Genomic DNA, 115,343 nt, shown 5'->3' on the forward strand with positions numbered 1-115,343 from the left:
CCCGTAACTGGCCCGAAACGGGGCGTGCCCGCCGGGCCGCCGTCTCCTCCTTCGGCATCTCGGGCACCAACGCACACATCATCCTGGAAGACGCACCACCCGTCGAGGCACCGCAGGAAGCGCCCACGGTGGAACTGCCCGTAGTGCCGTGGGTGGTCTCGGGTCACTCGGTGGAGGCGTTGCACGCACAGATCGAACAGCTCACAAGCGCTGCGGAAGACCTGCCACGGCTGGATGTGGGTGTGTCACTGGCCTCACGGGCAGCACTGCGGCACCGGGCCGTGTCACTGGGCGCCGGCTTCGAGTGGGACCCCGACGACCCGCGAGTGGACCGGCTCGCCGTGATCTTCCCCGGCCAGGGCTCACAACGGGCAGGCGCCGGACAAGAGCTCTACGACACGTTCCCCGTCTTCGCCGAACAGGTCGACCACATATGCGACGAGCTCGACCAGCTGCTGGGATTCGAGTTCGGACTGCGGGACGTCATGTTCGGCACACGCCCGGGACTGGACCAGACCGGATACGCACAGGCGTCCCTGTTCGTCCTGGGCGTGGCACTGTGGGAACTGCTCGCATCATGGGGCGTGTCCGCCGACGTGGTGGGCGGACACTCGATCGGTGAAGTGACCGCAGCCTACGCCGCCGGCGTGTGGTCACTGCCGGACGCATGCCGGGTCGTCGCGGCACGCGCACGGCTGATGCAATCACTGCCACCCGGCGGAGCCATGGCAGCCGTCGCACTGCCCCCGCACCAGATACAGCAGACCGAAGGATTCGGAAACCTTGAGGTGGCCGCCGTCAACGGACCCGCATCCGTCGTGATCAGCGGCACCCAGAACGAAGTCGACACGTTCCTGAACGCACTCGACAGCAGCGTCCGGGCGCGGCGCCTGCGCGTGAGCCACGCCTTCCACTCACGCTGGACCGAACCCGTACTCGCCCGGTTCGCAGAAGCACTCCAGGAGATCACCTTCCGGGAACCGGTACTGGCAGGCGTGTCCAACGTGACCGGCGGCCCCGTCGACGGACAGTGGAACGACCCCGAATACTGGGTACGACACATCCGCTCGACCGTACTCTTCGCCGACAACGTGACCGCACTCAGCACTCCCGGCACCGGTGTGCTCGAACTGGGACCCGACGGCGTACTCAGCGCACTGTTCACCAACACCCCTGCAGCAGCCGCAATGCGCCGAGAACGACCCGAAGTCCACACACTGCTCAACTCGGTAGGCCACATATGGCGATGGGGCCTCAAGGTCGACTGGCCCGCCGTGTTCAAAGACACCGGAGCCCACCAGACCGACCTGCCCACCTACCCCTTCCAACACCGCCCCTACTGGCTGACCCCACGCATCAGCACCCACACCGGCACCGGCACCGGCACCGGCACCGGCAGCGCCCTCGGCATCGAACCGACCACCCACCCACTCCTCGCCGGAACCGTGGAAATACCCTCCACCGGAGCCCTGGTACTCACCGGCCACCTCGACACCACACAACACCCCTGGCTCAACGACCACCAAATACACGACCAGACCGTACTGCCCGCCACCGCACTGGTCGACCTGTGCATCGCAGCCGGCGACCGCGCCGGCTGCCCCGTCCTCGACGAACTGGTCATCCAGACACCAGTGGTCCTGCCCGCCACCCTACGGATCGTCGTCGAAGCAGCCGGCCCCGACGGCCAACGACCCCTCACCGTCCACAGCCGCACAGCAACACAATGGACCCCCCACGCCACCGGCACCCTCAGCGACCGCCAACCCACCCACCCCCCAACAGCCACAGACACCTGGCCACCCACCAACGCCCAGCCACTCCAGCTGACCGACGCCTACGAACGCTTCGCCACCGCAGGCCTCCACTACGGCCCCGCCTTCCAAGGACTCACCGCAGCCTGGACCGGCCCCGAACCCGGCGAAATCCACGCAGAAATCGAACTACCCGACACCAAGACACAACAACAAACCCCCGAGGGATACGGCATCCACCCAGCCCTCCTCGACGCCGCCCTGCACGCCGTCGCCCTGGACAGCAGCACCACCGGCACCGGCGAGACGCTCGTCCCGTTCGCCTGGCGCGGCGTGCACCTGTACGCCACGGGCGCCACTTCCCTCCGGGCCGTGCTCGCCCGCACTGCCCCCGCCGGAGGCAGCGGTGACGGCTGGCGACTGCTGCTCGTCGATCCGGCCGGCGCCCCCGTGCTGTCCGTCGACGAGCTGGACCTGCGCCCGGCCTCCCGCGCGACGCGGCGCGTCACCGACCCCACTGACCATCTGTACGCCGTCGACTGGGTGCCCGCCCAGGCCGAGACCGTCAGCACGGCCGGTACCAGCGTCTGCCAGGTCCCGCCGTCCGACTCCCCGTTGTCCGCCGCGACGTGGGTGCTCACCCGGCTGCGTGAGAGCACCGGCCCGCTGATCGTGGTGACCACGGGGGGCGTGGCCGCCACGGCGAGGGAACGGCCTGACCCTGCCATGGCCGCCGTCTGGGGACTGGCCCGCAGCGCCCAGGCCGAGAGCCCCGACCGGATCGTGCTCGTCGACGTCGAGCCCGGCACACCGCTGCTGGACGGGCTGCCGGACGGGCTGCTGGAGGAACTGCCGGGCGGGGAGCCGCAACTCGCTTGGCGGGGCGGCGAGTTCCTCGCCCCCCGGCTGACCCGGATCCCGGCCCGGAAGCCGGCCGACGACCCCGCCGCCGAGCCGGAGGGGATCCGGGGACCGGCGGTGAGCGGCACGATACTCATCACTGGTGGCACCGGCGGGCTCGGCCCGCTGTTCGCCGAGCACCTGCTCGCCGCCGGGGCCGAGCGGGTCGTGCTCGCCTCCCGGCGCGGCCCGGACGCACCCGGCATGGACCAGCTCCGCGAGCGCCTGCCCGGCATCGAGGTCGTCGCCTGCGACGTCACCGACCGCGACGCGCTCACCGAACTCGTCGCCCGCCATGACATCACCGGAGTGGTGCACGCCGCCGGAGTGCTCGACGACGGCACACTCGACACGCTCGACGCCGACCGGCTCGACCGTGTCATGACCCCCAAGTTCGAACCGCTGCGCCACCTCGACGAACTGTGCCCCGACGCGGAGCCATTCGTGGCGTTCTCGTCGGCCGCCGGCATCCTCGGGGCGGCCGGGCAGGGCAACTACGCGGCGGCGAACGCAGCCGTCGACGCCCTCATCGAGCGCCGCCGTGCCACCGGGCGGGCCGGAATCTCGCTGGCCTGGGGCCTCTGGGCCGGCCCAGGCGGGATGGGCGGCGACAGCGAGCGGTCCAGGCTGGCACGGCTCGGCATGGGCGCGCTCACCGCCGCCGACGGCCGTACGCTCTGGGACGCGGCGCTGGCCCAGGACCGCGCGGTGGTCGTGCCCGCCGCCCTCGACCTGCGGACGATCGCTGAGTCCGAACACGTACCGAAGCTGCTCTCCGTGCTCGTACCGCCGGCCGCGCGGCGGCGGCGCACCGCGGTCGGCCCCGACGCCGCCACCACCGAGCACCTACGGGACCGGATGACCGCGTTGCGCCCCGCCGAACGCGAGCAGGCACTGCTCGACCTGGTGGCCGGCCAGACCGCCCGAGTGCTCGGCTACGGCGAGGTCCGGGCCGTCGAGGCGACCCGGCCCTTCACCGAGGCGGGGTTCGACTCGCTGGCCGCCGTCGACCTGCGCAACCGGCTCACCCGGGCCACTGGTGTGGCACTGCCGGCCACCCTCACCTTCGACCATCCCACCCCGCTCGAAGTCGCCCGGTTCCTCGGCACGTTGCTGGTGCCCGGCGAGGAGGAACTGCTGGGCCGGGTGCTGCGCGACCTGACCTCGGTCGGTGAGTTCCTCAGCGCACCCGACCGGCACGACGACAGCCGCGCCCAGGTCGCCGAACGGCTCCGGGCGCTGCTGCGCGGCACTGAGCGGGACGCGACCGACGCAGCGGAGGTAACCGACCGATTGCGGCTCTCCACTGACGACGAACTCTTCGACTTCCTCGACGATCAGCTCGGCATTTGACGAAACGAGTGGTGCACCGGTGGACGAGAACGAGAAACTGCGCGACTACCTGACCCGACTCAGTGGCGAGCTGCACCGCACCCGGTTGCAGGTGCGCGACCTCGAACGCAAGAACTCCGAGCCGATCGCGATCGTCGCCATGGCGTGCCGCTACCCGGGAGGCGTGGCGTCGCCCGAGGACCTCTGGCGCCTGGTCGCCGACGGCGTCGACGCGGTGTCCGAGTTCCCTGACAACCGGGGCTGGAACGTCGAGGAGCTCTACGACCCCGATCCGGACGCGGCCGGCCGGTCGTACACCCGGCACGGCGGCTTCCTGGCCGACGCCGACCGGTTCGACGCCGGGCTCTTCGGCGTCAACCCGCGCGAGGCGCAGGCCATGGATCCGCAGCAGCGGCTGCTCCTCGAGGTGGCCTGGGAGACGTTCGAGCGCGCCGGAATCCCCGCCGACCGGCTGCGCGGCAGCCGCACCGGTGTCTTCACCGGGCTCATGTACCACGACTACTCGGCCTGGGCCGCCGTCGACCTCGCGGCACTCGACGGCTACCAGGGCAGCGGCAGCGCGGGCAGCGTCGCCTCCGGGCGTATCTCGTACGTGCTCGGCCTGGAAGGCCCCGCCGTCTCCGTCGACACCGCATGCTCCTCCTCCCTGGTCACCCTCCACCTGGCCGCCCAGGCGCTGCGCAACGGCGAGTGCTCACTGGCGCTGGCCGGCGGTGTGACCGTGATGGCCACCCCGACCACGTTCGTCGACTTCAGCCGGCAGCGCGGGCTCTCCCCCGACGGGCGGTGCAAGTCGTTCTCGGACGACGCGGACGGCACCGGGTGGGGCGAGGGCGTCGGACTGCTGCTCCTCGAGCGGCTTTCCGACGCACGGCGCAACGGTCACCGGGTGCTGGCCACCGTGCGCGCGTCCGCGGTCAACCAGGACGGCGCCTCCAACGGACTCACCGCGCCCAGCGGTCCGTCGCAGCAGCGCCTCATCCGGCAGGCACTGGCCCAGGGCGAGCTGACTCCCGCCGACGTGGATGTGGTGGAGGCGCACGGCACGGGCACCTCACTCGGCGATCCGATCGAAGCCCAGGCGTTGCTGGCGGTCTACGGGCAGCAACGCCCAGCGGACCGGCCGCTGCTGCTGGGCTCGGTCAAGTCCAACATCGGACACGCCCAGGCAGCCGCGGGTGTGGCAGGCGTCATCAAAATGGTGCAGGCCATGACCGCAGGCGTGGTCCCGCCCACCCTGCACGTGGGTGTGCCCTCCACACGCGTCGACTGGTCCTCGGGCGCCGTGGAACTGGTCACCGAAGCCCGTAACTGGCCCGAAACGGGGCGTGCCCGCCGGGCCGCCGTCTCCTCCTTCGGCATCTCGGGCACCAACGCACACGTCATCCTGGAGGAGGCGCCCGCCACCGAGCCCGCCGAACCCGGGCCCGCCGAACCCGGGTCCGCCACGGAGGCCGCCGGGACCACCACTTCGCCGCAGCCCGTCACGGCGCCCGAGCCCTTCGCATCGGCCGGCTCCTGCGGCGTGGTGCCCTGGGTGCTGTCCGGCCACTCCGCCGCCGCCCTTCGCGCCCAGGCCGCCCGGTTCGCCTCGTACGTCACCGAGCACCCCGGCCTGCCGCCCGCGGACCTCGGAGCCGCGCTCGTCGAACGGCGGGCCCGGCTCGCCCACCGAGCGGTCGTCCTGGGGGAGAGCCGCGACGAACTGCTCGCCGGGCTGGCCGCCGTCACCGCGGGCGAAGAACATCCCTCGGTCGTCACCGCCGACTCCGCGGCCGGCACCGGCGGCCGACTGGCCTTCGTCTTCCCCGGACAGGGCTCGCAGTGGGCCGGGATGGCGCTGGACCTCGCCGAGTCCTGCGAGGTGTTCCGCGCCCGTCTCGCCGAGTGCGAGGAGGCACTCGCCCCCTACGTCGATTGGCGGCTGTTCGACGTGCTGCGCGGCGTGCCCGGCGCCCCCGGGATGACCCGCGTCGACATCGTGCAGCCCGTGCTGTTCTCGGTGATGGTCGCGCTCGCCGCGCTGTGGCGCTCGGCGGGTGTGCATCCCCGCGCGGTCACCGGGCACTCCCAGGGCGAGATCGCCGCCGCCTGCGTGGCCGGTGCGCTCACCCTCGAGGACGCGGCCCGGGTCGTCGCGCTGCGCAGCCGGCTGCTCGTGGACATCTCGGGCAAGGGCGGCATGGCCTCCGTCGCCCTGCCCGCCGCCGAGGTCGCCGAGCGTCTCGGGCCGTACGGCGACCGCCTCGTCGTCGCCACCGTCAACGGCCCGGCCGCCACGGTCGTCTCCGGCGACCAGGACGCGCTGGACGATTTCCTGGCACAGTGCAGGGACAACGGTGTCAGGGCGCGACGCGTGCCGGTCGACTACGCCTCCCACTGCGCCCACGTCGACGCTGTCAAGGACCGGCTGCTGGCCGAACTGGCCCCGGTCCGCCCGCGCGACGGCGAGATCGCCTTCTACTCCGCCACCACCGGCGACCTGCTCGACGGCGCGAGCCTCGACGCGGCGTACTGGTTCCGCAACCTGCGCGAGAGCGTCGAGTTCGAGCGGACCACCCGGCGGCTGCTGAAGATTGGCATCACCAGCTTCGTCGAAGTCAGTCCGCACCCGGTGCTGACCGGCGCCATCGAGGACACGGCGACGTCCGAAGGCACCACCCCGGTGATCACCGGTTCGCTGCGGCGCGACGACGGCGGGCCCCGGCGCTTCCTGCACTCCGCGGCGGTCCTGCACGTCTCCGGCGTGCCGGTGGACCTCACCGCGTTCCTGCCCGCCGCTCCCGTGCTCGACCTGCCGACGTACGCCTTCCAGCACGAGCGCTACTGGGCGGCCCGGCCCGCCGGCCAGGGCGCCGACGCCGCCGCGCTCGGCCTCGGCATGGTCGGCCACCCGCTGCTGGACGCCGTCCTCGAGGTACCCGGCCGCGGTGCCACACTGGTCAGCGGGCGGCTCTCCGCCGCCGGTCTGCCATGGCTCGACGACCACCGCGTCTTCGACCAGGTGCTGCTGCCCGGCACCGGCCTGGTCGAGATGGCCATCCGCGCCGGCGACCAGGTGGGCTGCCCCGTCCTCGAGGAACTGGTCATCCAGGCACCGGTGCCGGTCGACGGCATGGTGCCGGTGCGCGTCGTGCTCGACCCGCCGGACGATCGGGGACGGCGCCCGGTCACCGTGCACGCCCGGCTGCGTGACGGCGACGAGTGGACCGCCCACGCCACCGGTACCCTCGCGCCGGACGGCCCTGCCGGGACACAGTTCACCGAGGCCGGACCTGCGGGGGCCTGGCCGCCGCCAGGACCGGTCGCGGTCGACGCCGACGACGCGTACGCGACGCTGGCCGGCCGCGGACTGCCGTACGGCCCCGCCTTCCGCGGCCTGCGAGCGGTCTGGCGCGGCGACGGCGAGATCCTGGCCGAGGCGGAGCTTCCGGAGCCGCTGCGGGACGAGGCCGGGGCATACGGACTGCACCCGGCCCTGCTCGACGCCTGTCTGCACGCGGCCGCGTTCGGCGACCTGCTCGACACCGGCGCCACCGACGGACCGCTGCTGCCGTTCGCCTGGTCCGGGGTCCGGCTGCACGCGGTCGGCGCGGTCCGGGTGCGGGTCCGCATCACCCGCGCCGGCGCCGACGCCGTCCGGCTGCTCGTCACCGACGCGGCCGGGGCGCCCGTGCTGACCGCCGCCGCGCTGACGCTGCGCCCGCTGCCGGCCGGCGCCCTCGACACGGCACCACGCGCCGACCATCTGTACGGACTGGACTGGGTGCCCTGCGGCGCCGCCCCGGACTCCCCCACGTCCGAGGACGCGGCCACGGGAACTGTGCTGCGCGTCCCGGCGGGCGAGGACGTGCACGCCGTCACCGCCGCCGTGCTGGCCGGGCTCCAGGCCTGGCTGGCGGCGGGGGACGAGACCCCGCTGGCCGTCGTCACCCGCGGCGGCGTGGCCGCCCGGCACGGCGAGGACGTCGTCCCCGCCCAGGCCGCGGCCTGGGGTCTGACCCGCAGCGCCCAGTTGGAGAACCCGGGCCGGATCACTCTCGTGGACGCCGACACCGACCTGTCCGACGCGGAGCTGGCCGGGCTCGCCGCCACCGGCGAACCTCAGCTGGCGGTGCGCGGCGGAGCACCGCACGCCGCCCGTCTGGTCCGGACCGGCGGGCTGCCGGTCGCCCCGGCCGAACTGGCCGCCCCGATGCGCATCGCGATGCGCTCCGGCGGCACCGTCGACGACCTGGCCTGGCTGCCCGCCGACGACGTGGACGATCCGACCCCGCCCGGGCATGTGCGCATCGCGGTCCGGGCGGCCGGGCTCAACTTCCGTGACGTCGTCGTCGGCCTCGGCATGGTCGGCGGTGACGTCGGCAGGCTCGGCGGAGAGGCGGCCGGTGTGGTCGTCGACGTCGGCCCCGGAGTCGACGACCTGGCTCCGGGCGACCGGGTGTTCGGTCTGTGCCCCGGTGCCTTCGGCTCCGTGGTGGTCGCCGACCGCCGCGGCCTGCACCGCATCCCGGACGACTGGAGCTACGTACAGGCCGCCACGATTCCCGTGGTGTTCCTCACCGCCTACTACGGACTGCGGCACCTGGCCCGGCTGGGGGCGGGGGAGAAACTGCTGGTCCACGCGGCGGCCGGCGGCGTCGGCATGGCGGCCGTGCAGCTGGCGCACCACTTCGGCGCCGAGGTGTGGGCCACCGCCGGCCCCGCCAAGTGGCCGGTGGTCCGCTCGCTCGGCGTACCGGAGGAGCGCATCGCCTCGTCGCGCACCCTGGACTTCGAGAACTCCTTCCCCGGCGTGGACGTGGTGCTGAACTCGCTGGCCGGTGAGTTCGTCGATGCCTCGTTGCGGGTGCTGGCCCCCGGCGGACGCTTCCTGGAGATGGGCAAGACCGACATCCGTCCGCCCGAGCGGGTCGCCGCCGTCCGCACCGACGTCGAGTACCGCTCGTACGACCTGCTCGACCCGGGCTTCGACCGGCTCGCCGAGATGTTCGCCGATCTGATGGAGCTGTTCGGGCGCGGGGTGCTCACCCCGCTGCCGGCCACCGTGTTCGACGTCCGGGACGTGCCCGAGGCGTTCCGGTTCATGGGCCGCGCCGGGCACACCGGCAAGATCGTGTTCACCGTGGACCCGCCGGCCGATCCCGGGGCCGCCGTCCTGATCACCGGCGGTACCGGCGACCTCGGCGCCCGGCTCGCCCGGCACCTCGCCGACGGCGGCGCACGGCACCTGGTGCTGGCCTCCCGCCGCGGTCCCGAGGCCCCCGGCGCGGACCGGCTCGCGGCCGAACTGCGCGCCGCCGGCGCCACCGTGGAGGTGCTGGCCTGCGACGTCGCCGACCGGGACGAGGTCGCCGCGCTGTTTTCCGGGCGGCGTATCGGCGGCATCGTGCACACCGCGGGCGTCCTCGACGACGGCGTGATCCCCGCGCTGACCCCCGAGCGGCTGGACCGGGTGCTCGCCGCCAAGGCCGACGCGGTCGGCCACCTCGACGAACTCTCCCGCCCGCTGGACCTGAGTCTGTTCGCCGTCTACTCGTCGGCCACCGGTGTGCTCGGCGGAGCAGGGCAGGGCAACTACGCGGCGGCCAACGCGGCCGTCGACGCGATCGTGGCCCGCCGCCGCGCCGCCGGACTGCCCGGCATCTCGCTCGCCTGGGGACTGTGGGAACAGGACGGCGGTATGACCGGCACGATGGCGCAGGCAGACCGGGCGCGCATGGCGCGGCTCGGGGTCGGTGCCCTCACCGCCGCCGAGGGCACGGCGCTGTGGGAGGAGGCACTGCGGCACAACCGGGCACTGACCGTACCGGTCAAACTCGACCTGCGGCGCGCCGCGCAGCTGCCGCCGCTGCTGTCCGGACTGCGCCCGGCCGCCGTGCGCCGCCAGACCGCCGCCGACGGCCTCCCCGCCGACGCCGGGCAGCAGCTGCGACGCACCCTGGCCGGACTGCCCGTCGCCGAACGGGCCCGCCACATCACCGACTTGGTCGCGGGGCACGCCGCGCGCACCCTCGGACACACCGACGCCTCCGGCCTCGACCTCGGCCGGCCCTTCAGCGAGCTGGGATTCGACTCGCTGACCTCGGTCGAACTGCGCAACCGGCTGTCCCGGGCAACCGGCCTCACGCTGCCCGCCACCCTCATCTTCGACCACCCGACCCCGCTGGCGCTGGCCCGCAGACTGCACAGCGACCTGATCGGCGACGCACCGGCCCCGGCACCGGCCCCGGCCGGCGCGAGCGCGGTGGCGGCCGCCGACAGCCCCGTGGCCCTGATCGGGATGAGCTGCCGGTTCCCCGGCGGCGCCGACTCGCCCGGCCTGTTCTGGGCCAACCTGCTCGCCGGGGCCGACGCCGTCACCGATGTGCCGGCCGAGCGCTGGGACATGGACGAGTTCTACGACCCGCGCCGCGGCGCGCCCGGCAAGGCCTACACCCGCAAGGCCTCCCTGGTGCGCGACATCGCCGGCTGGGACGCCGAGTTCTTCGGCTACACCCCGCAGGAGGCGATGCGCCTGGACCCGCAGCACCGGCTCGCGCTGGAACTGGTCTGGGAGGCGCTGGAGGACGCCGGCATCCCCGCCGGCCGGCTGGCCGGCAGCCGCACCGGCATCTTCGTCGGCCTCAGCGACTCCCAGCAGTACGGCAACCGCCAGCTCGACGCCGAGGGCGAGACCGCTCTCAACGACCCGAACTTCGGCCTGGGCCTGTCCGCCAGCGCCGCGGCCGGACGCATCGCCTACCACCTCGATCTGCGCGGTCCCTGTCTCACGGTGGACACCGCCTGCTCGTCCGCGCTGACCGCTGTCCACCTGGCCGTTCAGAGCCTGCGCCGGGGCGAGTGCGAGACGGCCGTCGTCGTAGCGGCCTCCGCCCTGACCGACCCCGGCGCCTTCGTGCAGGCCTGCAAGATGAGCATGCTGGCCGGCGACGGGCGCACCAAGACCTTCGACGCCTCCGCCGACGGATTCGTGATGGGCGAGGGCGGCGGCGCCGTCGTCCTCCAGCGCGTCCAGGACGCCGACCGGCAGCACCGGGCCACCCACGCGGTCATCCGCGGTACGGCGATGACCCAGGACGGGCACAGCAACGGCCTCACCGCACCGAACAAGCACGCCCAGCTCGCCGTCCTCCGCCAGGCCCTCGACGACGCGGGCCTGGCCCCGGGCGACATCGACTTCGTGGAGGCGCACGGCTCCGGCACCAGCCTCGGCGACGCCATCGAGATCGGCGCGCTCACCGAGGTGTTCGGTGACCGCCCGGCCCAGCGGCCGCTGCACGTCGGCGCCGTGAAGACCAACGTCGGTCACCTGCTGACCGCGGCCGGTATGGCGGGGCTGGTCAAGACCGTGCTGGCGCTGCGCGCCGGTGAACTCCCCGGCAACCTGCACCTGGACACCCCGAACACCATGGTGTCGCTGGACGGTCCGGTGCGTCCGCTGCGCGCCGCCGGGGCACCGTTCCCGGACACCGGGTCGCCGCGCCGCGCCGGAGTCAGCTCGTTCGGCTGGTCCGGCACCAACATCCACCTCGTCGTCGAGCAGGCGCCCGAGCCGGTGTCCGTGTCCGGGCCGCCCCCCGCCGGGCCGTACCTGCTGCCGCTGTCCGCGGTCGGCGCCCCGGCGCTCGGTGCGCTGGCCGCCTCACTCGCCGAGTGCGGACAGCCACCCGCGGAGCTGGCCCGGGGACTGGGGACCGGCCGGTCCGCGTTCCCGCTGCGCCGGGCCCTGGTCGTCGACGACGCCGCCGAGGCGCGTACCGCCCTGAGCGCCCTCGACCCCGCCGGCGCCACCACGGCCGACACCCAGCCGCACCGCGTCGGCCTGATCCTCGCCGGCACACCGGCGGACGCGTTCTCCGTGCTCCACGAGACCGAGCCCGCCTACCGCGCCGCCTACGACGAGTGCGCCGCCGACCCGGAGTTCGCGTCCCGGTACGCCCTGGCCCGGCTGCTGGAGGCGTACGGTCTCGCCCCCGTGGTGCTGCTCGGCCACGGCGTCGGTGACTACGTCGCCGCCTGTCTGGCCGGTGTGTTCACTCCGGCCGACGCCATGGCGCTGGCCGCCGACCCGACCGCGCGGGTGGCGGCCCCGGCCGAACCGCGGGTCACGCTCGTCTCCCCGCTCACCGGCACGGTGCTCACCCCGCAGGCCGCCGCCGACCCCGGCTACTGGTCCGCCGCCGACCGGACCGCGCGGTACGCCGAAGCGGCCGGTGCCTGCGCCCGCCACGCCAGCGTCGTCCTCACCACCGGCCGCGAGGAGGGTGCGGTGCCCCTCCTGCCCGACGGCGGCGCCGCCGACCGGCGTACGTGGCTGACGGCGCTGGGCAGGCTCTGGGAGCTGGGCGCACCCGTCGACTTCGGCGCCGCGCACCCGGAGCCGCGCACCTTCGCGCGGCTGCCCGGCTACCCGTTCCAGCGCACCCGGTACTGGCCGATGCCGTCCACCCGGCGGGCCCGGCTGGCCGCCGGCCGCACTGCGGCGACCACGGCCGGCGTCTCGGCCGCGGCGCCCGGCGAGCGCGGTGTGCGGTTCCTCGCCCCGACCTGGCGTCGCCCGCACACCCCGGTCCGGGTGCCTGCCGCCGCTGCGCCGGGCGACGCCCCGGCCCTGGTGTTCGGCGACCGCGGATCGGCCGGCCACCTCGGCACGGGCGTGCTGCCGCGCGGCGGAACCGCCGAGCACTACGCGGCCCTGCTGCGCGCACACGCGCCCGCCGACGGCCCGCTGCGCCTCGTCTACGAGGTGCCGTCCCCCGGCGACGGCCCGTACGCCGATGACGACCCGGGCCGGGCGCTCGACGGCGGCGTGCTGGGCCTGCTGCCACTCGTGCAGGCACTCGGTCGCACCTGGCCGCACCGCCCGGCGGACCTGCTGGTCGCGCTGACCGGCACGTACGACGTGCTCGGCGGCGAGCCGGTCGAGCCGTTCGCGGCGGCCGTCACCGGGCTCTGCCGCTCGGTGGTGGTCGAGTACCCGCGCCTGCGCGTCCGCTGCGTCGACCTCGACCCGGCCGACGCGCCCGAGGCACGCGCCGCCCAGCTGCGCCAGGAGTTCGACGTGGACGGCGCGACCGGGCCCGGCGGCGTCCCCGAACTGCTCAGCGCCTGGCGGCGCGGCCGCCGCTGGCTGCCGGGCACGGACCAGGTGCGGCTGCCGAAGGTGAGCGACGAGCAGATCTGGCGGCCGGGCGCCGTGTACGCCATCACCGGCGGCACCGGCGGTCTCGGTCTCGCGCTCGCCCGGCGGCTCGCCCCCACCGGCGCCCGGCTGGCCCTCATCGGCCGCTCCGAGCTGCCCGCCGAGGAGTTGTGGGACTGGTGGCTCGACGGGCACCCGGTGACCGACCGGACGAGCGAGATCCTGCTGGCGATCCGTCAGTTGCGCGCGGCCGGGGCCGAGGTGCACACCGTGCGCGCCGATGTCAGCGACCCGGATGAGGCCGTCCGCGCGCTGGACGAGGTCCATCAGCGTCTCGGACCGCCGTACGCGGTGATCCACGCTGCCGGGGTACCTGGCACCGGACTGCTGCAGACAAAGACCCGCGAGCAGGCCGCCGCCGTACTCGCCCCGAAGATCAACGGAACGCTGAACCTGGCCCGTGCGCTGCGCAGTCGGCCGCCCGAGTTCCTGGTGCTGTACTCCTCGCTGGTCACCGCCGTGGGCGGGCACGGCGAGGGCGACTACGGCGCGGGCAACGCGTTCCTGGACGCGTTCGCCCAGGCCGAGGACGGCCGGGTGGCGGCCCGCGTCGTCTCCGTCGGCTGGGGACCGTGGCAGCGCGACCGGTGGCAGTCCGAGGCGTACGCCGCCGCACCCGGACTGCTCGACCGGGCCCGCCGCCACCGCGACGAGTACGGCCTCACCGACGAGGAGGGCCTCGACTCGCTGGCCAGCGCACTGGCCGCCGGGCCGTCCCACGTCTACGTCCTCAACCAGCCGCTCACCGACTTCGTGGCCGCCGTCCGGTCGCTGGCCGACCCGAGTGCCGCCGGAGCGTCCGTGCCGGACGTCCCTCCGGAGAGCCGTTTCCCGCGGCCGGACCTACGGGTCGCCTACCGGCCGCCGCGCACCGAGACCGAACGGCGTGTCACGGGGATCTGGGAGGAACTGCTCGGCATCGACGAGGTCGGCGCCCACGATCCGTTCTTCGAACTCGGCGGCACCTCGCTGGTGGGCCTCGCCGTCGTGGCCCGCGTCGGCGCCGAGTTCGGCACCGAACTGCCCGCCGCCGCCCTCTTCGAACATCCGACCGTGGCGGAACTCGCCACGTTGCTCGACGGCACCGCCGGGCCGGACGCCGTCCCGTCCGGCCGGCCGTCGGCCCCCGACGACGGCACCGGCCGCGGCGAGCGTCGCCGGGCCCGGGCCGGCACCTCGACCAGCAAGCGCAGGAGGAACGCCCGATGAACGAGTGGTTCGACGACCAACCGCAGGACGAGACGGGCACCGACGTCGCGCTGGTCGGCATGGCCGGCCGCTTCCCGGGCGCGCACGGCGTACGGGCCCTGTGGCGCGGCCTCACCGCGGGAGTGGACAGCGTCACCCGCTTCACCGAGGCCGAACTGCGCGCCGCGGGCGTCAGCGAGGAACTGCTCGCCGACCCCGCGTACGTGCGCGCCGGGTCCGTGCTCACCGGCATCGACCGCTTCGACGCGGGCTTCTTCGGCTACCCGCCCTCCGAGGCCGCCGTACTCGACCCGCAGCAGCGCCTGTTCCTGGAGAACGCCTGGTACGCGCTGGAGGACGCGGCCGTCGACCCGGCCCGCTTCGACGGCTCGATCGGCGTGGTGGCCGGCGCCGCGCTGAGCTCCTACCTCACCAACAACCTGCTGACCCGCCCCGAACTGGCCGACACGGTCGGCGAGGTGCAGGTCGGCCTCGCCAACGACAAGGACTCGCTGGCCACCCGGGTCGCCTACGCGATGGACCTGACCGGTCCCGCCTTCAGCGTGCAGAGCTACTGCTCGACCTCCTTGGTCGCGGTCTGCACCGCCTGCTCGGCCCTGGTCAGCGGCGAGGCCGACCTGATGCTGGCCGGCGGGGTGTCGGTGAACGTGCCGCACCGCGTCGGCTACCTCTACCAGGAAGCCGGCATGACCTCCCCGGACGGCACCTGCCGGGCGTTCGACGCCGCCGCGCAGGGCACCCCGGTCGGCAGCGGCGTCGGCGTGGTCGCGCTCAAGCGGCTGGACGACGCGCTTGCCGACGGCGACCGGATCTACGCGGTGATCCGTGGCTGGGCGGTCGGCAACGACGGCGCCAACAAGGTCGGCTTCACCGCCCCCGGGGTGCGTGGCCAGTCCGGGGTCATGGCCGAGGCACTGGCCGCGGCCGGGCTCACCCCGGCCGACATCGACTACGTGGAGGCGCACGGCACCGGCACCGCGCTCGGCGACGCCATCGAGATCGCCGCCCTCCAGCGGGTGTACGACGTGCCCGAGGTGACCCGGCTCGGCATCGGCTCGGTCAAGACCAACCTCGGCCACCTGGACCGCGCGGCCGGCGTCACCGGCCTCATCAAGACCGCGCTCGCCCTGCACCACGAACGGATTCCCGCGACCCTGCACCACGAGCGGGACAACCCGCAACTGGCCCGCTCCGGCGGCAGGATCGCCGTCGTCACCGACCAGCACCCGTGGCCGCGCGGCGAGCGCGCCCGCCGGGCCGGGGTGAGCTCGTTCGGCATGGGCGGCACCAACGCCCATGTGATCGTGGAGGAGGCTCCGCCGCAGGCCCCGGCCGGGCCGCTCGCCCCGCGCGCGCACCAGATCGTGGTCTGGTCGGCCCGCTCCGAACCGGCCGCGACCGCCTACACCGAGCGCTTGCACGGGGCGGCCACCGGGCCGGACGTTCCCGCGCTCGCCGACGTCGCGCACACCCTCCAGTCCGGCCGGTCCGTCTTCGCCCACCGCCGGGCCGTCGTGGTGAACGGCGCGCAGGACGCCGTACGTGCCCTGGGCGAACAGCGCGAGCACCGGGTGCTGGCCCGCGAGGAGACCCGCACCGACCGCCCCGTCGGCTTCCTCCTCGCCGGTGTCGGCGAGCACTACCGGGGCATGGTCGCCGCCGTCCACGCCGAGGAACCGGTCTTCGCCGACGCGCTCGACGAGTGCGCCGAACTGTTCACCGCCCATCTGGGACGCAACCCCGTCGAGCAGTTCCTCGGCGAACGGGAGACCGGCGGCCCCGACCTGGCCCGCCTCATGGGCCGCGCCGACGGCCCGGCACCGGGAACCGGCGGAGCGGACGACGGTACCGAGATCCTGCAACCGGCCGTGTTCGCCGTCGACTACGCGCTGGGCCGGCTGCTCATGTCCTGGGGGCTGCGGCCGCGGATCCTGCTCGGCTACAGCGTTGGCGAGTTCGCCGCCGCCTGCCTGTCCGGCAGTCTCACACTGGCCGAGGCGACCGGCCTGGTCGCCACCCGCGCCCGGCTGATCTCCGCGCTGCCCGGCGGCGTGATGACCGCGGTGGGCCTGTCCGTCGCCGAACTCACCGAGAGAATCGGACCGCCCGCGGCCACCGGCGTGGACGTCGCGGCGGTCAACGGGCCCCGCTTCACCGTGCTGTCCGGGCCGGCCGACGCGATCGCCGAGGTCGTCGACCGGCTGGCCGCGGTGGACGTGCCCTGCCGGGAGCTGCGCACCACACACGCCTTCCACTCGGCGATGCTGCGCCCGGCCGCGCCCGAGCTGACCGCCTGGGCGCGGGCCAATCTGCGGCCGAGGACGCCGGAGATCCCGTACCTGTCGAACGTCACCGGCAAGGCGATCACCGAGCGGCAGCTGGCCGACCCGGCGTACTGGGCCGACCACATGTGCGGCACCGTGCGCTTCGCCGACATGCTCACCGAGGTGCTCACCGGCGAGGACCTGCTGATCGAGCTGGGCGCCGGCCAGTCCTTGGGCGCGATGGCGCGCAACCACCCCGACTGCCCGCGCGACCAGTGGCCGCTGCTGCTGCCGACGCTGCCCGCCCAGAGCGACCCCGCCGACGGCACGGCCGTGCTCGCCCGCACGGTGGCCCAGGCATGGCTGGCCGGCGCGCCCGTCGACTGGCCCGCCTACCAGAACGACCGCGCCGTACGCCGCACCACCGTGCCGGACTACCCGTTCCAGCGGCAGAGCTACTGGATCGAGCCGGACACCGCGCGCTCCCCCGAGGCCCCGCCTGTCCCCGCCACCGCGCCGGCCACGGCCGCCCCCGGGACCGCCGGCTCGGCACCGGCCGCGGACCGCGAGCCCCAGCTGCTCGCCCCGGCCTGGCGCTCCGCGCCACTGCCGGCCGGCGGCAGCATCCCCGAGGGACCGGTATGGATCGTCGCCGACCCCGGCCCGGCCGCCGACGCGGTCACCGCCCGGCTCGCCGCCGAGTGCCGCGAGGTGACCGCCGTACGCCCCGGCACGGACTACCGGGCCCTGCTGGACGGCTCCCCCGCACCCGGCTCGGTCGCCCACCTGGCCGGACTCACCGCCGACGCTTTCGACGACCTGTGCGCGCTGGCCGCCGCGCTGGGTGATGCCGGAGCCGTCACCGACCTGCTCGTGGTCACCGAGAACGCGCGGGCCGTACGGCCCGGCGACCGGGTCCTTCCGGAGCGCGCGGCCGTGTTCGGGCCGGCGCTGGTCGCCCCGCAGGAGTACGACACGCTCGCCGTACGCACCCTCGACGTCTCCCGGCTCGGACCGGCGGCGCTGGCCGATGCCGTCGCGGTCGAGCTGGCCGCCGACGTACCCGAGCACGTGGTCGCACTGCGCGACGGAGCACGCCTGACCCAGGAGTTCGCGCCGGCCGCCGAGGCCCACGAGGGCGGCTCGCCCGGTGCGGCGGCCATCGAGTTGAGCTCCGGAGACGTCTGCCTGATCACCGGCGGACTCGGCCCGGTGGGTCTGCTCCTCGCCGGCCACCTCGGCGCCCGCGGCGCCACGGTGGTGCTCGCCGGCCGCTCCGGCCTGCCCGACGGGTCCGTCTGGCCGGATCTGCTCGCCGACCCGAATACCGACGCGGCGCTGCGCGCCCGTATCGAGGGGGTGGGCGCGCTGCGCGAACGCGGCGTCCGCGTCGAGACCGTCGCCCTCGACGTCACCGACGCCGACGCGCTCACCGCGGCTCTGGCCGGCATCCGGGACCGGCACGGCCGGTTCGACGGCGTGTTCCACCTGGCCGCCGTCACGGATCCCCGCATGTTCAGCGGCCTGGCCGACCTCGGGCCCGAACAGCGCGACGCCCACCGGGCCGCCAAGGCCGACGGCGCCCGTGCCCTCGACGTCGCGCTGGCCGCGGTCCCGGCCCGGTTCTGCGTGCTGTTCTCCTCGATGTCGGCGACCCTCGGCGGCCTCACCTTCGCCTCCTACGCCGCCGCCAACTCGGTGCTGGACGCCTGGGCCGCGGCGCCGCACGAGGGCACCGCCCGCTGGCTGTCGATCGACTGGGACACCTGGGCGCCGACCGCCGCCGCGGTGGGCGGCCAGGCTCTCGGCGCGAGCCTGGCGCAGTACTCGCTCGGCGCGGAAGCGGCTCTCGGCGCGCTCGACGCGGTGCTCGCACGGCCACTGCCGCGCACCCTCGTCTGCGCCGGTGACCTGCCCGCCCGGCTCGCGCAGTGGGTCGACCGCCGCCGCCCGGCACCCGCCGCACCGGCCGGCACCACCCGCTTCCCGCGCCCCGAACTGGCCCAGCCCTACGTGCCCCCGAAGGGGGACCGCGAGCGTCGCCTCGCCGAGCTGTGGGGCGAGCTGCTCGGCCTGCAACGGGTCGGCGCCCGGGACAACTTCTCCGACCTGGGCGGCACGTCGCTGCTGGCGCTCCAACTGGTCAAGCGCGTCCGGGCCGTCTTCGGCGTGGCGATCTCCCCGGTCACCCTGTTCGAGGCCCCGACCGTGCACGACATGGCCCGGGCGATCGAAGAGCCGGCCGGCGGGTCCGCCGGGCAGGCCGCCGCGCCCGTCCCGCGCGCGGGCACCGCCCACCCGGCCGGCACGACCGGCGCCACCGGCGCCACCGGCGCCACCGAGACGACGGGTACCACCGGCACCGCCCTCACCGACGACGGACTGATCGCGGTGATCGGCCTGGCCGGGCGCTTCCCCGGAGCCGCCGACGTGGACGCGTTCTGGGCCAACCTCAGCGGCGGCGTGGAGTCGGTCACCCGGTTCACCGAGGAGGAACTGCTCGCCTCGGGCGTGCCCGCCGCCCAGATCCACGATCCCGACTACGTGCCGGCCCGTCCGGTGCTCGACGACATCCGCTCCTTCGACGCCGAGTTCTTCGGCTACAGCCCCCGCGACGCCGCCATCACCGACCCCCAGCACCGGCTGTTCCTGGAATGCTGCTGGGAGGCGCTGGAGTACGGCGGCTACGGTGCCCGCGACGGCCGGGGCCGGGTGGGCGTGTTCGGCGGCACCAACCTGAGCACCTACCTCATGCGGCACGCCGCCACGGTGACCGGCGCCGGCGAGGCCGACGTCTACTCCTCGGTCATCGGCAACGACAAGGACTCGCTGGCCACCGGCGTGTCCTACAAGCTGGGGCTGACCGGGCCGAGCCTGTCCGTACAGACGTTCTGCTCCACCGCCCTGGTCGCCCTGCACCTGGCCTGCCAGAGCCTGCGCTCGCGCGAGTGCGAACTGGCGCTGGCCGGCGGTGTCGGCATCCACGTACCCGACCGGGTCGGCCACCAGTACGCCCCCGGCGGCATGGAGTCCTCCGACGGCCGGGTCCGGACCTTCGACGCACGGGCCAGTGGCACGCTGTTCGGCGACGGCGCCGGCGTGGTGCTGCTCAAACGGCTCGCCGCGGCCCGCGCCGACGGCGACACCGTGCTCGCGGTGATCCGCGGTTCCGCGGTCAACAACGACGGTGCGCTGAAGGTCGGTTACACCGCCCCGAGCGTCGTCGGTCAGGCCACCGTCGTCTCCCAGGCCATGGCCGCGGCCGGTGTCACCGCCGATGACGTGTCCTACGTGGAGGCGCACGGCACCGCGACACCACTCGGGGACCCCATCGAAGTAGCCGCTCTGACCAAGGCGTTCGGCACCACCGAGCACCGCCAGTACGTCCCGATCGGTTCGGTGAAGACCAACATCGGCCACCTGGGGGCCGCCGCGGGCGCCACCGGCCTCATCAAGACCGTACTGTCGCTGCGGCACCGGCAGATCCCGCCCAGCCTCAACTTCGGCGAGCCCAACCCGGACATCGACTTCGCCGCGTCGCCGTTCTTCGTCAACACCGAGCTGCGGGCCTGGGAGGTGCCCGCCGGCCGGCGTCGCGTGGCCGGGGTCAACTCGCTCGGCATGGGAGGCACCAACGTGCACGTGGTGGTGGAGGAAGCGGCCGACCAGCCACCCGCCGACGAGCAGACCGGTACCGGCCGGGCGCGCCGCTACGAGGTGCTGCCGGTCTCCGGCCGCACCGAGGACGCCGCCGACCAGGCGGTGCACCGCCTGCGCGAACATCTGCGCGGCGACGGCGCGGCCCGACTGCGCGACGTGGCGTTCACGCTCCAGGCCGGCCGGGAGCGATTCGAGCACCGCCGGGCGGTGGTCACCGACTCGCTCGCCACCCTTTCCGCCGCCGACGGCACCGTGCCCGGACTGCTGCGCCGCACCGACAGCATGGTCGGCCGGCCGGTGGCGTTCCTCTTCGCCGGCGTCGGTGAACAGTACCCGGGCATGATCACCGACCTGTACGAGCACGAGCCCGCGTTCCGAGCCACGGTCGACGAGTGCGCCGCCCTGCTGCGCGACGAATCGGACCTCGGTACCGACCCGCTGGCCCTGCTCACCGCCACCCGCGGGCCGGCCGGGGGCGACGGGCTGCTGGCGATGCTGGGCCGCGCCGAACCGGCCGCCGACCCGGACGCCGGCGAACTGGCCCGTACCGAACTGGCCCAGCCCGCCATGTTCGTGTGCCAGTACGCGCTGGCCCGGCTGCTGATGTCCTGGGGCGTGCGGCCCGCCGCGATGCTCGGCTACAGCCTCGGCGAGTACGTCGCCGCCTGCCTGGCCGGGGTGCTCACGCTGCGGGAGGCGCTGCGCCTGGTCGCGTACCGGGCCAGGCTGATCTCCCGACTGCCGGCCGGCGCCCTGCTGGCCGTGTCGCTGACCCCGGCGGCGCTCACCGAACGCTTCGGCGACCTGGCCGCGCAGGGGCTCGATCCGGCCATCCTGAACGGGCCCGAGCAGACCGTACTGGGCGGCGAGCCGGACGCCGTCGACGCGTTCGCGGCCCGGCTGGCCGAGGCGGACGTCGCGGCCCGCCGGCTGGCGACCACGCACGCCTTCCACACCCGCACGATGGCGCCGATCGCCGGCGAACTGACCGCCTGGGCACGGGCCAACCTGCGTCCGCGCCCGCCGCGGCACCCCTACCTCTCCAACGTCACCGGCGGCCCGGTCACCGAGGAACTGGTCACCGACCCCGGGTACTGGGCACGGCACCTGTGCTCGACCGTCCGGTTCGCCGACGCCGTCGGGGAACTGCTCACCGATCCCGACACGGCACTGCTCGAACTCGGCCCCGGCCAGTCCCTCGGCGCCATGGTGCGCGTGCATCCCGCCTGCGCCCGGGACCGCTGGCCGCTGATCGTGCCCGCAGTGCCCGGAGCGTCCGACGCCCGGCCCGGCGACGCCGCGCTGGCCGACGCGCTGGCCCGGCTCTGGCTGACCGGCGCCGACGTGGACTGGGCGGCGCACCACGCGGGCCGCGCACCGCGCCGGGTCCCGCTGCCCACCTACCCGTTCCAGCGCCGCGAGTACTGGCTCCAGGCCCCACCGGGCGCCCAGGCTCCGGCACCCGCCCCGGCCCAGGACGCCGCGGCTGCGGGCGACCCGCGCATGCCGTCGCTGCCGAAGCTGCCGGAGGAGGAGTGGCTGCACACGCCGGTCTGGCGGCGCACCACCACCCCGAGCCGGCCCACCCCCACCGGCCGCTGGCTGGTGTTCACCGACGAAGGGCCCGCCGACGCGCTGGCCGCCCCGCTGGCCCGGCGGCTGACCGAGGCGGGCGGCAGCGTGGTCCTGGTCCGCCCCGCCAAAGCCGACACCGGTACGGACGGCGACGGGCCGCTGCGCATCGACGACGACCAGTACGCCGTCCGCCCCGGTGACGCCGGCCACCTGCGCGAACTGCTGCGGCTGCTGCGCGGGTCCGGCGGCCTGCCCGAGCGGGCGGTGCACCTGTGGACCCTGTCGACGTCCGCCGCCGACGGCCTGGCCGCCGCCCTGGAACGGGGCAACGACACGCTGATCGCGCTGGCCACCGCCGCCAACGACGTCGGCCTGCTCAAGTGGTCACTGGACGTGGTCAGCACCGGCACCCGGCCGGTCACCGGCGCCGAGACCATCAGGCCCGAACTGGCCACCGTCTGCGGTCCGGTACGCGGCATCCCGCTGGAATACCCGGGCGTGGTCTGCCGACTCATCGACGTCGACCCGCCCACCGCCGGCGACGCCGGCCGGCTGTCCGCGCTGATCGCCGCCGAACTCGGCGCGGGCGGCGAGGAATCGGTGGTCGCGCTGCGCAACGGCCGCCGCTGGCTGCCCGACTACGAGCCGGTCCCGCTCGCCGAGGGCCGACCGGCCGCCCCGCTGCGCGAGGGCGGCGTCTACCTGGTGACCGGCGGCCTCGGCGGCATCGGCCTGGCCATGGCCGAGCGGATCGCCCGCGACTGCCGGGCGGCCAAGCTGGTGCTGTTCGGACGCACCGGTCTGCCGCCGCGCGAACTGTGGGAACAGGCCCTGGCCGATCCCTCGGCCAGTGACGAGGTACGCCGCCGGCTGTCCGGCGCCCTGCGGCTGACGGAACTGGGCGCCGAAGTCGCCGTCGTGACCGGGGACATCGCCGTGGCGGCCGACGCCCGGCGCGCGGTACGCACCGCGCTGGACCGCTGGGGCGCCCTGCACGGTGTGCTGCACGCGGCAGGGCTGCCCGGTATCGGCCTCATGCAGTTCAAGACCACCGGGGACATGCGCAAGGTGATGGCGCCCAAGGTGGACGGCACCCTCGCGCTGGAGGCCGCGCTGCGCGACGTACCGCTGGACTTCCTGTGCCTGTTCTCCTCCATCACCTCCGCGACCGGCGGCGGTCCCGGCCAGGTCGACTACAGCGCCGCCAACGCCTTCATGGACGCCTACGCGGCCGCACACGACCAGGGGCCGGGCGGCGGACGGCGGACGGTGGCGATCGGCTGGGGCGAGTGGACGTGGAACGCCTGGGAGGCCGGCCTGGCCGGCTACGACACCGAGGTGCAGACCTTCTTCCGGGAGAACCGGGCCCGCTTCGGCATCGGCTTCGACGAGGGCTGGCGCGCCCTGCAGCGGGCGCTGACCCAGGACGAGCCCTATCTCGTGGTCAACACCCAGGACTTCGCCCAGTACGTGCGCATCAGCCGCGACTTCACCGTGGACGCCGTCGGCGGCGCCCGCCTCTCCAAGCTGGAGGGCAGCCGGCATCCGCGGCCCGACCTGGTCACCCCTTACGTGCCCCCCGCCGGCACCACTCAGCAGGCCATCGCCGAGGTGTGGTCGGACCTGCTCGGCATCGAGTCGGTCGGTGCCGACGACAACTTCTTCGAACTGGGCGGCAGTTCGCTGATCGGCATGGAGGTGATGGCCAGGATCCGCCGCCGGCTCGGGGTGGCGGACCTGGCCCCGCACACCCTCTACGAGGCGCCGACCGTCGCCGCCCTGGCCCGCTTCCTGGTGACCGCCGGCGCCGTGGCCGGCGGGGAGCCGGCGGCGGAGGAGACCACGGGTGACGGCGACGAGCGGGCCCGCAGCGAAGCGCGCCGCCGCGTCCTGCGCCGGGCCCGGGAGGGGAAGCAGGCATGAGCGAGGGCAGCATCACGTCACAGCTCGCCGTCGTGGGCATGGCCGGCCGGTTCCCCGGCGCGGGCGACGTCGCCGCGTTCTGGCGCAACCTCACCGCCGGTACCGGCGGCATCCGGGAGATCACCCAGGACGAACTCACCGCCGCCAAGGTGCCGCCCGCGCTCCAGGCGGACCCCGGATACGTGCGAAGAGGCGCCCCGCTGGACGGCACCGATCTGTTCGACGCCGCGTTCTTCGGTTACAGCCCACGCGAGGCGGAGGTCGCCGACCCACAGCACCGGATGTTCCTGGAATGCGCCTGGGAGGCTCTGGAGGGCGCCGGATACCGGCCCACCGCCGTCCCCGGCAAGGTCGGCGTCTTCGGCGGGGTGGCGCCCAGCGCCTACGGCATGCGGCACGTGCTCACCCGCCCCGAGGTGATGGCCACCATCACCATGGAGCAGTACGGCATGAGCACCACCTCGGACGCACTGTGCACGATGGTCGCCTACAAACTGGGTCTCACCGGCCCGGTGGTGGGCGTGCAGACCAACTGCTCGACCTCGCTGGTCGCCGTGCACCTGGCGGCGCAGAGCCTGCTCACCTACGACTGCGACATGGCCCTGGCCGGCGGCGCGGCCATCGCCGACCCGCTGCCGGTCGGCTACAAGTTCGAGGACGGCTCGATCGTCTCGCCGGACGGCGCCGTGCGCAGCTTCGACGCCGACGCCGCGGGCACCGTGGTCGGCAACGGCGTCGGCGTGGTGGCGCTCAAGCGCATGGCCGACGCGCTGCGCGACGGCGATCACGTCTGGGCGGTCCTCCTGGGCAGCGCGGTCAACAACGACGGCGCGGGCCGGGCCGGATACGGCGCCCCCAGCGTCGACGGCCAGAGCACCGTGATGTCCTACGCGCTCGCCGTCGCCGACGTCGACCCGGGCGATCTGGACTACGTCGAGTGCCACGCCACCGGCACCCGGCTCGGCGACTCGATCGAGCTGGCCGCGCTGAACCGCGCTTTCCCCGGCACCGCCGAGCGGCCCCGGGTGCTGTCCTCGCTCAAACCCGACATCGGCCACCTCGACCGGGCCTCCGGCGTCGCCGGGCTGATCAAGGCGGTACTGGCCCTGCACCACCGCGTGCTGCCCGCCACCCGCGGCTACCGCCGGCCCAACCCGGCGCTGGATCCCGGCCGGTTCACCGTGCTCACCGAGGACCGGCCGTGGCCACGCGCGGCACGTCCGCGCCGGGCCGGGGTCAGCTCCTTCGGAGCGGGCGGCACCAACGCCCACGTGGTGCTCCAGGAGGCCCCCGAACCGCCTGAGCGGGCCGCAGCCGACGCCGGCCCGCAGCTGCTGGTGCTGTCGGCGCGCACGTCGAGCGCCCTGCGCGAGTCCGTGCGGCGGCTGCACGCGTGGCTGAGCGAGCCGGGCGGGGCCGGGGCGGACCTGCGCGACATCGCGCACACGTTGCAGCAGAGCCGGAGCGGCTTCGCCCACCGGTGCGCGGTGGTCTGCGCCGAACGGGCCGACGCGATCAAGGCACTGGCCGAGCCCGACCGGCTGCCCGTCGCCGGACCGGTGGCGCCGTCCGGGGAGCGCGTCACCCCGCGCGATCCGCACGAGGCGGCCGAACGCTGGCTGGCGGGCGCGGACGTCGACTTCCCGGCACTGCACGACGGGCCGCGACGACGTGTGCCGCTGCCCACCTACCCGTTCGAGCGGCGCCGCTACTTCATCGAGCGCGCCGACCTGCCGGCCACCTCCGTGACGTCGGCCGAGGAGAGCGGTGCGGCCAGGGCGGCGGAGGCGACGGCGGGACGGCTGCCGGACCCGGCCGACTGGTTCTCGCACCCGGTCTGGCAGGCCACCCCGCTGCTCGGCGACCCCGACCCCCAGACGCTGCGCCGACACGGCCCCTGGTGGGTGATCGCCGACGGCGGACCCGGCCTGGAAGCGGCGGAACTGCTCACCGCGGCCGGGGCCGAAGTGGTGTGCGGGACCGGCCGCGGCGCTGGCAGCGGTTACGCCGGACTGCTGGCCGGCGGACCCCGGCCGCGCACGGTGCTGCACGCGCTGCTGCCCGGCCGCGACACCGACGACGCCACCGCGCAGCGCCTCGGCTTCCATTCGGTGCGCGCCCTGGCCGGCGCCCTGTCCGAGGACTCCCGGCCCGGCCCGGTCACGCTGCTGCTGTGCACCTCCGGCGCCGTGGAGGCGACCGGCGGCGACCTGCGCCACCCCGGCCAGGCCACGCTGGCCGGTCTGCGCCCGGTACTGGGCCAGGAGTTCGGCGATCTGACCTGCCGCCTGGCCGACACCGACCGCACCACCCGTGGCGCCGACCTGCTGCGCGAGGCCGTGCTCGGCGACAGCGCCGAACCGGTGGCGCTGCGCGGCACCGACCGCTGGGTACGCGGCTTCGCCCCGGTCCGCCTGGGTCCGGTACCCGCGGACCGCCCGGTGATCCGCCCCGGCTCGACGGTGCTGATCACCGGCGGCCTCGGCACCGTAGGCACCGCGCTCGCCGAACGGCTGGCCCGCCGCTCCTGCTCGCTGGTGCTGGTCGGCCGCTCACCGCTGCCGCCGGAGCAGGACTGGGACGCGTCCGGCCACGACGCCCGCACGGTGGACGCGATCGCGGCGGTCCGCAGGCTGCGCGCCCTCGGCGCCGAGGTCCTGACCACGGCAGCGGACGTCGCCGATCGTGACGCCATGGCCACCGCTCTGGCGGCGGCACGAGAGCGTTTCGGCGCGATCGACGTCGTCATCCACGCCGCGGGCACCCAGGGCGAGCGGTACTTCGGGTTCGCCCCCACGCTCGGTGCCGAGGTGTGCGAGCTGCACTTCCGCTCCAAGGCCGGTGGCCTGCGGGTGCTCGACACCCTGCTGGCCGCCGACGAGGCGCCGCTGCGGATCACCCTCTCCTCGCTCGCCGCGGTCCTGGGCGGGGTCGGCTACGGCGCGTACGCCGCAGCCAACGCGGCGATGGACGCCTACGCCCGCGCCGGCGGCCGGTGGCTGCCCGTCAACTTCGACACCTGGAACCTCGGCGTCGACCCGCACGGCGACCTCGGCTTCACCATGAAGGACTTCCACTACGACGCCGACGAGGGCTTCGACGTGCTCGAACGCTGCCTCGCGGTGTCCGGCCGGGTCCGCCAGGTGGTCGTCTCCACCGGCCCGCTGCGAGGGCGCCTCGGCCAGTGGACCCAGCCGGCCGGCGGCGCGACGCAGGAGACCGGGCCCGGCCGGGTCCGTCACCCGCGGCCCGATCTCATGGTCGGCTACGAGCCCCCCGCCTCGCCCGAAGAGGCGGCACTGGCGGAGATCTGGGGCGAGATCCTCGGCGTCGACGGCGTCGGCGTGCACGACAGCTTCTTCGACCTCGGCGGCCACTCCCTGACCGCCGTCCGCATGATGGCCCGGGTCCGGAGCCGCTTCGGAGGTTTCCCCGTGGCGGCGCTCCTGGAGAACCCGACGGTGCGCAGTTTCAGTGCAGTGATCAACGGAAGGAGTTCCCGGTGACCCTCGTAGGAGTCGTCGGCGCGGGCGTGATGGGCGCCGGCGTCGCACAGAACCTGGCCCAGGCCGGCCACGACGTCGCGCTGGTCGACAACACCCCCCAGGCGGTGACCAAGGCGCTGTCCACGATCGAGCTCAACAGCCGGATGAGCAGGCTGCTCGGCGGTCCCGAACTCGACCCGGACACCATCCTGGGACGCATCAAGGCGGGCACGGACCTGGCCCTGCTGGCCGACGCCGACCTGGTGATCGAGAACATCACCGAGAACTGGGAGCTGAAGCGCGGTCTCTACCTGGAGATGGACCACACCGTCCAGCCGGACGCCGTGTTCGTCGCCAACACCTCGGCCATCCCGATCACCCGGCTGGCCTCGCTCACCACGCGCCCGCGCCAGTTCGTCGGCGTGCACTTCATGAACCCGGTGCCGATGAAGCCCGCCGTGGAGCTCATCCCCGGCCACCACACCTCGCCCGAGGCGCTGGAGAAGGTCCGTGACCTGCTCACCTCGATGGGCAAGAAGGCCATCCCGGTCAACGACGCGTGCGGCTTCGTGTCCAACCGGGTGCTGATGCTCACCGTGAACGAGGCGGCCTTCCTGGTCCACGAGGGCGTCGCCGACGCCGAGACCGTCGACGAGGTCTTCCGCAGCTGTTTCGGACACCCCATGGGCCCCCTGCAGACCGCCGACCTGATCGGCGTCGACACCATCCTCTACAGCATCGAGGTGCTGCACGAGCACTTCGCCGACAGCAAATACCGCCCCTGCCCGCTGCTCAAGCAGATGACCGACGCCGGTCTGCACGGCCGCAAGTCCGGTCAGGGCTTCTACTCCTACGGCGCACCCGCCGCCTCGTCCGCCGCTGTCGACAGCGGCGGCTCCCGTCCCACCGCAGCCACTCGTTGAGGAGCCTCGTCACCATGACCGACCCGACCGACTACCGCGCGCCCATCCGCGAGTTCATCCTGAATCGCTTCCCCGGCTTCGAACTCCGCGACGAGGACGACATCTTCGCGCTCGGCTTCGTGAACTCGCTGTTCGCCATGGAGCTGGTGATGTTCGTGGAGAAGACCTTCCAGATCAAGGTGCCCAACAACGAGATCCGCCTCGACAGCTTCCGCACCGTCGAGCGGATGGGCGACCTGGTCGCCCGGGTCACCTCCGGCGGCCGGGCACCGGTGCTCTGAGGCCGGCCATGACGACCACGATGATCGGCCCCGACCCGCTCGCCGGCCCCGCGGAGGAGGTGCGGCACTTCGTCGACGACGAGATCGTGCCGCACGCCGACGAGTGGGACCGGGCCGAGCGGATCCCCCGGGAACTGCTCGGCCGCATCTCCGAGCTGGGCCTGTGGGCACCGTTCCTGCCCCCGGAGCACGGCGGCAGCGCCATGCCGTGGACCCACGTCGGGCGGGTGCACGAGGAGGTGGGCCGCGGCTGCTCCTCCGTGCGCAGCCTGCTGACCGTGCACACCATGGTGGCCGGCACCGTGCAGCGCTGGGGCACCGACGAGCAGCGCGCCCGGCTGCTGCCGGCCCTCGCCACCGGCGAACTGCTGGGCGCCTTCTGCCTGTCCGAGCCGGACAGCGGCAGCGCCGCCGACGCGTCCGGCACCGTCGCCGTCGCGGACGGCGACGGCTGGACCGTCACCGGCACCAAGAAATGGATCACCGGCGGCCAGATCGCCGACCTGCTGCTGCTCTTCGCCCGGACCGGGGACGCGATGTCCGCGTTCCTGGTGCCGGCGGACACCCCCGGCATCACCGTCACACCGCTGACCGGCATGATGGGCACGCCCGGCAGCATGCTCGCGCAGATCGACCTCGACAGCGTCCACCTGGACGCGGAGGCGCTGGTCGGCCCGGAGAACTGGGCGGCCGGGACGGTGATGACGGGCGCACTGGACCTGGGCCGGTTCAGCGTCGCCTGCGGCAGCGTCGGCGTGATCCGCGCCTGCCTCGACGCCTGCGTGGACTACACCACAAGGCGGCAGGTCAAAGGGACCGGACTGGCCGAACTGCCGCTGATCCGCCGCAAGATCAGCGACATGGTGGTGAGCAGCCGGGCCGGCCGGCTGCTGTGTGCCGAGGCCGGCTCGCTCAAGGACGCCGGCGACCCCGCCACCATCATGGCCAGCTGGGTCGCCAAGTACTACGCGTCCACCGCCGCCACCCGGGCCTCCGCGGAGGCCGTGCAGATCCACGGCGCCAACGGGTTCAGCCCCGAGTACCCGGTGGCGCGCCTCTACCGCGACGCCCGCGTCGCCGAGGTCATCGAGGGCAGCACCGAACTCCAGCAGCTCACCATCGCCGACGAGGCATACCGGGAGGCACGACGATGAGCACCGAGACGGTCGCCGGGCAGCAGCCGGAAACCGGCCCCGCGCGGGGCAGGATCAAGTGCGTGGTGTGGGACCTGGACAACACCCTCTGGGACGGAGTCCTCCTGGAGGACGGCGAGGTCACCGTCCGCCCCGAGGTGGTCGCCGAGATCAAGCGCCTGGACGAACTGGGCATCCTGCACTCGATCGCCAGCCGCAACGACCACGACGCGGTGATGACCAGGCTCCGGGAGACCGGCCTGGAGGAGTACTTCCTGCACCCGCAGATCAACTGGAACCCGAAGTCCCACTCGGTGGCCGAGGTCGCCAAGGCGCTCAATATCGGTGCCGACACCCTCGCCTTCGTCGACGACCAGCCGTTCGAGCGTGAAGAAGTCGCCCACGCCCTCCCCCAGGTACTCACCGTGGACGCGGCCGACGTCGCGACCGCGCTGCGCACCGAGGACTTCCAGCCCCGTTTCGTCACCGACGAGTCGCGCGTCCGTCGCGCGATGTACCGCAGCGCCGCGGAACGCGACCAGGTCGAGCGGGAGTACACCGGAACCAGCGAGGAGTTCCTCGCCACCCTCGACATGGTGTTCACCATCGCGCCCGCCCAGGAGGCCGACCTGCAGCGCGCCGAGGAGCTGACGCTGCGCACCAACCAGCTCAACTCGACCGGCCGCACCTATTCCTACGACGAACTGCACGAACTCAGCCGTTCCGAGGACCACCTGCTGCTGGTGGCCGGACTGACCGACAAGTACGGCAGCTACGGCAAGATCGGCCTGGCCCTGGTGGAGAAGGGCAGCCCGGCCTGGCACCTGCGCATGATGCTGATGTCCTGCCGGGTCATGTCCCGCGGCGTCGGCACCGTCCTGCTCAACCACATCATGGGCCTGGCCAAGGCCGACGGGGCCAGGCTGCGCGCCGACTTCGTCGAGACCGGCCGCAACCGCGTCATGTACGTCACCTACGCCTTCGCCGGCTTCACCGAAACCGAGCGCGAGGGCAGCCGGCTCGTGCTGGAATCCACGCTGGACACCATCCAGCCACCGCCCGCCTACCTGACCCTGGACATCACCTGAGTGGGAGCGGCCGAACACCATGACCACAGACATCCGTACCGGGACAGGCCCCGGCACCGCCTGGCTGCCCTCGGGGCCGGCCGCGCCGGGCAGCCCCCGGCTGTTCTGTCTGCCGAACGCCGGCGCCGGCGCCGCGGTCTACGCCGGCTGGAAGCGCCACGCGACGGGCGGCGTCCAGATCTGCCCCATACAACTGCCCGGCCGCGCCGAGCGGTTCGCGGAGCCGCCGTACGACCGGGCCGGTGAACTCGTCGACGCCCTGCTCGACGCCATCGGCGACCGCTTCACCGGGGAGTACGCGCTGTTCGGGCACAGCATGGGCGCCGCCGTGGCGTTCGAGCTGGCCCGGCGCCTGGAGACGGACGGGCGGACCCCGCCCGCCCACGTTTTCGTCTCCGGCCGCGCGGCCCCCCACATCGTCGAGCCGAACCGGGCGCTGCGGGACCTGCCCCTCGACGCCTTCATCGCCGAACTGCGCCGCATCGGCGGCACTCCCGAGGAGATCCTGGGCGAGCGGGAGCTCATGGAACGCCTCCAGGTGCTGCTGCGCGCGGACTTCGCCGTGAACGAGACCTACCGGTGTCCCGTGGACGAGCCGATCGCCGCGCCGCTGACCGTGTTGGGCGGCGACCGCGACGCACGCGCTCCGGTCGCGTCACTGCACGCTTGGCAGCCGCTCACCACTGGGCCGTTCGAGGTGCGGGTGTACCCCGGAGGCCACTTCTACCTCAACGACCGGCTTGCGGAGCTGGTAGGACTGATGAGCCGGTTCACCCGCCCGCCGAAGGAGACACCGGAGGTGTAGCCGCAGTGTCCTCTGAGACCGCGGTCCCGGACCAACGACACCGGCGCGCGGTGCGCCGCGCAAGGAGGGGCTGGTACGCCTACGACTGGGCGAACTCCGTCTTCACCACCACGGTCACCACCGTCTTCTTCGGACCGTATCTGACGGACGTGGCGCGCGACGCGGCAGGTCCGGACGGCCTGTTGCGGCCGTTCGGGATCGCCGTGCGCCCCGAGTCGTACTACCCCTACCTCGTGGCGGTCTCGGTGGTCCTCCAGGTGGCGGTGCTGCCGACGGTGGCGGGCCTGGCGGCTCGGGTCAATCGCGGGGCGCTGCTCGGTGTGCTCTCCAGCTCCGGAGCGCTCACCACCGCCGGCATGTTCGCGATCGGCGACACCGGCTGGGCGCTGGGCGGTGTGCTCTTCGTGGCGGCCACCATCGCGCTGGGCGCGTCGGTCACTGTGGCCGACGGCTACCTGCCGCTGCTGGCCCCGCCCGGACGCCGCGACCGGGTCTCCACCCAGGCTTCCGCCGCCGGATATCTCGGCGGCGGCCTGATGCTGGCGGTTGGTCTGGTGGTCTACGCGGGCCACGAGCGGCTCGGTCTGTCCGAGGCACTGGCGGTGCGCCTCAACCTGCTCATCGCCGGATTGTGGTGGCTGGTCTTCGGACTGCTCGCCGTGCGGCTGCTGCGCGGCTACGGCGCACCGGTTCCGTACGCGCCCGGCACCGGCCCGCTGCGCGGCACGCTCGCGGCGGTCCGCGGGCTGCGCGCGCACCCGGCCGCCCTCTGGTTCCTGGTCGCGTTCCTCCTCTACAACAACGGTGTACAGAGCATGACCTCACTGGTCGGCACGTACGCGGTCGAGCAGTTGCAGATCGAGGAGGACCAGCTCGTCATCGCCGTGCTCATGTTGCAGTTCGTGGCGGTCGCGGGCGCGATCGCCGCCGGACGGCTCGCCGAACGCCACGGAGGCCGGCCCGTCCTGCTCGCCTACGTGCTGCTGTTCGTGCTCGCCGGGATCGCGGGCGGTCTGCTCCCCCCAGGACGCTTCCTGTTGTTCCTGCTGGTCGGCGCATGGGTCGGCCTGGTACTCGGCGGCCTGTACGCGTTGTCCCGCTCGGTCTTCGCCGCCTTGGTGCCCGCCGAAGTGGTCGGTGAGGCCTTCGCGGTGTTCGAGATCGTGAACCGCTGCCTGGGCTTCGCGGGTCCCGCGGCCTTCGGGCTGGTGTTGCAGTGGACCGGCAGCTACCGGGCGGCCGGCACCACGATCCTGCTGTTCCTCCTGGCCGGCGGTGTGGTGCTGGTGCTCGGCCAGAGCGCCGCACAACGCTCCGGCCGGGACCTGGCCGGGGCGGTGGCCGGTGAGTGAACCGACCGGGCCGCACCGCGTGCTGCTCACCGAGACGACGAGCGCGTCGGCCCGCGAGGTGCTGACCGTGCTGGGCCGCCTCGGTTACCGGGTGGGTGTGCTGGACTCCGGCGGCCTCTCGTTCACCGTGGGTTCACGCTGGGTGGCACGCCGCCACCGGGTGCCGCGGTTCGCGGACGGGCCGCTGCGCTGGCTGGACGCGCTGGCCGGGGTACTGGCGGGCGGCGGCTACGACGTGCTCCTGCCCACCCACGAACAACTGGTCGCGCTGTCGGCGCACCGGGACCGGTTCGCGGCGCTGGTACCGGGGCTCGCGGTGCCGGACTTCGCCGCCGTGCGGCGCGTGCAGGACAAGGCCGAGTCGGTACGCCTGCTGGACGAACTGGGCCTGCCCCAGCCCGAAACCGCCGTAGTCGCCACCCCCGGCCGGTTGCGCGCCCGCGACGACCTGCTGCCCGGCTACGTCAAGCTGCCGGTGGCCACGGCGAGCCGCGGTGTCTGGCGGGTCCGCGACGCCGCCGCGCTGCGCCGGGTGGCCGCGCTCCCGCAGGTGTCCGCCGGCGGCGGCCCGGTGCTGCTCCAACGCGCCCTGACCGGCCCGCTGGCCATGATCTCGGCCGTCTTCGACCACGGCCGGCTGACCGGCGCGCACGCGGCGCTGCGACGCCGCGACGGTGTGCAGGGCGGTGCGGCGGCCAAGGAGTCGGTACGCCTGCCGGGAGCCGAACGCGACCTGGCCCTCCTGGGCCGGAGACTGAACTGGCACGGCCCGCTCTCGGTGGACGCGATCTTGGTCGGCGAAGCACGGGAGCCGCACTACATCGACCTCAACCCCCGACTGGTCGAACCGGTCAACGCCCAGCTCGCGGGCGCCGGACTGGTCGAACGCTGGCTGTCCGTCTCGACCGCTCGGGACCCCGGCCCGCCCGCGTACGGAACCGCCGGGACACACACCCACGCACTGCTCCTCGCGCTCATGGGCGCCGCCGCCGACGGCCGGGGCCGTCGCGCCGTACTCGGCGAACTGGTCGCCGCGACGACGCGACGCGGCTGGTACACGGCCAGCGTGGAGGAACTGACCCCCGCTGCCGACCCGTTGTCCCGGTTGCCGCTGCTGCTCACTGCCGGACTGCTGCTGGCCCGCCCGGCGGCCTGGTCGGCGCTGGCGGGCACGGGGACGCCGCCCCACGCCCTGACGGACGTGGGCTGGCGGGAGCTGGTGGGGTCGGTGGATTCCGCGGGGTGAGCGGGTGGTCGCGCTCCGGACCGGGCCGGCCTGCGGCTCAGCAGGGGGGCGGAGGCCCGGCATCGGCGCGCTCGGCCGGAGGCGCGCCGGAGCAGTTGACGCTCTGCGCCGGCGGCCGGCCCGGTTGCCGCCGCTCTTCAGCGGTGCCGGGCCCGCCGTGCCCGGTGGCCTGGTCGCCCGCCCGCCCCTCGGCCGGGGCGGGCTGACCGCCGTACGTGCCGCCGGATGAGAGCGGGGGGGAACTGGTGGGGGGGCGGCGGGCTGGGCGCTCGTGGCCACGCCCCGCGGCAGTCGGCGGGCGCTGTGCCCGCTGGAGGCGGTGCGGCGCCGTGCGCCCGGCCGGCGGAAGCTCACAGCCGGGCCGCGCGTCCCTCGCCGCCGAGCAGCCGGGCACAGACGACGGCCGTGCCCGCGGCGGCGACGACCAGCAGCACACCGCACGCACCGACAGTGGCGGCGGCGTCGCCGGTGAGCGCCCCGTTGAACGCCTGCAAGGCCCAGTGACCGGGGGAGAACGGCGCGAGCGGACGGACCCACTCGGGCATCATGCTCAGCGGCACCACCGCTCCGGCCAGCCCGCTCAGCAGGATCCCGCCGATGTCGTACGTCGCGGACATCTGCTCCAGGCTGCGTGCCACCACGCCCAGCGCGGCGCCGAGCCCGAGCAGGGCCAGCGACCAGCACAGCACGGCAGTGCAGAGCAGCACCGGCTCGGCGACCGGCATCCCCAGCAGCGTCACGCCGAACAGCAGCACGAGCACCTGCTGGCAGACGAGCGCGCCGAACACCGGCACCGACTTGCCCACCAGGATCTCCAGGGGACGGGCCGACGAGGCCCTGAGCCGGTTCCAGGTGCGCCAGACGCGCTCGGAGAACACCGCGTTGCCGACGATGCTCAACGCCAGCAGCGAGAACACCACGAGCCCACCGGTCACCACCTGGATGTTGCCGGAGCTCTCGCCGTGCGCGGCGACGTAGAGCGGGCGCATCAGCAGCGCGAAACCGAGCGGCATCACCAGCCGGCTGATGAGCGGCCCCGGCTCGCGCAACAGCAGCGTCATGTTGTGCCGGACGAGCGCCGAGACTCGGATGACGGTCTCCTCATCCCGCATCATTGGCCTCCCGCGCCTCGGCCCGCGCGGTCCGGGCCGTCGAGGTGTCCGGCCGGCTGGACAGAGCGGCCTTCCGGGGCGTCGCGGACGGTCCCGTGGACGCCGGCACCGCCTTCTCCTCCGCCTGGTCCTCGGCCCCGGCCCCGGCCCCGGCCCCGGCAGGCAGGGCACCGAGTGTCTCGAACAGGTTGTCCAGGTCCGGGCGGTCGACGTCCACGAATGTGGGGCTGCACCCGGCGACCACCAGGGCCGCCAGATCGGCGGGCGGGTCCATGCTGGTGAGGCGCCACTCGTCCTGCTCCCGCACCGCGCGCCCGGCCATCTCGGGCGGCAGTTGCGCGGGCCCGGCGGCGCCGAACCGCAGCCGCACGGTGCTCGGCAGCCCGCTCAGCAGACTCGACTGCTCGCCCCGGGCCACCACACGGCCCCGGCGTATCACCGCCAAGGTGGCCACCAGATCGGTCAGTTCCGGAAGATAGTGCGTGGTGTAGATGACCGCGGCACCGGCCTCGGCGCGCGCCCGGACACTGCGCAGCAGCGCCGCCCGGGTCTGCGGATCGGCCCCCGCCGTGGGCTCGTCGAGCAGCAGCAGCGGCGGATTGCCGATCATCGCGCTGGCGACCTGCGTGCGCCGTTGCTGGCCGCCCGAGATGAGCGCCACAGGCCGGTCCAGCACGTTCTCCAGCATCAGTTCGGCGGCGAGCTGCCGGATCGCTTCCTGCCGCACGGAACGGCGCAGCCCCGTCAGCGCGCCGAACAACTGCAAGTTGTCACGCACTGTGGCGGTGGGATAGAGAGCGATCTCCTGCGGGCACGCGCCGATCAGTTTCTGGGCCGAACGCGGTCCGCGCAGCGCGTCGGTCCCGTAGATCGTCAGCTCTCCGGCGTCCGGCTTGACCAGCCGCGTCACCACTTCGACGAACGTCGTCTTGCCCGCCCCGTTGTGCCCGATCAGGCCGGTGATCTCGCCCGCCTCGACGTGCAGATCGAAACCGTCCAGCGCGCGGACCTCTCCGTAGCGCTTGACCAACCCGGCTGCTGTGAGCAAAACCTTCTCCCAAACGGTTGGGCGGCGTGGGCGGAACCCGCCCGGCCGCCGGGTCGGCGGCCGGCGGACGCCGCCCGTCATCGCGGGGCCTTCCCAGACGTGTGCCGGGGAGTGTGCTTGCCGAACGTCCACTTCAGGCTGAGCCCGGTCGCGGTGCCTCCGGACCGCTCGCGCAGTCGGGGCACCACCCGCGCCGAAAACGCGCGCACCACGGCCTCGCGCGCCTTCCGCTCGGGCAGTTCAGGAAAATACTCCTCGGCGTTCGACGGGACCAGCAGCGTGTCGAGCAGTTCGTCGGGGAGGATCTCGAAATTCTGCTGGTGGACATTGCCGGTGAAGTGGGTGTCGAAGATGTCGACGAGCGCGTCGGCCCGGTTCGGGGCGGGCAGGATGCGCCGGCCGGCCCGCTTGTCGGTCTCGGCGCAGTGCGCGGCGTGCACTCTGGCCACCGCCTCGCGTACCTGGGCCGGCAGCGTCTCGTCGACCGGCGAGGTCAGCACACTTTGCCGGATCGCCCGGTTCGCGTCGTGGAACAGGAAGGCCTCGGAGCCGGCCGGACCGATGTCCGGGGCATTCCACAGCAGCATGCCGCCCGGGTTGACCAGACGGGCCAGATCGGCGGCGAGCTTGGTGAGCGACTTCGGCGGGATGAGGTGGAAGACCATGCTGGCCAGCACGATGTCCACCTTGTCCGGGCCCATGATCTCGGCCATGGTGCGGAACTTGCCGTCCGGCCCGCGCAGTTCGTGGAACCGCGTCCAGGGGTGCCCGCCCAGCAGCCGCTCGCCCTGGTCGAACCACGGTGTGCGGATGTCGGCCAGATGCATCTCCAGCTTCATCCCGGACTCGGCGACGAGCCGGTCGGTGCGCCGCTCGGTCAGCGCCTTGAGCAGTTCGATCGCACCGAGCCCGGTGCCCGCACCGTAGTCGAGCACCCGGATGGTCTGCCCGGGGCCGCCGGTGGCGATCCGCCGCTCGATGGTGTGCAGCGCCTGGGCGACGATCCAGCCGGTCGGGTCGGCCGCCCACGGACGCGGACGCCGGGTGTCGCCACCGGCGAACAGCAGCTCGTGCAGGCCCCGTCCGTCGTCCTGGGGCAGCGCGGCCTGCGCGGGAGAGAGCGGCACGGCCGGCACGTGCGGGGTGGTGCGGACCTCCACCGGCAGCAGACGGTTGAGGCTGACGGCCACGAACGGCTGGTGGGCCGGGTAGCGGCGGCTCTCGTACGGGACGGTCTCCAGGCCGGCCGCGCGGCAGCACTGCAACCACCGGTCGTGCCCGACCGGGTACTGGTGCGACAGGCCGTGGCAGGCATCGAGCGCCACGCTCTGCAGACGCCCGGGGAACCGCCGCGCCACCTGAGGCGCGATCGTGTGCGCCGCCAGCACCACCAGGCCGTGCCGGCGCACATACGGCGCCCAGCGCCGCAGATGCTCGACCAGGTCCCGCTCGACCGCCTCGTCCGGAACCGGACGGCCCTCCTCGTCCACGTACGCGCCGTCGCCCGCTCCTGGCACACTCACCGGGCCGGGCCCGCCGGTGCCCCGGTAACGCCGGGCGTGATCGGCGAACGCGCGCACGTGCAGACCTTCGTCCATGGCCAGCCCGTGCCGGGCCAGTTCCGCCGCGATCCGCTCTGGCTCGTCGACGGTGCCCTGGACCAGAACGGCCGGCACGTCGTGCTCGCCCAGCATCGCGCGCGCCGTCTCCAGCGCGACCGGGTCGCCGTCGACACCCACCATCACCACCGGGTACGCGTCGAGGACGGTGCCGCGCGCGGTCCGGTCGCGGATCGCCTGGTGGATGTCGCGCAGTCGGCTGCCGTTGCCGCAGCCGACCTCCACGACGAACCGGGGCTGCTCCTCGGGGGCGGGGCGGTTGAAGAGATCGAGCACCACGGCCAGCAGATCCTTGTCGTACCGGACGTGCACGGCGCGCCCGGCTCGGGCGTTGAGCGCGCGGTCGACGTACTGCGCGGGATCGTGCTCCGCCGCGCCCGCGAGCAGGCCGCCCAGGCGGGCCAGCATCGGCAGGTAGGAGCCCACGACACCGAACCCGGCCGGGAATCCGCCGGCGTGCGAAAAGCGTTCGCCGGCGATGCCGAGCAGTTTGTCCACTTCGGGGGAGGACGGGTGCTCGGCGGCACCGGCGAGTACCGCCGGGATCAGCAGCGCGCCGTCCAGATGACCGGTGATGATCTCGGCCTGTTCCGGCAGCAGGCCGTCGGTGTCCCAGCGCGCCGCCACCCGCGGCATCAGCGCCGAGAACAACGGGGCGGCCGCCTCCCAGGCGGCCGGCCAGCCGTCCCGGCCGACGTCGGCGAACGCACTGAGGAAACGGCCGACCGCCAGGTAGTCGCCGTGGTGCGCGACTGCGGCAGCCCCGGCCCCGGTCCACCCCGGCGGGTGTCCGCGGCGATCGTCCGGGACGCCGGTCAGCCATCCCTGGCCGACCAGCACGCGCAGGACCACACGCAGACGGCCGAACGCCTGATCCGGTAATCCGGACATGCGCCGGCGCATGAATTCCTCGTCCGTGATCCCCGGGAGAATACCCGCGCTGTCCAGTGCCGCGAGGGCGCTGGACAGTACGGTTCCATCCTGTGCGAGAAAGGCCGCACGGCGCGCCGAGCGATGGCCTGTCTCGAAGGGAGCTATGGCGTCGATCGGTTCCGGATTGGGCATGCTCGTCCTCGGGGTCGACCGGTCGATGGACAGACGAAGGCGGTGCCGTGGGTATTCCGAAGTCCGGTGCCGCCGCTCAACGGGGCGCCGATGCGTACCGGCGCCGGTCGGTGTGAGACAGGATTCGACAGGCACTCAGACAACGGCGCTCCTCCCGAGGCCGCAGCGGCCGGTGGCCGTACCGGGCGGCGACCGGACTGGGCAGTGACCGGTGCGGACGGCGCGCCGCGCGCGGGCAGGACGCCGAGAACACCGTCGCCGGTCCGGTCGGCGATCATGTCCGGTCGGCCTTCCATGACCGACTCGGAAGCAGACAGGCGGCGTGCCACGGTACTCCTTTGGAGATCAGTGAAGAAGCGAACGGCTCCCTGCGGAATGAGTCGCGGATTCATCGGTCTGGGTGCACTCGGCGAATGCGTGTGGATGACGCGGAGCGCCAATTGAGGCTCTCATAAAATAGAAAACCGATGACACCGGAGACACCCCTGTCTGCCCGGACAGCTGTTGTTAGGGGTGCCGGATGAGCACCTGCTCTCTTCATCCGCCCGCGCTCCACCAGGGCTTGCTGCTCGGCTCGGTCACCCAGCGCGCCGCACGCCGGGCTTCCTTCCCCGTCGTCGTGGTCCTGTAGGCGCGCGGTTGCGGACGCACGCGGCGACGCGCACCCCGGCCGGCGTGCGGCAGACCTGGCGCTGGGCTCGCACCCGCATCGCACAGCCCGAAGGACACCTTGCGCTCACGCCGTAGGCCACGCATTTCGACGCCCCAGCCAGATACCTGGACTTCGCCCGTTTCGGACCGCCGTCGCGTGACGCCGTGGCCGCCATCGCGCGGAGAAGGTGTCACACCGACCGTGCGGGCGGATTCGCTGCGCCTGTCACCGCACGCCTCGACACCGGCGGAGGCCACGCCTCGACACCGGCGGAGGCGATGGAGCGGGTGGCGGCGGCACTGGCACGGGTTCAGGTCGCCCGACGAGCGGGCTGACGCGGAAGCAGCCGGCGAGGAGGTCGGTGACCGGGTGCGGGGCCCTCCGGGTCGACGTTGGCGTGCTCGGGGACGAGGTCGGCGACGGCCGCGCGTATCGGCTGACGCGGTGGTCGCGGGCCAGGGCGGCGACGGGTTGGCCGCCGCTCACGGCCTACCGGACCTTCGCCTGGGCACACATCTGTTCTGCCAGCCGCCCCAGTTCGGCCGCCGTCGCAGGGGAGACGTCGCTGAGCCCGCTGTGTACGGCCGTTGGGCTGCGCAGGAAGCGCCGCAGCAGGGCCACGAGCAGTCCTTCCGGCACGGTCTGCAGTGCGGCGAACGCGCGGGGGACGGGCGGGGCCGGCAGGGCTGCCAGGTTCTGCCGCATGAGGTGGAGCATGCCGCGGACCGCGTCGGGATCGTCGGCCAGCGCTACCGGGCCGCCCGCCGCGTGCACCGCCTGCCCGAGAGGCATCGCGAACGCGGCGTGTGTCCTGAGCCAGGCATCCATCCGCGGCTCGGCCTTGGCTTTGATCCCGGCGGTGCGGAACTCCCGGACGATCCGTTCCAGGCGCGGGGAGGTTCGGCCGTCGGGTTCCCCGATCGGCATCGGGACCCGGCTGGTCACGAAGTTGGTCGCGCGGTAGCGGATGACGTCGCCGTCCATCGTGCCGCCCAGGGACGGGAAGCCGAGCAGTACTCGCTCGTGGCCGATCGCCGCGCCCAACGGCTCCGCGCCGGCCGCCCAGTTGTGCAGGAACAGCGCGTCGCCCTCGAGGCCGGCGAGCGACTCCAGCACCGCGTCGACTTGATGGGTGCGGACGAGAACGGCAGTCAGGTCGTACCCGCCGTCAGGGTGCTCGACTACCGGTACGGGTACCCGCCTGACGACAGGGCTGTCCTGCTCGGCGAGCTGCACTCCGTGCCGGCGCAGGGAGGCCAGACGCTCGCCCCGGGCGAGGAGCGAGACATCGAGCCCGGCCTCGTGCAAGCGGGCGGCGAACAGGCTGCCGCAGACCCCGGCGCCGTACACGAGCAGTTTCATGACAACCTCTCCCACCCACGAGTCAAACGTTCGTTTCAATCGAACGTTTGTATAGTAGAGCACATGGCACTACCCGACACCCGGACCAAGCTCCTCGACGCAGCCGAACGCCTCTTCGCCGAGCACGGCTACCGCGGCACCTCGGTCCGCGCGATCACCGACCTCGCCGGAGCGAACCTGGCCGCCGTCGGCTATCACTTCGGTTCGAAGGCGGAACTCCTGGCCGCCGTCGCCCGCCGCGTGACCGAGCCCATCACCGCCGCTCAGAGCGCCGGGCTCGACGCACTGCTCGCCCGGACTCCGGACCCGACGGTCGCCGAGCTGGTGGAAGCATTCGCAGGGCCGCTCTTCGACGGGATGCCCGCCGGCGATGAGAGCGGGGCCCGGACGTCCCGGCTGATCGTGACGATCCTCAGCGACCCGGCCGAGGAGGCACGCAGCTGGACCGGCCCGGACGAGGACGCGGTCGGCGAGCGCTACCTGGCGGCTTTCGCGCAGGCACTGCCCGGCCTTGCCCGGCAGGAGCTGTTGTTCCGAATGCGGGGGATCCTCGCCGTGGCGGCCGTGGACCGCGTCGAGGTCTACAACCAGCCCTCCCCTGCCCGCCCGACGGCGACGGAAGGCGAGGAGGCCCGGAACTGGGCGATCACGTTCCTGACGGCAGCAATGAGCGCGCCGCCGACCCGGGCCTGACGATAAGTCTGAGGCGGCTCACTCACCGCCCTCACAGCCGTCCTCGGACACGTTCGGGTCGCGCAGCGGCGGGGCCTGGCTCGACGCCCTTGGACACCTCGTTGGTCGCGTGCAGGGCGAACGCGAGGACACGCGCCGCACCATCGCACCGAAGTGTCCCACCGAACCAGCGCTCTCAGATTCAGTACTGGAACACGCAGAACGGGCCCGGCACCATGACCCCGCACGACGCCATGGTCAACGGAGCCGGGGTCAGGGAGATCATCCGGTCCATCAACGGCAGACTGGAGTGCGACGGGCGCAATCCCGCGCAGGTCCAGAGCCGGATCGACGACTACGAGCGCTGCACATAGCTCCTCGGCGTCGAATCCGGCGACAACCTGAGCTGCCAGCCGGCCGAGCCCGGTCCGCCCGCCCCTCGTGCTCACCGGTGCCGCCCGGTCGCGAGGGGGCCGCACGGCCGAACGGCAGCGCACGTCCGCGGGCACGAGTCCACCGGCCGAGCCCGGGTCGTTCCCGGAGACCGTGCCCCGCTCCGGGGAGCCCCGAGCCGAGCGAGGCCCTCGGCGTCCGGCTCCTCCGGCAGGACCCCCGCACCGTCTTCGGCCCGCCGGTGGCCGACGGGCCGCGACGTCCGCTCAGGCGGCCTGCGGGTAGTCCGGCAGCACCAGGGCCGAGTGGGCCGCACGCCCCTCCTGCGCGCTCGCGGTCACCATCGTCCTCACCGCCGCCTCCGGGTCGCGCAGCAGGGCGTTGCGGGCCTCGATCTCCTGCCGCGTCGTGGGGGTCACCGCCGACCCCCCACCGGTGGCCAGCGCCTGGTTGCGCTCCGCGAAGGGACGGATCAGGCGCTCGTAGGCGGCGAACGCGTCGGCGTGGTCCGCGTGCGTGGCCAGTTCGCCGGCCAGGACGTAGGCGCCGACGAGTGCGACGCTCGACCCCTGGCCGGAGATGAACGACGTGGCGTGCGCCGCGTCGCCCGCCAGGACGACCCGCCCGTGGGACCACGCAGGCATGTGAATCTGGCTCACGACGTCGAAGAAGAGGTCGTCGGCCTCCCGCATGCCCTCGACCAGGCGTGGCAGGTGCCACACCCGCTCGGGGAAGCAGGCCGCCACCAGGTCCCGCTGGGCCCGGGGGTCGCGGAAGGCTGCGAAGGGCGGGGTGTCGCGGGTGAAGGTGAGGAAGCCGTGCAGCCGGTCGGCGGGTTCGTGGGCGTAGAGGACGGCGCTGCGTCCCGGCTCGTTCCAGATGACGGCCTCGTGCGCCAGCCCGAACTCGTTGGGCAGCGTGAAGCCCGCGAAGACGTGCCCGAGGTAGCGGTGGAACGGCTCCTCCGGACCGAAGACCAGCCTGCGTGTGTTCGAGTGCAGCCCGTCCGCGCCGACCACGAGGTCGAAGGTGCGGCGCAGACCGCTGTCGAAGACGACGTGCACGGCGTCACCGACGTCGTCAAGCGTCGCGATCGAGTCGTCGAAGAGGAACTCGACCCGGTCCCGCAGCGGGGTGTACAGCGCGTCGGCCAGATCCCCGCGCCGGACTTCGAGGTCGACCCCTGCCTCTCCCCCGGTCAGCTGCTCGGGCTGCAGCGAGCCGACCGGCTCCCCCGCGGCGTCCACGAAGGTGATCCGCTGACTGTCGACGTGCGCCTTGCGCAGCGCCGGCAGCAGGCCCATGCGGTCCACGGCCTCGCGTGCCGTGCCGCGCACGTCGATCGCGTAGCCGCCCCCGCGGACGGCGGCCGCCTTCTCGACGACGGTCACCTCGAAGCCGTACCGGTCCAGCCAGTGCGCGAGTGCCGGGCCCGCGATACTTGCTCCGGAGATCAGTACGCGGCGAGCGGGACGGGACGTGTGATTCATGGCTTCTCACCCTTCCACCAGGGCGAACCCCGGAAGACGGAGGCACGTGCGCACGGACGGCACATATACGTACCTCAGGTATCTTTTTTGAGGCCATACGGCACCCTCTCGGGCACCGGCCGCTCCCCACGATATAGATACCTAACTCAGGTAGGCAAATGGAGACCTCATGACCACCGAACCCGCCGGACCTCCCGAGCCGGACGCCCCGCACTCCGACCTGCTCGCCGTGCTGCCGCGGATCACCCAGCTCAGCGCGGCCTTCACCAAGGGCCGGCTCACGGAACGCGCCGCCGAGGCGGCCGGACTCGCCCTCGACCGTCCCGCCATGGGCGTGCTGGTCACTCTCCGTACAGCCGACCAGCCGCTGCGGATCGGCGAGATCGCCGACCGGATGCAGGTGGTGGGCCCGCACGTCACCCGTCAGGTCCAGGCACTGGAGAAACGCGGCCTGGTACGCCGGGTGGCCGACCCCCACGACCGCCGCGCGAGTCTGATCGAGCCGACCGGGGCGGGCACGGAGGCCGCCAACCGGTACGTGACGTCGCTGCTCGGCTGGTTCGCCGAGGCGCTCGCCGACTGGCCGCGCCAGGACCGGGAGAACCTCACCCGGCTCCTCACCCGCCTCGCCGACGACGTGACGGCCCGTCTGGCGCGGTTCGACGCGCAGGAGTGAACGCTCCTACCCGGCGGCGCCGGAGCGGGCCCGCCACAGGTCGCGCAGGAGTGCGACCTCGGCCATCCGGTGGATGAACTCCAGGTTGTCTCCGACCACGACGCCGATGCAGGGGTCGTCGAGGTCGGGCCGGCGCTGCGGCCCCGTACCCGCTACCACGGGCAGGTGCGGGTCTGGGACGCCGCAGGACACAGTCGCCGCCTCCTGCCGACGAGTCTGACGCAGATCACTGGCTTCCCACGGGCGGGAAGCCGGCCGAAAGAGGGCCGGCAGTTCCCGCTGTGGGGCGGGCGTGGATGGCTTCGGTGATGGTCCGCACCGCACGGTCGACTTCTCGCAGCGTGGCCTCGGGGGTGAGCTGTTCGGATTCGTAGAGGAAGACTGTGGAGCCGCGCCGGCTGCCGCAGTAGTCGATGATGCCGTGCTCGATCTGCGTGCGCACTGCGTTCTCGTATCCGTGGCGTTCGTACGCACGGGAGTCGGCGCCGGCGATGGGGAGAAGGTGGGTGGTGAGGGCCTGCAATTTCGGACGCAGACCGGAAGCGGAGGAGTACGCGAAGGCCCAGCCGTTCACGAAGACACGGTCGATCCATCCCTTCAGCAGGGCGGGCATCGACCACCAGTACACGGGGAAGACCAGCACGAGATCGGTGGTGCGCTCGAGACGGCGGTGCTCAGCCGTCACGTCAGCCGGGTAGTTGCCGCCGTCGTGGTACGCCCGACGATCGGCCGGGGTGAACCGGGGGTCGAATCCCTCCGCGGCCAGGTCGGCGATCTCGACCGAACCGGGTGGAAGCGCTGCCTCAAGTCTTCCGAGCACGTGATGCGTCAGGGACCGGGGTTCGGGGTTGGCGGCGACGAGCAGGGTGTGCATCGATGGCTCCAGTCATGTGAGGGAGGGGCGGGGCGTCGGCAGGTGGTCGGGGGTGTGCGGGACGGCGTGCGGTGCTCTGCCTCCGGGAGCCCGGCGGAGAGGCTCAGCGCTGCCAGGCTTTCGCCGCCGTGGCCCGCAGGACGAAGTCCTCGAAGGTCCGTGGCGCGCGTCCCAGGACGGTGGCGACGTCGTTCGTCGTCCAGGCGGTCACTCCGCGTTCGAGGAGCACGAACATCTCGGTGAGTTCCTGGGCCTCGCCCTCGCTCCAGCCCTCCTGGACCAGCGTCGCGGTGTACTCGGCCGGGGAGACGCGGCGGTAGGCGATGGGCAGGCCGGATGCGCGGGAGATCAGCTCGACCGCTTCCGCCCAGGTCAGTGCGTGTGGCCCGGTCAGCTCGTAGACCCGGCCCGCGTGCCGGCCGGGCTCGGACAGCACCGTGGCCGCCACGTCGGCGACGTCCTCCAGGTCGATGAACGGCTCGGGGACCGCGCCTGCCGGAAGCGCCAGCTCGCCTGCGGCCAGCGGAACGCGGAAGGGAGGGCCGTCGAAGTTCTGGTCGAAGTTCGAGGGACGCAGGATGGTCCACTCCAGCGTCGAACCGCGCACGGCGTCCTCGGCGGAGCGCATGTGCCGCCCGAACGCGGAGTCGCCCCAGTCGTCGGCGCCGTGACCGGAGAGCAGGACCAGGCGCCGCACCCCGGCGGCCTCGGCCCGCATCACGAAGTCGTGCACCGGGCCGGGCACGGACGGGGGCACGACGTAGGCGGTGGTGACCTCCCGCAGCACCCGGTCCCAGCCGGCGGGGTGGAACCAGTCGAACGGGGTCGGGCTGGAACGGGAGGCGGTGCGTACGGGCGTCTCGCGCAGCCGCAACCGGGCGGCCACCCGCCGGCCGGTGTTGCCCGTAGCGCCAAGGACAAGAGTGATGTCGTCGTTCATGTCGGCGAGTCAACGGCATGCGCCCGGACGATTCCATGGGTGATACGCCAGATCACCTGGGTGATCGTCTGGATCGTTTAGGCTGGGCGGGTGGATGCCTTCGGTGACCTCCTGCGCGGCGTGCGGGCCCAGGGCTCGTTGTTCGGCAGTTCGACCCTGACCCCGCCCTGGTCGCTCCACTTCGTGGACGGCGCGCCGCTGACCTTGTGCACCGTCCTGCGCGGAGGCGGCTGGATCGTGCCCGAGCGCCGCCCTCCCGAGCGTCTGGGCGTCGGCGAGACAGTGATCGTGCGGGGCCCCGCGCCGTTCCTCTTCGTCGACGAGGTGGGCACGGGGGCCGAACCCGTCGCGTGTGGCGCGTTCTGCTCGACGCCCGAGCAGGGCGGGACCCGTCACCGGCTCGGCTGGCACGACGCCGGCACCGGTGGGGAGGACGCGACGACCCTGGTCGTCGGTGCCTATCCGGTGCACGGTGAGATCAGCCGCAGGCTGCTCGACGCGCTGCCCGTCGTCCTGCGTGTGGGCTCCGGCGGCGGGCCCGATCCGGTGTGGGAGCATCTCGCCGCCGAGGTGGCCGCCGACACGCCGGGCCAGCAGGTGGTCCTCGACCGGCTGCTGGACTGGATGCTGGTGTGCGCGCTGCGCGAGTACTTCGACCGGCCCGGTGGCACTCCCCCCGGCTGGTACTCCGCCGGGCGCGACCCGGTGGTGGGTGGCGCGCTGCGCCTGCTGCACGCAGAACCGGCGGCACCGTGGACGGTCGCCTCGCTGGCCTGCAGGACCGGGGTGTCGCGAGCCACCCTGGCGAAGCGGTTCACCGAACTGGTCGGCGAACCGCCCCTGACCTACCTCACCCACTGGCGCATGACACTCGCGGCCGATCTGCTGACCGAACACGAGACGATGACCGTCGCGGAGATCGCCCGCACAGTGGGCTACTCCGACGCGTTCGCCTTCAGCGCGGCGTTCAAACGGACCCGCGGCACCAGTCCCAGCGCCTACCGGCGCACCACGACGACCCCGCCCCCACAGCCGGCTGGCACCGGCACATCCCTCTGACGCCACCGGCCCCTCCCCCGCCTTCAGGACCTCTCCGCTGGTCAGCGAGACAGAGGTGCAGGCAGCTCATAGAAGGAGCGTGCGGTGGCAAATCCCGGCACGGGCGGTGTGGGTGCAGGTCAGGAATGGACGGGGCTTCGGCCACCTCACCGGCTCCGATCCCGGTGAGTCCTGACCGGGCCGCCCCCTGGCTAGGCGTATCGGCCACGAGCGTTGTTGACGGCAGGCGTGCGGGTCCGATGGCAGACAGCAGATGGTGGACCTTTCACTCAAAGCGGCTGCTGTCGATGCCTTCGGTGAGCACGTCCCGGAGCGACACGGCGACTGCGTGGAGGCACGTCGCGAAGTCCTTCTCGCCGCACCCCTCGGCCCAGCGGTCGAGGGCGTTCTGGGATGCGATGGTGGCGATCTGCGCCACCAGTTTCGCGCTGTCGTCGTCGACGCCCCGTTGCAGGAGTGCGTCCTGGATCGCGCTCGTGACCCCAGCGAGCTTGGTGCGCTCCCGCTCCTGAAGCTCCGGGCTGGAGGCGATCACAGCGCGGCGTTCAGCGGTGCGGTCGATGTGCTCGGCAAGGGCGGCGCCGACCTGAGTGAGCGCCTCTAGGGCTGCCGACAGAGGAGAAGCAGCCGGGGGGGCGTCCAGGACTGCCGCACGCACTGCGGCGGGCAGCCGCTCCGAGCCGGCGAACAGGACCTCGCGCTTGTCGGGGAAGTAGCGGAAATACGAGCGGCGGGTGATCCCGGCCCGCTCGGCGATCTGCGTCACCGTCACGTTGTCGTATCCGTGCTCTGTGTAGAGCTCGAGCGCCGCTTGCGTGAGGCGCTCCGCGGTTCCGGGATCCCATCTGGCCATAGTCGGACGATAGCAAGTGATGTCTCACTGTGTCATCATTGCTAGAGTCAGTGATGACACAGTGAGACATCACTGCCAAGGGGCGACCGCTGTATTCGGAGAGGCGGGCGACCGTCGCATTCATGGCACGACAGGAGCAGGCTCATGACCGACACCACCCAGAGCGCGCGACCCGAGGAGATCTGGATCCTCGGCGCGGGCGGGCGCATCGGAAGCGCCGTCACCGCGAACCTCGCCGCCCAGGGACTCAAGCCCGTACTGGCCGGTCGCGAAAGCGGCGGCGACCGGCTGCGGAAGACCGCTGCGGACCTCGGGAGCCGAGTTGTCATCGCGAACGGCGTCGACAGCATCGCGGCCGAGATCACCCGGCAGCGACCTGCCGTGGTCTTCAACGGCATCGGGAACTACGCAGAGACGGCCCCGGTCATCGCCCGGGCGTGCATGCCCGGTGGGCACTACCTTGACCTGGCCGCAGACCTGACCGCCGTCCCCCGCCTGCTCGACCTGGGCCAGGAGGCCGAACAGGCGGGCAGCACGCTGGTGACCGGATCGGGCTTCGGCGTGCTGGCCACCGAAGCCGTCGTGATCAAGCTGTGCGAGGACCGCCCGGCCCCCGCCGCCGTGCGCGTCGACGCGCTGGCCTCGGTGTCCCTCAGCGCCGGAGTCGTCGGCGCCGCCTTCGCCGCCTCCATGATCGACATGTTTGCCACCGGTGGACGTCGTTACGCCGACGGACGCATGGTCACCTCACGCCTCGGCGCCGATCTCCACAACCTCACCCTCCCCGACGGGCAACAGGCGAAGTCCGCGGGCGCTCCCACCGCCGAGCTCCTCGCCGCCCACCGGGCCAGCCATGCGCCGTCCGTCACAGTGACCACCGGGATGGCTCCCACCTCGCGCGCCGTGCGGGCCGTGGCCCCACTCGTCGGAAAGCTGCTGTCTGTCGAGCCGCTGCGACGCTTCGCCCTCAGCCAGATGGCCAAGGCCAAGATGAAGGAGACCCCGGCCCCTCGCCGTCACTCGTGGGGGCACGCGGTGGTCACCTGGGCTGACGGCACCCGCCGGGAGGGCTGGCTGCGCGCCGACGACGGCATGGCCTACACCGCCTCGGTGGCCGCCTCGGTGGCCGCCCACCTTGCCCGTGGCGAGGGCCGGCCGGGCGCCTACACACCCGGCGCCCTGTTCGGTGCCGACCTCGCCGAGCAGGCGGGCGGACAGTTCCTCCTCCACGACACGACCGGCCCCAGCCGGCGCGGACCGGTCATGGACTGACGAGGTACCCGTGCCTCACCCGAACGCCCGCCTCACCGTCCACGGCAGACGCTCCTGGTCGACCGGGTACGCGCGGGCCGCTCAGTAGCGCACGTCGCAGACGAAGTGGGCATCTCCCGCGCCACCGCCTACAAGTGGGTCCGTCGCCGGAGAACCGAAGGCGACGCGGAGCTCTTCGACCGCTCGAGCCCCCACCTGACGACACCCCACCGCACCCTGACTCGACACGGCCTGAACCGTCCACGTCGGATGGATCGGCCCATCGGCCAGGTCATCCGCCACTACGAACGCGAACGTCCTGGTGAGCTCATCCATGTCGACATCAAGAAGCTCGGCGACACCCCTGACGTCGGAGGTCACCGGCATGGTGAGTGATGACCGCGACTGCCGTTTCCCGCGCAAAGGTCGAGCACTGGGCTGCCGTTCGCCGCCCAGAACAGAACCACGCGATGTCGACTCCCCCGCCTCCGGTCTCCGAGCCGGACCCGTCCGCGCTGTCCTGCCCCGGTGACCGGATGACCGGATGACCGGGTGGCCGGGTGGCCGGGTCGACGGTGACGAGCCCGGGAGCCGGCACGGGTGGGGAAGTTGAGCGAGCAGGTCTGGTCGCACTCATAGCGAGGAGTGAGGAGTGGCGAATTAAGGCCCCTGTCCGGCGTCCACCCGGCGTGTGAGGAGCCGGTTACGAAGCGTTCACCGCGGTCCCTGGCGGGCCGGAGGGTCTTCTGACAGCCCGGAAACCGTCTCCTCACGTTCCGGCAAGACAGCGGCGCGACGCTGACACCATGACCGACACCATTTCCGGCACGCCGTCCGGGGCCCCGTCCCCGACCCTCTTCGAGCAGCTCGGAGGAGAGGACGCCGTAGGGGCCGTTGTCGACATCTTCTACGACAAAGTCCTCGGCGACCCCGACCTCCAGCCGTACTTCACCGGAGTGGACCTGGACCGTCTCAAGCAGCACCAGCGGCGCTTCATCGGCCAGGCTCTCGGCGCCACCCGCCCCTACTCCGGCCGTTCCATGCGCAAGGCCCACGAACACCTGGCCATCACGGACGACGCCTTCGGCAAGGTCGTCGACCACCTGGCCGGCGCGCTCACGGAGGCCGGGGTGGACGAGGCGACCATCGGCACGATCGCCCAGGCCCTGCTGCCGCTCAAGGCGGACATCGTCACCGCCTGACGCGCATCCCTGGTCGGCGGGCACGGTCACGCACGTACCTGGTCTTTGGAGGCGATACGCCCTTCGGGCGTATCGCCTCCAAAGACCTTACGGGGACACGCTCCCAGCCAAGCTCTCTACCAAGTGACGTCCCACCTGTGCGGTCGGCTGCTTGCCGAGCTTGCGACAGGTCGACCTGGTCCCGTCGCCGAGGCGTCGTGGAAGGTCCTCGCCTCGGTCCGTATTCGAGCAGCACGGCGTCGCCGTCTGGCACGACCCGCTCTACGGCGCGCCCACGCCTGGGTCCGTCCCCGCCGCGAGGCCTGGCCGATGGCGGAAGAACTGTCCTTCACCGCCCCCGCTCCGCGTGATCGACAAACGAAAAGACACCTTAGAAGTCGACCAACTCTGCCTCTGCCAATGACCAATTGCTGACCTACCCACCCCTTCGGCCTTCGGGGAGGATGTGCACCGACGAGGCAGCCGCGTTCAGGAACTCGGTTGCAACAGAGTGATTCTCTGGGAGGAACAATGCGGAGGCTGTTCAACAGGTCAAGAATGGCAACGATCGTCACGGCTGCAGCTTTATCACTGGTTGCCTCAGTGACTACAGCATCGGCCAGCGCCTCGGGTGACGCCACCGCTCAGACATGCTGGGCAACCGGAACGCCGAACATCGATTCCTACAACGACTGGGGCTACGGCAAGGTCCAGAAGGCCACTGCTCCGCTACGGCCGGGCCCCTACGCGGACTGCGGCACCAGGGAGACCCTGTACAAAGACGCTCCCATGACCATCTACTGCCACTACAACAACAAGGTAGGCAGTACGTGGTTTTACGTCAGCGCATATCCAAACTGGACCCGCGGTTGGATCTACGTGGGGAACATCACCTGGGACAGTGCAGAAGAGTGCTGGTGAGAACAGAAGCATTACCTGCAATGGGCGGTTCGTAAGGTGAGGTCCGCTTCCTGTTGAGGTTGCAGCGGGGCCGCTGGTTGGGGGTATGTCGGCTATGGCTTCCTGGCAAGGTTGCCGGCGCCGGCCTCGGTGAGGATCCCGAGTTGAACTGGCGTTTCAGCTCGGCGCGGGTGCCTTCGACGTTCTTGGGCAGCAGTTCGTGGCCGAGGGCTTCGCAGACGTCCTTGGCCCGGAGCGGCGGGTCGTGTCATTGAAAGCGGCGAGGATGCGGGGGTGGTCCGGGTTCTCGAGCAGGTCAGGTGTCTGGGCCGGGAGCCGGCCGGCGAGGCCGGTGACAGTCGTGCAGGTGATCGCGAGGTGCTCCAGGCGGGTCTCGGCCTCGGCTACCACTCGCGGGTCGGCGCGCTGGGCTTACTGAGTCACCGCTTCATGGGGCAAGAGATCGAAGACATGTGGCTGGACGGCCGGCCCGTGGGCGAGATCGGCCTGGCGGTCGCTGCCAGTCTCTCCACGGTGCCGAAAAGGTCAGAAATCCCTGCGGACCTGGCCGCTTTCACAGTCCGCCGGCAGTCGGCTTCCGTCGCCTCGACGCTCCTGGGAAATTCCGGGGTCACCTTGGTAGACACACGGACGTCCAGGCGCAGGGCACCCTACCCAGCCTCTATCGGCTGTTCGGCGGGTGGACGCGAGTGGCCGCCTCGCTCACCAACCAGCCGCCGTATTGCTGACTGTCGCGACAACGGCTGGGCAGTCACCGGGTCTCGTCCTACGGTGACCACATGGGCGGTGACAGGGCGCCCCGGCTGCGGCTGGTCGCCGTCGCGCCGACGCCGGGCGGGCCGAGGTTGTGCCGGGGGCGCGGGATGCCGTTGATGCATCGGCTACGTCAACCGCCGTGTTCTGTTCGTCTGTCTGTCTGTCGGCCAGCCGAAGAGTAATGACACGGTCCCGCCCGGCCCGACAACCCCGCCGGTGAGGCGCTGGCTCAGAACCGGAACCCCACCACACTCAGCCCCTCCCGGTCCGCGGCAGCCTGCGCCCATCCGAGGCTCTGGAAGACCGCGTCCACTATCTCCTTCTCCAGCTCCGGGAACGGCCGTTCACCCGCCTCCGCCGCCCGCATCGTCACGTTGAACTGCTCCAGCGCCCGGGAGATCTCCTCCGGAGTCCACACACCGCACCCCGGCAGCTCCGTACGCGGCAACGGCTCCGGCAGCCCCTGTGCTCCGAAGGCGCTCACCGTCACCGCCGTCACGCCCATCGCCCGCAGCCCCTCGTCGACGGCTGACAGCCAGGCGCCCCGGTGCGGAGTGAAACGGTCGTTGGGCAGGAACGACCCCGTCAGCGAGCACAACCACTCGTACGCGTACCCGTACCGGAAGGCGTACTGCGCGGGCGCGTCGAACGGGCCGCCGTCGATCACCGCGCGGACCGCCTCGTACGCCGTGGGCGCGCCGGCCGCGATCTCCGCACGGAAGTCGTCGTCCTGCTCCTCCAGACGGTCCGCGTAGTGCGTGCGGAAGAACTCCAGGTTCTCCTCGCTGCGGCATCCCACCAGAGCGCGGGTGGCGGCTTCGTCCAGCAGATAGATGTGAAGGGAGGAACTCATGGGGCTCCACCCTAGAGGGGCGCAGCGCGGCGGCTGCTTGCGGTAGGCACCGTGACTCACCTGCGCCACATGTTGCCGAGGAAAGGGCTGCCGAGGATGCGAACGGCCGAGAGCGAGAAGGTGGCCACCTCGGGTTCCGGACGGTGCGCACGGTCCGTCGGCGGGGGCGCCGTAGCGACGGTGACCGCCAAGGTCGCCGCGGCGGGGGCGGCCGGGAGCGCTGCGATGGCCGCGGTGGTCGACGCGGCGAACGGGACCTGCCGTCGCGAAGGGTGGACTTGCTGTGCGGTGCGGGCATGGTGCGGGGCTCAGCTCCCCTTGAGCGAATCGTTGTAACGATTCGACGGAGACGCTGAGACGCGCCGTCAAGAGCGTCAAGAGGTCTCATAGGAGCGAGAAGCCTCCGGTCGGGGGCATCGAAAGCACGACCGCTCACCCGGTTTCCGACATGATTCCGCGCGGACGAGCCCAGGGCCCGTCCGCGCCTCTTTTGAATCGTTCAATGCAGCGGCATCACACCGTCTTCTGTGCGTACGGGACCAGCCGCACCGGTCCCACCAGCCCGTACTCCTGTCGCTTGAGCCCTCCGAAGACCTCCGGACGGCTCACCCTGAGGCGGTTGACGAGGGGCGTCGCGACCTCGATCTCGATGGTGTTCGTGCCCCGGCGCAGCAGCGGGCCCACGTCGACGACGGGGTTGAGCCGGTCGCACGGGCCCGCTTCGCTGCCGTTGACGCTCACCCGGAAGGTGTCGCTCACCTGCCCCAGTTCGAGCAGTGCGCCGTGGGACGAGGACCAGGTGCCGGGGAGGGTGACGGTGGTGCGGTAGCGACCGATGCCGGCGCTGTCCGCCAGTTCCGGGATGCTCGACCAGGGCAGCAGGGTGTCGAGCGTCAGGGTCCGGCGCACCCGTTCGGTCCGGGTCGGGCCGTTTCCGGGGCGCCAGTCCTCGACCTCGACGTGCCAGCGATCCGGTTCGACCGGAGCGGGGACCGCGGGGAGGGTGGTGGTGGCGGTCCTGCCCTGGGACAGCCGCGTACGGTAGGTGCCGCCAACACCGGCCCGTACGGCGAGTCCGCGTGCGGTGAACAGCACCTCGTCGGCCTCCGACGACAGAGCGTGCGGGCGGTTGCCGTGTTGGTCGCCGAAGAGTCCGGGGCGTCCCAGTGCGACGACGAGGGTCTGTCCCGGCTGAAGGGCGACGCGGAGGGTCACGTCCTGGCCGTCCAGGGTGTACCGGGCCACCCGTACGGCCTTGCCCGTCCAGGGGTCGAGGAGATACGGCACCGCGTCGCGGCCGTGGGTGCGGCGCAGGGTGACCTCGTGGTCGATGGCGGCCACGGGTGGCTTGACGGTCTCGGCGTGCTTGCCGTTGACCAGGTAGTAGTAGTCCGCGTCCGCCGTGACCCGGTGGGCGTTCAGGAGCGTCGAGGGAACGGAGTGCCGTACGTCGGGGGTGACACCGAGGCCGGCGAGGGCGTCGCCGACCGCGGTCTTCTCGGTGACGCGGGTGACGTTGGGCAGGGCGAGCAGGCGGTCGAGGACGTCGCGCAGCTGCTCGGTCTCGCCGGACGCCGGTACGCCCGGGGTCAGCGCCTGGTCGAAGGCGCCCAGCAGCACCACGGGCAGTCCGGCCCGTGCGAAGCCCAGGATCCTGCGCGCGTCGGCGAGGGCGAGGGTCGGGGTGGAGCCGTAGAAGAAGTCGCTCTCGACGAAGAGCGCCTTGTAGGCCGGTCCGTCCGGGGCTAGCCGCCCGCCGGAGACGGTGGCGTTCGGCAGGTCCAGGAGCGGACCGCTGAGGAACTGGTGCGTCCATCCGAGCGGTACACCGGTCGAGGTGAACCAGGACGCGCCGATGCCCGTGGCCGAATAGCCGGTCTGTCGGAAGACGGCCACGTCCGCGCGCGCCTTGCCTGACTGCAGGACCGCGTGCACGCGGCCGAGGTAGCCGGAAACGTCCCCGATGTGCCGCCAGGTCGGCTGCCGGGGCCCCCACGACTCGCCGTATCCCGGCGCGCCGTTGTACGGGCTGAACGCGGCGAAGCCCGGCCACTGGGCCTCCGGGGCGTTCGCGTACGAGAAGCCGTGCATCACCGTCTGGTTGACGCCCGCCGCGTAGGCCCCGCCCATGGTGCGCAGCACGCGGTCCCAGGTGGTGCTGTAGGCCGAGCCGTTGTAGGCGCCGGCCTCGCAGGACAGGACGGTGCGGCCCGCCATGTCCCGGCCGCCGGCCAGGCACCGGTAGTCGTCCAGGTTCTTGAAGCCGAGGGACTCCCCCTCGGCGATGTCGAGGAGGGCCGCGGTGGCGATGGCGTCGGTCTGCAGGCCGTACGGCTGGGCGCGCAGGGTCATGCCGAGGGAGTGCGCCCAGTCCCGGAGCGCGCGCACGTGGTGGCGGTTGAACAGGTCGGAGACCGTGGCCCAGAAGTCGTGCCGGATCTGCCGGGTGAGCTGGGCCTCGAAGGCGAACACCTGGTTGCTGTCGTCCAGGACGAGGGCGGGCAGCCAGGGCAGCAGCGGCCGGCCCGTGCGCTGCTCGAACGCTTCGGGCAGGCGCGCCGTCCAGACCAGCCCCTCGGTCTCCAGTTCCACGGAGTCCTCGAAGAAGGCACCGCCCGCGGCCTTCAGCAGGCGGCGCAGTGAGGCGGTGAGGACGTGGCGTTCCCAGTAGTCGGTGACGGCGGTGGTGCCCGCCGCGCTCAGGTGGTCGACCACGAAGGCGGCGGGCGCGGAGTGCGGCCCCGATTCCGGCTGCTGTCCCGATCCCCGCTGCCAATAGGAGATCAGCAGCCACTCGCCGTCGGCGGGTGCCGTCCAGGTCAGAGTGCCGTCGGTGACGGTGTCCGTGAGGTCGCGGACGGTGTCGGGGTCGAGGCCGGTCTCCTTGCGGGTGGAGTGGGCGGGTTCGACGCGGGCGGCCTGGACGGCGAGGAGACGCTGGGTGCCGACGCCGGACGCCGCGTCGTGGACGGGCGCGGGCACGGGCCCGCGGTACGTTGCGCCGGCGGCCACCGAGGCCTGTCCGTGGGCGAGTTCCTTGGCGGCCGCGTCGTCGTCGGGGGTGACTCCGGGGACGGCCACGGGCCAACTCGGGCCCAGGGTGAGGTCGATGGTCAGACCGCGGCGCACGCCCCGGCTGAGGGCGGCCTCCACCCCGTCCCGCCAGGGTCTGCTGCCCCAGCCGTGGTGGGCGGTGTCCAGGAGCGACTTGTCCCGGATGCTGTGGTGGACGGCGGCGATCTCCGCCCCGCCGAACCCCGCGTCCGCGATCCGGTCGATCTCGCGGGCCACCTCGTCCGGGTCGACCAGCCCGTCCGGCCACCACCAGCGGAACTTGGGGCGCACGGACCGGGTGGGGTCGGTGAACCACCGGGCTGAGCCGGCGGCCCGGGCGGCGGCCGGATCAGCGGGTTGGGCGGCCGCACCGGGTGCGGCGGTGACGGTGGTGGCAGTCACCCCCGCGGTCACGGCGGCGGCCAGCATCGTACGTCGGGACATCCCGCCACGCTGCGAGACGAGTTCGTGCATGAGTGCGCCCCTGGGTTCGGAGAAGGGTTCATTCGATTGAATCGTTTCAATACGGTGCAAACGTCGGAACCGTAATCCGGGGCGATCATGGGGGTCAAGAGATGTCGCACCAGTAACTTCCGGACCCCTGTGATCGAGAGTTCGCCGGCAACGTCGGCCCGGTGCGTGACGACGCCCTCGCGAGTACGGAACGGCTGCTGACGGACGGAGCCCGTCAGGCTGAGCGGTGATGGATCAACCGCACGGGCGAGGGAAGCAGAGGGCAGCGGGTGCCATGACGAACGCAGAAGGCTGCTCCCCCAGTGCCCGGTTCCGTCAGCAGGCATTCAGAGCCGACGCCCAACACCCGGCCCCAGCGCAGTCGGGGACAAGTGCCAAGTTCAGAGAGAAAGGCCAGCATCCGTGCCGCAGCTGTACTCGACGATGTCCGGCGATCCGTTCCGTCGAACCGAGATCCTCAACAACGAGCAAAGCCCCGAGGCTTCTCCGACGCCATTCCGCAGACCCTCCCCAAGGGCATGCACTACCGCAGGCAGTGGACCGGCATACCTGATCCATCAGCGAAGCCACCTGCGCCGTCTACACCGTGTGGCTGGCTGGCCAACAGCCGCCCGACCATGGCCAGAGTGAGCTACCACGCCAGGTTGAGCAGGCGGGTGGTGCCGCAAAGGTTTACGGCGCTCCTCCACCCGCAGGAAGACGCGACTGTGAGCGACCGTGTCGTAACGCCCCGCTCGTCATGGACGGCCCCGTGAGATGACCCTGGCGCCTCGGGATCCGCTGCACCACCGGTGCCTACCAGTGGACGACCTGGTACAACTACTCGACCACCACCCGCCTGACCTGCGCCGGCGGCACGCTGACGCACTACTGGATCGATACCAAGTAGCAGACGCCGACGGCTGGGGTGGCGCACCCGCACCGCTCGGGGACGCGTCACCCCAGCACGGTTCGGCACCCTTGAGCCGTGCACACCCGGACCGGCCGTGACAGCCGCCCCACGACGGCGCACCGAACGCACCGGCGTCGCCCTGAACACGATCCCGCACATGACCACGGTTGGGGCCCAGCCCCGAAGGCGGGGACCCAACCGTGGTCGACGGGGCAGAGCTCAACCGCTGACCGTGATGTTCGAGCTTCCACTGCTCTGATAGCCCTCGGTGGCCATGATCATGTAGTACTTGAACTGGCCCATGTTCATGCCGGCGCGCGCCCAGGCGTCGAAGTGGTTGCCGGTGGTGATGGTGCCCGAGCCGCTGGTCACCTTCGACTGCCGGACACTCCAGTACTGCTGGAAGGTCTTGGTGCCTTCCACGGAGGGGGCGTTGTACCGGGTCGTCTGATAGATGTCATAGGTGCCGCCGTCGCTGGACACGGTGCCCTTGTACGTACCGGTGGGCCGGTAGCTGCCCCAGTTGTCGACGATGTAGTACTCCACCAGCGGGTTCGACGTCCAGCCGTAGAGGCAGCCGTAGCCGTTGCCCGACGGGTTGAAGTAGCCGTTGTAGCGGACCGTCCTGCGTCCGCCGGTGCTCCAGCCCTTGCCGGCCACGAAGTTGCCGCAGTTGGTCCACTGAGTGCTGTAGCTGCCGCCCCCGTTGAGCGTCATGGAGACGGAGCCGCCGCCGTCGGTCCAGAACGAGTAGTACATGCCGTCGGTGCCGGTCTGGTTGGTGGTGATGGTGGTGGCGGCGTGGGCGGTGCCGGGCAGCAGCAACCCGGACGCGGTAGCGAGCGCGAGGGTGCCGGCGCCACCGAGGAAGCCTCGTCGGCTCACTCCGTTGAGGGGGGCGGGGTTCTGCTTGATCCGGTCCTGCTGTGTGCCGTTCTGATGCATGCGTTCTCCCGATGAAGGCTGGTGGGGGGCGAGCGGCATCGGCCGCCCGCGGCCTTGCCCGAACCACGGCGGGGGCCGTCCGGTCGGCACGCCGTGACGTTCGACCGCCGCACCCGGCCGCATGACGCGAGCGGACCGACGGCCTCCTGTCGTTCAGTGGCCACAGTTTTCGTAGAACGCCATGACCCTGTCAATAGTTTCGACATTCTTTCGGAAACCCAATCTTTACAAGAAGAGATCTCGGCGAGCAATACTTCCCACGTCAACGCGCTCTTCACGCGAACCCACGCGCAGTATCAGAGCGAAGGGGAGAGGCAACCTACGCAACTGAGTGATCTCACTTCGAAAGTTTCGCGGATCCACCAACCCTCAGCTGTCCGGTTCTCGGCGTCCCGGACGGCATCGATGCCGAAGCTCCGTCACCGTCGACGGCCACCTCGCACCGCACCACGGATGAGCGAGGCACGAACTGCGGACGACCGTGCGGCCGCGCCTGCGGACACCCGTGCAGCCGCGGGGAACTGACGGGCTTCCGGCGGGGTTTCGATTCCGAGGAGGTGCGGTCCAGCGCGACCGGCCCCGGCCCGGTCAGCAGGACGACGAGCAACGCCGCCACCATCATCGGGTGAGCTCCGCCGCACAAATAGGCGATGGACAACAGCGACGGCAGCCCGACGACGAGCAGCAGCCCGCCGAGGGTCTCCCCGATCGCCACGGACCATCCCGTCACCGTGGGCGCGGGAATCGCGAGTGCTGATGCCGCTGATCCCATGACACGGATACCAAGAGGTTCCGAGCGCCACACTCTGCTGGGAGCAGGGTCGGGTCAGCTCGTTAGACTCTCGGCACCCGGCGGCTCGAAGGGAAGTCCATGTACGAGTACGACAATCCGGTGATCAGTGGGTTCCACCCTGATCCGAGCGTGTGCCGTGTCGGTGAGGACTACTACCTGGTGTGCTCCAGCTTCGAGTACTTCCCCGGGCTGCCGCTCTTCCACAGCAGGGACCTCGTGCACTGGGAGCAGATCGGCAACGTGCTCGACCGGCCCGGGCAGCTGCCGCTGCCCCTCCCCGGCGCCAAGGCGTCCGGAGGCCTCTACGCCCCGACCATCCGTCACCACGACGGTCGCTACTGGGTCATCAACACCAACATCGACGGTGGCGGCAACTTCGTCGTCTCGGCCGAGCGGCCCGAAGGGCCCTGGAGCGATCCCGTATGGATCGACCTGACCGGGATCGATCCCGACCTGGCATGGGAGGAGGACGGCACCTGCTGGTGTGCCTTCTCCGGACCCGAAGGGGGCATCAACATGGCCAGGATCGACCCGGTCAAGGGCGAGGTGCTGGAGAAGCCCTTCGCCACGTGGTCGGGCAGCGGCCTCAAGTACCCCGAGGCACCGCACCTCTACCACATCGGCGACTGGTGGTACCTGCTGGTCGCGGAAGGCGGCACGGAGCGCGGTCACAGCGTGTCCGTGGCCCGCAGCCGCTCGCCGCGCGGCCCTTGGGAAGGCGCGCCCGCCAACCCCCTGCTGTCGCACAGCGGCACCGCCCACTCCATCCAGAACACGGGCCACGCCGACCTGGTGGAGGCTCCCGACGGCAGTTGGTGGATGGTACTGCTCGGTGTCCGCCCCCGCGGCTTCACGCCCGACGTGCACGTACTCGGCCGCGAGACGTTCCTGACCCCAGTGGAGTGGGACGGGGACGGCTGGCCCGTCGTCGCGCCCGTTCCCGTGACCCATGCGGCCCCGGGTGGTGCCTGGCACCCCGTTCCGGCCCCGCTCGCCCGTGACGACTTCGACGCGCCCGCTCTCGCACCGCACTGGATCTCGCCGTTCGCCCGCCCGGACGGCTGCTGGTCGCTCACCGAGCGGTCGGGCTGGCTGGTCCTCCGCGCCACCGGCCCCTCCCTCGACCGCCCCGGGTACACCTTCGTCGGGCGACGCCAGCAGCACCACGACTGCCGCGTCACCGCCCTGATCGACCCGGGTACGGGACGCGGTGGTCTCTGCGTACGCCTCGACGAGGCCCACCACTACGAGGTGGAGGCCGGGGGCGGGGAGGTCCGTGTAGTCGCCCGGATCGGGCCGCTGCGCCAGGCCGTGGTCCGTCGGCCGGTCCCGGCCGGGCCGCTGCACCTCACCGTGACGATCCGTACGTCAGACCTCGTCCCCGCGTCGCCCGAACTCACCGACGGCGGGACCACGGGGCCCGACACCATCGCCTTCGGGCTCGGCGATCCCGACGCCCCGGACACCCGGCCGCTCGCCGAACTGGACGGACGCTACCTGTCCACCGAGGTCGCCTGCGGCTTCACCGGCCGGGTGATCGGCATGTACGCCACCGAGGGCGCGGTCGCCTTCGACTGGTTCGAGTACGCCCCGGCACCGTCCGTGTGACGCCCATGAGCGGCTGTCAGCCTTTCCCGTCGTCGGCGGACCGACTGCGTGGTTGAGCGCCTTCGGGCTCCCCGCGCTTCAGCGCCGGAGCGCTTCCTTGAGATCGGGCCCTGAGCTGCCCCTTTCGGTACGGGTGAGTCGACTGACCGACGTCGCCTGAGGTTGCCAGCTCAGCGGAGCGACAGTTGGCACTCGGAGTACGGACGCTGTACGCAGCGGCTGTGGGATCTCCTGCCGGACGTGGCAGATCTGCGCTGTCATGCAGCCGCCGGATCGTGAGCGCGTGCACTCTTCGCCGCTGGGTGTCCTCGGTCTGGGAGGGAGAGCGGAGTTTGACCTCGAACTCCTCGGCTCGCATCTGATGTGTGGTGTTCCGGCTGATGGCGAGCGGTTGGGGGCGGCTGATCGTGCTGAAGGCAGTGAACGTGGCCTCGGGTGTGCTGAGACGGATCTTCACGCGGGGCTCCGGGCCAGTGGGTGGGGTGCGTCCTCTTCGCGACTCCAGTGCTGTCACGGCCCCAGGCCGCCAATCCGGTACCAGCCGTCGGCTCCCCCCCCCAGCGGCCCAGTTTCGTGCGCAGGCGCGAGGAGGAGGAGACGAGCAGTGTGGCCGCGCCGCACCTCTCGGAATGGATTTCCCAAGGACTTGTCACCCGGCGGGTAGGGCGGGCGGCGGGGCGGGAACAGTCAATCAGTGACCCTCGGGCGGGCGGCTCGGGGCGGGCATACGGGGATCGAAAAGGGAGAACAGGACCATGGTGGGACCGGAGAGCGCGCAGGCCGGGCGACAGCAGTCCGCGGTGGTGCCCTCTGCTCACCTCGCCCCGGCGCTGGACGCCATCGGGGCGGGAGGCTACGTCGTGGACGAGCAGGGCTGCATTCTCGCCGCGAACAGCCGCGCCGCGGAGTTGCTGGGCCGTACCACCGACGAACTGGTGGGGCGGGACGCGCACGACCTGCTGCACCGCGGGCCGCAGGGCCAGCAGCTGCCCGCGACGCAGTGCCGCATGCGGCAGGCATTCCTGGCCGGTTGCCCGGCCCAGGGCAGCGACGAGCACTTCGCGCACGCCGACGGCTCCCTGCTCCCGGTCTCCTGGACGATCACGCCGTACGACGTCGGCGACGGGGGCACCGGCACACTGGTCGTCTTTTACCCCCGCCCGCCGGCCGCCGGCACCGGCCCGCGCCGGGAGCAGTCCGCCGGAACGCTGACCGACTTCGAGCGGCTGGCCCTGCTGGCCGACACCACGACACAGCTGACGTCCACGTTCGACATCGAGGAGGCGCTGCGCCGACTGGTGGGCCTGGTCCTGCCGCGCCTCGCGGACTGGGCCGTCATCGATCTGATCACCGAACGTGATGAGGTGTGGCGCACCGTCGTGGCCCAGGCCGACGGCGACGCCGTGATCCGTCACGTTGACTTCGAAGGGCCGATGCCGCCGGTCCCGGAGGAGTCGCTGATGCCCCTGTCGAAGGCGCTGCGGGGCGTCTCCTCCGCCCTCGCCGGCCCCGACACCTACCGGGGCACGCCGGACTCGGGGATCATGGCCGAGCAGCGTCGTCTCTTCGACAGCGCCGGCCTGCACTCCGCAGCCATGGTGCCCCTGCGCAGCACAAGGGACGTGCTGGGGGCCCTCACCCTCGGCCGTGCCGGCCAGCCGGACAGCTTCACCGTCTCCGACCTGCCCCTGCTGGAGGACATCGCGCGCCGGACCGGCCTGGCCCTGGACAACGCCCGCCTCTACCAGCGCCAGCGCAAGATCGCCGAGACCATGCAGAACCATCTGCTGCCCCAGATGCCGCACGTGCCCGGGCTCAAGATGGCCGTGCGCTACCTGCCCGCCCCCGACGCCTCGCAGGTCGGCGGCGACTGGTACGACGCCTTCGCCCTGCCCGACGGCGCCACCGCGCTCGCCGTCGGCGACGTCGTCGGCCACGACCTGGAGGCCGCGGCGGGCATGGCCCAGCTGCGCAACATGCTGCGGGCCTACGCCTGGGCCCAGCAGGGACCGCCCAGCCGGATCGTCGACCGCCTGGACGAGGCGATCATGCCGATCACCGACGTCACCATGGCCACCCTCGTCCTCGCCCGGGTGACCCGGACCGACGAGGGCCACTGGCAGCTGTCCTGGACCAACGCCGGCCACCCCCCTCCCCTGCTCATCACGCGGGACGGTCTGGCCGAGTACCTCACCGACGGGCACGGGCTCCTGCTGGGGACCGGAGTGCGCACCTCGCGTCCCGACGCCACCGTCCTCCTGCCGCCGGGCGCCACCCTCGTGCTGTACACCGACGGGCTCGTCGAGAAGCCGGGCCACACCCTCGACGAGGGACTGAACCAGCTGCGCCGGCACGCCGCCGCCCTCGCCCACCGTCCGCTGCCGTCCTTCACCGACCAGCTTCTGCGCCGGGTTCAGCCGCCGGGCCTCGACGACGTCGCCCTGCTCGTCCTGCGCACCCCCGCGTGAGAGCCCGGCGGCACCGCCCCGTCCAGGGACGTGGCCCGACGGCATCGAGCGGATGTACCCGGCGCGCACGTGGGACGAGGCGCGTCTGGTGGTGGCGCTCATGCCCGGCGGCGAGGAGGTGTGGCTGCGGATGTCCACCGATTGCTCCCGCGTCGCCGTGTGGACCATCGAGCAGGGGTGTGACGGGGGTGTGACATCTCCGGGGAACAGCCCGGCGTGACGCCGTCGCAAGCCGAGACGCGAGCCCGGCAGCGGTTCGGCCGGCGCACGGACGGCGGGAGTCCGCGTGGCTGCGGCGGGTCCGTGACCTGGGCATCCGGCCACACCATAGGCTCTGCTCCGTGGGCTGGCCGCCGCAGCAAGCGAACGAGCACTCAATGCCGAAGGAGCCGGCTCACGACCCGGCGTACGGCTGTGCCCCGGACACCCGCACGGTCCGTGTCGACCACACGACCTGGCGCGACTGCCGCTGATGTTCCGCTCGCTCATGCGCGAGCGGCGGTCGGGCCGGTGGAGGCACATGTACGACTTCGCTCTGGCCTTCGAGCGCCCGGCGGACGCGGGCGGGCGCGCCTTCAGCCGGCGCCGTTTCCCGCCCGCACCAGGCCCCATTCGTAGGCCACGATGACGGCTTGTGCTCGGTCCCGCAGCTCCAGTTTCGCGAACAGCCGGTTGATATGGGTCTTCACGGTGTGATCCGTGATGGTGAGTCGCCCCGCGATCTCCGCGTTGGACAGTCCCCGGGCGATCAGGGTGAGCACCTCTGCCTCACGTGCCGTCAGTTCCCCGACGGAGTGAACCGGCAGTCGTGACGCCCGAGCGTGCACGTACTCGCAGATCACCCGCTTGGTGATCTCGGGCGAGAGCAGTGCGTTCCCGGCGGCCACCACCCGTACCGCGTGCAGCAGTTCGGGGAAGGTGGCGTCCTTGAGCAGGAATCCTCCCGCCCCGGCTGCGAGAGCGTCGTACACGTACTCGTCGAGACCGAAGGTCGTCAGCATCAGCACTTTCGTCGCGCCGTCGGAGGCGGCCAGGATCTCGCGGGCTGCGTCGATGCCGTTCTTGTGGGGCATCCGGATGTCGAGGAGTGCGAGATCGGGCCGGGTCGTGGCGGCGATGCGTACGGCCTGTACGCCGTCCTCGGCTTCGCCCACGACCTTGATGTCCTCCTGCGTGTTGAGGAGGTTGACAAAGCCGGTGCGGACGACTGCCTGATCGTCGGCGACCAGTGCTCTGATCACGCGCGGCTCCCTCTCCGTTCTGATCATCCGGTCCCCCAGGGAAGCTCTGCCTCCACCAGGAAACCTCCTCCAGGTCCCGCTCCCGCGCTGAGCCGGCCGCCGACCAGGGCCGCCCGCTCGCGCATGCCCGTCAGGCCGTGGCCTGTGCCGGATCCTGGCCGGGGCTCAGGGCCGGGGCCGTCGTCGTGGATGCGGAGCGTGAGTAGCCGACCGGTGCCGTACTCGATCTCCACTACGGTACGTGCTCCGGGAGCGTGCTTGCGGGCGTTGGTCAGTGCCTCCTGGGTGATCCGATAGGCGGACAGTTCCCATGCCGCGGGCAGCGACACCCGTTCCCCCGTGATCTTCAGCTCGGCTTCGCCGCCCACGGCCCGGTGCTGTTCGATCAGTTCGGCGAGATGGTCGAGGGTTGGCTGCGGGGCGATGAGGCTCGTGTCCCCCTGGGCCTGCGGGGTGCGCAGGACACCGAGGAGGCGGCGGAGTTCGGCCATCGAGGAGCGGGCGGTGCCGGCGATCTGCTGGAAGCCGTCGCGGGCCTCGGTGGTGAGCCCGGGGGTGGTGTAGGTGGCGCTCTCGGCCTGGACGGCGATCATCGACACCGAATGCGAGACGATGTCGTGCAGCTCACGGGCTATGGCGGCCCGCTCGGCCTCGGCGGCCTGTTGCCGTTCCATCGCGATCAACTGGGCCTGGGCCAGGTTGCGTTCATGGCGGCTCTGCTCGCGGGAGCGTACGGCGTCGCCCATCATCACGGCTGCGAAGGTGACCACGGTCAGCAGGAAGGACTCGGCGAACAGGCTGAGTGAGTCCTTCTGCCACAGCGGCGGCACCGGCAGGTCCATCCGCGACCAGGTGTTGATGTGCACCAGGTTCACGCACACGGCCCCCAGCGCCCCGCCCGCAACGGTAACCGCCGGGTGGCACACCCGGTAGCGGCCCAGGGTGTAGAAGCCGATCAGCCCGCTGACCGTGATCGAGACGTACAGGCTGACGTCCCCGGCGAACCCCAGCAGCCCGGCGGCGACCGTGACCACCGCCACGGGCGGGAAGGACCGTCGCCACGTCAGCGAGGAGGAGGAGACGAGGACCCCGATCACGGTGGTCAGGGATCCGGGATAGGCGATCAGCTCGGCCACGGCACCGATGGTCAGGGCACCGCCGGTGACCCAGGGGTAGGCGGGTGCGGCGATCCAGGCACGGAACCGCTGCTGAAGGGACGGACGCATGCGTCCATGGTCCGTGCCGACGCGGCAGGGCGCATCACCGCACGGGTTGAGTCTGAGGCCCGATGTCATGCCAAGGGTTGAGTGTCAGGTGCGGAGTGCCGGTTGACGCCTTCCGAACTGCTGATTCCTACCGTCGATGAGCATGACGAAGCGGCTTGAACAGCACGTACGGCATGCCCGGTACGTGCGCGACGAACGGTGGCTGTGGGCCGTGTACGCGCTCGTGGCGCTGGCATTCGCCTTGGTCTCGGACCTGGGGCCGCACCGGGCGTGGGGGGCGCTGGCGGCTGTGGGTTACGCGGTCGCGACGGTGCTGGCGTGTCGTGTGCGCACCCGCCCCGCCGCGCGGATGGCCGCGGTGGCGGGGGCCGTTGTGGTGCCGCTCGTCTCGTTGGTGACGGCCGGGCTCGGACAGTTGGAGGTCGCGGTCGTCGAACGGTCGGGTGAGCTGCTGCTCACCACCGGCAGCCCGTACGTCACCGCCCCTGCGGTCGTCGCCGATTTCAACCCCTACCTGCCGGGGATGGCGCTCTTGGGTGTGCTGCCCGGGGACGCGCGTTGGTGGACGGGCGGCGTCTTCGCCGCGTGCCTGGCCGCGGCCGGCCTGCATCGTGCCTGGCTGCTCGCCTGCCCTGTGATCGCGCTGCCGCTTGCGGTGGGCGGTGTCGATCTTCCGGTGGTCGGCCTGATGTGCCTGGGTGTCGTGCTGGCGGGGCAGGGGCGGCCGGTTGGGGCGGGTCTGGTGCTCGGCGCCGCGGCCGCGCTCAAGTGGACGGCGTGGCCGGCACTGCCCGTGGTGCTGACACTGATCGTGGTACGCCGGGGCCACTGGTGCGCGCTGCGGTATGCGGCCGTGGCCCTGGCCACAGCGACGGCGACGGTGCTGCCCTTCGCCTGGGCCAACCCGGTGGGTTTCTACCGCAGCGCCATCGCCTTCCCGCTGGGCCTCGCCGACACTGCCTCGCCGGCCGCGAGCCCGCTGCCCGGCCGTCTGCTCGCCGCCTACGTCCCGGGCGGAGAGGTGATCGCGCTCGCACTCCTCGCGGTGAGCGCGCTGCTGATCGCGGTGTCGCTGGTGGTGCGGCCCCCGGGCAGGACTCGCACGGCGGCCGCCCGGCTCGCGCTCGGTCTGGGCCTGGCGATGACCCTGATGCCCGCGACCCGCTTCGGCTACTTGATCTACCCGCTGGTGCTCGGGGCGCTGGCGTCCAGCAGGGCGCAGCAGCACGAAGCCACCCCTGGCGCCACCCCCGCCCTTCCCGTCGCACCTGCCTGGGAGAAGACCCTCGTATGACGAACCACTCCCACCGGCGCACGCTGATCGTCACCAACGACTTCCCGCCCCGGCAGGGCGGCATCGAGACGTTCGTCCGTGAACTGGCCGACCGGTTCCCGCCCGACGAGGTGGTCGTCTTCACCTCATCGCCGGACCCAGCCACGGCAGCATCGGCGCCCGACGGCTCTTTCCCGTACCCGGTGATCCGCCACCGGGCACGCACTCTCCTGCCCACGCCACGGGCCACCGCGCACGCCGCATCCGTCGCCCGCCAGTACGGCTGTGACCGGGTGTGGTTCGGCGCGGCGGCACCGCTCGGCCTGATGGCCGGCCGACTGCGGCAGACGACGGACATCCGCACCGTCGTCGCCACCACGCACGGCCACGAAGTCTGGTGGGCCCGTACCCCTGGCGCCAGGACGCTGCTGCGCCGCATCGGCGCGCAGGCCGACGCGCTCACCTGGCTCGGTACGAGCACCCGCCGCCCCATCGAGGCGGCCCTGGCCCCCGGTACCCGCACTGCCCGCCTGGTCCCCGGCGTGGACACCACCGTGTTCCGCCCCGGCCTGGACGGCGGCCCGGTGCGCGACCGCTACGGGCTGGGCCGCCGCCCGGTGATCCTGTGCGCGGCCCGGCTGGTCCCGCGCAAGGGCCAGGACACCTTGATCCGGGCGCTGCCCTGGATCCGCAGGGCGGTCCCGGACGCCGTGCTCCTCCTGGTCGGTGACGGCCCGAACGCCCTCGAACTGCGCCAACTGGCACGGACGGAGGGCGTGCTGGACTCGGTCGTCTTTGCCGGGGGGCATCCCCACCACGCCCTCCCCTCCTTCTACGCCGCCGCCAACGCCTTCGCCATGCCCTGCCGCACCCGAAAACGCGGCCTGGAGATGGAGGGTTTGGGCATCGTCTACCTGGAGGCCGCCGCATCCGGACTCCCGGTCCTGGCGGGCGACTCGGGCGGCGCCCCCGACGCGGTGCGCGAGGGGGAGACCGGCCATGTCGTCGACGGACGCTCGGTGGCGGCAACAGCGGACCGCCTGACCCGGCTGCTGCGGAATCCCGCACTCGCCCGCTCGATGGGCGAGAAGGGTCGCCACTGGGTCCAGACCGAATGGACCTGGGACCTCTCCTACACGACTCTGACGGGGCTGTTCCACTCAGCGGGATCCGCGCAATGAGTGAGCGCACGCCTTGCCCGACCGACTGGTCCGACGAACGCTGGGACCGGCCCACCACGACAATGCCGACGCACGCCCCGGCCGAGATCTACGAGTGGCCAGGCATTGCGCCGGGCCAGGCGGCAGTCGGACCTCTCCTCAGCGTCTCCCATGACGCCTCCCGGGCCGGGTGACACCCCCCAGTCCATGCGCTCGACAGGGGGAACAGTCATGCCGGGCCGGGAGGCCAGCGGCCCTCTTGCAGGACCGCGAAGCAGACGACGCGGGGAAACCGGCGTCCGTGCGGACGCCATGCCCCTTCAGGGTGTCAGCTTTTCACGGGGCCCCCGTTGATGGCGACGCGCTGTCCGTAGCGGGCGTAGGGGTAGTAGTCGTACGTCGCGTGGTGCTGGACGCAGCGGTTGTCCCAGAAGACGAGCGTGCCCGGGGTCCAGCGGACGCGGCAGTGCAGGACCGGCCTGCGGGCGACGATGTCGAAGAGCACGTCGAGCAGGGCCCGGCTCTCGTCGGCGGAGAGCTGCGGGATGCGGCTGGTGTAGGCCTTGTTGACGTACAGGAGTTTGCGGTCGGTCTCGGGATGGCGGGCGACGAGGGGGTGTTCGCTCTTGGGGATGACGTAGTCCGCGGGCGGTGTGTATCCCGCCAGGGCCTGCGCGCCGTCGTGTATCGCGGTGAGCGGGTCGAGCAGGGAGCGCATGGCCGGTGAGAGCATGTCGTAGGCGAGGTGCATGTTGGCGAAGAGGGTGTCGCCGCCGCAGCCCGGCTCGGGTATCTCGGTGATGTAGAGCATCGATCCCAGCGACGGTTCGGCGTCGGCGGTTCCGTCGGCGTGCCAGCCGTTGCCGGCCACGTTGGCCGCGGCCGACGTCGTGCGGATCTCCAGGATGTAGGGGTCGCCCTCGGGCGGCGGCGGGCTGACGGGGCGCAGTTCGCCGAAGGCGGAGGCGAAGCGCTTGTGATACTCGGCGGTGATCGTCTGGTCGCGGAAGACGAGGACGTGGTGGTCGCGGAAGGCCGTGCGGATCTCGTCCAGTTGCTCCGCCGGGATCTCCTGGGACAGGTCGACGCCCGAGATCTCCGCCCCCAGAACCGGGGTGATCCGTTCGACGGTGACCGTGCGGTAGGGGTACGCGGGGCGCGTGGTCACCGCTTCGATCGCCGCGCGTTCGTATGACTCCATGTCATCCTCCAGAAGGGTGGGTTCCGTGCGGGTCAGTGGTTCCAGGTGTGCCGGCGGCCGGCATCGCCAGAGCCGCTCTGATGGCCTCGGCCACGGTGTCCACCTGGGGTGCCGCGACGATGCCGTAGTGGTCCGTGGGCAGATGCCTCAGTACGGCGGACGGGGGGAGGCAGGTGGCCCACTGACGCTCCGACTCCTGGGGGTCCGCGGGGGCGTCCATACCCGGCGTGGGGTGTCTGGCCAGCCACAGATACGTGGGGACGGAGACGAGTGGCTTCACGCGATGTTCCCCGAGGCTGCGCAGGTTGACGCGGCAGCAGCGGGCCAGTCTCGCGGCGTACGCCTGCGCGTGCTCGGTCGGCAACGAGGGTGCGCCGCTGTCGAGTTCGGCGGCGAACACCTGGTCCAGACGGGCTTCGTCGTAGGCGGTGGCCGGCCCTTTCGCGTGGGGCGGCGGCGGGTCCAGAAGGTGGAGCGCTTCCGGTGGCCGCCCGGTCGCCTCGGCGAGGCCCGCCATCTCCATCGCCACACGGGCGCCGAAGGACCATCCGGCCAGGTGAAGTCGGTGCTCCGGCCCGCCGAAGCGTTCACGCAGTTTCGCGTGGTAGTGATGGGCCCGCTCGGTCAGTGACCATGCGGGCGTCTCGGGGTCGCGGAGTGCCGGGTCGGCGATGAGGCAGACCGTGGGCTCGGGTCCGAGCGCTGCCACCAGGGAGCGATAGGCCTGGATGTCGCCGCCCACGGGGTGCACCAGACACAGGACGGCCGGGCCGGTCCCCTCCTGCCAGATGTCGAGGACGACCCGGGAGGTGCTTCCGGTCGCCTCGACGGCGGGCCCCGCGGGGGTGAGGGCCGCCTCGATGTGTTTGAGGATCTCCGCGAGGCTGACGCGGTGGCTGAAGGAGGCCAGGTCGAACTCGACGCCGTAGTCGTCCTCGATCCGGTCGATCAGGCTGAGCAGAGTCAGCGAGTCGGCGCCCAGGTCGTAGAGGGAGTCCTCGGGACCCAGTTCGTCCAGGCCCAGCAGATCCTGGATCACCCGGGCCAGGGCGTCCGCTCGCTCCTCGGGACCGCCGGGGCCGGGGGCTTCTTCCTGTCCTTCCGTCCGGTGCACCGGTCCGGTGCGGGAGGGCCGGTCCGCGGGTTCGGCGGGGCCGTAGAAGGCTCGGGCGGCATCGATGTCCGTGGTGGAGACGAGGAGTTGGGGCAGTTGCAGGGCCAGGGCATGGCCGAAGACCGCTTTGCCCTCCTCGACGGTCAGCCCCACCGCGAGGTGGGCCCGATGGCGGGCGTCGGCGCTCGGAACCCGGGTCGCCATTCCGCTCTCGCTCCAGATGTCCCAGTCGATTGCCACCCGGACGGTCGTCTCCGTGTCGGTGGCCCGGTGATGGGCGAAGCCGCCGAGGAGGCCCGCGCCGGCCGCGTAGTCGCTGTGGCCGACACCGCCGAGCCAGGCGGACATCGAAGAGCAGTAGACCGCGATCGCCGGGCGGAAGGCTTCGATCAGCCGCTCGACGACGAGTGCGCCCCTCTCGCGGACCGCGGCGGCCTCGCGCATCGCCGCGGCATCACGCCGTACGAGCACCCCGGCGTGTCCGAGACCCGCCGCGTGGACGACGCCGTCCAGCCGTGGCGTCCGGTCGGCGACGCGCGCCGCCACTTCGTGAACGGGCATGGTCGCGAGGTCCGCCCGGACGAGGCCGACGCGGTGGGCCCAGGCGCTCAACTCCTCGGGCAGCCGCGGCTTCCTCGACAGCAACAGGATCCGGCCGCGGGTGTGTTCGAGCAGCCAGGCGGCGACGGCGCTGCCTATGCCGCCCGTCCCGCCGAGCACGAGGTGGACGGTGTCCTCTCCGGCCGGTACGAGGGACCGCGTACCCGCCGGGTCCGGTACGGGGAGGGTGTCGGGCCGCCACCAGTAGCCCTGCCGCAGCGCGAGCTGACGCGGCAGAGCCGGTCTGTCGCGCTGACCGGCCTCACGTGTCCCGGCGACAACCGAGGCCACGTGTCCGGCCCAGCGGGTGAGGTCGCCGTCGGGGAGGTCGATCCAGTGACCGTTCAGGGCGGACTCCTGAGGGGCGACCTCGACCGGCCCGGCGAGGAGCGCCAGGTCAGGTCGGTCCACCGCTCCCACCACGGGCCGGGCTCCGTACGACAGCCACCACACACGCGGGGAGCCGTCCCGCCCGGTCAGCGCCTGTGCCAGGGCGGCCGTGGTGTCCAGGCAGGCGCGGCGGGCGTGTTCCAGGGTGCCGGGGCCGACCGGCCCGCTCACGCCGAGCGGCAGGGCGTGCACCCACTCCGTGTCGAGCGAGACCGGAGCACCGTCCTCGGACAGCGCATCGAACAGCCGGCGCAGCGACGTCGGGTCGGCGGGGTCCGCCTCGTAGGCGTCCGGTCCTCTGCGGGCGAAGGCGCCGGCCGGGTGCACCCGGATCACTCGCGAGGCCACGGCTGCGAAGGGTGCGAGCGCTGTCCCCGGAGTGTTCTCGGGAGCCACGACGACCACGGCGGAGGCGCGGCCGGCCGGCAGGGCGGAGTCGGCGACGACGGCGCGGCGCAGCCGGACCCAGTGCGGCTGGTGCAGCCAGTTCTCACGGGGCAGCCTGCGGGGCGGGGCGGCAGGGGTCTCGCGCGGATCCGTGGGCGGTCGGTCGAAGTCGTACTCCGAGAGGGAGAAGGCCGGCGGCGGGAAGTCCCAGGGAGCCTGGGCTGAACCGGCTCCCCAGTCGACAGGGTGTCCTGCGGCCCACTGCGCGGCGAGGTCGTGGGCCGTGCGACCGGCCGCGGAGACCGTGGCGGCGTCCGGGTCTGCGGTCCCGAGCGGCACCGCGCCCGTGGCGACCGTGCGCAGCCAGTGTGCGGCTCCGGCGGCGTCCGTCACGGCTGCCGCGGCCCGCAGACGGCGAGCGACCCGCCCGGCCTGGAGATGACGCAGCACGCACCCGTGGCGCTCCGGGTGCAGTTGGAGGTAGTCGGCGATCCGGGCCGCGTCGGCGGCGAGGGCTTCCGCGCTGGAGGCCGACAGCACGAGGCACTCGGGTCCTTCGCGGGTTGCCGCCGGTCCGGGCACGCGGTCCTGCTCGACGACGACGTGGGCGTTGGTGCCGCCGATCCCGAAACTGCTGACCGCGGCCACCCGTTCGCGGCCCGCGGGCCAGGGCGTGGCCTCCGTCGGGACGTAGAAGGGGGTGGGGTCGGGGCCGATCTCCTGGTTGAAGGCCCGGAAGTTGAGGTTGGGCGGGAGAATCCCGTGGTGGACGGCGAGGGCGGCGCGTACGAGGCCCACCACACCGGCGGCCGCGCCCATGTGGCCGAGCTGGCTCTTGACGGAGCTCAGCGCGCAGCGGCCCGACTCACTGACGTCGAACGCCTGCCGCAGCGCCCCCACTTCGATCGGGTCGCCCAGCCGGGTGCCGGTGCCGTGGGCCTCCACGTACCCGAGGTCGGCGCCCGTGCGTCCCGCGCGGGACAGGGCGGTGCGGATCACCTCCCGTTGTCCCGCCAGGGACGGGGCGGTGTAACTCATCTTCGCCGCCCCGTCGTTGTTGATCGCGGAGCCTGTGAGGAGTGCGTAGACGGTGTCGCCGTCGCTCCGTGCCTGCCTCAGCGGTTTGAGGACGACTACGCCGACGCCGCTCGCGCCGACCGTGCCGGTGGCGTCGTCGCTGAAGGGCCGGCAGTCGCCGTCCGCGGAGAAGATGTGCTGCGGGCGGTAGCGGTAGCCGCCGGTCAGCCCGGGGTCGACGAGTACTCCGCCGGCGAGCATCACGTCGGCTTCGCCCTGTCGGAGCATGCCGGCGGCGAGGTGCACGGCTACCAGAGAGCTGGAACAGGCCGTCTGGGCGCTGAAGGCGGGGCCGGTCAACCCGAGGTGGTACGCCACCTTGGTGGCCAGGAAATCCTTCTCGTGGTGCAGGGCGAGCTGGAATCCGTCGGGCAGTCGGCCGGGGTCTGCCTCGCGCAGCAGGGACTGGAAGTAGGTGTTCTCCCCCGCACCGGCCACCAGGCCCACCCGTGTGGTCGAGGTGTCCGCCACGCCGGCGTGCGCCAGGGCCTGCACGCCGGCCATCAGCAGGTGACGCTGCTGGGGATCCATCAGACGAGCCTCTTGGGGACTGATGCCGAAGTGACCCGGGTCGAAGTCGAGCATCCCGTCGAGCGTGCTGTGCGCGCCGACCACTCCTCGCGGCGCGTCGATGCGGCGGATTCCGGTGCCGCCGGAGACCACCAGGTCCCAGAAGGCGGCCAGGTCCGGGGCACCGGGCACCCGTACCGCCATGCCGACGATCGCGATCGGTTCGCCGGGTTCGGGGAGCCCGTCGGTCCCCGGGGCCGAGGGGGGAAGGGGCCTCGGGGCGGTGAGGTGGCGGGCCAGGGAGCGGACCGTGACGTGCTCGAAGAGGTCCGCGACGCTGAAACGCATTCCGAGAGCCGTGGTGCAGCGCAGGTGGAAGCGCATCAGCGCGAGACTGGAGGCGCCCGCCTCGAAAAACGTCTGGTCCGGCGCGATCGTCGCCCCGCTGACCTCCTCGAAGGCGGCCGTGAGCCGCTCCTCCATTGCCGACAGCCCGGTGCGGGCGACCGCGGAACGGCGGATCTCCTCGCCCGGTGCACGAAGCGCCGCCCGCCGGTCCAGCTTGCCGCTGGGTGTGCGCGGCAGCGCCCGGAGCCTCCGGAACCGGTCGATGCGGACGTAGGAGGGCACGAGCGCGGACAGGTGCGCGCTCAGGTCGTCGGCGGACGGTGCTGTGCCGCGGAGTTCCAGGCAGGCCGTCAGCCGGTCGCCGTCACGTGTGACGACGGCGTTGACCACCGCCGGATGGCGCAGCAGGGCCGCCTCGACGGAGCCGAGTTCGAGCCGGTGTCCGCTGAGTTTGATCTGCTGGTCGTCGCGGCCCGCGTAGTGCAGCAGTCCCTCGCGATCGAAGAAGGCCCGGTCGCCACTGCGGTAGAACAGGCCCGCGCCGGGGAGTTCGACGAAGCGGGTGGCGTCGAGCGCGGGTTCGTCGAGGTAGCAGCGGGTGGTCATGGTCCCGCCGATCAGCAGCTCGCCGCTGTGGCCGGTCGGGACCGGGTCCCCCTGGGCGTCCACCACCCGCAGATCGGCGCCGGCCACCGGGCGTCCGATGGCGGGCCGTTGGGGCCAGTGACTCGGGTCGCCGTCCAGGCACAGGGAACTGACCACGTGTGTCTCGGTCGGCCCGTAGTGGTTGAACAGGCGCGCGCCGGGCAGGCCGGCGAACCAGCGCCGGATGCTGTCGGTGCACACCAGCTGCTCGCCCGCGGTGACCACCTCGCGCAGCCGGGAGGGGTACTTGCCCAGGCGGACCCCGTACTCGGCGAGCAACTGCAGAGCCACGTAGGGCATGAAGATCCGCTCGGCCCCCGTGGAGTCCAGCCGGTCCAGGAGCGCGGGCACGTCCTGACGCCACTCGGGGCGTATGAGCCGGAGACTGCCACCTGTGCACAGCGTTCCGAAGATCTCCTGGAAGGACACGTCGAAGGCCAGCATCGAGAACTGCTGGGTGGCCGCGGGGGCGGTCAGGCCGCCGGCACCGGACTGCCACCTGATCAGGTCGCACAGGGTGCGGTCGTGGATCTGCACGCCCTTGGGGACCCCGGTGGAGCCGGAGGTGAACAACGTGTACAGGGGTCGGCTCCCGTTGTGCGTGGGCCACTTTCCCGCACCGGCGGACGGTGCGCTCGCGCCGTCTCCCTCCCGTGGCGCCGGATCGGTCGCGACGACGGGGTGGGTCACCACGCCGTCCGGGAGCAGCGTGTCCAGCCTCGGCGAGCTGTCCTGTGCGGTCAGCACGCACAGCGGGTCGATCCGTTCCAGGACGCGCCGCAGCACGTCGGCCGGGTAGGAGGGGTCGAGGGGGACGGCGGTGACGTTCAGCCGTGCCAGTGCCAGCAGCGCCACCACGTGCTCGGCCGAGGGATCCAGGTACAGGGCCGCCCGGCAGGGGCTGCCGTCGGCCGGGACCGGGTGGCGGTCGGCCAGTTCCGCGGCGAGGTCCGCGGCACGGGCGTCGAGGGCCGCGTAGCTCAGGGTGCGGCCGTCGGCCGTGACGACGGCCGGGGCGTCCGGAGTACGGGCGACCTGCCGGCCGAATCCCTCGGTGACGGTGGTGAAGCCGGGTTCCGGGGCGGGTCCGCGCCCGTGCTCCGGGAGGGACCGCCGGTACGGCGCGACGAGTTCACGGGCAGTGCGGCGGCCACCGGCTGCGAGCGCGTCCACGCCCCTTCGCAGCAGCTCCGCCATCGCCTCGACGTCCTTGCCGGTGAACCGGTCCGCGGCGTACTCCCACAGCACGTCGAGTCCGTCCGTCTGCTCGACCACGGAGACCGTCATCGGGCACTTGGCCTCCGGGGCCGCCCACCACAGGGGGCGCTGGACGCACCCGGGCAGTCGCAGCGCCCCGAAGTCGGTGTTCTCCAGGACGAACAGGAAGTCGAACGGTGTGCTGTCGCCGGCGGCGTCCCAGCCGGTCAGGACGTCGGTGAACGCCACCTCCTGGTCTCCCAGTACCTGCCCTGTGCCGGTCCTGGTGCGGGCGAGGTGTGCGCGCAGGTCCTCGCCGGGCTCGACGGTCAGGGGCAGCAGTACGGTGTTCGCCATCATGCCGACGCTGTTCTCGAACTCGCGCACCGGGCGGCCCGCGACCGGCGCGGCGATGCGCGGGCGGACCAGGCCGGTCACGCCGTACAGGCACCAGGTGAACACGCTCAGCAGGACCTGGAACCGGGTCAGGCCGAACTCGACGCACACTCGGTCCAGTTGGTCCCGCCGGGTGGTGTCGAGGGACGTGCGCAGCAGGTGCGCCCGCGGTGCCGGGCCCGTGTCCTGGGCGGGCAGGGGCTCCTGGGGCTCCTCCAGTCCCCGGTAGAACGCGAGAAGCCGGTCGCGTCGCGCCTGGTAGGCCGTGCTCGCGAACCGGTCGCTCTGCCACAGGGCGAAGTCCACGGGGGTCGGAGCGGGTGTCCCGGACCCCTCGTCCGCGGCGTAGCCGGCCGACAGGTCGTGCAGCAGGATGCTCAACGACCAGCCGTCGACGGCGATGTGGTGCAGGTGCAGCAGGAGCGTGCCGCCGCCGTCACGCGGCAGCCAGCAGGCCCGGAGCATACGGGGGACGGCGAGGTCGAAGGGTTCGGCGAAGAAGCCGTCGGCAAAGGCGTGCGCTTCTTCCTCGTCCCAGGTCTGCCGGGAGCCCGGTTCGTGCCAGGGGTCGTACGGCTCCCCGACGGTCTGCTCCAGGCCGGCCGGTCCGGTGCCGAAGCTCGTCCGCAGGGCCGCGTGGCGTGCCACCAGGCTGCGCAGTGCCCGCCGCAGGGCGGTGGTGTCGACGGGCCCGTCCACGCGGAAGACCTGGTTGACGGAGTAGGCCCGGGAGGCCGGGTCGCGGCGCTGCAGCAGCCACAGCCGCTGCTGTTCGCTGGTGGCGGGCGCCGAGCGGGCACCGGAGACGACCGGTGCCGGCAACGCGCCCTCCTCACCGGGACGGACCCCGGTGAGGGAACGGGCGACGGCGGCCAGGTCGCCGTGGAGGACCTCCGCCTGGGACAGCTCACGGCCCCACCGCTGTCGTACGGCGAAGCAGAACCGGAGCGCCTTCAACGAGTCGCCGCCGCTGGCGATCCACCGGTCGCCGAGCCCGAGGCCCGTGGTGCCGAGAATGTCCTCGGCCAGTTCGACGACCCGGCGCTCCGTCTCCGTCGTGGCCGGTGCGCCGGAGTCGGAGGCGGTGGGCCGCCAAGGCCGGTCGGCCTGCCGCAGCAGGGCGGCCTGGTCGACCTTGCCGTTGGCGTTGAGCGGAAGCTCGGCCACGAGGTGGATCTGATGGGGGCGCATGTAGGCGGGCAGGTGGGTCGCCAGGTGGCCGTCGAACTCCTCGTAGGACAGGTCGTGACGCAGGACGAGGAATGTCAGCAGTTCGTTGGGGCCCTCCGGGTCCGCGCGGCGCGTGCACACGTAGGCCCGCTCGACCGCCGGGTGGGTGAGAACGCGCCGTTCCACCTCGCCGGGTTCGATCCGGAAGCCGCGGACCTTGACCTGGCGGTCGGCTCGTCCGACGTACTCCACCAGGCCCTCGTGGTCGGTTCGTACGAGGTCTCCGGTGCGGTAGTACCGCTCCTCGCCGCCGTCGAGCCACGGCAGCCGCACGAAGCGCCGCTCGGTCTCCTCGGGAAGGTTGCGGTACCCGACGGCCAGTCCGGTTCCGCTCAGCAGGAGTTCGCCGACCTCACCGGGCGCGGCGACCCGTTCCTGGCCCGGTACGACCAGGACCGCACCGGTCTGCGGCAACGGCCGGCCGATCGGCACCACGTCCCCGTCGAACTCCCGCGGGATCGGGTGGCACAGGGCGAAGGTAGTGGACTCCGTCGGCCCGTACACATTGAACAGACGGGTGCCGCTGTCGGCGTTGTCCCGGTACCAGCGGCGCATCACCCGGGGGTTGAGCTGTTCCCCGCCCACGAGCACCTCGCCGGCTGCGGCGAAGCAGTCGGGCACGGCCGTGACCATGGCGTTGAACAGGGCCGTGGTGATGAAGACGGTGTCCACGCGCTCGTGCCGCAGCGCCCCGGCGAGCCGCTCGGGGTTCTGCGCGTCCGCATCGCGCAGGATCACGCAGCAGCCGCCGGTCAGCAGGGGCGTCCACACTTCGAAGCTGAGCGCGTCGAACGCCGGATTGGCCAGGCAGGCATAGCGCCGACCGGGCTCGACACGGAGGGAGCCGGGTTGTGCCAGGCGCAGGATTCCGGCGTCCTGGATCTCGACTCCCTTGGGCTGTCCCGTCGTTCCGGAGGTGTAGAAGAGGAACGACGCCGTGCCGGGAGGGGCCGGTGCCTCCACGGCGTCAGCGGGGTCCGGAAGGTCGGGCAGCAGGGTGTCCGCGTCGAGGGCCTTCACGTCCGGCGCCGGCTCGGTCGCCTCGCGCACCAGGGCGACCGCAGCGCAGTCCCGGAGGATGAAGCGGCGCCGTTCGGCGGGGCTCTGGGTGTCCAGGGGCACGACCTGCGCCCCCAGCCGCAGGATGCCCAGCATCACACAGACGAGCCGCCACGACCTCGGCAGCGCCACCGCCACGGCCTGCCCCGCGGTGACGCCCTGGCGCCCCAACTCCCGGGCGACGGTGGCGGCTGCCGCGTTCAACGTCGCACAGTCGAGGGTGACCGGGCCGTCGACGACCGCCTCGGCCCGCGGTGTGCGCAGGGCTCGGCGGTGTATTTCCAGGGCGATGCCGGCCGAGGGGCCCACGTCCGCGGGCACGTCCGCGGGCAGGTCGGTGGGGGACGTTGCGACGCGCGGTTTCATCGTTCCTCCCACGTGCCTGAAGGGGTCGTGCACTCCGTCTCGCCCCTGGCGGGCACGGATGCCAGGCGGTGCAGTTCGGCGGTGAGGACGGCGGCGACACGGGGCAGCTCGTCGCTCTCGAGCATGTCCCAGTGACCGCAGGCAACCGGCTCGACCACGAATTCGCCGCTGACGCGACGCCGCCAGAACGCGCGCAGGCGAACGGCGGCGTCCTCGACGTCCGCCTCTTCGCCCTCCACTGCCGTCGCCTGCATCAGCACGACACGGGCGGGCGAAGCGGGTACGGCGTAGTCGCCCGCCGTCTCGCGATGGTGGTTGTAGACGTTCAGGTACCGGGCCACCTGGTCGTCGTCGATGCCCGGGTACATGCCGTTGAAGCGCACCAGTTTCTCCCGGAACTCCTCCATGCCGACCGGCGCCGTCGCGGCGCGCCGCTCGTCGCCGTGGGCGGCGTGGGTGTCGAGGAGGACCACGCCGGCCTTCTCGTGTCCGGCCGCTGCCAGTCGGCGGCCCATCTCGTACGCGATCAGTCCGCCGTAGGACAGCCCGCACAGCACCAGCGCCTCGTCCGGGCGCGGTTCGACGAGCCGCAGATACTCCTCGGCCATCGCCTCGACGCCGGGCAGGGTGGACTCGCCGGGATTGATGCCGGGTGCCTGGAGTCCCACCACGCCAACGTTGTCAGGCAGCGCCGCGGACAGCGGCAGGTAGCAGAAGGCGGTGCCGCCGGCGGGGTGCACGCACACCACGCGTTGCCGACCGCTTCCGGCGCGGAACTCCACCAGGCTGCTGAGCCCGGCGGACCGCGAGGCCTCGCCGTCGTTGGCCCGCACCCGCTCGGCGAGCGCCTCGATGGTGGGGTGCAGCATGACGTCCCGGACCGGCAGCGTCACGCCGAGTTCCTCCTGGACGGCGGACGCCATCTTGATCGCCGAGATCGACGTGCCGCCCAGCTCGAAGAAGTTGTCACCGATGCCGATGTCCGGGTGGAGCAGCACCAGCCGCCAGATCCGGTACAGCCCCATCTCCACGTGGTCGCGGGGCGCGGCGGCGTTGACCTGCCCCGCGCGGGTTCCGGCCGCGGCACGCAGCACCTCCGCCCCGGCCACCTTGCCGCTGCGGTTCAACGGCAGTCGCTCGAACTCGGCCACCACGGCCGGGATCATGTAGTCCGGCAGACGGTCCTTGAGGGCCGCACGCCACGCGTACGGCGTCCGCGTGGCCTCGGCGTCGCATCCCACGCCGGCGACCAGGCGGGGGCCACCGGGCGCCTCGCGATCGGCCAGCACCACGGCTTCGCGCACCCCGGGCACCGCCAGCAGCGCCGCCTCGACCTCGCCGGGTTCGATACGGAAGCCGCGCAGCTTGAGCTGGTCGTCGCGGCGGCCGAGGTACTCGGCGTTGCCGTCCGGCAGCCAGCGCGCCAGGTCTCCGGTGCGGTAGACGCGTTCACCGGGGAGGAACGGGTCGGGCACGAAACGCTCGTCGGTGAGATCGGGACGGTTCAGGTACCCGCGGGCCAGACTCGCTCCGCCGAGGTAGACCTCACCCGTGACGCCCACGGGTACCGGGCGCATGCGGTCGTCGAGCAGGTAGAGGCGTGTGCCGCGCAGCGGCCGCCCGATGGGGCACGACCGCTGGTTCGGCTGCGGGTCGGTGTAGGCGGTGGAGTAGAGCGTGGCCTCGGTCGGGCCGTAGCCGAAGCAGATGCGCAGGCCGGGCAGCAGCTCGCGCATGCGGTGCAGCGTGCTCTCCGGCAGGGACTCCACTCCGGTGAGGAGCCGGCGCAGGCTCAGGCCGGCCAGCCGTGCGACCGGATCCTCGCCGATCCACAGGACGTAGGACGGGGGCAGAAAGGCCTGGGTGACCTTGCGTTCGCGCATCCAGTCCAGCAGCGCCCGAGGGTCTCCACGGATGTCGTCGGGTACCAGGTGGAGCACGGCGCCCGTGGTCAGCGGGACGAGGAGTTCGTGCACCGAGGCGTCGAAGCCGATGCTCGACCAGGCCGAGGACGCCTCGCCGGGTGCGTCTCCCATGAGGGCGTGCCAGTGGTCGAGGAGATTGACGACACTGCCGTGCGTCACCGCCACGCCCTTGGGGCGGCCGGTCGATCCCGAGGTGTAGATGACGTAGGCGAGCCGGGCGGGGTCCGGGGTGACGCCGGGCGCTTCGACGTGGGTTCCCTCGGCCTCGACCTTCGCCAGGCTCTCCCACTGATCCCGGTCCTCTCCCCCGGTGTCCGCCCGGTCGGTCAGCACGAGGACCGGTGCGGCGTCGCTCACCATGGCGGTGAGCCGTTCCGAGGGCTGTCCGGGGTCGAGGGGCAGATAGGCGGCCCCGGCCTTGAGGATGCCGAGCACGCCGACGACGAGATCGGCCGTACGCCCGGCATGCAGGCCGACCACGCGGTCGGGGCCGGCACCGCGGGCTGTCAGCGCACGGGCGAGACGGCTGGAGCGACGGTCGAGGGTCGCGTAGTCCAGTTCCGCGTCGTCGGCCACCACCGCGCACTGCTGGGATCGTTCGCGCACCTGCGCCGCGAAGCGCTCCAGCACGCCCGCCGGTGTCGGGCCGGCCACGGTGGGCCCTGTGCTGAAGGTGGCGAGGAGTGTCCGCTGCTCGTCCTCGTCGAGCAGCGTCAGGTCGGCGATCTCGGCATCGGGCTGCTCGGTCATCAGGCGCAGCACGCGGAGGAAGTGGCGTAGGTACCGTTCGATCGTCGCCCGGTCGAAGAGCGCCACCGCGTAGTCGAGTTCCCCGGTCAGGTGCCGGCCTTCGTCGGCCAGGGCGAGGACCATGTCGAACTTCGCGGGTACGTGGGCGGCGTCCTCCCGCAACTCGACCTTCAGGCCGGGAAGTTCGAGTTCCCTCCGCATGGAGGGAACCCAGGCGAACATGGTCTGGAACAGGGCCGTGCAGGCGGGACTCCGGGGCGGGTTGACCAGCTCGACAACTCGCTCGAAGGGGAGGTCGACGTGCTGGAGAGCCTCACGGATGCGCTGGTTCACGCGCTTCAGGGCGTCCTTGACCCTGAGCGGGCCGGAGAGGTCGGCACGCAGCGCGAGGGTGTTGACGAAGAAGCCGATGAGACCCTCGACGTCCCCGCGTCGGCGGTTCGAGGTGGGCGCGCCGACCACGATGTCGTCCTGCCCGGAGAGCAGGGACAGCAGCACGGACCAGCCGGTGAGGACGGTTGCGTAGAGGGAGACATCGTTGTCCGAGGCCAGCGCGCGCAGGGCCCGCGTCAGGTCCTCGTCGACGTTCAGGGACACCCGGGCGCCGCGGAAGTCCTGTTGGGGAGGGCGGGGCCGATCGGTGGGGAGGGAGAGCACGGCCGGGGCGCCCCTCAGTGCGGTGGTCCAGTAGTCGCCGTGCGAGACGGGCTCGTCTCCCGACATCCACTCCCACTGCCAGCGCGTGTAGTCGCTGTACTGCCAGGTCAGTTCGGGCAGTGAGACGTCCTGCCCCTGCTGAAGCGCGGAGTACACCAGGCCCAGTTCTCTCAGCAGCAGCGAGCGGGACCAGCCGTCGAAGACGATGTGATGCGCCACCAGGATCAGGACGTGCCGGTGCGGTTCGAGTGCTATCAGGCAGCCGCGCACCATGGGCTCCTCGCCCAGGCGGAACGGGGTGCCCTCCACCTCCGCCCGTAGGCGCGTGAACCGCTCGACCCTGTCCGGCAGTCCCGTCAGATCCTCGAAGGTCACCGGGAACCCGGTGTCCGGTGGGTCGACGACTTGAAGAGCCGAACCCTCGGCCGGGACGAGCCGGGTGCGCAGGGCTTCGTGCCGGGCCGTGAGCAGATGCAGCGCCTCGATGAGCAGGTCCCGGTCCAGGGGCCCCTGGATATCGAAGGGCATCGGCTCGTTGTAGGCGGCGCTGGCGTCTCCGTCCATGCGCGCCATCACCCACAGACGTTCCTGCGCCAGTGACAAAGGCACGGATTTCGTCTCTTCGTCGGAACGATTACTGGCTACGATTCGGGGTAAGGACATGGGTTACCCTTCACGAGAAGAGAACGCGGAGGAAATCAGGTCCGGCAGCCCGGAGTATCGGGGTGACGTCCAGAATGTACGCATCGGCTATCGCACCTGGTCAAGCGTTGTCGCGTTGCCGCCCGGAGTCCCAGGAGGGCTGATCGTTCGGTAATCCGAACCGGACTTTTCACGGACTCGGTGGCGCCCCGCGCCAGGATCTGAAAATCGGCGTCTGTCTACCAAGGCTCCATAAAGTTGCGCGAGGTGCGTGCAGGGTGGCAATTGTGGACGCCTCTGCTTATTCGGCCGCCCGTGCGGTGGCTCATTTCCGCTGATGCTAAATGCGCTCCGATTAAGCGGTCAACCGTGACCAACGCCACACCCGTTTTGTGAGGGGACATTGTTTGCGCACGGCGGGTGCGACATTAAGGGATTTGACTAAAGATAGCGGTGTCATGAGGCCATTGGTTCGGGGCCCGGACGGGTTCACCACCGCCCGGGCCCCTCCACCCGGGGCGTCTCCACCCGGGGCGTCTCCACCCGGGGCACCTTCGCCCGGATGAGCCCGAGCGCTACGGGACGGCGTCGTTCACCGCGGCTCGTCGACCAACCGGCGCGCGGCCACCTCCGCTCCGTCCGTGCGGAGCCGGCTGCTCAGCGACTCCGCACGCGCCCGGGTCTCGGGCGACAGAGCGGTCTTGAGGGCGATGCCCAGCGATTCGGCGGTCGTGGTCCGGGCGTCGAGGGCCGCACCGAGGCCCAACGCCGCCACCCGACCGGCCCAGTACGGGTTGTCCGACAGCTGGAGAGGTATCACCACTTGCGGCGCACCCGCCCGTGCCGCCGTCAACGTCGTTCCCGCGCCACCGTGGTGGACCACGGCGGCCACCTTGCCGAACAGGCTCTGATGGCTGACCTCGCCGAGGGCGAAGCAGTCGTCCCCGTCGTCGACGAGTTCCAGGTCCGCCCACCCGCGGGACACGAGCACGCGGTGCCCTTGTGCGCGGATCGCCTCCACGGCCATCCCGCCGATGCCTTCGCCCGGGGCCATGCTGCCGAAGCCCACATAGACCGGCGGGCTGCCCGCCTCCAGGAACCTCGCCAGGTCCGCCGGGAGGGGGCGCTCGTCCGCGAGGGTCCATGCACCTGTCTGCACGACGTCGAGTCCGGGGGCCTTCCGCCAGGGTCCGAGGACCTGGTCCGCCGCCAACCATGGACGGTCGGTCAGGATGTGATCGCGCACGTTGTCCACCGGCGGCAGGCCGAGCGCTGCCCGGTGGCGGCCGAGTGCCTCGCCGAACTGCGCGTTGACGTTCCGGGCGTCCCACTCCCACCGCGTCCGGTTGTCGGTCTCCTCGGGCTCCGGCCAGCCCGGCCGCGGTGGCGGGGCGTGATGCGGCGACGGCAGGTGGACCGCCGCATAGCTCACGTACACATAGGAGATGCCCGCGGCCTCGGCCACGGATCGCGCGGCGACCTGCCCCAGACCCGCCGCCACCACCACGTCGCAGCCGTCGAACGCCGCAGGGAAGCTGTCGAACTGCGTCTCGACCAACTCGTTCCGGTAGCGCGCCAGGTCCGCCGCCGAGGGCAGGGTCCGGCCGCGCATCAGCTCCCTCACCGGTAGTCCGACCTGCTCCGACCGCACTCCGACACCTGCGAGGCGCTCGGCGAACTCCTCGTCCGGCGGCGCGCACATCCTCACCTCCGCGCCGAGTGCCCGTAGCCGCACCGCGAGTGCCACCAGGGGTTCGACGTCGCCACGTGTCCCGTATGTAGACAACAGCACCCGCATTCAGCATCCTCTTCCGTCGGTCTCGCATGCCTCTGATCGTTTCCGCCCAGCTCGAGGCGCTGGCCGGCGGCGGCGCCACGTCGGTCGTCGGGAACGACCGGCAGCGGTGCAGGTCGCGTGCCGGTCAGGGTAGGCGATGGCCGCCTCACGTCATCGCAAATGGGGGTTTCGATCAACCCGGCTGCGCCGCATCGGACTTGTGCCTTCGGGAGTTATCGGGAGCAGCCCGTCGCAGTCCCCCGCGTGCGCGCCGACGTGCGGAGGTACGCAGGTACGGAGGTTCAGTGTCGGCCGGCTCTGGGCAGTCTGTGCTCGGCGAGGTGTGCAAGATCCCCCATCGTCCACACAACCGGAGTGCCCCACGATGCAGAGTTCGTCCACACCCTTACCCGATGTTTCGGTTATTCTGCCCTGCGCCGGACACGGAACGCGTTTCGGGGCGCCCTACCCGAAGGAGCTGCACTGTCTGGCCCCTGGGGTGACCGTGCTGGACCGCAGCCTGGAAGCCGTCGTCGAACTCGCCAAGAGCGGGCTCCAGGTGCGCCTGGTCGTCGTGTTCGGGACACACAAGCTCAACACGGTGAGTCACCTCGCCCGCTATGCCGACACCTTCCAGATGGTCTTCGTCTACCAGGACGAGTCGTTCGGAAGCGGTCTCGACGGGGCGATACGGTCGGCCCTCCCGATGACACAGGGACCCGTGGCCCTCGTTCTTCCGGACATCGTTGTCACGGGGCCGGATACGCAGGGCAAGCTCCTTGACGCCCTGCGGCAGGTGGAGGTGGCGGGCTGGAGCGTGGTGGCCGCCGAGGAACGGGATCACGACACACTGCGGCAGATGGGCGCGCTGGCCGTGACCGAGACGAGAGGAGTCCTGACCGTGGGAGCCGCCGCCGACAAGCCGGGGAATCCCTCGGGCTTCAACGCGTACTGGGGCATGGTGGCCGTCACCGAGAACGAGGCGCACAGACTGCCCGACGTCGTAGGCAGGGGAACGACCAACCCGTTGACCGGTGCGGTCGCCCTCATGGTGCAGGGCATCGTCAACTACAACACCCCCATGTGACCCCTGCGGCGGCGGCGAGACCGTTGCGGTGGGATCGAGGGAGTCGGCAGGCATTCCTGCGACGAGTGCTGCTCGGAGAGCTGACCGCAGCTTACCCGTGCTCCGGAGGTTCTTCGGGTGGCGGCGCCGTCGAGGCACGTACGACGAGTTCGGTGGCGAGCTCGATGTGGTGGGACTCGACCTTCTCGCCGTTGGCGAGCCGGAGCGCGGTACGCAGGGCCGCACCGCCCATCTCCCGCAGGGGCTGACGCACCGTGGTCAGGGGCGGTGAGGACATCTGGGCGAGGCTCGTGTCGTCGAAGCCGACCACGCTCAGGTCCTCCGGGACGCGCAGGCCTCGGTTCCGGGCCGCCTCGACGACTCCGACGGCGATCTCGTCGTTGCCTGCAAAGATCGCCGTCGGTGGCTCTTGCAGGCCCAACAGGGCGGCGGCACCGAGCAGTCCCGTCTCGTGGGTGAACTCCCCCGGCCGGACGTAGCCCTCGGGCACCTGGGCCCCTCCCGCCTCCATGGCGGCGCGGTATCCGTGCATGCGTGCCTGATTGCACACGGCCATGGCGGGTCCGCCGAGGTAGGCCACGCGGCGGTGGCCCAGGGAGAGCAAGTGCTGCGTCGCGGCCAGACCGCCGGCGAAGTTGGTGGCCCCGACGCTGTTCACCCGGCTGTCCGGCAGGTGCAAGGGGTCCAACACGACCAGCGGCAGCCCGGACCTGGCCAGTTCGTTCAGGTGCGCCGCGGTGTACACGCTGGTGACCGCGATGACGGCCCGACGCCCGGCTGAGACCAGGTCCCGGGCCCAGTGCGGGGCATGGGACGCCTTGGGCGCAGCAGCACCTGCTCGACACCCTGCTGGCCCTGGACACCCCCGTGGTCACCGTGCTGCTCGCCGGACGCCCGTACGCCCTCGGCCGCGCCGTGGAGGAGTCCGCGGCCATCGTGCAGTCCTTCTTTCCCGGTGAGGAGGGCACGCACGCCATCGCCGGTGTGCTCAGCGGCCGCGTCAACCCCTCCGGACGGCTCCCGGTCAGCGTGCCGCGCGGGCCGGGCTCCCAGCCGGCCACCTACCTCGGAGCGAGACTCGCCCACGCCGGCGCGGTGTCCACCGTCGATCCGACACCGGCGTTCGCCTTCGGTCATGGCCTGACCTACACGCGGTTCGACTGGACGGACCTCACCCCGAGCGTCCAGGAGGCGCCGACGGACGGTGAGTTCACCCTCTCCTTCACCGTCCGCAACACCGGCGCACGGTCCGGAACCGAAGTCGTCCAGCTCTATCTCCACGACCCGGTCGCCTCCGTCGTCCAGCCGGTGCAGCGCCTCGTCGGCTATGCCCGGGTCGCCCTGGAACCGGGCGAAACCAGGCGACTGCGTGTCACCGTCCCGGCCGATCTCGCCTCCTTCACCGGTCTCGACGGCCGGCGTGTGGTCGAACCGGGCGAGCTGGACATCAGGGTGGCCGCCTCGAGTGCGGAACCACGCCTGACCGCCAGGGTCACGCTGACCGGAGCGGTACGCCACCCGGACCACACGCGACGCCTGCGTTCCGTGTTCGAGCAGGAGCCGGTTTCCCGGGCATGAGCCGCGTGCGCCGGGGCGTCCCGGCGGTCGGTCGCGGCGCCGGGGCCTGGTCCTCGGTGTCTCACAGGAGGCCGCGCCCGGCCAGGTTGCGCATCAGCGCTCTGACACCGAACGTCCACGGCGCGGCCTCCTCGCTGGGGACGACGGTGTTGACCAGAGCGCCGAGTCGCGGGCTGGAGATCCGCACGACGTCGCCGTACGCGTGGGTGAAGCCCATGCCGGGTGTCGTTCGGTCCTCGGTCGGGGCGAACAGCGTTCCGGTGAACAGCACGAAACCGTCCGGGTACTGATGGTGCGGACCGTGCGTGGCGGCCACCAGGTCCACTACGTCGCGGCTGATCCCCCGCATCGTGCTGCTGCCGTGCAGTACGTATCCGTCCGTGCCGTCGACCCGAAGGTCGACGTCGAGACCGCGTACGGTGTCGAGGGTGAAGCCGTCGTCGAACAGGCGGAGGAACGGGCCGATCGCGCACGAGGCGTTGTTGTCCTTGGCGCGGGCGAGCAGCAGGGCGCTGCGTCCCTCGATGTCACGGAGGTTGACGTCGTTCCCGAGCGTCGCACCGCGGACCCGTCCGCCCGAGTCCACGACGAGGACGACCTCCGGCTCGGAGTTGTTCCAGACCGAGGCGCCGAGCACTCCGATGTCGGCGCCGGCACCGACCGCGGACAGGACCGGCGCCTTGGTGAATACTTCCGGGTCCGGTCCGATGCCGACCTCCAGGTACTGGGACCACAGTCCCTCGGCGACAAGGAGGTCCCTGACCTTGCCGGCCTCGGGCGATCCGGGGCGGATCCCGTCGAGCGCGCCGCCCACCGCCTCCCCGACGCGGGCCCGCACCCGGGCGGCCTGCGCCGGGTCGCCTCCCGTGCGCTCCTCTATGACGCGTTCCAGCAGGCTCCGGGCGAAGGTAACGCCGGCGGCCTTGATCACCTGCAGGTCTACGGGAGCGAGCAGGTGGGCAACGTCACGGCGACCGGCAGGTGCCTCGAGCAACGCGTCCAGGCGCCAGACGTGTCCTCCGTCGGCCTCGCGGACGACTGCCGCCGCGTCGTCGCGTTCCATGAGGTCGGAAACGGTGGGAACGACGGCCGTCAGGTCGACGACCCGCTCGCCGCGCACCGCGGCCACACACGGCCCGCCGTGTTCCGGGGCGTGGACGCGGGCGACGAGGGTGGCGCGGTCGGCGTCCTCCGGCAGGACGGAGCCGCTGGTCAGGACCGGGCGGGGTCGGGCGGCTGCCGATTCCACGATCACTGCTCTCCTGGGTCCGGGGGGTGTGGTGCCTGGGGTCGTCTCAGTGGGAGTCGCGGGGGACCTCGTGTCCACGGCTTCCGCGCAGGAACCCGAAGTCGGCTCCCCGGTCGGCTTGTTCCACGTTCTGCCGGTACAGCCAGGTGTAACCGCTGTCGCAGCGTTCAGCGCGGGGCCTCCACGCCTGCCGGCGCCGGGTCAGCTCCGCGTCGTCCACGTCCAGGCGCAGGGTGCGGTTCGGGACGTCGAGGACGACGGGGTCTCCGTCGTGCACCAGGGCGAGAGGGCCGCCGACGGCTGCCTCGGGCGCCACGTGCAGGACCACCGTGCCGTACCCGGTGCCGCTCATCCGGCCGTCGCAGACGCGCACCATGTCCGTGACGCCGGCCTTCAGCAGCTTGGCGGGAAGCGGGACGTTGGCGACCTCGGGCATGCCGGGGTAGCCCTGGGGGCCGGCGTTGCGGATGACGATGACGGTGTTCTCGTCGATGTCCAGGTCCGGATCGTCGGCCACCTCGTGGTAGGCCTCCGGCGAGTCGAAGACGCGCGCGGGGCCGCGGTGGGTGAGCAGGTGGGGTGACGCGGCGGACTGCTTGATCACGGCCCCGTCGGGACACAGATTGCCTCTCAGGACCGCGATACCGGTGCCGGCCGGCTGGAAGGGGGCGTCGAGGCGGGTGATGACGTCGGAGTCGACGCGTTCGGCGTGCTCGGTGTCCTCGGCGACGGTGCGTCCGGTGACGGTGATCTGGTCGCCGTGCAGCAGCCCGCCGCCGAGCAACTCGGCCAGAACGGCCGGGAGTCCACCCGCGTAGCAGAAGTCCTCCATGAGGTACGTGCCACTGGGCATCAGGTTGACCAGTGTCGGCACCGCGCGGGCCAGGCCGTCGAAGTCCGACAGGCTCAACTCGACGCCGACCCGCCCCGCGAGGGCGGCGAGATGGATGATCGCGTTCGTGGAACCGCCGATGGCCGCGTTGACCCGGACGGCGTTCTCGAACGCCTCCCGGGTCAGGATCCGCGAGGGGCGCAGCTCCTCCTCCACCATCTCCACGATGCGCTGCCCGGCCGCCTGTGCGGTCTCCATGCGCCGGGAGTCGACCGCCGGCCAGGCCGCCGAGCCCGGCAGCTGCATGCCGAGTGCCTCGGCCATGCAGGCCATCGTCGAGGCGGTCCCCATCGTCATGCAGTGCCCGTGGGAGCGGGCCATGCAGCCTTCCGCGAAGAAGCACTCCTCCTCGGTCATCCGGCCGGTCTTCAGGTCTTCCTCGAACTTCCACACGTGCGTGCCGGACCCGACGTCCTGCCCCCGGTACTTGCCGTTGAGCATCGGCCCGCCGGTGACCATGACGGCGGGCAGGTCGACGCTGGCAGCGCCCATGAGCATGGCGGGGGTGGTCTTGTCACAGCCGGACAGCAGCACGACACCGTCGAGCGGGTTGGCCCTGATCAGCTCCTCGACCTCCATGGCCATCAGGTTGCGGTACAGCATGGCGGTGGGACGCATCAGGGTCTCGCCGGTGGCCATGGTGGGAAACTGCAGCGGCAGGCCGCCCGACTGCCACACACCGCGCTTGACGGCTTCGGAGACGCGCGTCAGATGGGCGTTGCACGGGGCGAGTTCGGAGGCACTGGTCGCGATGCCGATCACCGGGCGCCCGTCGAAGACCTCGTGCCCGAAGCCCTGGTTGCGCATCCAGGAGCGGTACACCATCCCGCTGCGGCCCCGTGCGCCGAACCATGCCTGGCTGCGGCGACTCTTCTGCTGACCGTCCGTCATGTGGGCACTCCCATGGCTCTGGCGTCGTCCGCTTCGCGAGGGGCGTTGTCGGGTGGCGACCCGCAGGCCGTACCCTGTGACGCAATCATTAAATGATTCGATGAATGGCGTCTAGGGGGAGGCAGGGATGGCGGGGCATTTCCTGACCACGCACCAGCGCGTGGTCGACGAACTCGGACGGCGCATCGTGAGGGGCGTGTGGGAGCCGGGGGGCCCGTTGCCGGTCGAGGGCGCCCTCGCGGCCGACATCGGCGTCAGCCGGGGGGTGGTGCGGGAGGCGGTGAAGGCACTGGTCGCCAAGGGCATGCTGCACGTGCGCCCGCGCACCGGCACGCGCGTGCTGCCTCCGGAGCGGTGGAACCACCTGGACCGTGACGTACTGCGCTGGAAGCAGGCCGGAGATGCCACGGCCCTCCTGCGCGACACGGGTGAACTGCGCCGGATCGTCGAGCCGGAGGCGGCCCGGCTCGCCGCCGGCCGGGCCGGCCCCGACGACGTACGCGTCCTGTACGAGTCGCTGGCGTCCATGGAGGCAGCGGCGGCCGCTCCCGGCCGTGCCGGGTACGTCGAGGCCGACATCGCCTTCCACCGGGCCCTGCTCGACGCCAGCGGCAACCGTCTCCTCGGCTCACTGGGCCGCGCCGTCGAGATCGCGCTGGAGCACAGTTTTCTCGTCAGTACGCAGACCCCCGGCGCGGTGGAGGCCTCGCTGCCGGGTCACCGCGCCGTCGTACGGGCCGTCGAGGCCCGGGACTCCGTGGCCGCGTCGCGTGCCGTACTGGCTCTGATCGAAGCCGCCGAACAAGAGATCGCCCCGTCGCCCGCCATGCCGAGCGACGCCCCTGGCGGAACCGTCTGACCCGTCCCCACTGCTCCCTGCAGAGCCCCTGCTCGCGCCGCCCATGCGCCCCCTGCTGCAGGCCCCGCAGACAACACTCGCCCCGGAGCCGTTCCACTTCCCCCAACCTCATTCCGGGAAGCCGCCCGCGATCAGCCGCGATCACTCAACGCAACGGAGCACTACTAGCGCACGGTCAGCCCACCGTCGACGGTGAGGACGGTACCGGTGGTCCAGCGTGCGCCCGCCAGATAGGCGGCCGCCTCGGCGACATCCCGCGGGGCGCCGAGGCGGCCCAGCGGGTAGGCGGTCTGGACGCCGGAGTCGTGGGCCGCACGCTGCTGGGGCGTCATCAGGCCGAGGTAGGAGTGCTGATAGGTGGGGGTGTGGACGGCACCCGGTGCGAGGGCGTTGACCCGCACGCCGTCGGCACCCAGTTCGTTGGCCAGGGCCATGGTCAGAGAGTTGATGGCCCCGCGGGTCGCCGAGTAGGCGGCCGAGGGGCGGCCGGCCGTCATCTTGCGCGCCCAGTAGCTGCTGATGTTGATGATGCTGCCCCGCGCCCGTCTGAGTTCGGCGAGGAGTGCCCGGCTGAGCAGCAGCGGCACCTTGACGTTGAGGTGCAGCATGGCATCGATCATGTCCGGCGTGGTGTCCTCGAGGGGCGCGAAGTGCGCGGCGCCCACGTTGTTGACGAGCGTGTCGACGCGGTCGGTCCGTGCGCGGACGGCTTCGCCGACCGCTGCTGCGGCGCCCGGCCCGGCGAGGTCGGCGGGTACGGCGTGGACGGCGGTGCCGTGCTTGAGGAGGGTGTCGCGGGCGCGGTCGAGTTTGTGCGGATCGCGTCCTACGAGGATGAGATCGGCCCCCCGCGCGGCCAGCGCTTCCGCGATGGCGTAGCCGAGGCCGTCACTTCCTCCGGTGACGACCGCGGTATCCCTTCGGGATGGCACAGCAGGTTCCTCGCAAGCAGTAGATGAGGGTGAGGTCATGGCTACCGCCTCCCTTCGCTTCCCACTGAAAACGGAAAGATCGTGTCCGTTTCAGGAGGCTAACGGAAACGGACAGATTCTGTCCATTTTCATGTACGGTGGCCCCATGCATGCACGACGACAGACGGCGACGAACGACCCGGCGGGCGGGAAGGCGCCGCGCGCCGATGCCCGGCGCAATGCCGCGCTCGTCCTGGCCGGGGCGCGGCGCGCTGTCGCTTCCAAGGGCTTGGGCGTCAGCTATCACGAGATCGCCCGCGAAGCAGGGGTCGGCGTCGGCACGGTCTACCGCCGTTTCCCGGAACGCGACCACCTCATGACGGCCGTGCTGAGCGACATCCTGAGCGAACTGATCCGGACCGCCGAGGCAGCTACGGAGTGCGCGGACCCGTGGGAGGGATTCACCCTGCTGTTCGGCGAACTGGCCGCCCGTACAGCGGAGAACGCGGGCCTGTCCGGATCGCTCGACGCACACGGCGGCCCGGACATCGCCGCGCTGCGCCATCGCCTTCTGGAGCTCATCCGGCAGGTCACCGAGTGCGCCCGGCAGGCCGGCGCGCTCCGGGACGACGTGGATTGGCGGGACGTCCCGTTCCTGGCACAGGCCGCGGTCACGCCTGGATGCTTCCTTGACCTGCCCGCCGACCCGGCCCGCAGGACTCGCACGCTGCGCGTCGTCCTCGACGGGCTGCACGCCTCCTGAGACACCCCTGCTTTCCGCCGGGCCAGTCGGGTCGTTCTTCGGCAGGTGGCCCGGTGGCCAGCGGCCCTCAGCCCGACGGTGCCTCGTCCGCCATGGATGACGGCGTTCCGCCGGCCCAGCCCATGGACTCGTCCTCGTCCAGCGCTACGACGGGCGCCCGCCGAACTGCCAGTTGTGCACCTCGATATCGGCGTACCGGCCGGGGGTCAGGATGGTGCCTGCCGTCTCCTGGTCCGGCGCTCGGACCAGCGCAGCCGTGCCCAGCCAGGCGGTCCCGTCGTCGGACAGCATCGGGCCGTAGGCGATCAGCTCGTCCCGGGCGGGTGGCAGCGTCAGGTCGGCGGCCTGCCCCGTGCCGAAGCCGAGCACCAGGTACCGGTTGCCTCCGGTCCGGCCGCCGGGGAAGTCCCACATGGTGCGCCCCAGCGCGTTGCGCCACCGCCGCAGCAGCACGTCCCGGTAGACGCCGGCCTGGTAGTTCGGCTCGTCGAACGCGAACGCGCGGGCAGCGGCGCGGTCGGGAAGGCCGAGGATGTGCACGCTACCCGTGGGGGTCTCGCCGTCGTCGGCGAGAGTCGGCCCCCGGGCGATCATCTCCTTCGCGTACTGGTCCATGTAGGACCAATGCTCCTCCCGCAGCTCGTAGCGCAGAGGCAGGGAGGCGGGCCGGTCGCGGTGGTAGCAGAGGAACTCCATGTCTGAAGATCTCTTGCAGGAGGTGACCAAGTCGAGCGGATTTCACCGCGAGGGCTGCTCGGCGGCCTGGTCCGGCAGGGCCGTGCGGGTCCCGCGTAGCGCATCGCACCGTCAGCGCGCGCTTTCGCCGATGCACACGCGGTAGCCCCGAGCGACGCGCCGGCGGTCGCCTACGCCGCCCACGACTGATCCCTGGCGGGAGCGAAGAGGCGAACGCCCGGTCGCCACCGGTTCTCCGCTCCCCCTCGGCAGCCTGCTGCCGCGGCTCTCCTTCGCAGTCCTAGCCTTTGGGCAGCTCGGCCCATACGCGTGCGGCCATCTCGTCGGCCTCGGCCTGTGGGGTTCCCGCCTGCACCAGGATGATCCCGCGGGACTGGTCCGGAAAGGTGACCTCCCGCATCTCCGTACCCAGCGAACTCATCGGTCTGTCCGACATGAGGGCCTCCCTTCGGCGGCTGCCGCCCAGGCTAGAGGGACACCGGGCACAAGACGGGGACCCTCCACCGAACGGACTACCGTGCGTGACACCCACGGTGTGCAGCCGCCCGGCGCCGAAGGGCCGTCCGCCGTCGCGGTCGCCGCCACCCGCCCGGAGCCGGGCCCGGGAGCACCCGCGCGCGGGGAGCCCTCCTGATGGGGAAGGGCGTGCTCGTACTCATAGGCGTGGGCCAGCCGTCCGTGATGCCCGCCGACCGCGTCAGTTGCCCGCGCGGCCCCTGGGTGAGGGTCGCCCGTCGCCGTCCCGACCGGCGGCGGCGTGCCCGGCATGCGGCCTGCTCCAACGGGCAGATGAACGGTCCGCAGAAGGAGGGGAACACGCTCATGACGACCAAGTCGATCGCGCGGCCGGAGGCGTCGACCTACGGATGCTGTGCTTGCGAAGGACACCCAGGTGCCGCCGCGGACGAGGCACCCGAGACGCCACGCGAGCGGGTCAACCGCCGCTGGAACGAGATCATGCAGGAGACGCGCGTCGCTCAGACAGGGGTCCAGATCCTGTTCGGCTTCCTGCTGAGCGTCGCGTTCACCCCTCTCTTCCACGACCTGGGCACCTTCGACCACGCCGTCTACGTCACCACGGTCGTCTCGGGTGCCACCGCCACCGCGTGTCTGATCGCTCCGGTCTCCATCCACCGCTTCCTCTCGGGTCAGCGGATGAAGGACGAGATGGTCGAGGTCGCTCACCGGTTGATGATGTGCGGCATGCTCCTGATGGCCGTCACCATCGGCTGCACTCTCCTGCTGATCCTGCACGTCGTCGTACCGGGACTCCTGGCGAAACTACTCGTCGGCGGTGTGATGGTCTGGTTCGCCCTGTCGTGGTACGCACTGCCCCTGTGGCTTCGCCGCCGGTCCGCCCGCCGCGCGACGCCCTGACACGGACCGCGCCGGGTCTGCGGCCTGTGCCTGCCCCCACCCACCGGCCGGCGCCCCGGCCGGAGAAGCCCTGAACCGCCGCGCCCACAGCCGCCGGTCAAGGACAGACCACACCGGGCCGGTCCCCGACCAGCACCTTGCCATCCCCTGCCCCTTGGCTCCGGGCCCCGCCCCGGACCCCTGCACCCGGGCACCGCCGGAGCCCTCGGCGGCCCACCAGCCCGGCAGGGACGAACAGCCGTCGTCGAGGGCCGGTCGGACCTGGCCATCAGCGGCCGTCCGGGCCCACAGTGGAAGGAGCGGGACGGTCGGCCCCACCGGGCGAGGTGGAGGGTGTGATGAACGGTTCCCTCGAGATCGGGCACGTCGCCGGTGTGCCCTTGCGGTTGCACTGGAGCGCACCGCTGCTGGTGGTCGTACTGAGCATCGGCCTGGCCGGCAGCGTCCTGCCGGCGTGGGCCCCGGGCCACTCCGCGTCCGCCTACCGGCTCTGGGCGGTCGTGGGAGCGTTGCTGCTGACGGCAAGCCTGATCGCTCACGAGGGCGGTCACGCCCTCGTCGCGCGACGCTTCAAGATCGCGGTGAAGGATGTGACCGTCTTCGCCCTGGGGGGCGTGACGCGCATGGCATCCGCCACCACCCCGCGGAGCCAGGGGCTGGTGGCCGGTGTGGGCCCGTTGATCAGCCTGGTGCTCGGTGGTCTGTGCCTGGGCGGTTCCGTGCTGGCCCGGGATGTCCTGCACTGGCCCCTGCCGGGCGGGGTCCTGCTCTGGGGCGGATGGACGAACATCCTGCTCGCGGCGTTCAACCTGCTGCCCGCAGCGCCGCTGGACGGTGGCCGTGTCCTCCAGGCGTTGATCTGGCGCATCCGGGGTGACCGCGAGCGGGCGGCACAAGCGTCCGGCCGGTGCGGACAGGTCACGGGTGCCGTCTTCCTCGCCGGCGGCTTGTTCGAGTCCCTGCGCGGAACCGGGTCGGGTCTGTGGCTGGGCCTGATCGGACTGTTCGTGGTGGTGGTCGCTTCCGCAGAGGTCCGCCGCGCCCAGTTGTTCGCGTCCTTGCGTGGCCTGCCGGTGGCCGAAGCCATGCGGCCGGTGCTCACGGGGCAGGAGTGGCAGAGCGTCGACCGCTTTCTGACCGAGACCGCGGGACACGCCGGTGACCAGCCGGTGATTCCCGTCACCGACCTCGACGGCCGTCCCTCCGGCTACGTGACGGTGCCCCTTCTGCGTGCCGTCCCCGAGGTGCTGAGGCCGACCACCCGTGTCCGGGACGTCGCCGCGCCGTTGGAGCGGTGTGTGCTGGCCGGGCCGGAGGAGAAGATCACCGAAGTCCTGGAGCGCGCCGCCATGTCTCCCTCGGCGCCCGTCCTGGTCATTGATCATCATCGCCTCGTGGGCATGGTCACCGGGGCGGACCTCGCCAGTGCCCGCGACCGTCTCCCGGACCCACCGGAACGGCCCCCGCCCGACGCACGGGCGGGACACGGCCACTGACGGGCGCGCCGGCAGGGGCGGACACCTCGTCGTTGACGTCCGGCTGGGCAGAGCCGCCGGCACACACCGAAGCTGCCTGTGGGAGTCAGCCGTGAAGACGAGGGTGACGCCGGCGGCGAGCGCGGCGGGGCCGGTGGCGACCGACCGCTCCTGTCCTGGACGCTCTCGTGAGCCCACGGTGTCGTACGGGCTCCCGGGCGTTCCCTGCGGCATGGAACAGTCGTGGTTGCCGGGGTGCAGAAGCGCGGGATGGGGATGCGACGGCTGCCGAGGACCCTCACAGGAACCGGCGGATGGGCTGTACCGCTGCCTCCCGCGCACGCTGCAGCGCGGGCCGCCGCCTCCAACGGCCCGGCTGAATCGGCTCGCTGACTGCCTTGTCGGCCTCGAAGTGCCGGTCCAGGGTGGCGGTGAACTCCGCGTCGAGCACGGCGAGCATGACTTCCTCGTCGTGGTCCAGGGAACGCCGGTTGAAATTGGTCGAGCCGACCAGGGCAGCCGTGCGGTCGACGGTCATGACCTTGGCGTGCAGCATCGTCGGCTGGTAGTGGTGGATCTTCACACCGCAGGACAGAAGCACTTCGTAGTGGTGCTGCCCGGCCAGCCGGCAGACGCGCTTGTCCGTGTGGGGACCGGGCAGCAGGATCTCCACCTCCACCCCGCGCCGTGCGGCGGCGCACAGGAGGTCGATGAAGTAGGCGTCCGGAGAGAAGTAGGCCGTGGCCAGTCTGAACCGCTCCTCGGCGGACTCGATCATGACCCGGATGAGGGTCTGCATGTCCTGCCAGCCGAAACTGGCCGAACCACGCACGACCTGGACCACCGCGTCGCCCTGGGGGCGGTGCTCGATGAACCGGTCCCGGTCGTCGAAGAGTTCGTCGTGGCACTCGGCCCAGTTCTGGGCGAAGGCGGCGGCGATGCCGTCCACGGCGGGACCGCGTACCCGCACGTGGGTGTCCCGCCACTCGTCCGGGTTGCGCGCGTCGCCGCACCACTCCTCGGCGATGCCCACCCCGCCGGTGAAGCCCACCTGTTCGTCGACCACGAGGACCTTGCGGTGGCAGCGGTGGTTCTGTTTGAAGGGCGAGAGGTGTGCGGGTCTGCGGAACCAGGCCACCTGGACGCCCGTCCGGTCCATCTCCGTCAGCAGGTCGTTGTCGATGAGCCTGCTGCCGAAGCCGTCCAGCAACAGCCGCACGCGCACTCCGGCCCGCGCCCGCTCCGCCAGGGCGTGGGCGAAGTCGCGGGCGATGTCGCCCTTCCAGTACACGAACGTCATCATGTCCACCGTGTGCTCGGCGGACCGGATGGCCTCGAGCATGGCGGGGAAGATCTCGTCCCCGTTGCGCAGGGCGTCCAGGGCGTTCCCCTCGGTCGCCGCGATGCCGATCAGGCGCTCCAGCCGGCGGCGTATGCGTACGGCGCGCTCGTCCGGGTGTCCGCCGTCGGTCACAGAGGCACCGGAGGCACCGGAGGCACCGGAGGCCGACGGCATGTCCTGGGCAGTCGTCATCCCTCTCCCCCTTTCCGTCAGCACTCGCTGAGCATCCCTTCGCGCAGCCTGGTCAGCAGCCGCGAGATCAGCCGGGACACGTGCATCTGGGAGACGCCGAGGCGCTCGCCGATGTCCTTCTGGGTCAGTTCCTCCACGAACCGCCAGTGGATGATCTGCCGGTCGCGTTCGTCCAGTTCGGCGATCATCGGGGCCAGGGCGTGGAAGTCGTCCACCAGGGCGAGGGCGGCGTCGTCGGTGCCGATGAAGTCGGCGAGCGCGGACTCGCCGTCCTCGCTGCCGTTGATGGTCGCGTCCAGGGAGGAGGAGTTGTAGCCGTTGGCCGCCAGCCGGGCCTCGACGACCTCGTCCTCCGGGAGGCTCATCAGCTCCGACAGCTCCTGGGTGGTGGGGTTGCGGCCGAGCCGGCTGCGCAGTTCCTCGGTAGCGCGGGCGAGCTGGACGCGGGCTTCCTGGAGGCGGCGGGGCACGTGCACGGCCCAGGAGGTGTCCCGGAAGAACCGCTTGATCTCGCCGACGATGTAGGGCACGGCGAAGGAGGTGAACTCGACCTCGCGGGTCAGCTCGAACCGGTCGATGGCCTTGATGAGACCGATCATGCCGACCTGGACGATGTCCTCCATCTCCTCCGGCCCGCGGCTGCGGAAGCGGCCGGCCGCGAAGCGGACCAGGGACATGTTCATCTCGATCAGCGTGTTACGGGCGTACTGGTACTCGGGCGTGCCCTCCTCCAGCACCGTCAGCTGCTCGAAGAACAGCTTCGACAACTCCCGCGCGTCCCTGGGCGCCACCTTGGACGGGTCCGCGATCTCCGGCATGCCCGTCGTCGTGGCGCGCTCGGTGGTCCCTGCGGTCGCCGTCGTCATGATGTGCCCTCCCGTTGAAACTGCCCCCGGCGGTCGTCGGCTCACACCGACGAAGCTCCGTTTGCCCTGTTCGAAGACTTCCATACACCCCTTTTCCCGGCCGGGCCGGTGAGCTCGGTCACCGGCCCGGCCGGGAAGGCGTACCGACCGATGCCGGACGTCGGCCGGCGCGAGGACGTACTCCGCCGCGGCTCCGGTGCCGCCCATCAGCAGGAAGCCGAGGACGGCGTCGCGTGGACAGCCCCCGCTCGGTCACGGCGAGAAGACGGTTCCCGTCAACGCCTCCAGGAGACTGAACCCGTCCCCGTCCGGATCGCTCTCGACGTGGATCTGAACGTAGTCGGTATGAATCCCTCCCACCACCGGCCTCCGCACCCTCGAAAAGGCAGGCGCCTGGGCGGTGTCGGCGTTTCGGCCACTTCGGTCCCGGCGTCTTTCCCCCACCGGTTCAGGGATCCGGCCCCGCGGGGGCCGACGGCACCGGGAGCGGCGGGCTCCACAGCGCGACCGAATGACGTGTGTTCGAAAGCGCTGCCGAGTCGTTGAGCCTCACGACCGTGTCACAGCAACCGTGCCGGGGGAACGATGACCTCGATCATCACTCAGAATCAGTCGCCACAGCCGACGGAGGGCGCCTCGCGCGACGGCCGCCCGCAGGAGGCCGGTGTTCGAAGGGAACGGACGGGAGAGGCGCGCCCCCCGGAGCCGGACAGGCATGCAGAACGGACCCGGGTGTCGGCGAACGACCCGTCGTACCAGGGGCTGAACGGGCCTGCGGGAGCTGCCCTGTGAAGCGGCTCTTCGGCCCGGTCAGGATGGCCGACCCGCAGGTGTCCGACGCCGAGCACGAGCTGTTCGGCGGGCCCCTGCGCTACGACATGGGCTGGTCCCAGCACGAGCACGCGACCTTGGACCTGACCATGATGTCCGCGCTGCGTTCCATGCCCGCGCTCGTCGGCGCCACGCTGCGCATGGCGTGGCAGGCCGACCGGCGTGCCCTGCTCTCGGTCGGGGTCAGCGAGATCGGCCAGGGCATCGCCTCGGCCGCCGGCCTGCTCGCCGTCAACGCCGTGATGCACGCCCTGCTGGCCGGCACCGGCAGCGCCGCCGAACGGCTGCACGCCCTGCTGCCGGGTCTGCTGGCCGCCGCCGCGATCGGCGTCGTCAACTCCGCCCTGTCCGCGTGGTCCACGTCCCGGGCCGGGCGACTGGAGCCGAAGGTCGAGCGGATCGCCACGACGCAGTACCTGGCCGCCGCGGTCGGCGTCGAGCTGGAGGCCATCGACGATCCCGACTTCCGGCGGCTGGTGGACATCGCCCAGCACGGCCCCGGTTCCGCCCGCCGCATGATCAGCGCCTGCGTCGCGGCGCTGAACGGCCTCATCTCCCTGATCACCACCGCCGGCGTCCTTCTCGTGCTCCACCCCGTGCTGCTGCCCATGCTGCTCCTCATCGCCGCCCCGCGCGGCTGGGGCGCCATGCGCGTGGCCCAGGAACGGTACGTGTCGGTGATGAGCTGGATCGAGCACGTGCGGGCCAGCCGCCTGATCGGCAACCTGCTCACCGAACGCAGCGCCGCACAGGAAGTCCGTCTCCACGCCGTCGGCCCCTTCCTCCTCGGCCGCTACGAACGCATGGCCGAGAGCGCCGAAGCCGAACAGGAGCGCCTCGCCTCCAGCAAGGCCCTGACCGAATGGGCCGCCTCCGCCCTGTCCGGCCTGGCGATGGCCGCGACCTACGGGGCCATGTTCTGGCTGATCATGGCCGGGCACATGAGCCTCGCCGTCGCCGGAACCGCCGTCGTCGCCGTACGGACCGGCTCGGCGAGCCTGGGCGCGCTGGTCATGAACATCAATCAGCTCCACGAGGAGAGCCTCTACGTCCGCGACCACGGCCGCTTCCTCACCCAGGCCGCCCGGCGAACGCTCCCCACCGGCGGTGCGCCCGTTCCCGAGCGGGTCGGGGAGATCGTTCTCGATCAGGTCACCTACCGCTATCCCGACCGGGACACCGCGGCCCTGGACGGGGTCTCGCTGACCCTGCCGATGGGGTCCGTCACCGCGGTGGTCGGTGAGAACGGCTCCGGCAAGAGCACCCTGATGAAGATCCTCTCCGGCTTGCTGCTGCCCGACGCCGGCACGCTGCGCTGGGGCGAGGCCGATCTCACCGGTCTCGACCGCACCCAGGTCTTCGCACGCGTGTCCCTGCTCACCCAGGACTTCCAGCGCTGGCCCGTGACCGCCGCGATGAACATCCGCCTGGGCCGCCCCGACCACCCCGCGACGGACGAGGACCTCCAGCCCTCGGTCGACTACGCCGTCGCCGGACCCGTCATCGCCAAACTCCCCGACGGCCTGCGCAGCCTGCTGGCCCGCGTCTTCCGCGGCGCCATCGAACTGTCCGGCGGCGAATGGCAGAAGGTCGGCCTGGCCCGCACGCACTGGCGCAGCTCCACCTCCGAGGCGGACGGCGTGCTCATCGTGGACGAGCCGACCTCCGCCCTCGACCCCGAAGCCGAGATCCAGGCCTTCGACCGCATCCGCCGCCTCGCCGCCCCGAACCGGGCCGTCGTCCTGGTCACCCACCGCATGTCCGGTGTCCGTCACGCCGACCACATCTACGTCCTCAGCGACGGGCACCTCGCCGAACACGGCACCCACGACGAACTCGTCACCGCCCGCGGCCGGTACGCCGCCATGTTCGACGCCCAGGCCGCCCAGTACGCCCCGGCCCCCAGCATCCCGGGCCCTGCCGCGCCGACCGTCCCGGACCAGGTATGACCGTATGACCCTGCCACCCAGCGGATCATCTTGCGTGTCTGCGCTGACGGGTTGGGAGCCCGTGGAAAAGTCACTGTTCCATGCCGGCCATGAGGAGGGCGGAGACATGCAGGGACAAGGCCCCTCGGCACCTGGTGGACAGGCTCCCGCGGGCGGGTCGGGGCCTCGGCCTGCCTGGCTGGAATCACTGGCCGCCGCCGCATACCTGGCCGACGAGCAGGGCGTCATCACCGCCGTCAACACGGTGGCCGAGCAGCTTCTCGGCCGGAACGCCGTGGAACTGCTCGGGCGGGACGCGCATGACACGCTGCACCGGAACGCCCTCGGCCAGCCCGAACCGAGAAGCGAGTGCCCGGTCCGGCAGGCCGTCCTGGCGGGCCGCACGGCGCAAGGCGGAGCGCTCTGGTTCGAGCGGGGCGACGGTTCGGTCACCCCTGTGGCCTGGCTGGTCACCGGATACGACGCGGGCGGCCGACGGGGCACGCTGGCGTTCTTTCACCCGCTGGACGACACGGAGCCCGGTTCGCTGCAAGAGCCCCTGTCCGAGCTGGAGCGCCTGGCGCTGTTCGCGGAGCTGACCACCCAGCTGACCTCGACGATGGACGTCGAGGAGGTCCTGAACCGACTGGTGCGTCTGCTGGTGCCGCGGCTGGCGGACTGGGCCGTCGTCGACCTCATCACCGAGGCGGGCGGGGTGTGGCGTCGTGTCGTCGTCCACGCCGAGGACGGCGACCTGAGGAACCAGGAGAACCTCGTCGGGCCCATGTCGGCGGTGCCTCAGGAGTCCCAGCTTCCTCTCTCCCGTGCGCTGAGGGGCGCCGCGTCCGCGCTCACGGGCCCCGAGACCTATCGGGGGGAGCCGGACTCGGAACTCGCCGTGGAACAGGGCCGGCTCTTCGCGGCCACCGGGATCCAGTCCGCCGTCATCGGCCCGATCCGCGGCCTCCGGGACGTGCTGGGCGCACTGACTCTGGGCCGCTCCGACGGCTCGCACCCGTTCACGACCGCCGATCTGCCCCTGCTGGAGGAGATCACGCGGCGGGCCGGGCTGGCACTGGACAACGCCCGTCTCTACGAGCGGCAGCGGAAGGTGTCGGAGACGATGCAACGTCACCTTCTGCCGCAGCTGCCGCGTGTGCCGGACCTGCAGATGACGGCGCGCTACGTGCCGGCGCCGGACGCGTCCCAGGTCGGCGGCGACTGGTACGACGCGTTCGTCCTGCCCGACGGCGCGACCGCACTGGTCATCGGCGACGTCGTCGGGCACGACCTGGAAGCGGCGGCCGACATGGCCCAGTTGCGGAACATGCTGCGCGCCTACGCCTTCTCCCAGCAGAAGCCACCCAGCAAGATCGTCGAATGGCTGGACCAGGCCGCCATGCAGCTGTCCGGATCCGACATGGCCACCCTCGTCCTGGCCCGGCTCACCAGGGTCGGACCCCTCGGCTGGGAGCTGACCTGGACCAATGCGGGCCACCCGCCGCCCCTGCTCATCACCCGTGAGGGGGCGACCCAGTACCTCACCGACGCGCACGGCATGCTCCTCGGGACCGGATGGGCGGAGCCACGCCCGGACGTGTCGCTGCTCCTGCCACCCGGCGCCACCCTGTTGCTGTACACCGACGGCCTCATCGAGGAGCCCGGTGCCTCGCTCGACGACGGACTGGACCGGCTGAGCCGTCAGGCCGCCGCGCTCTCGCACCATCCCCTGGACACCTTCACCGACGAGCTCCTCGCCCGTGCCCGTCCCGCGGCCAACGAGGACGACATCGCCCTCCTCGCCCTGCGCACCGCGCACCGCGCCCGACTGTGAACTGCCTTCGGCGCTCGTGCATCAGCACTCGGCCGTACGGGGCGTCGGGTGCGCGGTGACCGGCGATGTGCCGTTTCTGCCGGGCTCCTCGATGCTCCCGGCGGACGACGGTCTGGTCGTTGAGGGGCGCCCTCGCACGCCCCCGCCCGGTTGTGTTGATGCGCGTCAGCCCTTCTGGCAGGGTGAAGCCGGCCGATCGGGCAGGGAGTTCGATCTCGAGCAGGACCAACGACCCGGTGCCGGTCAGGACGCGGCGGCACTCTTCGAACAGGAGGGGCCCATGCTGAAGCAGGTCGTCGAGGGTGTGCTGATCCATCGGAGCGAGTTGCTGGAGAACAACACCGTTGTCGTGCAGGGCAGGGACGGCGTGCTCCTCGTAGACGCCGGCATTACCGGCGCCGAAATGACCTGCCTGGCGAACGACCTTCGTGAGCTGGACCTGCCCGTGGTGGCAGGCTTCTCGACGCATCCTGATTGGGACCACGTGCTCTGGCATGCCGAACTGGGCGATGCGCCTCGTTACGGCACGGCCCGCTGCGCGGCCTTCATGCAGGACGTGTTGTCGGACGCGGACTGGAAGGCCGGCGTCGCCGAGGGTCTGCCACCGGAAATCGCCGAGGACACACCACTGGCCCTGTACGGCCTCCTCACTGGTCTGCCTGCCGGAACCGCACGGCTTCCTTGGGACGGCCCCGCGGTGCGGATCATTGAGCATCCGGCGCATGCCCCGGGCCATGCGGCGCTGTTGATCGAGGAACGCCGCGTTCTCATCGCCGGCGACATGCTCTCCGACGTCTTCGTTCCCCTGCTCGACGCCACCGACAACCCGATCGAGGACTACCTCGTCGGTCTGGGAGTGCTCGAGGGCACGGCGGACGACGTCGATGTCCTCGTCCCCGGACACGGATCCGTCGCCAGGGACGAGGAGGTACGCGCAAGGATCACACGGGATCGGGCGTACGTGGAGGACCTGCGTGACGCCCGGGTGTCCAGCGACCCACGAGTCGTTTCGCCCAAGCCCGGCTGGGAGTGGGCAAGCGACCTTCACGAGGCGCAGGCCCGAAGCCTGGCCCGAGGAAGAGCGCGGGGGGACGCCTGACCAGGGATCCGCTTCCGCCACAGGACGCCCCTGCCAGTGAACCGTTGCTCACGCCAGGACCCGCCCGCCGGGGTTCTCCTGCCCCGACCGGCCAGGGCCCCCGGGCCTACCGGTCCCGGATCTCCGCCGGCAGGGCCTGCTGCGGGACGTTCTGGTAGGCCACCGGGCGGCGGAAGCGCTTCACCGCCGCCGTGCCGACCGAGGTGGTGGTGGGGGCGGTGGACGCGGGCCAGGGGCCGCCGTGGTGCTGGGCGTCGGTGACGGTGACTCCGGTGGGCCACTCGTTCCAGATGACGCGTCCGGCGTGCCCGGCCAGGACGTCGAGCAGGCGCCGGCCGTCCTCGTCGAGGACGTGACCGCCCTGGACGGTGCCGGTCAGGGCACCGCCGAAGTCGGCGAGAACCGTCTCCACCTCCTCCAGGCTGCCGTACTCCACGAGGAGCGAGGTGGGGCCGAAGACCTCCGTGGAAATGAGCGACGGGTCCGCTCGCACGGCCTCGGTGGTGGTGCGCAGGAGCGCGACCTCCGGCAGGTCCGTACCCCGGCCGGTGCGCCGGGCCACGGTCACTCCGTCGCGGGCGGCGAGGTCGTCGAGCGCGGTCGCGTAGGCCGCGGCGATGCGGTCGCCGAGCATCGGGCCGGTCGTCAGCGGCGGCAGGGCCGCGAGGAAGGCGTCGGCGTCGGGAACGAAGACGACGCCGGGCTGGGTGCAGAACTGGCCGGCTCCGAGGGTGAAGGAGGCGGCGAAGCCGGTGGCGATGTCCTCGGCGCGGTCGGACCAGCCCGCCGGGGTGACGACCACCGGGTTGGTGGAACCGAGTTCGCCGTAGAAGGGGATGGGGTCGGGACGGTCGGCGGCGAGCTGGAAGAGGTACCGGCCGCCGTGCGTGGAGCCGGTGAAGCCGACGGCCTTGATGCGGGGGTCCCGTACGGCGTCGGCTCCCTCGCGCTCGCCCTCGACGAGCTGGAGCAGGTGGGCAGGTGCTCCGGCGGCGTCCAGGGCCGCCGTGGCGACGGATGCGGTGAGCCGGGAGAGTTCGGGGTGGCCGGGGTGGGCCTTGACGACGACGGGGCAGCCGGCCGCGAGGGCACTGACGGTGTCGCCGCCCAGCACACTGAACGCGAAGGGGAAGTTGCTCGCCGCAAAGACCAGGACGGGGCCGAGCGGCACGGTGGTGCGGCGGATGTCGGGACGGGCGCCCATCGGCCAGTGCGGGTCGGCGTGGTCGACGCGGACGTCGTCGAGGGCCCCGGAGGCGAGGCGCTCGGCGAAGAGCCGGCACTGGAAGGTGGTGCGGGCGAGTTCACCGCTGAGGCGTGCCTCGGGCAGGTGCGACTCCCGTTGGGCGACGGGGACGAGGGTGTCTGCGGCGGCGTCGAGCGCGTCGGCGACTGCGGTCAGCAGACGGGCGCGGTCCCCGGACGGGACGGCGCGGGCGGGGCCGGCGGCGGCGGACGCCTGGGCGAGAACCGTGTCCAGGGTCGAGGCGGTCGAGGGCAGGGTGGTGCTCATGGAGGGACCTCGTAACGGTCGACGGGTCGACGCGGCGATCCGTCGACCGGTCGGCATGTCGATGGGGCGTCGGGTCAGGTGACGATGTCGTGGGAGGCCATGTCGGCCAGCGTCCACTCCTCGACCTCGGTGAGGTGGAGGGCGGCGGCCTCCTGGGCGGTCGCGATGTCGCGGGCGGCCATGGCGTCCAGGATTTCGAGGTGGCGCCGGGTGGAGCCGGCGAGGCGGTGCGGGCCGGTGGCGCCGAGGACCCGCAGCCAGTAGACGAACGGCTCGACCGACTCGCGGGCCGCGATCAGGCGGCTGTTGTCGGTGTGCGCGATGATCTCGTGGTGGATGCGGGTGTCACTCGCGAAGAACGGCTCGTAGTCCCCCCGCTCGGCGGCGCGCAGCGCGGCGACGGCTTCGTCGCGCAGGTCGGTGATCTGCTCCAGGGGCATCGTCCGGGCGGCGACGCCGGTGGCCAGCCACTCCAGGCCCTTGCGCAGCTGGCACACCTCGTGGACGTCCTGGCGGGAGGGCCGGGTGACGAAGGTGCCGGAGCGGGGGCGCGTTTCCACGAGACGGTCGTGCTCAAGCCGTACGAGCGTGTCGCGGACCGGGGTGCGGGAGACTCCGAACTCCTTCGCGATGGCCTGGGGGTCCATCCGGGAACCGGGCGCGTACACACCGGTCGTGATCCGCTCGCACAGGATCGTGTAGAGCTGCTCGGAGATCGACTCCACCACCAGGGGCGTGGTGCCGCCGCGGCTACGGACGGAGGGGGTGGCCATGATCGCCCTTCTTCTCCAACGGTCGCTTGCTCCGACGACTGCTTGCTCCGACGGTCGCTCCGGCGCCGGCCGGGACGCGGCACCGGCGCCGGTGGCACACAGCATCTGATCGATCAGATGGGATCGGTCAGATCAGCCTAGCGGCTTCCAGCGCGGTGCGGATGCGCGCGCGCTCGGCGTCCGTGGCGGGCCGGAACGGGCGGCGCGGCAGGCCCGCCGAGCGGCCCTGGAGTTCCAGGGCGGCCTTGATGGTGGCGGGCAGGTTCGGGGCGTCGATCGCCCGCCAGACGGTGAGGATCCTCTCGTGCAGCTCCAGCGCCTTGATGTGGTCGCCCGCCTGGACGGCGTCCCACAGCTCCACGCTGAGGCGCGGCGTGACGGTGGGGATGGCGGCGAGGGCGCCGTGGGCGCCCATGACGAAGGCCGGGTAATGCAGGTCGTCGAGGGCGGCGAGCACGGTGAAGCGGTCGCGCATGCGGTGCAGCAGGTCGGCGAGGAGGTGGATGTCCCCGCCGGACTGCTTGACGGCGGTGACCTGCGGGACGTCGCGCAGCAGCTCGATGGTGTCGACCGGGACCAGTGCCCAGGGCACCACGTTGTACAGCACGATCGGCAGGTCGGTGGCCTCGCCGATCTCGCGGTAGTGGGCGACGGTCTCCTCGGGCGAGGGGGCGAAGACGTAGTGCACCGGGGTGACCTGGAGGGCGTCGACGCCGGCTTCCTTCAGGGCGAGGGAGTAGCGCTTCGCCTGAGCGGTGGAATTCTGGATGACGCCACCGATGACCGGAACTCGACCGTCGACCTCGTCGACGACGGTGGCGCAGATGGCGGCGCTCTCCTCCAGGGAGAGCGTCTGCCCCTCTCCGGTGCTGCCGCAGGCACAGATGGCGGTCACGCCCTGGTCGAGGAGGAATTTGACCTCGCCGCGCAGCAGGTCCAGGTTGACCTGGTCATTCTCGTCGAACGGCGTGACAACGGTGGAGATCATCCCGCCGAGCTGGACGTCCTTCACGTGCGCCTCCCGGGTATTGCCGCAACCTAGGTGCGGATGTAATGTCTGATGCATCAGATGCTAGCACGCGGTCCTGCCTCAGCAGAACCACCGCTTTCCGGACACGGCCTCTCTCCCCACACTGAGGGGAGGTCCGACCGTGTCGTCCGAGCCGCCATCGCAATGGAGCGAGCATGCCCCAACCGGCCGCTACACCCGCTTCCCGGGAGACCTCCCTGCGCAAGGTCGTCACGGCCAGCGCCCTGGGAACCACCGTCGAGTACTACGACTTCACGCTGTACGCGACCACCGCAGCACTGGTCTTCGACAAGATCTTCTTCCCCGACGCCTCGCCCCTGGTGGGTACCCTCGCCGCCTTCGCCACGTACTTCGTCGGGTACGCCGCCCGGCCGCTGGGCGGCATCCTCTTCGGGCACTTCGGCGACCGCCTGGGCCGCAAGAACGTCCTGATCATCACCATGCTCATGATGGGCATCGGCACGTTCGCGATCGGCCTGCTGCCCTCCTACGACAGCATCGGTGTCGCGGCGCCGATCCTGCTGGTCCTGATCCGGCTGGTCCAGGGCCTCGGCATGGGCGGCGAGTACGGCGGCGGCGTCCTGATGGCCCTGGAGTACAGCCCCCGCTCCCGCCAGGGCTTCTTCACCTCACTGGTGCACATCGGCACTCCGGCCGGCGTCCTGATCCCGGTGGGCCTGGTCACCGTCCTCGACTCCACCCTGCCCTCGGGCTCCTACGACTCCTGGGCCTGGCGCCTGCCGTTCCTCGCCAGCATCCTCCTGGTCGGCGTCGGCATCTGGATGCGGCTGCACGTCACCGAGAGCCCCGAGTTCGTGAAGATGCGCGAGGACCGCGAGGTGCAGAGCCTGCCGGTGAAGGAGGTCCTCACCCGACAGCCGGCCACCGTCGTCTTCTCCGTACTGGCCAAGATCGCCGAGAGCGGTCTGTTCAACATCTACTACGTGGTGGCCATCACCTACGTCACCACCGAACTCGACCTCGCCAAGGGGCCCGTCCTCCTCGCCGTACTCATCGCCTGCGCCGTCGAGTGCTTCACGCTCCCCTACTTCGGGGCGCTCTCCGACCGCGTCGGCCGGCGCAAGGTGTACATCTTCGGAGCGGCCTTCCAGGCCGTCCTCGCCCTGCCCTTCTTCCTCCTGATCGAGACGGGCCAGTTCTGGGGCTACGCCGTCGGCATGACCCTGGGACTCGGCGTCGGACACGCCGCCATGTACGGAGCGCAGGGCGCGCTGTTCGCCAACCTGTACCCGGTCAACGTCCGCTACACCGGGCTGTCCGTCACCCAGCAGATCGGCGCCACCCTCGGCGGCGGGCTCTCCCCGCTCATCGGCACCGCCCTGCTGTCCGTGGCCGGCGGCCACTGGTCGTGGCTGATCGCCTACTGCGTCGGTGTCGCCGTCCTCTCCGGTCTGGCCACCACCCGACTGCGGGCGGGCGAGGCACCCGGCCCCGCCCTGCCCGCGACGGACCCCAGCCACCGCGTCGAAAGGACCCAGGTCTCGTGAACCGTCTGTTCCTTCCCTCCGAACAGCCCGTCGAGGAGGCCCTCAGCGGCCTGGCCCTGGCCCACCCGGGGCTGCTCACCCTCCACGAGGACCCGCTCTACGTCACCGCCCGCGAACGGCACCCCGGCCGGCGTGTCGGGCTCGTCTCCGGCGGCGGCTCCGGCCACGAGCCGCTGCACACCGGATTCGTCGGCGCCGGGATGCTGGACGCCGCCGCTCCCGGTCGCGTCTTCGCCTCCCCGCACAACCGGCAGATCTACGAGGCGTCCAAGGCCGTCGCGGGCCCGGCCGGCGTCCTGCACGTCGTCAAGAACTACACCGGCGACCGCATCAACTTCGGCATCGCCGCCGAACGCCTGCGGGCCGACGGCATCCCCGTCGCCCGCGTCCTGGTCGACGACGACCTCGCGACGGAGAGCGAGGAGACCGCGACCGGCCGCCGCGGCACCGGCGCCACCGTGATCGTGGAGAAGCTCCTCGGCGCCGCCGCCGACGCCGGCGCCGGACTCGACGAGCTGGCCGAGCTGGGCGCCCGGGTCGCCGCGGCCTCCCGCAGCGTCGCCGTCGCCGGACGCGCCCAGACCTCGCCCGCGCGCGGCGGAGAAGCCTTCCCGCTGCCGGCGGGCACGCTGGAGTACGGCGTCGGCATCCACGGCGAGCGCGCCGCGACCACCGTGGAGCATCCCGGCTTCGAGCAGCTCGTGGACCGCATGACGCACCAGGTCGCCGACGCGCTGCCGGCCACGGCCCGGTCCGTGCTGCTGCTCGTCAACGGCCTCGGGGCCACCACGCTGCTGGAGCTGTACGCCGTCCACGCCCGGGTCTCCCGGCTGCTGGGCGAACGGGGCCTGGACGTGGCCGGCCGCCTGGTCGGTTCCTACGTGCCCGCGCTCGACATGAGCGGCTTCTCCCTCACCCTGACCGCCCTGGACGACGACTGGGCCGCCCACTGGCACGCCCCCGCCCGCACCGTCGCCTTCCCCGCACAGGAGGCCGTCCGATGACCACCGACCCGAGCCTCGTGCTGCGCACCTACGCCGACGCCGCACACACGGCCTACGAGACGCTCACCGCGCTGGACCAGCTCTCCGGCGACGGCGACTTCGGCGACAACCTCTGCGAGGGGCTGGACCGTGTCACCGGCGCCCTCGACGCCCACCCGGACGAGCCGCCCTACACCGTGGCCGCCGCCGTGTTCCTCGACGAGGTCGGCGGCACCAGCGGCCCGCTGATCGGTCTGCTCTTCCAGGAGCTGGCCCGGGCGCACGCCGCCTCTCCCGGCGAGGACGCCTGGCTCACCGGGGTGCGCGAGGGCCTGGCGGCGATCCAGCGCGTCGGCGAGGCCGAACCGGGGGACCGCACGATGGTCGACGCCCTCGCTCCCGCCCGGGACGCCCTCCAGTCGGGGGCCGACGCCCGGGACGTGGCCGTGGCCGCCCTCGACGGCGCCCGGTCCACCGCCGCGCTGCGCGCCCGCCGCGGACGTGCCTCCTACGTCGGCGAGCGCGCCGTCGGTCACCCCGACCCCGGGGCCCTCGGTGTCGCCCTGCTGTTCTGGTCCCGCGCACGGGCCGACGGCCGGGCACCGGGCGACCTCACGGACCACCTGCCCGCCCTGCCGAACGAGGCACCGCCGAACTGACCGCGGGCCGGACCGGAGGGTGCCCTCGACGACCGCCGTTCCCGGACCGCCCGGGCAGGGCCGGTGCGGGCGCCGAGGACGGGTTCGTTCTCCGCCGGGTGGGGTGGCGGGGGCGGCCGGGCGTCACGTCGGTGGGGTCCGGTCTGGGTCGCTCACGACGTGCGGGACGAGCGATGGGTGCCCCTGCTCCCGCGCGCAGGCAGCCGGTGAGTACCTGCTGCCCGCGCCGCGGGCGGCGACGCCGGCCACAGCCACGGCCGCAGCCCAGTCGGCCCGGACACTGAGAACCTCAACCACCACAGCCGGGGAACGGCGCCGTACGGGCAGACGGATCAGGCAAGCCGTGTCGGGCTGCACCGCGAGCGTCCGGCGGTCCCCGGGGAGGGGTTGTCCGATGCCGTACGAGGCCGCGCCGTACGGAAGACGGGAACACGACTGAAGCCACTGGCCCCCGTCCGCCGTGAGCTCACTGCGAGCAGACGGACGCGGGGGATGCGGTTCAGAGGAGTGGCGGGCGAGACGTCGCGAGACGTCGGTGGAGCATCAGCCGGCCGCAGGTCCCCTCGGCCGCCCGGCGCTTCTGGACCGGTGGGAATCCTCTGGTCCCCGGGGCGCGGGCGGTGATCTCCATGTCGATGCCGGGTGCCGGATCTGGTGCCCGGCGGTCGGCGCGGTCCCTCGCGGAGCATCCGTGCCACCGGCCGCGCACAGCGCCTCGTCGGCGGCGGCCTGCGCGTCGCTGGTGGCGGGCCTGCGCGTCGCCCGCCCGCCACTCCGGCCGGCTCCCCGCCCGCTGCCCGCTCCCCCGCCCTCGCCCCCCCATCCGCCCGCGACCGGTCCGGCTGCGTGGTGCTACGAAGCGGTGGCCGTGGTTCCCGCACACTCGATGCGGGTGACGATCTCCTCGGCCACCTGGTCCAGGTCGGCGTCGACGACGAGGCGGACGTGGCCCGACCGGTCGCGGTGGAAGGTGGTGACGCCCTCGTCGTCGACGGTGACCGTGCCGGGCTCCGTGTCGTACAGGTCGGGGCGGAGCATCGACAGGGCGGTGATCGGGTCGTGCGGGACGCTCCAGCCTTCGCCGGTGAAGCCGGTCCAGGCGTCGATCTCGCGGGCGAGCGCGGCACCGAAGGGCCCGGCGGCACGGATGCGTTCGATGCCGTCGCGGCCGATGCGGACCCGGCGGGTGGTCTCGAGGCCGGTGATCACGGTGGGGACGCCGGCGGCGAAGACGGCACGGGCGGCGGTGATGTCACTGACGATGTTGTGTTCGGGCCCGGCGTCCGGCGCGAAGTGGCCGCCCATGAGGTAGAGCGTGCGGACGGAAGCGGCGAAGTCCGGCGCGTGGGCGAGGGCGCGGGCCAGGTTGGCCTGCGGGGCGATGCCCATGACGTCGAGCTCGCCGGGACGGTCGAGGACGGCCTCGGCGAGGAAACGGTCGGCGGGCACGCCGTCGCGTACGGGCTCCGTCTCCAGGTCGGGGAAGGCGCGGCCCTCGTGTCCGGCCCACCACACCTCCCTGCCCGAGAGGGTGTGCTCGGCGCCCGGCACCACGGTCAGCTCGTGCCCGGCCAGGGCGGCGAGGCGGTGGGCGAGTCGGGCACGCAGCAGGGTGTCGCCGTAGACGGTGGTGACGGCCTCGACGCGGACGTCGGCGGGCGAGCCGAGCAGCACGCCGAGCGCGAGTGCGTCGTCGACGTCGCTGCCGAGGTCGGTGTCGAGGAGGACGTGGTGGAGAGGGGTGGTCATGCGTGGGGTCCTTACTCGGGCCGTTACTTGAGGCCGCTGCTCGCGATGGACTGGGTGAAGTGGCGCTGCAGGCGCAGCAGGACGACCAGCGGGATGACGGTGAGGACGACGGCGGCCGCGAAGACCTGCCCGTAGTCGACGACCATCTGGCCCTGGAGCGTGCCGAGCGCGATGGGGCCGAGCTGCTTGGACGGTTCGGTGCCGATCAGCAGGGGCCACATGTACGACTGCCACTGGAAGGTGAAGAGGGTGAGGCCCGCGCCGATCAGGGCGGGCCGCGACAGCGGCAGGTGGATGCGCGTGAACACGCCCCACCAGCTCAGGCCGTCGATGCGGGCGGCCTCGACGAGTTCCTTCGGTACGGCGAGGAAGAACTGGCGCAGCAGGAAGACGGCAAGGCCGTTTCCGATGCCGGGCAGGATCAGGCCCGCGTACGTGTTCTGCAGGTCCCAGTCGCGGAACAGGGACGACAGCGGGATCGCGATCGCGTCGAACGGGATCATGAAGCTGAGCAGGATCACGGCGAACACGAGTCCGCGTCCCCGGAACTCGAAGACCGACAGGCCGAACGCGGCGCTCGCCGAGACCAGCAGGCCGAGCGCGACGGTGACGGCCGCGACCAGCACCGAGTTGAGCACGGCGCGCCCGAATTCGCCCTGGAACAGGGTGACGTAGTTGTGCAGCGTCGCGTCGGTGGGGATCAGTGAGCGCCAGGACAGCTCGCCGAGGCTTCCGAGGACCCGGGAGCCGGGGCGGAGGGAACCCGCGAGGACCCACACCAGCGGCAGTGCGAACAGCAGGCCGATCACTACGGCGGCGATCGCCGGCATGTGCCGGGCCGGGGAGGGGCGGCCCGGGACCGTGGAACGGTGCGGCGTTGTCATGGCTACTCCTCCCCCTTGCCCTGCATCAGCCGGTACTGGACGGCGACGACGGCGAGGGTGAGCGCCACGAGCAGCACCACCTCGGCCTGGGCGTAGTGGATGTCGCCGACGCTGTAGGCCCGGCGGAAGACGTCGTACATGAGCAGGTTGGTGGAGCCCTCGGGGCCTCCGCCGGTGAGCAGCTGGACCGGCGCGAACACCAGGAAGTTGGAGACGGTGTCGGCGACGAGGACGAAGGCCAGCGGGCGGCGCAGCAGGGGCAGCGTGACGTGCACGAAGCGCTGCCACGCGTTCGCGCCGTCCATGGCGGCGGCGTCGTACGTCTCCTGCGGGATGTCCTGGAGGCCCGCGATGAGGAAGGTCATCCAGTAGCCGACACCGACCCAGCTCATCAGCACGATCAGCGCGTACAGCGCCTGCGCCGGGCTGGTCAGGAACGGCTGGGAGGGCAGTCCGAGCCCGCCGAGGAGCGCGTTGAGCGGGCCCTCGGGACGGTACAGGATGCCGAAGATCACCGCGGAAACGGCGGGCGGCACCGCGATGGGCGCGAAGACGAGTGAGCGCCAGAAGCGGACGCCCGCGAAACGCCGGTTGAACAGGACGGCGAGGCCGAGCGCGCACAGCACCTGGAGCGGGTTGACGATCACGCTGAAGAGCAGGGTGACGCGCACGCTCTGCCAGAACTGCGGGTCGCCGAAGAGGTCGCCGTAGTTGTCGAGGCCGACGAAGCGGGTGACGCCGTCGACGAGGCTGTGGTGGCGCAGGCTGTCGACGACCGCGAGCCCGGCGGGCAGCAGCCGCAGCACGAGCAGGGCGAGCAGTGCCGGAGCCAGGAAGGCGAGCGCGGTGCGGGCCTGGGAGCGGGTGCGGCGCCGCACCACGGGCTTCGGGCCGGTGGCGGGTCCGGGGGTGTCGGGGGGTGGGGTGGTGCTCGTCATCGCAGTCGCTCCCAGGTGCGCACCAGTTCGTCCGAGGCCTTGGCGAGCCGGGGCTCGGCGGGCGAGCCGTTGCGGATGTCGGAGAAGGCGGAGGCCAGGACGGTCTCGAACTGGGTGTAGCCGACGGAGCGCGGGCGGCTGACGGCCGTGTGCTCCAGCTCGTGGCGCATGATCGTGGCGACTCCCTCGGTGGACTTCGTGGCCTGTTCGTCCAGGCGCGCGGCGTACGCGTCGAAGGCGGCGCGGTGGGACGGGATCAGCGGGGACGCGGCGACCGTGGCGAGGCTGCCCTCGGTGGTCAGCGAGGCGTACTCCATGAACTTCAGGCCCGCGTCCTTGCGGTGGCTGTACGGGTTGACGCCCCAGGACCAGGAGTCGGTCGGGGTCACCGGACGGCCGCCGTCGAAGTACGGCTGCGGCGCCGTGCCCCAGGCGAGGTCCTTCAGCCCGGCGAAGGCGCCCAGGTTCCAGGGACCGCCGACGAAGAACGGCACCTTGCCCGCGGTGAAGAAGGAGGCCAGCTGGAAGGAGGTGACGCCGCGCGGCGAGAGGCCGTCCGCGAACAGGTCGTGGTACCAGCGCATCGCCTTCGTCCAGCCGTCCGTGGTGACGGCGGGCGAGAGCATGTCGTCGCCGGTGACGCCGGAGCCGCCGCCGAGGGACTCGACCAGCGGCTGCAGACCGTAGTACGCGTCCGTCTGCTCCAGGATCAGGGCGTACTCGCAGCCCGCCCGCTTCATGGCACGGCGCCCGGCGTCCAGGACCCTCTCCCAGGTCCAGCGCTCGGCGGGGTCCGCGGACGGGGCGCCGACACCGGCCTTCTTCAGCAGGTCGACGTTGTAGAACAGGTACTGGGTGGAGGTCCACACCGGCAGCGAGCGCAGGGTGCCGTCCCAGGAGCTGATCTCGTACTGCTCCCTCGTGACGGCCGCGCGGGCCCGCCGGCCGACGCCGTTCAGGTCGGTGAGGAAGCCGCGGGCGCTGAGGGCGGGGACCCGCGGCTGGTCGACGCAGTACACGTCGACGGCCGAGTCCTTCGCGGACAGCCTCAGCTGGAGGACGTCGTTGAGCTGTGCGGGCGGCACGGCGGTGTACGCG

At 72.1% G+C, this 115,343-nt stretch carries 68 protein-coding genes and 4 pseudogenes (1 of these 72 running past the window's edge); 37 read left to right on the plus strand and 35 right to left on the minus strand.

Features of this window, described 5'->3' with window-relative positions:
- From Sdi02f_RS15080 to Sdi02f_RS15130, 11 genes are all read left to right on the plus strand, one after another.
- Nucleotides 1–4,007, plus strand: a 4,007-nt coding sequence (locus Sdi02f_RS15080; protein ID WP_159107652.1) for an SDR family NAD(P)-dependent oxidoreductase, incomplete at its 5' end; no start/stop codon positions are given.
- Between the two features lie 19 nt (nt 4,008–4,026).
- Complete coding sequence (locus tag Sdi02f_RS15085) at nt 4,027–14,421, plus strand: type I polyketide synthase (RefSeq protein ID WP_108933439.1); 10,395 nt, start codon at nt 4,027–4,029, stop codon at nt 14,419–14,421.
- On the plus strand, nt 14,418–23,843 hold the full coding sequence (locus Sdi02f_RS15090; protein ID WP_108933440.1) for a type I polyketide synthase: 9,426 nt from the start codon (nt 14,418–14,420) through the stop codon (nt 23,841–23,843). Before Sdi02f_RS15085 ends, Sdi02f_RS15090 begins: the two co-directional genes overlap by 4 nt.
- A complete protein-coding gene (locus Sdi02f_RS15095; RefSeq protein WP_108933441.1) occupies nt 23,840–27,349 on the plus strand; it encodes an SDR family NAD(P)-dependent oxidoreductase in 3,510 nt (1,169 codons plus the stop codon). Before Sdi02f_RS15090 ends, Sdi02f_RS15095 begins: the two co-directional genes overlap by 4 nt.
- Entirely contained in the window at nt 27,346–28,251 is a 906-nt protein-coding gene (locus Sdi02f_RS15100; RefSeq protein ID WP_030403676.1) for a 3-hydroxyacyl-CoA dehydrogenase family protein, read from the plus strand. The genes Sdi02f_RS15095 and Sdi02f_RS15100 overlap by 4 nt, the downstream gene beginning before the upstream one ends.
- Before the next feature lie 14 nt (nt 28,252–28,265).
- Nucleotides 28,266–28,532: an acyl carrier protein gene (locus Sdi02f_RS15105; RefSeq protein ID WP_030403675.1), complete on the plus strand. Its 267-nt coding sequence runs from the start codon at nt 28,266–28,268 to the stop codon at nt 28,530–28,532.
- 8 nt (nt 28,533–28,540) lie between these two features.
- A complete protein-coding gene (locus Sdi02f_RS15110; protein ID WP_055469553.1) occupies nt 28,541–29,686 on the plus strand; it encodes an acyl-CoA dehydrogenase family protein in 1,146 nt (381 codons plus the stop codon).
- Nucleotides 29,683–30,753 (plus strand): HAD-IIIC family phosphatase, encoded by a 1,071-nt coding sequence (locus Sdi02f_RS15115; RefSeq protein WP_108933442.1) that lies wholly within the window; start codon nt 29,683–29,685, stop codon nt 30,751–30,753. Before Sdi02f_RS15110 ends, Sdi02f_RS15115 begins: the two co-directional genes overlap by 4 nt.
- 19 nt (nt 30,754–30,772) lie before the next feature.
- On the plus strand, nt 30,773–31,558 hold the full coding sequence (locus Sdi02f_RS15120) for a thioesterase II family protein (RefSeq protein WP_030403672.1): 786 nt from the start codon (nt 30,773–30,775) through the stop codon (nt 31,556–31,558).
- Nucleotides 31,559–31,563: 5 nt separating this feature from the next.
- Nucleotides 31,564–32,910, plus strand: coding sequence for an MFS transporter (locus tag Sdi02f_RS15125; RefSeq protein WP_031086102.1), 1,347 nt, complete (start codon nt 31,564–31,566; stop codon nt 32,908–32,910).
- Nucleotides 32,903–34,156: an ATP-grasp domain-containing protein gene (locus tag Sdi02f_RS15130; protein ID WP_108933443.1), complete on the plus strand. Its 1,254-nt coding sequence runs from the start codon at nt 32,903–32,905 to the stop codon at nt 34,154–34,156. The genes Sdi02f_RS15125 and Sdi02f_RS15130 overlap by 8 nt, the downstream gene beginning before the upstream one ends.
- A gap of 350 nt (nt 34,157–34,506) precedes the next feature.
- Here the strand turns inward: Sdi02f_RS15130 and Sdi02f_RS15135 are convergent, their stop codons facing one another.
- The 3 genes from Sdi02f_RS15135 to Sdi02f_RS15145 all read right to left on the minus strand — a co-directional run bounded on the left by Sdi02f_RS15135 (nt 34,507) and on the right by Sdi02f_RS15145 (nt 39,000).
- Entirely contained in the window at nt 34,507–35,268 is a 762-nt protein-coding gene (locus Sdi02f_RS15135; RefSeq protein ID WP_030403669.1) for an ABC transporter permease, read from the minus strand.
- Nucleotides 35,258–36,316 carry an ABC transporter ATP-binding protein gene (locus tag Sdi02f_RS15140; RefSeq protein WP_108933444.1) on the minus strand — a complete coding sequence of 353 codons (1,059 nt, stop codon included), beginning with the start codon at nt 36,314–36,316 and terminating at the stop codon, nt 35,258–35,260. Before Sdi02f_RS15140 ends, Sdi02f_RS15135 begins: the two co-directional genes overlap by 11 nt.
- Nucleotides 36,317–36,393: 77 nt before the next feature.
- Nucleotides 36,394–39,000: a class I SAM-dependent methyltransferase gene (locus Sdi02f_RS15145; protein WP_108933445.1), complete on the minus strand. Its 2,607-nt coding sequence runs from the start codon at nt 38,998–39,000 to the stop codon at nt 36,394–36,396.
- A 520-nt stretch (nt 39,001–39,520) separates the two neighbouring features.
- Here Sdi02f_RS15145 and Sdi02f_RS36095 point away from each other — a divergent pair.
- Entirely contained in the window at nt 39,521–39,631 is a 111-nt protein-coding gene (locus tag Sdi02f_RS36095; protein WP_218030777.1) for a universal stress protein, read from the plus strand.
- Between the two features lie 510 nt (nt 39,632–40,141).
- Here Sdi02f_RS36095 and Sdi02f_RS15150 read toward each other — a convergent pair.
- The gene (locus tag Sdi02f_RS15150) at nt 40,142–41,014 is read right to left on the minus strand and encodes a ketopantoate reductase family protein (protein ID WP_108933446.1); all 873 of its coding nucleotides are present in this window, start codon (nt 41,012–41,014) and stop codon (nt 40,142–40,144) included.
- Between the two features lie 63 nt (nt 41,015–41,077).
- On the opposite strand from Sdi02f_RS15150, the gene Sdi02f_RS15155 reads away from it, so the two are divergent.
- Nucleotides 41,078–41,707 (plus strand): TetR/AcrR family transcriptional regulator, encoded by a 630-nt coding sequence (locus Sdi02f_RS15155; protein ID WP_031086109.1) that lies wholly within the window; start codon nt 41,078–41,080, stop codon nt 41,705–41,707.
- 215 nt (nt 41,708–41,922) lie between these two features.
- Nucleotides 41,923–42,060 carry a hypothetical protein gene (locus tag Sdi02f_RS15160; protein ID WP_245962194.1) on the plus strand — a complete coding sequence of 46 codons (138 nt, stop codon included), beginning with the start codon at nt 41,923–41,925 and terminating at the stop codon, nt 42,058–42,060.
- A 285-nt stretch (nt 42,061–42,345) separates the two neighbouring features.
- Here Sdi02f_RS15160 and Sdi02f_RS15165 read toward each other — a convergent pair whose 3' ends face one another.
- Nucleotides 42,346–43,569, minus strand: coding sequence for an FAD-dependent monooxygenase (locus tag Sdi02f_RS15165; protein WP_108933447.1), 1,224 nt, complete (start codon nt 43,567–43,569; stop codon nt 42,346–42,348).
- A 169-nt stretch (nt 43,570–43,738) separates the two neighbouring features.
- Here Sdi02f_RS15165 and Sdi02f_RS15170 point away from each other — a divergent pair, with 169 nt between their 5' ends.
- A complete protein-coding gene (locus Sdi02f_RS15170; protein ID WP_108933448.1) occupies nt 43,739–44,245 on the plus strand; it encodes a MarR family winged helix-turn-helix transcriptional regulator in 507 nt (168 codons plus the stop codon).
- Nucleotides 44,246–44,251: 6 nt separating this feature from the next.
- Here Sdi02f_RS15170 and Sdi02f_RS35630 read toward each other — a convergent pair whose 3' ends face one another.
- The 3 genes from Sdi02f_RS35630 to Sdi02f_RS15185 form a co-directional block, all read right to left on the minus strand.
- Nucleotides 44,252–44,404, minus strand: a complete 153-nt coding sequence (locus tag Sdi02f_RS35630; protein ID WP_372503575.1) for a hypothetical protein — start codon at nt 44,402–44,404, stop codon at nt 44,252–44,254.
- 67 nt (nt 44,405–44,471) lie between these two features.
- On the minus strand, nt 44,472–45,119 hold the full coding sequence (locus Sdi02f_RS15180; RefSeq protein ID WP_108933449.1) for an NAD(P)H-dependent oxidoreductase: 648 nt from the start codon (nt 45,117–45,119) through the stop codon (nt 44,472–44,474).
- Nucleotides 45,120–45,222: 103 nt separating this feature from the next.
- Nucleotides 45,223–46,059 (minus strand): NAD(P)H-binding protein, encoded by an 837-nt coding sequence (locus Sdi02f_RS15185; protein ID WP_031086113.1) that lies wholly within the window; start codon nt 46,057–46,059, stop codon nt 45,223–45,225.
- Nucleotides 46,060–46,149: 90 nt separating this feature from the next.
- Between Sdi02f_RS15185 and Sdi02f_RS15190 the strand changes: the two genes are divergently transcribed.
- A complete protein-coding gene (locus Sdi02f_RS15190; RefSeq protein WP_108933450.1) occupies nt 46,150–47,118 on the plus strand; it encodes an AraC family transcriptional regulator in 969 nt (322 codons plus the stop codon).
- Nucleotides 47,119–47,383: 265 nt separating this feature from the next.
- Here Sdi02f_RS15190 and Sdi02f_RS15195 read toward each other — a convergent pair whose 3' ends face one another.
- Nucleotides 47,384–47,971, minus strand: a complete 588-nt coding sequence (locus tag Sdi02f_RS15195) for a TetR/AcrR family transcriptional regulator (RefSeq protein ID WP_031086118.1) — start codon at nt 47,969–47,971, stop codon at nt 47,384–47,386.
- Between the two features lie 144 nt (nt 47,972–48,115).
- Between Sdi02f_RS15195 and Sdi02f_RS15200 the strand changes: the two genes are divergently transcribed.
- From Sdi02f_RS15200 to Sdi02f_RS15215, 5 genes and pseudogenes are all read left to right on the plus strand, one after another.
- Nucleotides 48,116–49,243 carry a saccharopine dehydrogenase NADP-binding domain-containing protein gene (locus Sdi02f_RS15200; RefSeq protein WP_108933451.1) on the plus strand — a complete coding sequence of 376 codons (1,128 nt, stop codon included), beginning with the start codon at nt 48,116–48,118 and terminating at the stop codon, nt 49,241–49,243.
- Between the two features lie 10 nt (nt 49,244–49,253).
- Nucleotides 49,254–49,606: pseudogene (locus Sdi02f_RS15205) on the plus strand (helix-turn-helix domain-containing protein); the annotation flags it as partial.
- Nucleotides 49,607–50,028: 422 nt separating this feature from the next.
- Entirely contained in the window at nt 50,029–50,424 is a 396-nt protein-coding gene (locus tag Sdi02f_RS15210) for a group I truncated hemoglobin (RefSeq protein ID WP_030403655.1), read from the plus strand.
- Between the two features lie 537 nt (nt 50,425–50,961).
- Nucleotides 50,962–51,324 (plus strand): SH3 domain-containing protein, encoded by a 363-nt coding sequence (locus Sdi02f_RS35635; RefSeq protein ID WP_158716750.1) that lies wholly within the window; start codon nt 50,962–50,964, stop codon nt 51,322–51,324.
- 429 nt (nt 51,325–51,753) lie between these two features.
- On the plus strand, nt 51,754–52,197 hold the full coding sequence (locus Sdi02f_RS15215; RefSeq protein ID WP_368668289.1) for a hypothetical protein: 444 nt from the start codon (nt 51,754–51,756) through the stop codon (nt 52,195–52,197).
- A 112-nt stretch (nt 52,198–52,309) separates the two neighbouring features.
- Here Sdi02f_RS15215 and Sdi02f_RS15220 read toward each other — a convergent pair whose 3' ends face one another.
- The 4 genes from Sdi02f_RS15220 to Sdi02f_RS35640 all read right to left on the minus strand — a co-directional run bounded on the left by Sdi02f_RS15220 (nt 52,310) and on the right by Sdi02f_RS35640 (nt 59,013).
- The gene (locus tag Sdi02f_RS15220; RefSeq protein WP_031086133.1) at nt 52,310–52,933 is read right to left on the minus strand and encodes a DUF7691 family protein; all 624 of its coding nucleotides are present in this window, start codon (nt 52,931–52,933) and stop codon (nt 52,310–52,312) included.
- A gap of 513 nt (nt 52,934–53,446) precedes the next feature.
- Nucleotides 53,447–56,461, minus strand: a complete 3,015-nt coding sequence (locus Sdi02f_RS15225) for a glycosyl hydrolase (protein ID WP_108933452.1) — start codon at nt 56,459–56,461, stop codon at nt 53,447–53,449.
- A 1,111-nt stretch (nt 56,462–57,572) separates the two neighbouring features.
- A complete protein-coding gene (gene xynA, locus Sdi02f_RS15230; RefSeq protein WP_030403652.1) occupies nt 57,573–58,298 on the minus strand; it encodes an endo-1,4-beta-xylanase XynA in 726 nt (241 codons plus the stop codon).
- Nucleotides 58,299–58,635: 337 nt separating this feature from the next.
- Nucleotides 58,636–59,013, minus strand: coding sequence for a hypothetical protein (locus tag Sdi02f_RS35640; RefSeq protein WP_159107653.1), 378 nt, complete (start codon nt 59,011–59,013; stop codon nt 58,636–58,638).
- Between the two features lie 156 nt (nt 59,014–59,169).
- Here Sdi02f_RS35640 and Sdi02f_RS15235 point away from each other — a divergent pair, with 156 nt between their 5' ends.
- On the plus strand, nt 59,170–60,699 hold the full coding sequence (locus Sdi02f_RS15235; RefSeq protein WP_053638672.1) for a glycoside hydrolase family 43 protein: 1,530 nt from the start codon (nt 59,170–59,172) through the stop codon (nt 60,697–60,699).
- 755 nt (nt 60,700–61,454) lie between these two features.
- Nucleotides 61,455–63,167, plus strand: coding sequence for a SpoIIE family protein phosphatase (locus Sdi02f_RS15240; RefSeq protein WP_108933453.1), 1,713 nt, complete (start codon nt 61,455–61,457; stop codon nt 63,165–63,167).
- 575 nt (nt 63,168–63,742) lie between these two features.
- Here Sdi02f_RS15240 and Sdi02f_RS15250 read toward each other — a convergent pair.
- Both Sdi02f_RS15250 and Sdi02f_RS15255 read right to left on the minus strand, forming a co-directional pair.
- Entirely contained in the window at nt 63,743–64,435 is a 693-nt protein-coding gene (locus Sdi02f_RS15250; RefSeq protein ID WP_030403649.1) for a response regulator, read from the minus strand.
- Nucleotides 64,432–65,634, minus strand: a complete 1,203-nt coding sequence (locus Sdi02f_RS15255; protein WP_108933454.1) for a sensor histidine kinase — start codon at nt 65,632–65,634, stop codon at nt 64,432–64,434. The genes Sdi02f_RS15250 and Sdi02f_RS15255 overlap by 4 nt, the downstream gene beginning before the upstream one ends.
- Nucleotides 65,635–65,776: 142 nt before the next feature.
- Between Sdi02f_RS15255 and Sdi02f_RS15260 the strand changes: the two genes are divergently transcribed.
- Both Sdi02f_RS15260 and Sdi02f_RS15265 read left to right on the plus strand, forming a co-directional pair.
- Complete coding sequence (locus Sdi02f_RS15260; protein ID WP_108933455.1) at nt 65,777–66,928, plus strand: glycosyltransferase 87 family protein; 1,152 nt, start codon at nt 65,777–65,779, stop codon at nt 66,926–66,928.
- On the plus strand, nt 66,925–68,088 hold the full coding sequence (locus Sdi02f_RS15265) for a glycosyltransferase family 4 protein (protein WP_108933456.1): 1,164 nt from the start codon (nt 66,925–66,927) through the stop codon (nt 68,086–68,088). Before Sdi02f_RS15260 ends, Sdi02f_RS15265 begins: the two co-directional genes overlap by 4 nt.
- Before the next feature lie 307 nt (nt 68,089–68,395).
- On the opposite strand, the gene Sdi02f_RS15270 is transcribed toward Sdi02f_RS15265, so the two are convergent.
- From Sdi02f_RS15270 to Sdi02f_RS15285, 4 genes are all read right to left on the minus strand, one after another.
- Nucleotides 68,396–69,268 carry a TauD/TfdA dioxygenase family protein gene (locus Sdi02f_RS15270; RefSeq protein ID WP_108933457.1) on the minus strand — a complete coding sequence of 291 codons (873 nt, stop codon included), beginning with the start codon at nt 69,266–69,268 and terminating at the stop codon, nt 68,396–68,398.
- A 1-nt stretch (nt 69,269) separates the two neighbouring features.
- A complete protein-coding gene (locus Sdi02f_RS15275; protein ID WP_108933458.1) occupies nt 69,270–78,587 on the minus strand; it encodes a non-ribosomal peptide synthetase in 9,318 nt (3,105 codons plus the stop codon).
- A complete protein-coding gene (locus Sdi02f_RS15280; RefSeq protein ID WP_108933459.1) occupies nt 78,584–82,582 on the minus strand; it encodes a non-ribosomal peptide synthetase in 3,999 nt (1,332 codons plus the stop codon). The genes Sdi02f_RS15275 and Sdi02f_RS15280 overlap by 4 nt, the downstream gene beginning before the upstream one ends.
- 571 nt (nt 82,583–83,153) lie before the next feature.
- Nucleotides 83,154–84,359 carry a glycosyltransferase gene (locus Sdi02f_RS15285; protein WP_108933460.1) on the minus strand — a complete coding sequence of 402 codons (1,206 nt, stop codon included), beginning with the start codon at nt 84,357–84,359 and terminating at the stop codon, nt 83,154–83,156.
- A gap of 364 nt (nt 84,360–84,723) precedes the next feature.
- Between Sdi02f_RS15285 and Sdi02f_RS15290 the strand changes: the two genes are divergently transcribed.
- Nucleotides 84,724–85,425, plus strand: coding sequence for an NTP transferase domain-containing protein (locus Sdi02f_RS15290; RefSeq protein WP_108933461.1), 702 nt, complete (start codon nt 84,724–84,726; stop codon nt 85,423–85,425).
- A gap of 91 nt (nt 85,426–85,516) precedes the next feature.
- On the opposite strand, the pseudogene Sdi02f_RS15295 reads toward Sdi02f_RS15290, so the two are convergent.
- Nucleotides 85,517–86,248 (minus strand): annotated as a pseudogene (locus Sdi02f_RS15295) (substrate-binding domain-containing protein); the annotation flags it as partial.
- Here Sdi02f_RS15295 and Sdi02f_RS15300 point away from each other — a divergent pair.
- Nucleotides 86,242–87,003: pseudogene (locus Sdi02f_RS15300) on the plus strand (glycoside hydrolase family 3 C-terminal domain-containing protein); the annotation flags it as partial. The pseudogenes Sdi02f_RS15295 and Sdi02f_RS15300 overlap by 7 nt on opposite strands.
- A gap of 61 nt (nt 87,004–87,064) precedes the next feature.
- Here the strand turns inward: Sdi02f_RS15300 and Sdi02f_RS15305 are convergent.
- On the minus strand, nt 87,065–88,252 hold the full coding sequence (locus Sdi02f_RS15305; RefSeq protein ID WP_108933556.1) for a fumarylacetoacetate hydrolase family protein: 1,188 nt from the start codon (nt 88,250–88,252) through the stop codon (nt 87,065–87,067).
- Nucleotides 88,253–88,298: 46 nt separating this feature from the next.
- The gene (locus Sdi02f_RS15310; protein WP_108933462.1) at nt 88,299–90,035 is read right to left on the minus strand and encodes an IlvD/Edd family dehydratase; all 1,737 of its coding nucleotides are present in this window, start codon (nt 90,033–90,035) and stop codon (nt 88,299–88,301) included.
- Between the two features lie 127 nt (nt 90,036–90,162).
- Between Sdi02f_RS15310 and Sdi02f_RS15315 the strand changes: the two genes are divergently transcribed.
- Nucleotides 90,163–90,894, plus strand: a complete 732-nt coding sequence (locus Sdi02f_RS15315) for a FadR/GntR family transcriptional regulator (protein WP_108933463.1) — start codon at nt 90,163–90,165, stop codon at nt 90,892–90,894.
- Between the two features lie 164 nt (nt 90,895–91,058).
- On the opposite strand, the gene Sdi02f_RS15320 is transcribed toward Sdi02f_RS15315, so the two are convergent.
- Complete coding sequence (locus Sdi02f_RS15320; RefSeq protein WP_245962196.1) at nt 91,059–91,826, minus strand: SDR family NAD(P)-dependent oxidoreductase; 768 nt, start codon at nt 91,824–91,826, stop codon at nt 91,059–91,061.
- A gap of 145 nt (nt 91,827–91,971) precedes the next feature.
- On the opposite strand from Sdi02f_RS15320, the gene Sdi02f_RS15325 reads away from it, so the two are divergent.
- Nucleotides 91,972–92,568: a TetR/AcrR family transcriptional regulator gene (locus Sdi02f_RS15325; RefSeq protein WP_108933557.1), complete on the plus strand. Its 597-nt coding sequence runs from the start codon at nt 91,972–91,974 to the stop codon at nt 92,566–92,568.
- A 144-nt stretch (nt 92,569–92,712) separates the two neighbouring features.
- Here the strand turns inward: Sdi02f_RS15325 and Sdi02f_RS15330 are convergent, their stop codons facing one another.
- Complete coding sequence (locus Sdi02f_RS15330) at nt 92,713–93,264, minus strand: YciI family protein (RefSeq protein WP_031086165.1); 552 nt, start codon at nt 93,262–93,264, stop codon at nt 92,713–92,715.
- Between the two features lie 280 nt (nt 93,265–93,544).
- The gene (locus Sdi02f_RS35880) at nt 93,545–93,700 is read right to left on the minus strand and encodes a hypothetical protein (RefSeq protein ID WP_167458180.1); all 156 of its coding nucleotides are present in this window, start codon (nt 93,698–93,700) and stop codon (nt 93,545–93,547) included.
- 386 nt (nt 93,701–94,086) lie between these two features.
- Between Sdi02f_RS35880 and Sdi02f_RS15335 the strand changes: the two genes are divergently transcribed.
- The gene (locus tag Sdi02f_RS15335) at nt 94,087–94,641 is read left to right on the plus strand and encodes a DUF6328 family protein (protein WP_108933558.1); all 555 of its coding nucleotides are present in this window, start codon (nt 94,087–94,089) and stop codon (nt 94,639–94,641) included.
- A gap of 338 nt (nt 94,642–94,979) precedes the next feature.
- A complete protein-coding gene (locus tag Sdi02f_RS15340) occupies nt 94,980–96,137 on the plus strand; it encodes a site-2 protease family protein (RefSeq protein ID WP_108933559.1) in 1,158 nt (385 codons plus the stop codon).
- 277 nt (nt 96,138–96,414) lie between these two features.
- Here Sdi02f_RS15340 and Sdi02f_RS15345 read toward each other — a convergent pair whose 3' ends face one another.
- Together Sdi02f_RS15345 and Sdi02f_RS15350 are read right to left on the minus strand one after the other, a co-directional pair.
- A complete protein-coding gene (locus tag Sdi02f_RS15345) occupies nt 96,415–97,650 on the minus strand; it encodes a phospholipase D-like domain-containing protein (protein ID WP_245962197.1) in 1,236 nt (411 codons plus the stop codon).
- Nucleotides 97,651–97,667: 17 nt separating this feature from the next.
- On the minus strand, nt 97,668–98,516 hold the full coding sequence (locus tag Sdi02f_RS15350; protein ID WP_108933465.1) for an RNA polymerase sigma factor SigF: 849 nt from the start codon (nt 98,514–98,516) through the stop codon (nt 97,668–97,670).
- A 788-nt stretch (nt 98,517–99,304) separates the two neighbouring features.
- Here Sdi02f_RS15350 and Sdi02f_RS15355 point away from each other — a divergent pair.
- The 3 genes from Sdi02f_RS15355 (at nt 99,305) to Sdi02f_RS15365 (ending at nt 104,208) form a co-directional block, all read left to right on the plus strand.
- Nucleotides 99,305–101,296 (plus strand): ATP-binding cassette domain-containing protein, encoded by a 1,992-nt coding sequence (locus tag Sdi02f_RS15355; RefSeq protein ID WP_108933466.1) that lies wholly within the window; start codon nt 99,305–99,307, stop codon nt 101,294–101,296.
- Between the two features lie 106 nt (nt 101,297–101,402).
- Entirely contained in the window at nt 101,403–103,109 is a 1,707-nt protein-coding gene (locus Sdi02f_RS15360; RefSeq protein WP_108933467.1) for a SpoIIE family protein phosphatase, read from the plus strand.
- A 280-nt stretch (nt 103,110–103,389) separates the two neighbouring features.
- Nucleotides 103,390–104,208: an MBL fold metallo-hydrolase gene (locus Sdi02f_RS15365; protein WP_108933561.1), complete on the plus strand. Its 819-nt coding sequence runs from the start codon at nt 103,390–103,392 to the stop codon at nt 104,206–104,208.
- A 106-nt stretch (nt 104,209–104,314) separates the two neighbouring features.
- Here Sdi02f_RS15365 and Sdi02f_RS15370 read toward each other — a convergent pair whose 3' ends face one another.
- From Sdi02f_RS15370 to Sdi02f_RS15380, 3 genes are all read right to left on the minus strand, one after another.
- A complete protein-coding gene (locus Sdi02f_RS15370) occupies nt 104,315–105,778 on the minus strand; it encodes an aldehyde dehydrogenase (NADP(+)) (RefSeq protein WP_281262865.1) in 1,464 nt (487 codons plus the stop codon).
- Between the two features lie 17 nt (nt 105,779–105,795).
- Nucleotides 105,796–106,494, minus strand: coding sequence for a GntR family transcriptional regulator (locus Sdi02f_RS15375; RefSeq protein ID WP_051783290.1), 699 nt, complete (start codon nt 106,492–106,494; stop codon nt 105,796–105,798).
- Between the two features lie 127 nt (nt 106,495–106,621).
- A complete protein-coding gene (locus Sdi02f_RS15380; RefSeq protein WP_030400602.1) occupies nt 106,622–107,506 on the minus strand; it encodes a dihydrodipicolinate synthase family protein in 885 nt (294 codons plus the stop codon).
- Nucleotides 107,507–107,679: 173 nt separating this feature from the next.
- On the opposite strand from Sdi02f_RS15380, the gene Sdi02f_RS15385 reads away from it, so the two are divergent.
- Genes Sdi02f_RS15385 through Sdi02f_RS15395 form a run of 3 tightly spaced genes read left to right on the plus strand, consistent with a single transcriptional unit; the run spans nt 107,680 to nt 110,674 of the window.
- Nucleotides 107,680–109,032, plus strand: a complete 1,353-nt coding sequence (locus Sdi02f_RS15385; RefSeq protein WP_030400601.1) for an MFS transporter — start codon at nt 107,680–107,682, stop codon at nt 109,030–109,032.
- Nucleotides 109,029–110,036, plus strand: a complete 1,008-nt coding sequence (locus tag Sdi02f_RS15390) for a dihydroxyacetone kinase subunit DhaK (protein WP_030400600.1) — start codon at nt 109,029–109,031, stop codon at nt 110,034–110,036. The genes Sdi02f_RS15385 and Sdi02f_RS15390 overlap by 4 nt, the downstream gene beginning before the upstream one ends.
- The gene (locus Sdi02f_RS15395; protein WP_030400599.1) at nt 110,033–110,674 is read left to right on the plus strand and encodes a DAK2 domain-containing protein; all 642 of its coding nucleotides are present in this window, start codon (nt 110,033–110,035) and stop codon (nt 110,672–110,674) included. The genes Sdi02f_RS15390 and Sdi02f_RS15395 overlap by 4 nt, the downstream gene beginning before the upstream one ends.
- Nucleotides 110,675–111,197: 523 nt before the next feature.
- Here the strand turns inward: Sdi02f_RS15395 and Sdi02f_RS36860 are convergent.
- The 5 genes and pseudogenes from Sdi02f_RS36860 to Sdi02f_RS15420 form a co-directional block, all read right to left on the minus strand.
- Nucleotides 111,198–111,314 (minus strand): annotated as a pseudogene (locus Sdi02f_RS36860) (IS5 family transposase); the annotation flags it as partial.
- Nucleotides 111,315–111,526: 212 nt separating this feature from the next.
- Nucleotides 111,527–112,423 carry a nucleoside hydrolase gene (locus tag Sdi02f_RS15405; protein WP_030400598.1) on the minus strand — a complete coding sequence of 299 codons (897 nt, stop codon included), beginning with the start codon at nt 112,421–112,423 and terminating at the stop codon, nt 111,527–111,529.
- Nucleotides 112,424–112,446: 23 nt separating this feature from the next.
- The gene (locus Sdi02f_RS15410) at nt 112,447–113,307 is read right to left on the minus strand and encodes a carbohydrate ABC transporter permease (protein WP_051783288.1); all 861 of its coding nucleotides are present in this window, start codon (nt 113,305–113,307) and stop codon (nt 112,447–112,449) included.
- 2 nt (nt 113,308–113,309) lie between these two features.
- Nucleotides 113,310–114,245 (minus strand): carbohydrate ABC transporter permease, encoded by a 936-nt coding sequence (locus Sdi02f_RS15415; RefSeq protein ID WP_051783286.1) that lies wholly within the window; start codon nt 114,243–114,245, stop codon nt 113,310–113,312.
- On the minus strand, nt 114,242–115,343 hold the 3' portion of the coding sequence (locus tag Sdi02f_RS15420) for an ABC transporter substrate-binding protein (protein WP_159107654.1). 212 nt of this gene lie beyond the right edge of the window; 1,102 of the gene's 1,314 nt are visible here — the last part of the coding sequence; its start codon lies beyond the right edge, outside the window; its stop codon occupies nt 114,242–114,244. Before Sdi02f_RS15420 ends, Sdi02f_RS15415 begins: the two co-directional genes overlap by 4 nt.

This window comes from Streptomyces ardesiacus, from assembly GCF_003112575.1.
GTDB lineage: Bacteria > Actinomycetota > Actinomycetes > Streptomycetales > Streptomycetaceae > Streptomyces > Streptomyces ardesiacus.

Excerpts from the sequence above, each read along its gene's own strand:
- Sdi02f_RS15090 (WP_108933440.1), top strand. The coding sequence starts at position 14,418 with ATGAACGAGTGGTTCGACGACCAACCGCAGGACGAGACGGGCACCGAC.
- Sdi02f_RS15095 (WP_108933441.1), top strand. The coding sequence starts at position 23,840 with ATGAGCGAGGGCAGCATCACGTCACAGCTCGCCGTCGTGGGCATGGCC.
- Sdi02f_RS15105 (WP_030403675.1), top strand. The coding sequence starts at position 28,266 with ATGACCGACCCGACCGACTACCGCGCGCCCATCCGCGAGTTCATCCTG.
- Sdi02f_RS15110 (WP_055469553.1), top strand. The coding sequence starts at position 28,541 with ATGACGACCACGATGATCGGCCCCGACCCGCTCGCCGGCCCCGCGGAG.
- Sdi02f_RS15115 (WP_108933442.1), top strand. The coding sequence starts at position 29,683 with ATGAGCACCGAGACGGTCGCCGGGCAGCAGCCGGAAACCGGCCCCGCG.
- Sdi02f_RS15120 (WP_030403672.1), top strand. The coding sequence starts at position 30,773 with ATGACCACAGACATCCGTACCGGGACAGGCCCCGGCACCGCCTGGCTG.
- Sdi02f_RS15135 (WP_030403669.1), bottom strand. The coding sequence starts at position 35,268 with ATGCGGGATGAGGAGACCGTCATCCGAGTCTCGGCGCTCGTCCGGCAC.
- Sdi02f_RS15145 (WP_108933445.1), bottom strand. The coding sequence starts at position 39,000 with ATGCCCAATCCGGAACCGATCGACGCCATAGCTCCCTTCGAGACAGGC.
- Sdi02f_RS36095 (WP_218030777.1), top strand. The coding sequence starts at position 39,521 with ATGAGCACCTGCTCTCTTCATCCGCCCGCGCTCCACCAGGGCTTGCTG.
- Sdi02f_RS15150 (WP_108933446.1), bottom strand. The coding sequence starts at position 41,014 with ATGAAACTGCTCGTGTACGGCGCCGGGGTCTGCGGCAGCCTGTTCGCC.
- Sdi02f_RS15155 (WP_031086109.1), top strand. The coding sequence starts at position 41,078 with ATGGCACTACCCGACACCCGGACCAAGCTCCTCGACGCAGCCGAACGC.
- Sdi02f_RS15160 (WP_245962194.1), top strand. The coding sequence starts at position 41,923 with ATGACCCCGCACGACGCCATGGTCAACGGAGCCGGGGTCAGGGAGATC.
- Sdi02f_RS15165 (WP_108933447.1), bottom strand. The coding sequence starts at position 43,569 with ATGAATCACACGTCCCGTCCCGCTCGCCGCGTACTGATCTCCGGAGCA.
- Sdi02f_RS15170 (WP_108933448.1), top strand. The coding sequence starts at position 43,739 with ATGACCACCGAACCCGCCGGACCTCCCGAGCCGGACGCCCCGCACTCC.
- Sdi02f_RS15180 (WP_108933449.1), bottom strand. The coding sequence starts at position 45,119 with ATGCACACCCTGCTCGTCGCCGCCAACCCCGAACCCCGGTCCCTGACG.
- Sdi02f_RS15185 (WP_031086113.1), bottom strand. The coding sequence starts at position 46,059 with ATGAACGACGACATCACTCTTGTCCTTGGCGCTACGGGCAACACCGGC.
- Sdi02f_RS15195 (WP_031086118.1), bottom strand. The coding sequence starts at position 47,971 with ATGGCCAGATGGGATCCCGGAACCGCGGAGCGCCTCACGCAAGCGGCG.
- Sdi02f_RS15200 (WP_108933451.1), top strand. The coding sequence starts at position 48,116 with ATGACCGACACCACCCAGAGCGCGCGACCCGAGGAGATCTGGATCCTC.
- Sdi02f_RS15210 (WP_030403655.1), top strand. The coding sequence starts at position 50,029 with ATGACCGACACCATTTCCGGCACGCCGTCCGGGGCCCCGTCCCCGACC.
- Sdi02f_RS35635 (WP_158716750.1), top strand. The coding sequence starts at position 50,962 with ATGGCAACGATCGTCACGGCTGCAGCTTTATCACTGGTTGCCTCAGTG.
- Sdi02f_RS15215 (WP_368668289.1), top strand. The coding sequence starts at position 51,754 with ATGGGGCAAGAGATCGAAGACATGTGGCTGGACGGCCGGCCCGTGGGC.
- Sdi02f_RS15220 (WP_031086133.1), bottom strand. The coding sequence starts at position 52,933 with ATGAGTTCCTCCCTTCACATCTATCTGCTGGACGAAGCCGCCACCCGC.
- Sdi02f_RS15225 (WP_108933452.1), bottom strand. The coding sequence starts at position 56,461 with ATGCACGAACTCGTCTCGCAGCGTGGCGGGATGTCCCGACGTACGATG.
- xynA (WP_030403652.1), bottom strand. The coding sequence starts at position 58,298 with ATGCATCAGAACGGCACACAGCAGGACCGGATCAAGCAGAACCCCGCC.
- Sdi02f_RS15235 (WP_053638672.1), top strand. The coding sequence starts at position 59,170 with ATGTACGAGTACGACAATCCGGTGATCAGTGGGTTCCACCCTGATCCG.
- Sdi02f_RS15240 (WP_108933453.1), top strand. The coding sequence starts at position 61,455 with ATGGTGGGACCGGAGAGCGCGCAGGCCGGGCGACAGCAGTCCGCGGTG.
- Sdi02f_RS15250 (WP_030403649.1), bottom strand. The coding sequence starts at position 64,435 with ATGATCAGAACGGAGAGGGAGCCGCGCGTGATCAGAGCACTGGTCGCC.
- Sdi02f_RS15255 (WP_108933454.1), bottom strand. The coding sequence starts at position 65,634 with ATGCGTCCGTCCCTTCAGCAGCGGTTCCGTGCCTGGATCGCCGCACCC.
- Sdi02f_RS15260 (WP_108933455.1), top strand. The coding sequence starts at position 65,777 with ATGACGAAGCGGCTTGAACAGCACGTACGGCATGCCCGGTACGTGCGC.
- Sdi02f_RS15265 (WP_108933456.1), top strand. The coding sequence starts at position 66,925 with ATGACGAACCACTCCCACCGGCGCACGCTGATCGTCACCAACGACTTC.
- Sdi02f_RS15270 (WP_108933457.1), bottom strand. The coding sequence starts at position 69,268 with ATGGAGTCATACGAACGCGCGGCGATCGAAGCGGTGACCACGCGCCCC.
- Sdi02f_RS15275 (WP_108933458.1), bottom strand. The coding sequence starts at position 78,587 with ATGAAACCGCGCGTCGCAACGTCCCCCACCGACCTGCCCGCGGACGTG.
- Sdi02f_RS15280 (WP_108933459.1), bottom strand. The coding sequence starts at position 82,582 with ATGTCCTTACCCCGAATCGTAGCCAGTAATCGTTCCGACGAAGAGACG.
- Sdi02f_RS15285 (WP_108933460.1), bottom strand. The coding sequence starts at position 84,359 with ATGCGGGTGCTGTTGTCTACATACGGGACACGTGGCGACGTCGAACCC.
- Sdi02f_RS15290 (WP_108933461.1), top strand. The coding sequence starts at position 84,724 with ATGCAGAGTTCGTCCACACCCTTACCCGATGTTTCGGTTATTCTGCCC.
- Sdi02f_RS15310 (WP_108933462.1), bottom strand. The coding sequence starts at position 90,035 with ATGACGGACGGTCAGCAGAAGAGTCGCCGCAGCCAGGCATGGTTCGGC.
- Sdi02f_RS15315 (WP_108933463.1), top strand. The coding sequence starts at position 90,163 with ATGGCGGGGCATTTCCTGACCACGCACCAGCGCGTGGTCGACGAACTC.
- Sdi02f_RS15325 (WP_108933557.1), top strand. The coding sequence starts at position 91,972 with ATGCATGCACGACGACAGACGGCGACGAACGACCCGGCGGGCGGGAAG.
- Sdi02f_RS15330 (WP_031086165.1), bottom strand. The coding sequence starts at position 93,264 with ATGGAGTTCCTCTGCTACCACCGCGACCGGCCCGCCTCCCTGCCTCTG.
- Sdi02f_RS35880 (WP_167458180.1), bottom strand. The coding sequence starts at position 93,700 with ATGTCGGACAGACCGATGAGTTCGCTGGGTACGGAGATGCGGGAGGTC.
- Sdi02f_RS15335 (WP_108933558.1), top strand. The coding sequence starts at position 94,087 with ATGACGACCAAGTCGATCGCGCGGCCGGAGGCGTCGACCTACGGATGC.
- Sdi02f_RS15340 (WP_108933559.1), top strand. The coding sequence starts at position 94,980 with ATGAACGGTTCCCTCGAGATCGGGCACGTCGCCGGTGTGCCCTTGCGG.
- Sdi02f_RS15345 (WP_245962197.1), bottom strand. The coding sequence starts at position 97,650 with ATGACGACTGCCCAGGACATGCCGTCGGCCTCCGGTGCCTCCGGTGCC.
- Sdi02f_RS15350 (WP_108933465.1), bottom strand. The coding sequence starts at position 98,516 with ATGACGACGGCGACCGCAGGGACCACCGAGCGCGCCACGACGACGGGC.
- Sdi02f_RS15360 (WP_108933467.1), top strand. The coding sequence starts at position 101,403 with ATGCAGGGACAAGGCCCCTCGGCACCTGGTGGACAGGCTCCCGCGGGC.
- Sdi02f_RS15365 (WP_108933561.1), top strand. The coding sequence starts at position 103,390 with ATGCTGAAGCAGGTCGTCGAGGGTGTGCTGATCCATCGGAGCGAGTTG.
- Sdi02f_RS15370 (WP_281262865.1), bottom strand. The coding sequence starts at position 105,778 with ATGCCGACCGGTCGACGGATCGCCGCGTCGACCCGTCGACCGTTACGA.
- Sdi02f_RS15375 (WP_051783290.1), bottom strand. The coding sequence starts at position 106,494 with ATGGCCACCCCCTCCGTCCGTAGCCGCGGCGGCACCACGCCCCTGGTG.
- Sdi02f_RS15385 (WP_030400601.1), top strand. The coding sequence starts at position 107,680 with ATGCCCCAACCGGCCGCTACACCCGCTTCCCGGGAGACCTCCCTGCGC.
- Sdi02f_RS15395 (WP_030400599.1), top strand. The coding sequence starts at position 110,033 with ATGACCACCGACCCGAGCCTCGTGCTGCGCACCTACGCCGACGCCGCA.
- Sdi02f_RS15405 (WP_030400598.1), bottom strand. The coding sequence starts at position 112,423 with ATGACCACCCCTCTCCACCACGTCCTCCTCGACACCGACCTCGGCAGC.
- Sdi02f_RS15410 (WP_051783288.1), bottom strand. The coding sequence starts at position 113,307 with ATGACAACGCCGCACCGTTCCACGGTCCCGGGCCGCCCCTCCCCGGCC.
- Sdi02f_RS15415 (WP_051783286.1), bottom strand. The coding sequence starts at position 114,245 with ATGACGAGCACCACCCCACCCCCCGACACCCCCGGACCCGCCACCGGC.